The organism is Mycobacterium celatum (assembly GCF_002101595.1).
Lineage (GTDB): Bacteria > Actinomycetota > Actinomycetes > Mycobacteriales > Mycobacteriaceae > Mycobacterium > Mycobacterium celatum.
Genome location: NZ_LQOM01000040.1, coordinates 1 through 114,025, shown reverse-complemented (window position 1 = coordinate 114,025; position 114,025 = coordinate 1). Strand labels below are relative to the sequence as shown.

109 protein-coding genes, 1 tRNA gene and 3 pseudogenes (1 of these 113 cut by a window edge) are annotated in these 114,025 nt (G+C 67.1%); 55 read left to right on the top strand and 58 right to left on the bottom strand.

Annotated elements, in window-relative coordinates:
• Nucleotides 1-266, bottom strand: partial view of a DUF3054 domain-containing protein gene (locus AWB95_RS18375; RefSeq protein WP_062538823.1) — the 5' portion only. It extends 106 nt beyond the left edge of the window; only the first 266 of its 372 coding nucleotides appear in the window; its start codon is at nucleotides 264-266; the stop codon falls past the left edge of the window.
• A gap of 88 nt (nucleotides 267-354) precedes the next feature.
• On the opposite strand from AWB95_RS18375, the gene AWB95_RS18370 reads away from it, so the two are divergent.
• The 5 genes from AWB95_RS18370 to AWB95_RS18350 are packed head-to-tail and all read left to right on the top strand — an operon-like array spanning nucleotide 355 to nucleotide 4,705.
• A complete protein-coding gene (locus AWB95_RS18370) occupies nucleotides 355-1,074 on the top strand; it encodes an SDR family NAD(P)-dependent oxidoreductase (RefSeq protein ID WP_062538822.1) in 720 nt (239 codons plus the stop codon).
• Nucleotides 1,071-2,243 carry an acyl-CoA dehydrogenase gene (locus AWB95_RS18365; RefSeq protein WP_062538821.1) on the top strand — a complete coding sequence of 391 codons (1,173 nt, stop codon included), beginning with the start codon at nucleotides 1,071-1,073 and terminating at the stop codon, nucleotides 2,241-2,243. The genes AWB95_RS18370 and AWB95_RS18365 overlap by 4 nt, the downstream gene beginning before the upstream one ends.
• Complete coding sequence (locus AWB95_RS18360; RefSeq protein WP_062538820.1) at nucleotides 2,240-3,382, top strand: acyl-CoA dehydrogenase family protein; 1,143 nt, start codon at nucleotides 2,240-2,242, stop codon at nucleotides 3,380-3,382. The genes AWB95_RS18365 and AWB95_RS18360 overlap by 4 nt, the downstream gene beginning before the upstream one ends.
• A 1-nt stretch (nucleotide 3,383) precedes the next feature.
• Nucleotides 3,384-4,016 (top strand): TetR/AcrR family transcriptional regulator, encoded by a 633-nt coding sequence (locus AWB95_RS18355; protein ID WP_062538819.1) that lies wholly within the window; start codon nucleotides 3,384-3,386, stop codon nucleotides 4,014-4,016.
• Nucleotides 4,013-4,705 carry an SDR family oxidoreductase gene (locus AWB95_RS18350; protein ID WP_062538818.1) on the top strand — a complete coding sequence of 231 codons (693 nt, stop codon included), beginning with the start codon at nucleotides 4,013-4,015 and terminating at the stop codon, nucleotides 4,703-4,705. The genes AWB95_RS18355 and AWB95_RS18350 overlap by 4 nt, the downstream gene beginning before the upstream one ends.
• A 24-nt stretch (nucleotides 4,706-4,729) precedes the next feature.
• Here AWB95_RS18350 and AWB95_RS24180 read toward each other — a convergent pair whose 3' ends face one another.
• From AWB95_RS24180 to kasB, 3 genes are read right to left on the bottom strand one after another with little or no spacing between them, the layout of a single operon-like run.
• On the bottom strand, nucleotides 4,730-5,029 hold the full coding sequence (locus tag AWB95_RS24180) for a COG4705 family protein (RefSeq protein ID WP_232315525.1): 300 nt from the start codon (nucleotides 5,027-5,029) through the stop codon (nucleotides 4,730-4,732).
• The gene (locus AWB95_RS24175; protein ID WP_232315523.1) at nucleotides 5,005-5,466 is read right to left on the bottom strand and encodes a COG4705 family protein; all 462 of its coding nucleotides are present in this window, start codon (nucleotides 5,464-5,466) and stop codon (nucleotides 5,005-5,007) included. Before AWB95_RS24175 ends, AWB95_RS24180 begins: the two co-directional genes overlap by 25 nt.
• Nucleotides 5,467-5,501: 35 nt before the next feature.
• Nucleotides 5,502-6,770 (bottom strand): 3-oxoacyl-ACP synthase KasB, encoded by a 1,269-nt coding sequence (gene kasB, locus AWB95_RS18340; RefSeq protein WP_062538817.1) that lies wholly within the window; start codon nucleotides 6,768-6,770, stop codon nucleotides 5,502-5,504.
• Between the two features lie 178 nt (nucleotides 6,771-6,948).
• Between kasB and AWB95_RS18335 the strand changes: the two genes are divergently transcribed.
• From AWB95_RS18335 to AWB95_RS18285, 11 genes are all read left to right on the top strand, one after another.
• Nucleotides 6,949-8,439, top strand: coding sequence for a cytochrome P450 (locus AWB95_RS18335; protein ID WP_084706957.1), 1,491 nt, complete (start codon nucleotides 6,949-6,951; stop codon nucleotides 8,437-8,439).
• Nucleotides 8,440-8,468: 29 nt separating this feature from the next.
• Nucleotides 8,469-9,449 carry a YihY/virulence factor BrkB family protein gene (locus AWB95_RS18330; RefSeq protein WP_062538815.1) on the top strand — a complete coding sequence of 327 codons (981 nt, stop codon included), beginning with the start codon at nucleotides 8,469-8,471 and terminating at the stop codon, nucleotides 9,447-9,449.
• 64 nt (nucleotides 9,450-9,513) lie between these two features.
• Nucleotides 9,514-9,966: a helix-turn-helix domain-containing protein gene (locus AWB95_RS18325; protein WP_232315522.1), complete on the top strand. Its 453-nt coding sequence runs from the start codon at nucleotides 9,514-9,516 to the stop codon at nucleotides 9,964-9,966.
• A 29-nt stretch (nucleotides 9,967-9,995) separates the two neighbouring features.
• Complete coding sequence (locus tag AWB95_RS18320) at nucleotides 9,996-10,262, top strand: HepT-like ribonuclease domain-containing protein (protein ID WP_169714708.1); 267 nt, start codon at nucleotides 9,996-9,998, stop codon at nucleotides 10,260-10,262.
• Between the two features lie 556 nt (nucleotides 10,263-10,818).
• Nucleotides 10,819-11,505 (top strand): TetR/AcrR family transcriptional regulator, encoded by a 687-nt coding sequence (locus tag AWB95_RS18315; protein WP_062538812.1) that lies wholly within the window; start codon nucleotides 10,819-10,821, stop codon nucleotides 11,503-11,505.
• Nucleotides 11,506-11,510: 5 nt separating this feature from the next.
• Complete coding sequence (locus AWB95_RS18310; protein WP_084706956.1) at nucleotides 11,511-11,999, top strand: SRPBCC family protein; 489 nt, start codon at nucleotides 11,511-11,513, stop codon at nucleotides 11,997-11,999.
• A gap of 99 nt (nucleotides 12,000-12,098) precedes the next feature.
• Nucleotides 12,099-13,502, top strand: a complete 1,404-nt coding sequence (locus AWB95_RS18305) for a flavin monoamine oxidase family protein (protein WP_062538810.1) — start codon at nucleotides 12,099-12,101, stop codon at nucleotides 13,500-13,502.
• A gap of 84 nt (nucleotides 13,503-13,586) precedes the next feature.
• Complete coding sequence (locus AWB95_RS18300) at nucleotides 13,587-14,021, top strand: SRPBCC family protein (protein WP_062538809.1); 435 nt, start codon at nucleotides 13,587-13,589, stop codon at nucleotides 14,019-14,021.
• A gap of 65 nt (nucleotides 14,022-14,086) precedes the next feature.
• Nucleotides 14,087-14,944, top strand: a complete 858-nt coding sequence (locus tag AWB95_RS18295) for an SDR family oxidoreductase (protein WP_062538808.1) — start codon at nucleotides 14,087-14,089, stop codon at nucleotides 14,942-14,944.
• Nucleotides 14,945-15,020: 76 nt separating this feature from the next.
• The gene (locus tag AWB95_RS18290; RefSeq protein WP_062538807.1) at nucleotides 15,021-17,807 is read left to right on the top strand and encodes an aminotransferase class I/II-fold pyridoxal phosphate-dependent enzyme; all 2,787 of its coding nucleotides are present in this window, start codon (nucleotides 15,021-15,023) and stop codon (nucleotides 17,805-17,807) included.
• A 6-nt stretch (nucleotides 17,808-17,813) separates the two neighbouring features.
• A complete protein-coding gene (locus AWB95_RS18285; protein ID WP_062538806.1) occupies nucleotides 17,814-19,211 on the top strand; it encodes an NAD(P)/FAD-dependent oxidoreductase in 1,398 nt (465 codons plus the stop codon).
• Nucleotides 19,212-19,297: 86 nt separating this feature from the next.
• On the opposite strand, the gene AWB95_RS18280 is transcribed toward AWB95_RS18285, so the two are convergent.
• From AWB95_RS18280 to AWB95_RS18245, 8 genes are all read right to left on the bottom strand, one after another.
• On the bottom strand, nucleotides 19,298-20,422 hold the full coding sequence (locus AWB95_RS18280) for a glycoside hydrolase 5 family protein (protein WP_062538805.1): 1,125 nt from the start codon (nucleotides 20,420-20,422) through the stop codon (nucleotides 19,298-19,300).
• Nucleotides 20,423-20,542: 120 nt separating this feature from the next.
• Nucleotides 20,543-21,688 carry a glycoside hydrolase 5 family protein gene (locus tag AWB95_RS18275; protein WP_062538804.1) on the bottom strand — a complete coding sequence of 382 codons (1,146 nt, stop codon included), beginning with the start codon at nucleotides 21,686-21,688 and terminating at the stop codon, nucleotides 20,543-20,545.
• A 78-nt stretch (nucleotides 21,689-21,766) separates the two neighbouring features.
• Nucleotides 21,767-22,993 (bottom strand): O-succinylhomoserine sulfhydrylase, encoded by a 1,227-nt coding sequence (locus AWB95_RS18270; RefSeq protein ID WP_062538803.1) that lies wholly within the window; start codon nucleotides 22,991-22,993, stop codon nucleotides 21,767-21,769.
• Nucleotides 22,990-23,403 carry a rhodanese-like domain-containing protein gene (locus AWB95_RS18265; protein WP_062538802.1) on the bottom strand — a complete coding sequence of 138 codons (414 nt, stop codon included), beginning with the start codon at nucleotides 23,401-23,403 and terminating at the stop codon, nucleotides 22,990-22,992. The genes AWB95_RS18270 and AWB95_RS18265 overlap by 4 nt, the downstream gene beginning before the upstream one ends.
• A 14-nt stretch (nucleotides 23,404-23,417) precedes the next feature.
• Entirely contained in the window at nucleotides 23,418-24,698 is a 1,281-nt protein-coding gene (gene purT / locus AWB95_RS18260) for a formate-dependent phosphoribosylglycinamide formyltransferase (RefSeq protein WP_085168488.1), read from the bottom strand.
• Between the two features lie 43 nt (nucleotides 24,699-24,741).
• Entirely contained in the window at nucleotides 24,742-26,142 is a 1,401-nt protein-coding gene (locus tag AWB95_RS18255) for a WS/DGAT/MGAT family O-acyltransferase (protein ID WP_085168487.1), read from the bottom strand.
• Nucleotides 26,143-26,382: 240 nt separating this feature from the next.
• Nucleotides 26,383-27,021: a PaaI family thioesterase gene (locus tag AWB95_RS18250; RefSeq protein WP_084707448.1), complete on the bottom strand. Its 639-nt coding sequence runs from the start codon at nucleotides 27,019-27,021 to the stop codon at nucleotides 26,383-26,385.
• Nucleotides 27,022-27,107: 86 nt separating this feature from the next.
• Nucleotides 27,108-28,406: an adenylosuccinate synthase gene (locus AWB95_RS18245; protein ID WP_085168486.1), complete on the bottom strand. Its 1,299-nt coding sequence runs from the start codon at nucleotides 28,404-28,406 to the stop codon at nucleotides 27,108-27,110.
• 156 nt (nucleotides 28,407-28,562) lie between these two features.
• Between AWB95_RS18245 and AWB95_RS18240 the strand changes: the two genes are divergently transcribed.
• From AWB95_RS18240 to AWB95_RS18225, 4 genes are all read left to right on the top strand, one after another.
• Entirely contained in the window at nucleotides 28,563-29,132 is a 570-nt protein-coding gene (locus AWB95_RS18240; RefSeq protein WP_238600890.1) for a peptidase M50, read from the top strand.
• Between the two features lie 81 nt (nucleotides 29,133-29,213).
• Entirely contained in the window at nucleotides 29,214-29,489 is a 276-nt protein-coding gene (locus tag AWB95_RS18235; RefSeq protein ID WP_062539897.1) for a hypothetical protein, read from the top strand.
• A 37-nt stretch (nucleotides 29,490-29,526) separates the two neighbouring features.
• Nucleotides 29,527-30,306 (top strand): site-2 protease family protein, encoded by a 780-nt coding sequence (locus AWB95_RS18230; RefSeq protein ID WP_062539898.1) that lies wholly within the window; start codon nucleotides 29,527-29,529, stop codon nucleotides 30,304-30,306.
• Nucleotides 30,307-30,344: 38 nt separating this feature from the next.
• Nucleotides 30,345-31,223 (top strand): cation diffusion facilitator family transporter, encoded by an 879-nt coding sequence (locus tag AWB95_RS18225; RefSeq protein WP_062539899.1) that lies wholly within the window; start codon nucleotides 30,345-30,347, stop codon nucleotides 31,221-31,223.
• Here the strand turns inward: AWB95_RS18225 and AWB95_RS18220 are convergent.
• Complete coding sequence (locus tag AWB95_RS18220; protein ID WP_062539900.1) at nucleotides 31,220-31,636, bottom strand: DUF3151 domain-containing protein; 417 nt, start codon at nucleotides 31,634-31,636, stop codon at nucleotides 31,220-31,222. The genes AWB95_RS18225 and AWB95_RS18220 overlap by 4 nt on opposite strands.
• A gap of 216 nt (nucleotides 31,637-31,852) precedes the next feature.
• On the opposite strand from AWB95_RS18220, the gene AWB95_RS18215 reads away from it, so the two are divergent.
• A complete protein-coding gene (locus AWB95_RS18215; RefSeq protein WP_062539901.1) occupies nucleotides 31,853-32,704 on the top strand; it encodes an Rv0361 family membrane protein in 852 nt (283 codons plus the stop codon).
• Here AWB95_RS18215 and fbaA read toward each other — a convergent pair.
• Nucleotides 32,701-33,735, bottom strand: a complete 1,035-nt coding sequence (gene fbaA, locus AWB95_RS18210; RefSeq protein WP_062539902.1) for a class II fructose-bisphosphate aldolase — start codon at nucleotides 33,733-33,735, stop codon at nucleotides 32,701-32,703. The genes AWB95_RS18215 and fbaA overlap by 4 nt on opposite strands.
• Nucleotides 33,736-33,830: 95 nt before the next feature.
• On the opposite strand from fbaA, the gene AWB95_RS18205 reads away from it, so the two are divergent.
• Nucleotides 33,831-34,523, top strand: coding sequence for a VTT domain-containing protein (locus AWB95_RS18205; protein WP_062539903.1), 693 nt, complete (start codon nucleotides 33,831-33,833; stop codon nucleotides 34,521-34,523).
• Between the two features lie 133 nt (nucleotides 34,524-34,656).
• Here AWB95_RS18205 and AWB95_RS23980 read toward each other — a convergent pair whose 3' ends face one another.
• The 8 genes from AWB95_RS23980 to clpB all read right to left on the bottom strand — a co-directional run bounded on the left by AWB95_RS23980 (nucleotide 34,657) and on the right by clpB (nucleotide 43,622).
• Nucleotides 34,657-36,012, bottom strand: coding sequence for a 3-oxoacid CoA-transferase (locus tag AWB95_RS23980; protein ID WP_062539904.1), 1,356 nt, complete (start codon nucleotides 36,010-36,012; stop codon nucleotides 34,657-34,659).
• A complete protein-coding gene (locus AWB95_RS18195; RefSeq protein ID WP_062539905.1) occupies nucleotides 36,009-37,127 on the bottom strand; it encodes a glycoside hydrolase family 76 protein in 1,119 nt (372 codons plus the stop codon). The genes AWB95_RS23980 and AWB95_RS18195 overlap by 4 nt, the downstream gene beginning before the upstream one ends.
• A 114-nt stretch (nucleotides 37,128-37,241) precedes the next feature.
• The gene (locus AWB95_RS18190; RefSeq protein WP_062539906.1) at nucleotides 37,242-37,886 is read right to left on the bottom strand and encodes a TrmH family RNA methyltransferase; all 645 of its coding nucleotides are present in this window, start codon (nucleotides 37,884-37,886) and stop codon (nucleotides 37,242-37,244) included.
• Nucleotides 37,883-38,773 carry a putative periplasmic lipoprotein gene (locus tag AWB95_RS18185; RefSeq protein ID WP_062539907.1) on the bottom strand — a complete coding sequence of 297 codons (891 nt, stop codon included), beginning with the start codon at nucleotides 38,771-38,773 and terminating at the stop codon, nucleotides 37,883-37,885. Before AWB95_RS18185 ends, AWB95_RS18190 begins: the two co-directional genes overlap by 4 nt.
• Before the next feature lie 5 nt (nucleotides 38,774-38,778).
• The gene (pyrE, locus tag AWB95_RS18180) at nucleotides 38,779-39,321 is read right to left on the bottom strand and encodes an orotate phosphoribosyltransferase (protein WP_062539908.1); all 543 of its coding nucleotides are present in this window, start codon (nucleotides 39,319-39,321) and stop codon (nucleotides 38,779-38,781) included.
• Nucleotides 39,308-40,084, bottom strand: coding sequence for an SDR family NAD(P)-dependent oxidoreductase (locus AWB95_RS18175; RefSeq protein ID WP_085168484.1), 777 nt, complete (start codon nucleotides 40,082-40,084; stop codon nucleotides 39,308-39,310). Before AWB95_RS18175 ends, pyrE begins: the two co-directional genes overlap by 14 nt.
• A gap of 74 nt (nucleotides 40,085-40,158) precedes the next feature.
• Nucleotides 40,159-41,004, bottom strand: coding sequence for a trehalose monomycolate transport factor TtfA (gene ttfA / locus AWB95_RS18170; protein ID WP_085168483.1), 846 nt, complete (start codon nucleotides 41,002-41,004; stop codon nucleotides 40,159-40,161).
• A gap of 71 nt (nucleotides 41,005-41,075) precedes the next feature.
• A complete protein-coding gene (gene clpB, locus AWB95_RS18165; protein WP_062539869.1) occupies nucleotides 41,076-43,622 on the bottom strand; it encodes an ATP-dependent chaperone ClpB in 2,547 nt (848 codons plus the stop codon).
• 26 nt (nucleotides 43,623-43,648) lie between these two features.
• On the opposite strand from clpB, the gene AWB95_RS24220 reads away from it, so the two are divergent.
• Both AWB95_RS24220 and AWB95_RS18155 read left to right on the top strand, forming a co-directional pair.
• Nucleotides 43,649-44,404 carry an Rv0361 family membrane protein gene (locus AWB95_RS24220; protein WP_444542993.1) on the top strand — a complete coding sequence of 252 codons (756 nt, stop codon included), beginning with the start codon at nucleotides 43,649-43,651 and terminating at the stop codon, nucleotides 44,402-44,404.
• A gap of 22 nt (nucleotides 44,405-44,426) precedes the next feature.
• A complete protein-coding gene (locus AWB95_RS18155; RefSeq protein ID WP_062539872.1) occupies nucleotides 44,427-45,098 on the top strand; it encodes a GAP family protein in 672 nt (223 codons plus the stop codon).
• Here the strand turns inward: AWB95_RS18155 and aqpZ are convergent.
• Nucleotides 45,095-45,871: an aquaporin Z gene (aqpZ, locus tag AWB95_RS18150; protein ID WP_062539867.1), complete on the bottom strand. Its 777-nt coding sequence runs from the start codon at nucleotides 45,869-45,871 to the stop codon at nucleotides 45,095-45,097. The genes AWB95_RS18155 and aqpZ overlap by 4 nt on opposite strands.
• 196 nt (nucleotides 45,872-46,067) lie before the next feature.
• Here aqpZ and AWB95_RS18145 point away from each other — a divergent pair, with 196 nt between their 5' ends.
• Nucleotides 46,068-47,240 (top strand): FAD-binding oxidoreductase, encoded by a 1,173-nt coding sequence (locus AWB95_RS18145; protein WP_062539866.1) that lies wholly within the window; start codon nucleotides 46,068-46,070, stop codon nucleotides 47,238-47,240.
• Nucleotides 47,241-47,250: 10 nt separating this feature from the next.
• The gene (locus AWB95_RS18140) at nucleotides 47,251-48,135 is read left to right on the top strand and encodes an aldose 1-epimerase (RefSeq protein WP_062539865.1); all 885 of its coding nucleotides are present in this window, start codon (nucleotides 47,251-47,253) and stop codon (nucleotides 48,133-48,135) included.
• Between the two features lie 66 nt (nucleotides 48,136-48,201).
• On the opposite strand, the gene AWB95_RS18135 is transcribed toward AWB95_RS18140, so the two are convergent.
• The 5 genes from AWB95_RS18135 to AWB95_RS18115 all read right to left on the bottom strand — a co-directional run bounded on the left by AWB95_RS18135 (nucleotide 48,202) and on the right by AWB95_RS18115 (nucleotide 54,342).
• The gene (locus AWB95_RS18135; protein ID WP_085168482.1) at nucleotides 48,202-48,582 is read right to left on the bottom strand and encodes a heat shock protein transcriptional repressor HspR; all 381 of its coding nucleotides are present in this window, start codon (nucleotides 48,580-48,582) and stop codon (nucleotides 48,202-48,204) included.
• The gene (dnaJ, locus tag AWB95_RS18130; protein WP_062539864.1) at nucleotides 48,582-49,778 is read right to left on the bottom strand and encodes a molecular chaperone DnaJ; all 1,197 of its coding nucleotides are present in this window, start codon (nucleotides 49,776-49,778) and stop codon (nucleotides 48,582-48,584) included. The genes AWB95_RS18135 and dnaJ overlap by 1 nt, the downstream gene beginning before the upstream one ends.
• A 60-nt stretch (nucleotides 49,779-49,838) precedes the next feature.
• Nucleotides 49,839-50,501: a nucleotide exchange factor GrpE gene (gene grpE, locus AWB95_RS18125; RefSeq protein WP_062539863.1), complete on the bottom strand. Its 663-nt coding sequence runs from the start codon at nucleotides 50,499-50,501 to the stop codon at nucleotides 49,839-49,841.
• A complete protein-coding gene (gene dnaK, locus AWB95_RS18120; protein WP_062539862.1) occupies nucleotides 50,498-52,360 on the bottom strand; it encodes a molecular chaperone DnaK in 1,863 nt (620 codons plus the stop codon). The genes grpE and dnaK overlap by 4 nt, the downstream gene beginning before the upstream one ends.
• Nucleotides 52,361-52,608: 248 nt before the next feature.
• Nucleotides 52,609-54,342 (bottom strand): acyl-CoA dehydrogenase family protein, encoded by a 1,734-nt coding sequence (locus tag AWB95_RS18115; RefSeq protein WP_062539861.1) that lies wholly within the window; start codon nucleotides 54,340-54,342, stop codon nucleotides 52,609-52,611.
• A 143-nt stretch (nucleotides 54,343-54,485) separates the two neighbouring features.
• On the opposite strand from AWB95_RS18115, the pseudogene AWB95_RS23345 reads away from it, so the two are divergent.
• The 5 genes and pseudogenes from AWB95_RS23345 to AWB95_RS18095 all read left to right on the top strand — a co-directional run.
• Nucleotides 54,486-54,998, top strand: a pseudogene (locus AWB95_RS23345) (amino acid permease); the annotation flags it as partial.
• The gene (locus AWB95_RS18110; protein WP_269745731.1) at nucleotides 54,978-56,435 is read left to right on the top strand and encodes a xanthine dehydrogenase family protein molybdopterin-binding subunit; all 1,458 of its coding nucleotides are present in this window, start codon (nucleotides 54,978-54,980) and stop codon (nucleotides 56,433-56,435) included. The pseudogene AWB95_RS23345 and the gene AWB95_RS18110, both read left to right, overlap by 21 nt.
• Before the next feature lie 3 nt (nucleotides 56,436-56,438).
• Nucleotides 56,439-57,047 carry an SRPBCC family protein gene (locus AWB95_RS18105; protein ID WP_062539860.1) on the top strand — a complete coding sequence of 203 codons (609 nt, stop codon included), beginning with the start codon at nucleotides 56,439-56,441 and terminating at the stop codon, nucleotides 57,045-57,047.
• The gene (locus AWB95_RS18100) at nucleotides 57,044-57,919 is read left to right on the top strand and encodes an FAD binding domain-containing protein (protein WP_062539859.1); all 876 of its coding nucleotides are present in this window, start codon (nucleotides 57,044-57,046) and stop codon (nucleotides 57,917-57,919) included. The genes AWB95_RS18105 and AWB95_RS18100 overlap by 4 nt, the downstream gene beginning before the upstream one ends.
• Complete coding sequence (locus AWB95_RS18095; RefSeq protein WP_062539858.1) at nucleotides 57,912-58,418, top strand: (2Fe-2S)-binding protein; 507 nt, start codon at nucleotides 57,912-57,914, stop codon at nucleotides 58,416-58,418. Before AWB95_RS18100 ends, AWB95_RS18095 begins: the two co-directional genes overlap by 8 nt.
• Here AWB95_RS18095 and AWB95_RS18090 read toward each other — a convergent pair.
• Nucleotides 58,380-59,375: an LLM class flavin-dependent oxidoreductase gene (locus AWB95_RS18090; protein ID WP_062539857.1), complete on the bottom strand. Its 996-nt coding sequence runs from the start codon at nucleotides 59,373-59,375 to the stop codon at nucleotides 58,380-58,382. The genes AWB95_RS18095 and AWB95_RS18090 overlap by 39 nt on opposite strands.
• A 53-nt stretch (nucleotides 59,376-59,428) precedes the next feature.
• On the opposite strand from AWB95_RS18090, the gene AWB95_RS18085 reads away from it, so the two are divergent.
• The 6 genes from AWB95_RS18085 to AWB95_RS23335 are packed head-to-tail and all read left to right on the top strand — an operon-like array spanning nucleotide 59,429 to nucleotide 63,311.
• Nucleotides 59,429-60,142, top strand: coding sequence for an oxygen-binding di-iron domain-containing protein (locus AWB95_RS18085; protein WP_062539871.1), 714 nt, complete (start codon nucleotides 59,429-59,431; stop codon nucleotides 60,140-60,142).
• 60 nt (nucleotides 60,143-60,202) lie between these two features.
• Entirely contained in the window at nucleotides 60,203-60,751 is a 549-nt protein-coding gene (locus AWB95_RS18080) for a hypothetical protein (RefSeq protein ID WP_238600889.1), read from the top strand.
• 20 nt (nucleotides 60,752-60,771) lie between these two features.
• Entirely contained in the window at nucleotides 60,772-61,701 is a 930-nt protein-coding gene (locus AWB95_RS18075) for an LLM class F420-dependent oxidoreductase (protein WP_062541017.1), read from the top strand.
• A 13-nt stretch (nucleotides 61,702-61,714) separates the two neighbouring features.
• Nucleotides 61,715-62,206 (top strand): hypothetical protein, encoded by a 492-nt coding sequence (locus tag AWB95_RS18070; protein ID WP_062541018.1) that lies wholly within the window; start codon nucleotides 61,715-61,717, stop codon nucleotides 62,204-62,206.
• A gap of 59 nt (nucleotides 62,207-62,265) precedes the next feature.
• Nucleotides 62,266-62,892, top strand: a complete 627-nt coding sequence (locus AWB95_RS23340; protein ID WP_169714706.1) for an oligopeptide transporter substrate-binding protein — start codon at nucleotides 62,266-62,268, stop codon at nucleotides 62,890-62,892.
• Nucleotides 62,893-62,912: 20 nt separating this feature from the next.
• The gene (locus AWB95_RS23335; RefSeq protein ID WP_169714705.1) at nucleotides 62,913-63,311 is read left to right on the top strand and encodes a hypothetical protein; all 399 of its coding nucleotides are present in this window, start codon (nucleotides 62,913-62,915) and stop codon (nucleotides 63,309-63,311) included.
• Here the strand turns inward: AWB95_RS23335 and iniC are convergent.
• From iniC to AWB95_RS23975, 3 genes are read right to left on the bottom strand one after another with little or no spacing between them, the layout of a single operon-like run.
• Complete coding sequence (gene iniC / locus AWB95_RS18055) at nucleotides 63,301-64,794, bottom strand: isoniazid-induced dynamin-like GTPase IniC (protein WP_062541020.1); 1,494 nt, start codon at nucleotides 64,792-64,794, stop codon at nucleotides 63,301-63,303. The genes AWB95_RS23335 and iniC overlap by 11 nt on opposite strands.
• Nucleotides 64,791-66,620 carry a dynamin family protein gene (locus tag AWB95_RS18050; protein ID WP_062541021.1) on the bottom strand — a complete coding sequence of 610 codons (1,830 nt, stop codon included), beginning with the start codon at nucleotides 66,618-66,620 and terminating at the stop codon, nucleotides 64,791-64,793. Before AWB95_RS18050 ends, iniC begins: the two co-directional genes overlap by 4 nt.
• A gap of 26 nt (nucleotides 66,621-66,646) precedes the next feature.
• The gene (locus AWB95_RS23975) at nucleotides 66,647-68,137 is read right to left on the bottom strand and encodes an IniB N-terminal domain-containing protein (RefSeq protein ID WP_139818519.1); all 1,491 of its coding nucleotides are present in this window, start codon (nucleotides 68,135-68,137) and stop codon (nucleotides 66,647-66,649) included.
• Nucleotides 68,138-68,601: 464 nt separating this feature from the next.
• Between AWB95_RS23975 and AWB95_RS18035 the strand changes: the two genes are divergently transcribed.
• Together AWB95_RS18035 and AWB95_RS18030 are read left to right on the top strand one after the other, a co-directional pair.
• On the top strand, nucleotides 68,602-70,431 hold the full coding sequence (locus tag AWB95_RS18035; protein WP_062539211.1) for an Hsp70 family protein: 1,830 nt from the start codon (nucleotides 68,602-68,604) through the stop codon (nucleotides 70,429-70,431).
• Nucleotides 70,432-70,592: 161 nt separating this feature from the next.
• On the top strand, nucleotides 70,593-73,322 hold the full coding sequence (locus tag AWB95_RS18030; protein WP_062539210.1) for a (Fe-S)-binding protein: 2,730 nt from the start codon (nucleotides 70,593-70,595) through the stop codon (nucleotides 73,320-73,322).
• A 5-nt stretch (nucleotides 73,323-73,327) separates the two neighbouring features.
• Here AWB95_RS18030 and AWB95_RS18025 read toward each other — a convergent pair whose 3' ends face one another.
• Entirely contained in the window at nucleotides 73,328-74,389 is a 1,062-nt protein-coding gene (locus tag AWB95_RS18025) for a hypothetical protein (protein WP_142358459.1), read from the bottom strand.
• A gap of 446 nt (nucleotides 74,390-74,835) precedes the next feature.
• Between AWB95_RS18025 and AWB95_RS18020 the strand changes: the two genes are divergently transcribed.
• Nucleotides 74,836-76,128 carry a pyridoxal phosphate-dependent aminotransferase gene (locus AWB95_RS18020; RefSeq protein ID WP_062539208.1) on the top strand — a complete coding sequence of 431 codons (1,293 nt, stop codon included), beginning with the start codon at nucleotides 74,836-74,838 and terminating at the stop codon, nucleotides 76,126-76,128.
• 1 nt (nucleotide 76,129) lies between these two features.
• On the opposite strand, the gene AWB95_RS18015 is transcribed toward AWB95_RS18020, so the two are convergent.
• From AWB95_RS18015 to dcd, 8 genes are all read right to left on the bottom strand, one after another.
• Nucleotides 76,130-76,495, bottom strand: coding sequence for a DUF732 domain-containing protein (locus AWB95_RS18015; protein ID WP_062539207.1), 366 nt, complete (start codon nucleotides 76,493-76,495; stop codon nucleotides 76,130-76,132).
• A gap of 54 nt (nucleotides 76,496-76,549) precedes the next feature.
• Nucleotides 76,550-77,416, bottom strand: a complete 867-nt coding sequence (gene rfbA / locus AWB95_RS18010; protein ID WP_062539206.1) for a glucose-1-phosphate thymidylyltransferase RfbA — start codon at nucleotides 77,414-77,416, stop codon at nucleotides 76,550-76,552.
• A 10-nt stretch (nucleotides 77,417-77,426) separates the two neighbouring features.
• Nucleotides 77,427-77,780 carry a nuclear transport factor 2 family protein gene (locus AWB95_RS18005; protein WP_062539213.1) on the bottom strand — a complete coding sequence of 118 codons (354 nt, stop codon included), beginning with the start codon at nucleotides 77,778-77,780 and terminating at the stop codon, nucleotides 77,427-77,429.
• A gap of 22 nt (nucleotides 77,781-77,802) precedes the next feature.
• A complete protein-coding gene (locus AWB95_RS18000) occupies nucleotides 77,803-78,558 on the bottom strand; it encodes a maleylpyruvate isomerase family mycothiol-dependent enzyme (protein ID WP_062539205.1) in 756 nt (251 codons plus the stop codon).
• A gap of 4 nt (nucleotides 78,559-78,562) precedes the next feature.
• Complete coding sequence (locus tag AWB95_RS17995; RefSeq protein ID WP_062539204.1) at nucleotides 78,563-79,888, bottom strand: UDP-glucose dehydrogenase family protein; 1,326 nt, start codon at nucleotides 79,886-79,888, stop codon at nucleotides 78,563-78,565.
• Between the two features lie 164 nt (nucleotides 79,889-80,052).
• Entirely contained in the window at nucleotides 80,053-81,531 is a 1,479-nt protein-coding gene (locus tag AWB95_RS17990) for a DUF7159 family protein (RefSeq protein WP_169714707.1), read from the bottom strand.
• A gap of 65 nt (nucleotides 81,532-81,596) precedes the next feature.
• Nucleotides 81,597-83,099 carry a DUF7159 family protein gene (locus AWB95_RS17985; RefSeq protein WP_428838835.1) on the bottom strand — a complete coding sequence of 501 codons (1,503 nt, stop codon included), beginning with the start codon at nucleotides 83,097-83,099 and terminating at the stop codon, nucleotides 81,597-81,599.
• A 124-nt stretch (nucleotides 83,100-83,223) separates the two neighbouring features.
• Nucleotides 83,224-83,796 carry a dCTP deaminase gene (dcd, locus tag AWB95_RS17980; RefSeq protein ID WP_062539713.1) on the bottom strand — a complete coding sequence of 191 codons (573 nt, stop codon included), beginning with the start codon at nucleotides 83,794-83,796 and terminating at the stop codon, nucleotides 83,224-83,226.
• Between the two features lie 77 nt (nucleotides 83,797-83,873).
• Here dcd and AWB95_RS17975 point away from each other — a divergent pair.
• Nucleotides 83,874-83,947 (top strand) — tRNA-Gly (locus AWB95_RS17975).
• Nucleotides 83,948-84,153: 206 nt separating this feature from the next.
• Here AWB95_RS17975 and AWB95_RS17970 read toward each other — a convergent pair.
• Both AWB95_RS17970 and AWB95_RS23515 read right to left on the bottom strand, forming a co-directional pair.
• The gene (locus AWB95_RS17970) at nucleotides 84,154-84,855 is read right to left on the bottom strand and encodes a hypothetical protein (RefSeq protein WP_232315654.1); all 702 of its coding nucleotides are present in this window, start codon (nucleotides 84,853-84,855) and stop codon (nucleotides 84,154-84,156) included.
• A 16-nt stretch (nucleotides 84,856-84,871) separates the two neighbouring features.
• Nucleotides 84,872-85,069 carry a hypothetical protein gene (locus AWB95_RS23515; RefSeq protein ID WP_084707083.1) on the bottom strand — a complete coding sequence of 66 codons (198 nt, stop codon included), beginning with the start codon at nucleotides 85,067-85,069 and terminating at the stop codon, nucleotides 84,872-84,874.
• A 470-nt stretch (nucleotides 85,070-85,539) separates the two neighbouring features.
• Between AWB95_RS23515 and AWB95_RS17960 the strand changes: the two genes are divergently transcribed.
• Both AWB95_RS17960 and AWB95_RS17955 read left to right on the top strand, forming a co-directional pair.
• Nucleotides 85,540-86,397, top strand: a complete 858-nt coding sequence (locus tag AWB95_RS17960) for a L,D-transpeptidase (RefSeq protein WP_062539712.1) — start codon at nucleotides 85,540-85,542, stop codon at nucleotides 86,395-86,397.
• A gap of 70 nt (nucleotides 86,398-86,467) precedes the next feature.
• The gene (locus AWB95_RS17955; protein ID WP_062539711.1) at nucleotides 86,468-86,962 is read left to right on the top strand and encodes a pyridoxamine 5'-phosphate oxidase family protein; all 495 of its coding nucleotides are present in this window, start codon (nucleotides 86,468-86,470) and stop codon (nucleotides 86,960-86,962) included.
• Nucleotides 86,963-86,966: 4 nt separating this feature from the next.
• Here AWB95_RS17955 and AWB95_RS17950 read toward each other — a convergent pair whose 3' ends face one another.
• Nucleotides 86,967-87,521, bottom strand: coding sequence for a hypothetical protein (locus AWB95_RS17950; RefSeq protein WP_085168480.1), 555 nt, complete (start codon nucleotides 87,519-87,521; stop codon nucleotides 86,967-86,969).
• A gap of 192 nt (nucleotides 87,522-87,713) precedes the next feature.
• Entirely contained in the window at nucleotides 87,714-88,370 is a 657-nt protein-coding gene (locus AWB95_RS17945; RefSeq protein ID WP_062540760.1) for a VldE C-terminal domain-containing protein, read from the bottom strand.
• A 175-nt stretch (nucleotides 88,371-88,545) separates the two neighbouring features.
• Between AWB95_RS17945 and AWB95_RS17940 the strand changes: the two genes are divergently transcribed.
• Nucleotides 88,546-90,117, top strand: coding sequence for a long-chain-fatty-acid--CoA ligase (locus AWB95_RS17940; protein ID WP_062540759.1), 1,572 nt, complete (start codon nucleotides 88,546-88,548; stop codon nucleotides 90,115-90,117).
• Here AWB95_RS17940 and AWB95_RS17935 read toward each other — a convergent pair.
• The 5 genes from AWB95_RS17935 to AWB95_RS17915 form a co-directional block, all read right to left on the bottom strand.
• Nucleotides 90,114-90,983, bottom strand: coding sequence for a glycoside hydrolase family 16 protein (locus AWB95_RS17935; RefSeq protein WP_373280792.1), 870 nt, complete (start codon nucleotides 90,981-90,983; stop codon nucleotides 90,114-90,116). The genes AWB95_RS17940 and AWB95_RS17935 overlap by 4 nt on opposite strands.
• A 149-nt stretch (nucleotides 90,984-91,132) precedes the next feature.
• Nucleotides 91,133-91,516, bottom strand: coding sequence for a hypothetical protein (locus tag AWB95_RS17930; protein ID WP_062540757.1), 384 nt, complete (start codon nucleotides 91,514-91,516; stop codon nucleotides 91,133-91,135).
• Between the two features lie 11 nt (nucleotides 91,517-91,527).
• Complete coding sequence (locus AWB95_RS17925) at nucleotides 91,528-92,952, bottom strand: DUF7159 family protein (RefSeq protein WP_085168479.1); 1,425 nt, start codon at nucleotides 92,950-92,952, stop codon at nucleotides 91,528-91,530.
• Nucleotides 92,953-93,144: 192 nt separating this feature from the next.
• A complete protein-coding gene (locus tag AWB95_RS17920; protein WP_085168478.1) occupies nucleotides 93,145-95,028 on the bottom strand; it encodes an Hsp70 family protein in 1,884 nt (627 codons plus the stop codon).
• 199 nt (nucleotides 95,029-95,227) lie between these two features.
• Entirely contained in the window at nucleotides 95,228-96,448 is a 1,221-nt protein-coding gene (locus AWB95_RS17915) for a hypothetical protein (protein WP_062539629.1), read from the bottom strand.
• A gap of 39 nt (nucleotides 96,449-96,487) precedes the next feature.
• Here AWB95_RS17915 and AWB95_RS17910 point away from each other — a divergent pair, with 39 nt between their 5' ends.
• The gene (locus AWB95_RS17910; RefSeq protein WP_062539630.1) at nucleotides 96,488-97,102 is read left to right on the top strand and encodes a TetR/AcrR family transcriptional regulator; all 615 of its coding nucleotides are present in this window, start codon (nucleotides 96,488-96,490) and stop codon (nucleotides 97,100-97,102) included.
• Nucleotides 97,084-97,566, top strand: coding sequence for a nuclear transport factor 2 family protein (locus tag AWB95_RS17905; RefSeq protein ID WP_099539794.1), 483 nt, complete (start codon nucleotides 97,084-97,086; stop codon nucleotides 97,564-97,566). Before AWB95_RS17910 ends, AWB95_RS17905 begins: the two co-directional genes overlap by 19 nt.
• Here the strand turns inward: AWB95_RS17905 and AWB95_RS17900 are convergent.
• Nucleotides 97,558-98,222, bottom strand: a pseudogene (locus AWB95_RS17900) (L,D-transpeptidase family protein). The gene AWB95_RS17905 and the pseudogene AWB95_RS17900 overlap by 9 nt on opposite strands.
• Before the next feature lie 298 nt (nucleotides 98,223-98,520).
• On the opposite strand from AWB95_RS17900, the gene AWB95_RS17895 reads away from it, so the two are divergent.
• The 4 genes from AWB95_RS17895 to AWB95_RS17880 are packed head-to-tail and all read left to right on the top strand — an operon-like array spanning nucleotide 98,521 to nucleotide 102,895.
• Nucleotides 98,521-100,875: an ATP-binding cassette domain-containing protein gene (locus tag AWB95_RS17895; RefSeq protein WP_139818523.1), complete on the top strand. Its 2,355-nt coding sequence runs from the start codon at nucleotides 98,521-98,523 to the stop codon at nucleotides 100,873-100,875.
• 35 nt (nucleotides 100,876-100,910) lie between these two features.
• On the top strand, nucleotides 100,911-101,525 hold the full coding sequence (locus AWB95_RS17890) for a hypothetical protein (protein ID WP_062541894.1): 615 nt from the start codon (nucleotides 100,911-100,913) through the stop codon (nucleotides 101,523-101,525).
• Nucleotides 101,522-102,385 carry a hypothetical protein gene (locus AWB95_RS17885; RefSeq protein WP_238600956.1) on the top strand — a complete coding sequence of 288 codons (864 nt, stop codon included), beginning with the start codon at nucleotides 101,522-101,524 and terminating at the stop codon, nucleotides 102,383-102,385. Before AWB95_RS17890 ends, AWB95_RS17885 begins: the two co-directional genes overlap by 4 nt.
• Nucleotides 102,386-102,412: 27 nt before the next feature.
• Entirely contained in the window at nucleotides 102,413-102,895 is a 483-nt protein-coding gene (locus tag AWB95_RS17880; protein ID WP_062538222.1) for a mitochondrial porin family protein, read from the top strand.
• Here AWB95_RS17880 and AWB95_RS17875 read toward each other — a convergent pair.
• Nucleotides 102,883-103,197: a hypothetical protein gene (locus AWB95_RS17875; protein WP_062538225.1), complete on the bottom strand. Its 315-nt coding sequence runs from the start codon at nucleotides 103,195-103,197 to the stop codon at nucleotides 102,883-102,885. The two genes, AWB95_RS17880 and AWB95_RS17875, sit on opposite strands and share 13 nt — an antisense overlap.
• A gap of 100 nt (nucleotides 103,198-103,297) precedes the next feature.
• On the opposite strand from AWB95_RS17875, the gene bluB reads away from it, so the two are divergent.
• The 3 genes from bluB to stf0 are packed head-to-tail and all read left to right on the top strand — an operon-like array spanning nucleotide 103,298 to nucleotide 106,141.
• Complete coding sequence (gene bluB / locus AWB95_RS17870; protein ID WP_062538221.1) at nucleotides 103,298-103,972, top strand: 5,6-dimethylbenzimidazole synthase; 675 nt, start codon at nucleotides 103,298-103,300, stop codon at nucleotides 103,970-103,972.
• Nucleotides 103,959-105,338: a sulfatase family protein gene (locus tag AWB95_RS17865; protein WP_085168496.1), complete on the top strand. Its 1,380-nt coding sequence runs from the start codon at nucleotides 103,959-103,961 to the stop codon at nucleotides 105,336-105,338. Before bluB ends, AWB95_RS17865 begins: the two co-directional genes overlap by 14 nt.
• Entirely contained in the window at nucleotides 105,338-106,141 is an 804-nt protein-coding gene (gene stf0 / locus AWB95_RS17860) for a trehalose 2-sulfotransferase (RefSeq protein ID WP_062538220.1), read from the top strand. The genes AWB95_RS17865 and stf0 overlap by 1 nt, the downstream gene beginning before the upstream one ends.
• 107 nt (nucleotides 106,142-106,248) lie before the next feature.
• Here the strand turns inward: stf0 and AWB95_RS17855 are convergent, their stop codons facing one another.
• The gene (locus AWB95_RS17855; protein ID WP_062538219.1) at nucleotides 106,249-107,019 is read right to left on the bottom strand and encodes a trans-aconitate 2-methyltransferase; all 771 of its coding nucleotides are present in this window, start codon (nucleotides 107,017-107,019) and stop codon (nucleotides 106,249-106,251) included.
• Nucleotides 107,020-107,086: 67 nt separating this feature from the next.
• Between AWB95_RS17855 and AWB95_RS17850 the strand changes: the two genes are divergently transcribed.
• Nucleotides 107,087-107,992 carry an amidohydrolase family protein gene (locus tag AWB95_RS17850; protein WP_062538224.1) on the top strand — a complete coding sequence of 302 codons (906 nt, stop codon included), beginning with the start codon at nucleotides 107,087-107,089 and terminating at the stop codon, nucleotides 107,990-107,992.
• The gene (locus AWB95_RS17845) at nucleotides 107,989-109,176 is read left to right on the top strand and encodes an alpha/beta hydrolase family protein (protein WP_062538218.1); all 1,188 of its coding nucleotides are present in this window, start codon (nucleotides 107,989-107,991) and stop codon (nucleotides 109,174-109,176) included. The genes AWB95_RS17850 and AWB95_RS17845 overlap by 4 nt, the downstream gene beginning before the upstream one ends.
• Here the strand turns inward: AWB95_RS17845 and eccE are convergent.
• The 5 genes and pseudogenes from eccE to AWB95_RS17820 all read right to left on the bottom strand — a co-directional run.
• On the bottom strand, nucleotides 109,173-110,159 hold the full coding sequence (gene eccE / locus AWB95_RS17840) for a type VII secretion protein EccE (protein ID WP_249025638.1): 987 nt from the start codon (nucleotides 110,157-110,159) through the stop codon (nucleotides 109,173-109,175). The two genes, AWB95_RS17845 and eccE, sit on opposite strands and share 4 nt — an antisense overlap.
• Nucleotides 110,156-111,541, bottom strand: coding sequence for a type VII secretion-associated serine protease mycosin (gene mycP / locus AWB95_RS17835; RefSeq protein ID WP_085168477.1), 1,386 nt, complete (start codon nucleotides 111,539-111,541; stop codon nucleotides 110,156-110,158). Before mycP ends, eccE begins: the two co-directional genes overlap by 4 nt.
• On the bottom strand, nucleotides 111,538-112,968 hold the full coding sequence (gene eccD, locus AWB95_RS17830; RefSeq protein WP_099539798.1) for a type VII secretion integral membrane protein EccD: 1,431 nt from the start codon (nucleotides 112,966-112,968) through the stop codon (nucleotides 111,538-111,540). Before eccD ends, mycP begins: the two co-directional genes overlap by 4 nt.
• A gap of 50 nt (nucleotides 112,969-113,018) precedes the next feature.
• A complete protein-coding gene (locus AWB95_RS17825; protein WP_085168475.1) occupies nucleotides 113,019-113,879 on the bottom strand; it encodes an ESX secretion-associated protein EspG in 861 nt (286 codons plus the stop codon).
• A gap of 17 nt (nucleotides 113,880-113,896) precedes the next feature.
• Nucleotides 113,897-114,025: pseudogene (locus AWB95_RS17820) on the bottom strand (WXG100 family type VII secretion target); the annotation flags it as partial.

Sequence of the window (114,025 nt, the reverse complement as noted above, 5' to 3'; positions counted from 1 at the left end):
ACGAAACTCGCGGCGACGCCGGCCGACGTGGCCTTGCGCAGCAGCATTCCGACCACCACCGTGCTGATCCACACGACCACCCCAATCGGCGCGACAGCGGTCGGGCGCCGCCACGCCCGCGACAGCAGCCAGCCCAGAATCGTGCCGATCAAAAAGGGCCACGCCGTCGTCGCGACACCGGCGACGTTGAGCCCTTCGTCGTGACTGCGCCGCCCGAGCGCACAGAACACCAGCACACACGCGACGTCGACACCAAGCCACTTCATGCCGCGACAGTACCGAGCCTTGACTACGACCGACGATGAACATAGGTTCGGCCGGGATGAATGACGATTCATCCGACGGGGAGACCGCATGAAACTCGCACTGGTGACCGGCGCCGGATCCGGAATCGGGAAAGCGATCGCACTGGGTTTCGCCGCGCAGGGTGACCGGGTCATCGCCGCCGACCTCGATCTCGCCGCGGCCGAGGCCACCGCCGACGAATACCCCGACCTGATCACCGCGCTGCCGGTCGACGTCGCCGACCGCGCCCAGGTGGACGCGCTGCGCGATCGGGCACCCGGCGTGCCCAATGTCGTCGTCAACGCCGCCGGCTGGGACCGCACCGACCAATTCCTCAACGCCACACCTGAATTCGCGGAAAAAGTGGTGGCCATCAACTACCTCGGGCCGGTGCACGTCTGCAGCGCATTCCTGCCCGGCATGATCGAGGCCGGCGGCGGGGGACGCGTGATCAACCTGGCCAGCGACGCCGGACGGGTCGGCAGCGCGGGTGAAACCATCTACGCCGGCGCCAAGGGCGGCGTCATCGCGCTGACCAAGTCCCTGGCCCGGGAGATGGCCCGCTACCAGATCACCGTCAACTGCGTATGCCCGGGCCCGACCGACACGCCGCTGTTCGCGGCCCAGCCGGAAAAGTTGAGAGAGGCTCTGGTCAAAGCGATTCCGTTTCGCCGGCTGGCCCGGCCGGACGAAGTCGCCGCGCCGGTGCTGTTCTTCGCCTCCGATGCCGCGTCGTTCATCACCGGGCAGGTGATCAGCGTCAGCGGCGGCCTTACGATGGCCGGATGACAAGCTTCGACCCGCTCGACCCACTAGCGCTGGACACGTTGCTGTCCGACGACGAGATCGCGGTGCGCGACACGGTCCGGCAGTTCTGCGCCGAGCACGTCACCCCGTACGTCGCCGACTGGTTCGAGGCCGGCGACCTGCCGGTAGCCCGCGAGCTGGCCAAGCAGTTCGGCGAACTCGGCCTGCTGGGCATGCACCTCAAGGGCTACGGCTGCGGCGGCGCGTCGGCGGTGCACTACGGGCTGGCCTGCACCGAACTGGAAGCCGCCGACTCAGGCATCCGCTCGCTGGTGTCGGTGCAAGGGTCGCTGGCCATGTTCGCGATCGCGAACTTCGGCTCCGAGGAACAAAAGCAGCAGTGGCTGCCCGGCATGGCCGCCGGCGAGCTGCTGGGCTGCTTCGGGCTGACCGAACCCGACATCGGCTCCGACCCGGCGGCAATGAAAACCCGTGCGCGACGCGACGGTTCGGACTGGGTGCTGGGCGGCCGCAAGATGTGGATCACCAACGGCACCGTGGCCGACGTCGCGATCGTGTGGGCGGCCACCGACGACGGGATCCGCGGTTTCATCGTCCCCACCGACACACCCGGGTTCAGCGCGAACACCATTCACCACAAGCTGTCGCTGCGGGCCTCGATCACTTCCGAGTTGGTGCTCGACGACGTCCGGCTGCCGCACGACGCGATGCTGCCCGAGGCAAAAGGCCTCAGGGGACCGCTGGCGTGTTTGTCGGAGGCGCGCTACGGCATCATCTGGGGCTCGATGGGTGCCGCGCGCTCGGCCTGGCGGGCCGCACTCGACTACGCCACGCAGCGCACCCAATTCGGGCGTCCCATCGCGGGTTTCCAGTTGACTCAGGCCAAACTTGTCGACATGGCCGTCGAACTGCACAAGGGCCAGCTGCTCTCGCTGCACCTGGGCCGGCTCAAGGACAGCGTCGGGCTGCGCCCCGAGCAGGTCAGCTTCGGCAAGCTCAACAACACCCGCGAGGCGCTCGGGATCTGCCGCACCGCTCGAACCATCCTGGGCGGCAACGGGATATCGCTGGAATACCCGGTCATCCGGCACATGGTCAACCTGGAATCGGTGCTGACCTACGAGGGCACCCCGGAGATGCATCAGCTGATCCTCGGCCAGGCCATCACCGGCATGGACGCCTTCCGATGACCCTGACCTACACGTCCGAGCATCACCAGTTCCGGGAGCTGGTACGCGATTTCGTTCAGCAGACCGTCGTACCGGCGCACGAGGCCTGGGAGAAGGCCGGCTGCGTGGACCGCTCCCTGTTCACCGGGGCCGGCAAGCTTGGACTGCTCGGGTTTTCGGTGCCCGAGGAGTTCGGCGGGCCCGGTGTCGACGACTTTCGCTACAACGCAATCCTGGTCGACGAGCTGCAGCGTGCCGGGGCGGCCGCTGAGGCCGTCGGCTTGTCCCTGCAAAACGACATCGTGCTGCCCTATCTCACCGACCTGACCAGCGCCGAGCAGAAAAAGCGCTGGCTGCCCGGTGTGGTGACCGGCGAGACGATCATCGGGATCGCGATGACCGAGCCGGGCGCAGGCAGTGACTTGGCGGGGATCCGCACCACCGCCGTGCGCGACGGCGACCAGTACATCGTGAACGGCGCAAAGACCTTCATCTCCAACGGGCAGATCGGCGACTTGTTCGTCATCGCCGTACGCACCGGCCCCGATCGGCACAAGGGCCTGTCGCTGCTGGTCGTCGATCCGAACACGCCGGGTTTCTCCCGCGGCCGCAACCTGGAGAAGATCGGGCTGCACGCCCAGGACACCAGCGAGTTGAGCTTCACCGACATGCGGGTCCCGGTCGAGAACCTGCTGGGTGAAGAGGGCCGCGGCTTTTACCAGCTGATGAACAACCTTCCCCAGGAACGGCTTTCGCTGGCGGTGGGCGCAGTCGGCGCGGCCGAAGGGGTGCTGGCCGAGACGCTGGAGTATGTGCAGGGGCGGCAGGCGTTCGGTTCACCGATCGCCGGCTTGCAGAACACCCAATTCGTGCTCGCCGAGCTGGCCACCGAAATCGACGTCGCCCGAACCTATCTCGACGACTGCATCGCCCAACATCTGAACGGCGGGCTCACCGCCGCACGGGCCGCCCGGCTGAAATGGTGGACCACCGAACTGCAGGTGCGCGTCGCCGACCGCTGCCTGCAGTTGCACGGCGGATACGGCTACATGCGCGAATACCCGGTGTCGCGGGCATTCGTCGACGCTCGCATCCAGACCATCTACGGCGGGACCACCGAGATCATGAAGACGATCATCGCCAAGGACCTGGGCCTCTAAGATGGCCACCGACTTCGCGGATCTGCCGGTCGAGGAGGCCGTGCGCGCCGCCCGGACCAGCTCGCGGCGGCGCCAACTGCTCGACGCCGCGGTCAAAGTCATGGGACAGAAGGGCTTTCACCAGATGTCCATGCAGGATCTGGCCGCCGAGGCCAACGTCAGCGTCGGGCTGATCTACAAGTACTTCGGCGGCAAAGAGGATCTACTGCTGGCCACCATCGTGCGCATCCAGGACGCCTTCCGCGACCAGCTCGCACCGGTCATGGCGGCCGCCGGCGACGACGCCGTCGCCCAGTTGACCGCCGGGATCCGGCGCTACATCGAGATCGTCGACGAAAACCTGGACGCGGTGGTGTTGACCTACCGGGAGAGCCGCACCCTGGACGCGGCGGGCCGCGCGCAGATCAAGGAACTCGAGATCGCCACCGCCGCGCCGCTCCGCGCGGCGATCGAAAAAGGCGTTGCCGACGGCAGCTTCGTCGACGTCAACGTCGACCTGGTGGTGTTCGACATCATGCTGCTGGCGCACGGATGGGCGTTGAAGCACTGGCATTTCGGGCCGAACTACAGCCTTGACGACTACATCCGGCTGCAGACCCGCCACGTGCTCGGCTCGCTGAAAGGAGATCCATGAAGATCGTCGTGATTGGTGGCACAGGGGTTCTCGGGTCGAAAGTGATTGACAAACTGCGGGACCACGGCGTTAAGGCGGTGGCAGCGTCGCCCCGAACCGGCGTCAACACGCTTACCGGTTACGGCCTCTCCGAGGCCCTAACCGATGCCGACGTGGTTGTCGATGTGGCCAACTCCCCGTCATTTGACGACGATCCGGTGATGGAGTTCTTCACCAAATCCACCACTAACTTGTTGACGGCAGCCAAAGCCACCGGCGTTAAGCATTACGTCGTGGTGTCGATCGTTGGTTGCGACCAGTTGCCCGACAGCGGATACCTGAGGGCGAAGGTCGCCCAGGAGAAGCTCGTCGAAGAATCGGGACTGCCCTACTCGATCGTGCGCGCCACCCAGTTCGCGGAGTTCACCGACACGATCACCGAGTCGATGACGGTCGGCGACGAAGTGCGTGTGCCGGACGCGCTGATCCAGCCCATCGCCGCTGAGGACCTCGCCGCCGAGGTCGCGCGGGTGGCAACCGGCGAACCCCTGAGGGGCATCGCGAACATCGGAGGGCCGCAGAAGATCTCATTCGAGGAGATGGCACGTGCCGTCTTGGCCCGCCGGGGACAATCCAAGACCGTCGTCGTCGATCCACAGGCTGGTTACTTCGGCACACCGCTTTCCCGGAACAGCCTCGTTACCGCGTAGCTCGGATTCGTCGAGAGGCTGGGCTTATCTGCTACTGGCTTCCGCTGCCTCTACGCCCGGATGCCGCCCGGCCCGCTGCGGCAGCAAAACAACGAGCGCGACCATCAGAACCGCGATTACCGCGGACGCCAGCGGGCGGCTCAGGCTCAGGCCGCCTTGGCTCACAGGCTTATCGAGGAAGTCGCCAACAGTCGCGCCGAGAGGCCGGGTCAAGATGAAGGCCACCCAGAACAGCGTGACGCGCGAGATGCTTGTCCAGTAATAGAGCACCGCGGTCACGGCGAGACCTGCCGCGAAAATCAGCGCGCCGCGTTCGTAGCCAATGTCGCCCGTGTCGGCGAGCCAATCGCCAAGAGCTGTGCCAGCGTCTGCGACAGCGTGATTGTCGCCCAGTAGAAGGCCTCTGTCTTGGGAGCCGAAACGGTGTTCACCGACACGGTTCCTTGCGACCAATACCAGAGTCCAAGGGCCGCACCCAGACTCAGCAAGAGCAGACTCGAACCACCGGCATAGCCGATTCCGAGCGAGCGGTCGGCGAAGTCGGCCATCGCCGTGCCGAATGTCGTCGAGGCAACGATCGTCGCCCAGTACAGGAACGCATGGAAGCGCTTGGCCGAAATCTGCGCGACGACGAACACCACGAGCGCGACACCGAACAGCACGGCGCCGGCGAGATAACCCCAATTCAGCGTCATCGTCACCGTGTCGCCACCGGTCTCGCCGAGCGTCGTCGCCAGCACCTTGATGATCCAGAAGCCCAACGTGACTTCCGGTACCTTGCTCAACGTGGTGCGGTTCAGTATTTTCCGAAGACCAGCGCGACGTTGTGGCCGCCGAAACTGAACGAATCGTTGATCGCGTAGCGGTAGCTGCCCGGTCGGGGCTCCCCCGCCACGACGTCCAGATCAATCTCCGGATCGAGGTTGTGCAGGTTCAGCGTCGGCGGGATGACGCCGTCGCGCAGCGCCAGTATCGTCAGGATCGACTCCACCGCGCCGACCGCGCCGATCGAATGGCCCAGCGCGGCCTTCGGCGCATACACCGCCGGACGATGGGCACCGAACGCGTTGTTGATCGCCTTGCCTTCGGCCAGGTCCCCGACGACGGTGCCGGTGGCGTGTGCGTTGACGTGGTCAATGTCGGTCGGGCTCAGCCCGGCGAGCTGGACCGCCCGCGTGATCGCCTGCCCGGCGCGCAGACCGTTGGGATCGGGCGCCACGACGTGGTAGCCGTCCGAGGTGATGGCCCCGCCCATCAGCCGGGCCAGGATCGTCGCGCCGCGGGCTTTCGCGTGGTCCTCCCGCTCGACGACCAGCAGCGCTCCGGCTTCGCCGAACACGAAGCCGTCGCGGTCCTTGCCGAACGGCCGACAGGCACCGGCCGGGTCGTCGTTGTTCGTCGACAGGATGCCCATCTGCGCGAACGCCGCGATCGGCACCGCCTCGATCCGGGTCTCGACGCCACCGCAGATCGCGATGTCGGCCTCGCCGAGCACGATCTGCTGCCAGGCCCGGGCGATGGCCTCCGCCCCGGAGGCGCAGGCCGACACCGGCGTGATGATCCCGGCCCTGGCCTTGCGTTCCAGCCCGACCCAGGCGCTGCCGGAGTTGGGCATCATCATCAGCACGCCCACCGGGTTGACGGCCTTCAGGCCACGCGCGCGGATGTCGTCGTAGCCGAAGACCATTTCTTCGGTCGAGCCCATCGCGGTGCCGATAGACACCATCAGCCGGTTGGGATCGACTTCGGGTGAGCCGGCGTTGGTCCATACCCGCCGGCCGAGCACAACGGAGATCTTCTGCAGAAACAACATTCGGCGAAGCTCCACCCGGTTCAGCTCGGCGTCGAAATCCTCGAGCAGATGCCCGCCGATGCGCACCGGCGCGTCGAACTGCTCGACGAACGGGTCGTCGAGCTTGCGGATGCCGCTTTGGCCGTCCAGCAGCTTTTTCCAGGTGCCGTCGACATCGGTCGCCAGGGCGGTCGTCATGGCGACGCCGGTGACGACGACATCGGGAAAGCCATTGCCCGTCGAGAATCCGGCCACCGCGTTGCTTGGTTCCATTCCAGGCCTTCCTTGGACGTTCCGCCCCATCCGATTACCCAAGGTCTAATACCCACGACCGTAGCCCTGCTCGACGATTTGACCACCGAACCTGGGCCCGGCGTGGGCGGGCGCACCCGTAGACACGCTGCGGAACCGGCGGTACCGTATACCGGAGGTACCGGGAAGCGAGTGGCCTATGCACGCTGAACGCCCACAACTCCATCCGCCGCGCTGGGCGCCGACCTTCGTCCGCTGGCAGCACACGAAGATCGGCTGGATCAAGTCCTGGCGACTGGCGCTGGCCGGAATCTGGGCGGGCTACCGGCACACCATCTTCGACTACGCCGCCCGCCTGCCCGGCCAGGACGACATCATCGTGGCCCGCGCTCCGCTGGCCAAGTTCGTCGTCGTGCGCAACCCCGACATCGCCCGCCACGTCCTGGTGTCCAACCAGGACAACTACGCCAAGAGCGCCGAATACGACCTGCTGGCCGTGGCGTTCGGGCGCGGCCTGGTCACCGACCTCAACGACGACCTCTGGCAGCGCAACCGCCGGCTGGTGCAGCCGATCTTCGCCAAGCGCAACGTCGACGCGCTCGCCCCGCAGATGACCGCGGCCGCGCTCGCCGCCACCGAACGCTGGGAGCAACGTGCCGGTCAGCCGTTCGATATCGCGGCCGAGATGAACTACATCACGATGGACGTCATCGCGCGCACCATGTTCGGCATCGACCTGACCGGCGAGCTCGCCGAGCAGATGCGCGTCGACTTCGCCCGGCTGCTCACCATTTTCGGCTACGGATTCATCGGTGGAGGATCACGGCCGCTGCGCTGGGTTGCCGACCGGCTGCGCTCTCCCCGGCTGGCCATCAACGCATTGCGCTGGGAGGCAGCGCTATTCGCGCCTCGCACGGTGTTGGGGCTGCGGCGCATCGAGCGTTTCCTCGATCGCCTGATCGCCGACTACCGCAGCGGCAAGCTGGCGGGGACCGACAACCTGCTGGCCCTGCTGATGGCCGCCGAGGACCCGGAAACCGGCTACCGCTACAGCGACTTGGAGATCCGCGACGAGCTGATGACCTTCCTCGGCGCCGGCTTCGAAACCACCGCGGCCGCTTTGGCGTGGACGTGGTATCTGCTCAGCGAAAACCCGGACGCCAGAAGCGAACTCGGGCGCGAACTCGACGAGGTGCTGGGCGGCCGCGAACCCACGGCGGACGACGTCGACAACCTGCCGTGGACGCAGGCTGTGGTCGCCGAGGCGATGCGCCGCTACCCGCCGATCATGGGGCTGGCCCGGGTGGCGAAGGGCGACGACGTCCTGGGCGACTATCCGATCAAGGCCGGCACCACCGTCGCCGTCCTCATCCACGGCGTCCACCACAACGAACGTTTCTGGACCGATCCGTACACCTTCGACCCGGCACGGTTCTTGAAGGAGAACTTCGAGCCCCGCCAGCGCCGCGCCCACATCCCGTTCGGCGCGGGCAAACGGATGTGTGTCGCGTCCGGGTTCGCCACCCTGGAAGCCACGCTGATCGTCGCCACGCTGGCCCAGGGCTTCGAGCTCGACCTGGTTCCTGGGCAACGGTTACGCCGGGAACTGACGTTCACCGGCGGTCCCGACGGCGCACTGCTGATGACGCCGAAAACGCGCCGCTACGAACGCGCCTCGAAACGCGCCTAACCACGACGCTTTGTGGGTATGCCCTCCGGGTGAACCCGATTGAACGCGCCGCCCGCGGCTTCGACCGGTGGCAGCAACGGCACCCGGTGGTCGGGTTCCCGATCGCGGTGGTGAAGAAGTTCAGCGACGACCAGGCCGGCTATCACGTGTCGCTGCTGGCGTACTACAGCTTTGTCGCAGCGTTCCCACTGCTGCTGGCACTGACCGCGATTGCCGGCGTGGTGCTGCGGTCGCACCCGAAACTCCAAGAGCACCTGGTGAATTCGGCGTTCGCGGAGTTCCCCATCGTCGGCGGGCAGATCCACCAACAGCTCGGGGTGGCCAACTTCGGCAACTCCTTGTCATTGACCATCGGCATCCTGGGCTCGCTGTACGGTGCCCGCGGCTTCGCGTACTCCCTGCAGAACACGCTCAACACACTGTGGGCGGTTCCGAAGGTCGACTGGCCCGGGTTCCCGAACAGGTATGTGCGCACCGTCGGGACGCTGTTGTTGATGGGGCTGATCGTCGTTGTCACCGGCGCATCGAGCGCCGCGGCGGTAAAAGCAGCATCGTGGGGCTTCGACGGCCTGGCCGCGCGAACGGTCAGTTTCGTCGTCGGCACCGCGCTGGGCACCGCGTTTTTTCTGGCGCTGTTCCGCGTCGCGGCGTGCGGCGAGGTGCCCACCCGTGCGATGCTGCCCGGCGCCGCGATCAGCGCCGCGGCGTGGCAGCTGCTGCTGACGGTCGCCGGTGTGGTCGTCGCGCATCAGCTGCGGCACGCCCAGGCGGTGGCCGGGTTCTTCGGCGTGGTGCTGGGGCTGCTGGCGTGGCTGGCGCTGCAGGCGACGGTCATCGTCTACGCGATCGAGATCGACGTGGTCCGGGTCAACCGGCTGTGGCCGCGCAGCATCGTGCAGCCGCCGCTGATCGCGGCGGACAAGGCTTACTACAGCAAGGCACTGCGCACAGAGACGCGCCGCCCCGAACAGCGGCTCGACATCGCCTACGAATCGGACGAAGAGGGCTGAAGCCCAGTCGAGCCCGCGAAGGCCATCGCTACGGCGACATACCATAGATGGTATATTCAATTGCGTGAGCGCCGACCGCATTCGGGCCCTTCGTGAACGGGCAGGAATGACGCAGGCGCAGCTCGCCGACGTCACCGGCATCGCGCAACCGCACCTGTCCGCCTACGAAAGCGGAGCACGGACGGTGACCCCGCGAGTCTTGGACATGATCGAGGATGCGACGCGGGTGCGCCCATCGGAACTGGTGCGTCGATACCGCGACGAGATCCGGGCTCTTGCCTGCAAGTACGGTGCAGACAGCCCGAGGGTGTTCGGCTCGGTCGCGCGTGGAACGGACACCCCCGATAGTGATATCGACTTGGTGGTGAGGTTTCGACCGGATGCATCGCTGGGTGATGTTGCCCTCCTGCAGCGTGACTTGCGCGAACTGCTCGGCGTGCCGGTCGAAGTCGTCAGCGAGGGCGCCCTGCGGGGGCGGTTCGGTCACCGAGTCGCCGCAGACGCGGTGCCCGTCTGATGCCGCATTGCACCCGCCGCGGTTACCTTGTGGACAAATATGGTGATCGCCTCGTTGACCGACTCGATGATCTATGCGAATTCTGCGGGGAGGCAGCTGAATTGGTGGCCGACGGTCGAGAGCGCTTGTTGACGCAGTGGCGCCAGCAACGGGCGGCAGAGGCCGTTCTCGGCCGCATCGGCGAGACCGCTTCCCAACTACCGTCCGAATTTCGCGAAGAGTATCCCGTTCAGCCGTGGGAACAAATCATCGGCGTAAGGATCATCACCGATCACAAGTACAGGGCCCTCGACTAGCGCCAGGTCTGGATATCTCTCACCCAGGCTGCGGAGTTAAAGCGTTATGTCGAGGAGATACTCGGCTACCCTTGATAAGGAATTGTCAAAACCTGTGGGCTGGTGAGCTTTTAGTTTTCGGCGATCTGTGATCCGGCGGTTTCGTAGTCGGTCGTTCCCCCGGGTCGGGTGTGATGGAGATCCTCACCTACATTGCGCTAGCCGCGCCGTTCACAGCCTGTCAAAGAGTTGCAGCGGCTATGTTCTGTGGTGGTGTCCCAGAAGCGGTGTAATTGCGTCTTGACGTCGGTTCCGCTCACTTGCGCGTGAGTTTACGCGATGTGAAAGTCCCATCTGGCTGACGTCGTCGTCGCGCTGCTGTAACAGACCTCGACCATGTCGTAGGCAATCACTCGAAAGCTTGGTGCCAGCGTCGTCTTGCAGCTTTTCGGGGCTCTGACCGGCGCGGCAAATGCTTGCGCCTCCATTTTCGTGCGGATGCGGTTTTGCTTTGGGCGGGTGATCACCGCGAGGGCTGTCCTTGACCATGATTGCCTAACACAGTTAAGATCACCTTATGCCATTAGGCGATCCGAGTCAGGATCGGAGGGCGGCCCGGCATCAGGCCACCAAGCTGGAGATCATCGACGCTGCCTGGGAGGTGGCCAGGGAAAGGGGTTTGGCAGGGCTGACGCTGGGTGATGTGGCGGCCCGTGTCGGGATGCGGGTGCCGTCTTTGTACACCTACTTTGCCTCGAAGAACGCGATCTACGATGCGATGTTCGCTCAAGGCAACGAGGAGTTCCTTGAGTTCATTAAACTGCGAACCGCCGAACTGCCGCACGGGGCCCGGGATCGGTTGCGGGCCGGCTTTCGCATTTTCTTTGACTTCTGCACCTCGGACCCGGTCCGCTACCTGCTGCTGTTTCAACGCACCATCCCCGGATTCGAGCCGTCAGAAGCCTCGTATGCCAAGGCGATCGAGGTGCTCGAAATCTTTGGCACGAACCTGGCTTCCGCGGGTCTTGCACTGGATCAGGCCGACGAGGACCTGTTGACCGCGGTCAGCTCTGGGCTGGTCGACCAGCAGATCGCCAACGACCCCGGCGGGGATCGCTGGGGCCGGCTCGTCGAGGAGGTCGCCGACATGGCCTACGACCACTTGATGCGCAAGAAGAGGAAAAGCGCTCGTCGTGATGGCCATCGGTCGGTTTCCGATCGGCTGAGGGGCCACAACGAAAGTCGGAGATCACGACGGAGGTGAGGGCAATGAGCAGTGCCCGTAGCGGCGAAGTGAAACTGCGTATGAACGCGCCGCCGCAAAAAGTCTGGCAGGTCTTATCCGATTTGGAGCGCATGGGGGAATGGAGCCCAGAGTGTTACCGGGTGCGCTGGCTTGACGGCGCCAGCTCGCCGGCCAAAGAAGGAGCCCGGTTCAAGGGCTATAACCGGTGGCGGCGGTGGCTGCGCTGGACGATGACCTGTCAGGTGATGACCGTAGACCCCGGGCGGGAGCTGTCTTGGTCGACGGTACGGGGCGGCAAAGAGATCGTGCGCTGGAGCTACCGGCTGGTGCCGACCAACGGTGGCACAGAGGTCACCGAGTCGTTCGACGCCAAGAGTTGGCCACCCGATGTGCGCCTGTTTGAGGACTATGTGATGCGGAATCGTAATGAGGGGCGCGAGCGGGCAATGCGCACCACCCTGGAGCGGATCAAGGCCGCGGTGGAAGCCGAGCCGCAGACTCAACGCCGGTAGATGAGGCGTGGTCGCAATCCCGTTGGTCAAAAACCCGAAGTCGCCGAGGAATGCGACGACTTCGCTTCGGTTCGGGCCCAACAGCTTCGTGAAAAGGCTATGACACAGCCTGATTTCGATGTGGCGGTGGTGGGCGCTGGAGTCGCGGGCCTGGTCGCGGCCCGCGATCTGGTGCGCGGCGGTTACCGAGTCGCGGTGCTGGAAGCCCGCGACCGGGTGGGTGGTCGGCTGCTCAACGCGGCGCTGCCCGATGGTGCGCCCATCGAGGCCGGTGGGCAGTGGGTCGGCCCCGGCCACACCCGGATCTTGAATCTGATCGCCGAGCTTGGGCTTTCACTGTTTCCCACCTTCACCGATGGTTGGCACGTGCTCGAGCTAAATGGTCGGAGGGTGACCTACAGCGGGCGCATCCCGCGCCTGAATCCGGTGGTGCTCGCCGATATCGGTTACGGTTCATGGCGGCTACAACGCCTCGGGCGCAGGCTGTCGGCGCCCGGCGATGCCGTCGGTGACCGAGCGGCCGCCTTGGATGGTCAGACGTTTGCCACCTGGATCGGTGGGCACGCCCACACCAGAGGTGGGCGCGAGTTCCTGCGGCTTGTCACTCGCGCCATTTTTGCGGCCGAACCCGAAGACCTCTCGGCGCTGTGGGCCTGCTCCTACCTCGCCGCCAACGGCGGACTGGAGGCGATGATCAGCACTCGGGGCGGGGCGCTGCAGGACCGCATCGTCGGCGGGTCGCAGCGGATCGCTCTGAGCCTGGCGGCCGAATTGGGCGACACGATCCATCTGAACTGTCCTGCGACCGACGTGGATTGGGATGACGACAGCGTCCGAATTCGGTGTGCCAATTCGACCACTCTGTCGGCGCGACAAGCCATCTTCGCAATCCCGCCGGTGCTCAGTGGGCGCATCCGCTACAACCCCGCGTTGCCCGCAGATCGTGACCAACTGACCCAGCGGATGCCGATGGGCCGGGTGATCAAGACCAACGTCGTTTACGACGAGCCGTTCTGGCGCGGCGATGGCTTTAGCGGCCAAGCCAGCTCCAACCGCCGAGCGGCTGGGACCGTCTTGGACAACACCCCCGCCAGTGGATGCCCCGGGGTGCTGGTGGTCTTCGTGGCGGCACGCTACGCTGATGCGGCGGCCCGGCTCTCACATCACGATCGCCGAGCCCGAGTGCTGAGCGATTTGGCCGCGTACTTCGGGCCCACGGCCACAAAACCCATCGGCTACATCGAACACGACTGGGCGGCCGAACAATACACTCGCGGGTGCTACGCCGCGTTTACTGCGCCCTCGACGCTGAGCCGGTACGCGGCGGCGCTGCGCGCACCGGTGGGACCGCTGCATTGGGCCGGCAGTGAAACAGCTCGATGCGCAACCGGCTCCATCGACGGCGCGGTTGAATCTGGACAGCGCTCCGCCGGTGAGGTCATCAAGGTTCTCCAGCGCTGCCGCGAGCGCACCGGCGCGCAGAACTCGACCGGTCGAACGTAAGGTCGGCGCGCGCTCATCGAAGGGACGGATCATGACGGCGGACAACCGGATACCGGCAGCGCGTATCGGCAGCATGGACTGCGGATGATTGAGTTCACCCTGACCCGGACCTCCACGGCGCCGATCGAGACCGTGTTCGACGCCATGACCGACCACCGCGGGATCGCCGACTACATGTGGGCATGCCGGCGCAGCACGCTCGATCGTGAGGGAACCCCCGCACCAAACGGTGTCGGCGCGATCAGACGTCTGGTGGTGATCGGACCCCCATTCGTCGAGGAGATCATCGAGTATGAGCGACCCACCCGCTACGCGTACAGGATGCTCTCAGGCGCACCGACACGGAATCACATCGGCACGATCCAGCTGCGTGAAGCAGACAGAGGGACCGAGGTCAGCTGGCATTTACGGTCAACGATGAAGATCCCCGGTGTTGACCGGCTGATGCTGCCCCTGTTCAGGAAGGTCATCGACGAACTCCTCAAGGGCGGCATCACCGCCGCCGAACGCCGCGCCTGAACACGCTCGCGCCGCAATCGGCAGGCTCTTCCGCACAGAACTTGACACCTGTAAAGTCCGTCGCCATGGACAACATCAGGGGTAAGACCGTCGTCATCACCGGTGCTGCCCGCGGGATCGGGTACGCGACGGCCAAGGCGCTGCTGGCGCGCGGCGCGCGGGTGGTCATCGGCGACCGCGACGTCGACGTCCTCGAGCAGGCCGTCAAGGACATCAGCGGCCTGGGCTCGGTGTCGGGTCATCCGCTCGACGTCACCGACCGCGAATCGTTTGCCGCGTTCCTCGACAAGGCCCGCGCCGACGGCGGCGGACACATCGACGTGCTGATCAACAACGCCGGCGTGATGCCGGTCGGGCCGTTCCTGGAGCTCTCGCAGGATGCCATCCGCTCGTCGATCGAGGTGAACTTCTACGGCGTGCTCACCGGTTGTCAGCTGGTGCTGCCCGAGATGGTGAAGCGCCGCAGCGGGCACATCGTCAACATCGCCTCGATGGCCGGAATCGTGGCGGTGCCGGGCCAGGTGGTCTACGCCGGCACCAAGTTCGCGGTCGTCGGGCTCACCTCCGCGATGGCCGACGAATTCGCCTCACAGGGCGTCGACGTCACCGCTGTGCTGCCGACATTCACCAACACCGAGCTGATTTCGGGCACCCACACCACGGCCGCGACCAAGCCGGTGCAGCCCGAGGATGTCGCCGCGGCGATCGTCAAAGTCCTCGACAAACCGAAAGCCCAAGTGTCCGTTCCGGGTTCGTCACGGGTCATCGGCATGCTGACGCTGCTGTTGCCGGCGCGGAGCCGTCGCTGGCTGGGCAAGAAGGCGGGCACCGACACGGTTTTCCTCAACGTCGACACCACCGCGCGGGCGGCTTATGAGAACCGTGCCCAACACGCGACCGGCGTCGTCGAGCACAAGGACTGAGTCCCGCAAAACCCAACCTGAACTGCGGCATCGGCCTAGCCTGGTGGCATAGCGACCATCGGGGTGGAGGCTTGAGATGGCTGACGTAATTCCGCATGCCTACAACACCGCGTGGCAGTTCCGCGCCGATGCCTGGTGCCGGCTCGAAGAGGCGAGCAGGCGGCTCGCGATCACCGCGGCGCGCGGCAACGATCTCACCGAGTTGACCGGTCTGGTCGAGGGGCTGCTGGCGCAATTGCGGCCGTTCGAACGGTACTGGGCCTTCCCCGGCATCCACGTTTTCGGGCAGACGCTGCGACTCTTCACCACCGGTGCCTACGAGGCGTTCGGCAGGGCGGTCTCGAAGATCAACCGGGCGCTGGTCACCGAGTCGTACCGCAGCGGCCTGCTGACATCGCCGCTCGAGAGCGAGACCGACGCACTCGGCCCCGACGAGGGCGCCCTCGAGGTGCTCGGCTTGCACCGGTCCGCCCGCCCGTACTTCGAGTTGCTGATCGTGGCGACGATGACCGAGGCGCAGGAACGCGCGCTGCGCAACGAGATTCACGCCCGTCGTCGGCCGGACGACGCGTTCGTCTACGAAATCGTGGTGGTCGGCAGCGGCGACGAGGCGGTGATCGCCGCGCGGCTCAACGCGAGCGTGCAGGCATGCGCGATCACCCGGCGGTTCGCTCATCGCTCACGCCGCGACCTGTCGTCGCTGTCGCACTTCGTGGACGCACACATCGCCGAGGATCTGGCCGAGCATTCGCCCGAGGAGCGGGCCGCGATCCTGGCCCAGGCCATCAAGGACAGCCGGCCCGAGATCGACCTGTACCTGATCACCGAGCTCGAGGTGGAGGACGTCGCCGCCCGGCTCGGCCACCACTTCCGGCGGGTCTTCCACGGCGGCGAGGCCGGGCTCGACCAGCACCTGTCCCTGTTGGAGGGGATCGCCGCGCGCTATCGCACGCCGTTCTTCTCGGCGCTGCGCGAATACAGCCACCGCCCGACCGGGGTGTTCCACGCGCTGCCGATCTCGCAGGGCAAGTCGATCGTCGGCTCGCACTGGATCACCGACATGATCGACTTCTACGGGCTGGAAGTGTTCCTGGCCGAAACCTCAGCCACGTGCGGCGGGCTCGACTCGCTGCTGGAGCCCACCGGGCCACTGCGGGAGGCACAGGCGCAGGCCGCCCGCACCTTCGGGTCCAAGCACACCTACTTCGTCACCAACGGCACCTCGACCGCCAACAAGATCGTCGAACAGGCGCTGGTGGCTCCCGGTGACATCGTGCTGGTGGACCGCAACTGCCACCAGTCGCACCACTACGGGCTGATGATGGCCGGCGCCCAGGTCACCTATTTGGACGCGTATCCGCTCAACCAGTATTCGATGTACGGCGCGGTTCCGTTGCGCGAGATCAAATCCCGGCTGCTGGCGCTGCGCGCCGCCGGAAAGCTGGACCGCGTCAAGGTGTTGACGCTGACCAACTGCACGTTCGACGGCATCGTCTACGACGTCGAGCGGGTGATGGAGGAATGCCTGGCGATCAAGCCGGACCTCGTATTCCTTTGGGACGAAGCATGGTTCGCGTTCGCCCGGTTCCATCACGTGTACCGCAGACGCACCGCCATGCACGCGGCGCGGATGATCCGTGAGCGGCTGCGCTCACCGGAGCATCGTAAGGCCTACCTGGATTACGCCGAGAAGATGGCCGGCGCCGACGACGAGACGCTGCTGAACACCCGCCTGCTGCCCGACCCGGCCAGCGCGCGGGTACGGGTGTACGCGACGCAGTCCACGCACAAGACGCTGACTTCGCTGCGGCAGGGGTCGATGATCCATGTCTACGACCAGGATTTCGACCAGAAGGTCGAAGAGCCCTTCCACGAGGCCTACATGGCGCACACGTCGACCTCGCCGAACTACCAGGTGCTCGCCTCCCTGGATATCGGGCGACGCCAGGCGGACCTGGAAGGCGTGGAGCTGGTGCAAAAGCAGGTGGAGAACGCCATGCAGCTGCGCGACGCGATCGACAAGCACCCGCTGCTGAGTAAGTACATGCATTGCCTGTCGACGGGCGAAATGATCCCGGCGGAGTTCCGGCCATCCGGTCTGGACCAGCCGCTGCGCACCGGTCTGCGCAACATGGCCACCGCGTGGGAGCAGGACGAGTTCGTGCTCGACCCAAGCCGCATCACGCTCTACATCGCCGGCACCGGAATCGACGGCGACACCTTCAAACGCACCGAGCTGATGGACCGTTACGGCGTGCAGATCAACAAGACGTCGCGCAACACCGTGCTGTTCATGACCAACATCGGAACCACCCGCAGCTCGGTGGCCTACCTGGTGGAGGTTCTGGTCAAGCTGGCCCAGGAGCTCGACGACCGGATCGCCGACATGAGTTTGACCGACCGCGCTCATCACGAGCGGGCAGTGCTGCGGCTGACCAGTCCGTCGGCGCCCTTGCCGGACTTCAGCGGATTCCATTCGTGTTTCACCGAACACTACGACGGCAACGAATCCACTCCCGACGGCGATGTCCGGCGGGCGTTCTACCTCGGCTACGACGACACGTTCTGCGAGTATCTTTCCGGCGACGAGGTCGAGGAGCGGATGGAGTCCGGGCAACAGGTGGTCTCGGCCACGTTCGTCACCCCGTATCCGCCGGGATTCCCGATTCTGGTGCCCGGACAAGTCTTCAGCCGGCAGATCCTGGCGTTCATTCGCGCGCTGGACACCCGCGAAATACATGGATACAAGCCGCATCTGGGCTTCCGGGTGTTCACGGCCAAGGCGATGGAGATGGCCGAGGCCAATGTGCGCCCGTGGAGCCGCCTGGGCAAGGCCAGCGCTGCAGCCGCCGAAATCGCCTGAGAGAGGATGAATATGCCGACTGCCGACCAGCCTTATCGCGTCGTCATCATCGGGTCGGGGTTCGGTGGCCTGGCCGCGGCCAAGGCGCTCAAGCGGGCCGACGTCGACGTCACGCTGATCTCGAAAACGACCAGCCACCTGTTCCAGCCGCTGCTGTATCAGGTGGCCACCGGCATCTTGTCCGAAGGAGAGATCGCTCCGACCACCCGACTGGTCTTACGGAAGCAGAAGAACGTCCGGGTGATACTGGGCGACGTCGAGGCGATCGACCTGCAGGCAAACACCGTCACGTCGCGTCTGATGACCGCTCACACGGTGACCCCCTTCGACAGCCTCATCGTGGCCGCCGGTGCTCAGCAGTCTTATTTCGGCAACGATCATTTCGCCACCTACGCGCCCGGCATGAAAACCATCGACGATGCCCTTGAGTTGCGCGGCCGTATCCTCGGCGCGTTCGAGGCGGCGGAGGTCGCGACGGATCACGCCGAGCGCGAACGCCGCCTGACCTTCGTCGTCATCGGCGCCGGGCCCACCGGCGTCGAATTGGCCGGCCAGATCGCCGAACTCGCCGAGCGCACCCTGGCCGGGGCATTCCGCACCATCGACCCGAGCGAGTGCCTGGTGATCCTGCTCGACGCGGCGCCGGCCGTGCTGCCGCCGATGGGCGAGAAGCTGGGCGCCAAAGCACAACGGCGGCTTGAAAAGATGGGCGTCGAGATCCAGCTCAACGCAATGGTGACGAACGTCGACTACCGCGGCATCACGGTCAAGGACAAGGACGGCGGCGAGCGCCGTATCGACTGCGCCTGCAAGGTGTGGTCGGCCGGCGTGCAGGCCAGCCCGCTCGGCATGATGATTGCCGAGCAGTCCGACGGCACCAAAGTCGACCGCGCGGGAAGGGTTGTGGTGGAGCCCGACCTGACGGTCAAGGGTCACCCGTACGTCTTCGTCGTCGGCGATCTGATGGCCGTGCCCGGTGTCCCCGGGATGGCGCAAGGCGCGATCCAGGGCGCGCACTACGCGACAAAATGCATCAAACGCGCGCTCAAGGGTCACGACGATCCGGCGACACGCAAGCCGTTCGAGTACTTCGACAAAGGCAGCATGGCCACGGTATCGCGATTCAGCGCCGTCGCGCAGGTCGGCAAGATCGAATTCGGTGGCTTCATTGCCTGGCTCGCCTGGCTGGTGCTGCACCTCTACTACCTGGTCGGCCACAAGAACCGTTTCACCACCGTCATTGCCTGGTTCATCACATTCCTCGGGCACAGTCGCGGCCAGATGGCCATCACAAGCCAGATGATCTACGCCAGGCAGGCAATGCAACAGCTGCAGGCAGGACAGCAGGGAGCTCTGGCGGCCGCCGAAGAAGCCGAGGAAGCCGAGCAGGAGGCGGCCGGCTAGCTCCCACTTCCTCGAGTGGGAAGTTAGCGCACGCTAATCGCGAAAAAGCGTGCGATAACTGGCCATTCGACGCCAGTGCCGACCGGCTACATGGCAACCAGTCGTTGAATCGTTTGCATCTCGCCGTCGGCAAAAGGTCGTCCGTCCGGACGCAGCAGGTCATGAAACCACACCTTCGGTACTGCTGCGTATGGGTGATCCCATGAGTCCCAAGGCAAATACGTCTGCGTCTTGCCGGCGACAAACCCCCAATTGATCGCACCAACGTTGCGCCGCTTGGCGACTGGCAGGACGCCGTCGACGGTGCTGCCCCGGGAGCGGGCCATGTATTCGGTGCACAGCATCGGCCGCCCCTGCGGGGCAAGCTCGTCGATCCTGGACTCGAATGCCGCGGGTTGGTCATAGCAGTGGAACGTGATCACGTCGGAGTTGTCCAGCTGAATGCTACTGATTGCGCTGCGGCTTGCCGGATCTCCCCACTCGCCGTTCCACACGCCACTGGTCAACGGCTGAGCGGGATTGACCGAACGAGCCCAGCCGAACACCTGCGGAAGCAGATTGGCGACAAGTTCGATCTTGTCGCTCCGTTCCACCGAGCGGTACTCCCGTGCCGGATTGTCGGGTTCATTCCAGAGATCCCAACCCAAAATTCGGTCGTCGTTGCGGAATTGGCTCAGCACCCCCGTGACGTAGTCCTGCATCACCGGGATGTAGCGCCGGTCGCCGAGTCGTTCCGCGCCGGGGCTTTGCACCCACCCCGAGTTGTGCACGCCGGGCTTCGGTGCGCGCTGCGGGCCGGATCTGGGGTGCGGATCCCAGCAGGAGTCGAACAAGACGAAAAGCGGTTTGATCCGGTGGCGCGCCGCGATCCCGACAAACTGCGCGAGACGCGTTTGGAAGCCCCGGCGGTCCTGTGCCCAGAGTTGATCGTGCAGGAACACGCGCATCGTATTGAGGCCATGTTGCCGGGCCACAGCGAGTTCGGCAGCGATGCGACGGGGATCGAAGGTGCCGGCCTGAAACATCTCCAACTGATTGATCGCGGTGGAGGGCACGTAGTTTGCGCCGACGAGCCAACCCTGCGCTTGATACCAGCGATTGGCACGGTCCACGGACCACCGGCTTGGCTCCGCGGCGATACGCGGCGTTGGTGTCAATGCTGTTCCTGCTGCGATGAGTAGCGGTAGCTTCAGGACCGTTCGACGGTACACGAAGTGACCATAAGTTGCCCCAGGCAACGGACCCGGTATTTGCTGTGCGCGTCGCGCTTAATTGTTACGCGGCGACCCGTTGCGCCCGGCTCCGCCGCGCTTGCGATCGTCGACGAATTGTTATCTCGGCGTCATCGGCGTGCGCGATGACGCGACGAGGCCACGGATCGTTTGTATCTCGCTGTTCTGGTAGGGCCGCCCATCGGGCAGTAGCAGGTCGTGGAACCATACCTTCGGCATCGCGCTGTAGGGATGATCCCAGGAATCCCATGGGAAGTAGGTCTGGGTCTTGCCTGTGACCAGGCCCCAGTTGAGCGCGGCGACATTGCGCCGCTTGGCAATCGGCAAGATTCCGTCAATCGTGCTGCCGCGAGTGCGAGCCATGTACTCGGTGCACAGGATCGGCCGGCCCAGCGGGGAAAGCTCGGCAATCCGGCTTTCGAAGAGCACCGGTTCGTCATAGCAATGGAAACTGACCACGTCAGAGTGCTCCAGTTGTATGGCACTGATTGCGCTGCGACGCATCGGGTCTGCCCAGTTGCCGTCCCACACGGCACTCGTCAATGGTTGACGCGGATCGACCTCGCGGGCCCACCGGAACACCCGGGGAAGCAGATCTGCGACAAGCTCCTGCTTGTTTGTCAGCTCGACATCGCGATACACGAGCGCGGGATTGTCGGGTTCATTCCACAGATCCCAACCCAAAACGCGGTCGTCGTCGCGGAATTGGGCCAACACGCCCGTGACGTAGTCGTGCAGCCCGCGGGTGCGCCCGTCGTTGAGGCGCTCGGCGCCCGGGCTTTGCACCCACCCCGAGTTGTGCACGCCCGGCCTCGGCGCGCGCTGCCGACCGGCTTTGGGCAGCGGATCCCAACAGGAGTCGAACAAGACGAAGAGCGGTTTGATACGGTGGCGCGCCGCGATTCCCACAAACTGGGACAGACGTCGTTGAAAGCCACGACGATCCTGTGCAAAGAGCTGGTCGTGCAGAAACACCCGCACCGTGTTCAACCCGCACCGCCGAGCCCAGCCCAACTCGGTGTCGATGCGGCGCGGATCGAAGCTGTCGGGCGCAAACATCTCGAGCTGATTGATGGCGTTCGAGGTGATGTAGTTGGCGCCGACAAGCCAACCCTGAGCTTGATACCAGCTATTGGCACGGTCCACCGACCACCGGCCTGCCTCCGCGGCGGCGCGGGGTGCGCGGGCCAGCGCAGTACCTGCGGCCATCAGCAACGGCAGCTTCAGGATGCTGCGACGATCCACAGACCAGCCCCCTTTCCGGGTGCTGACTTGATTATTCACCGATTGGCGACCGTCCGCTGGCGAAAATCGTTACGGGACTTAGCTCAATGCCCGATCGAGGTCGGCGATCAGGTCTTCGGTATCCTCCAGCCCGACGGAGATCCGGACCACGCCGTCGCCCAGGCCGATCGCCGCTCGTCCTTCCGGACCCATCGCCCGGTGTGTGGTGGTCGCCGGGTGGGTGACAAGCGATTTCGCGTCGCCGAGGTTGTTCGAGATGTCGATCAGCTGCAGCTTGTCCAGCACGTCGAACGCCCGCTGCTTGGCCGCACTTTCCGGGGCGTCGAGTTCGAAGGTCACCACGGTGCCCCCACCGGACATCTGCCGCTTGGCCAGATCGTGCTGCGGGTGCGACGGCAAGAACGGGTAGCGCACCCAACGCACCGCAGGATGCCCCTCCAGGAACTCGGCGACACGCTGTGCCGAGGAATTGGCGTGCTCGACCCGAACAGCCAGCGTCTCAAGGCCTTTCAACAAGATCCAGGCGTTGAAGGCACTGATCGCGGGGCCGGTGTGACGCATCAGTTTCTGCACCGGACCGTCGATGTATTCCTTGTCGCCGAGGATCGCCCCGCCCAACACCCGGCCCTGCCCGTCGAGGTGCTTGGTTCCCGAGTACACCACCACGTCGACGCCGAGCGGGAAGCCCTGCTGCAGCAGTGGTGTGGCGAACACGTTGTCCAGCACCACTTTTGCCCCGGCAGCATGCGACATCTCGACCACGGCGGCGATGTCGACCAGCGACTGCATCGGGTTCGACGGCGTCTCGAAGAAGACCGCCGCAGTGGGCACCGACAGCGCCTGCTCCCACTGCGACAGGTCATCGCCGTCGACGAAAACCGTCTCGATTCCCCAGCGCGGCAGGATCTCGTTGCACACCACGAAGCACGAGCCGAACAGGCTGCGCGCGGCGACCAACCGGTCGCCCGCACCCAACAATGCGCCCAGCGAAGTGAACACCGCCGCCATGCCGCTGGCGGTGGCGAACGCCGCCGGCGCCCCCTCGATCAGCCGCAGCCGTTCCTCGAACATCGTGATGGTCGGATTGCCGTAGCGGGAGTAGACGTAGCGGTCCACCTCGCCGGTGAACGCTTTCTCGGCGGCCGCCGCTGACTCGTAGACGTATCCGGACGCCAAATACATTGCCTCGGCGGTCTCTTCGAACTGCGACCGCAAGATTCCACCACGCACACCGATGGTGGCCGGGCCGACGCCGTCAGGCAGCGGAGGGGGAACCCGGATCGAACGCTCGTCGTCGGCGCTCATGACTGTCTCCAGGGCAAACCGATTGCCCGCCAACCGGTCGCGCCGCGATGACCCGCCTCATCGAGGTGTCCTTCGAAGCCGTCCAGCACGTTGTAGGACGGGGTGATGCCCGCCTCGGTGGCAGCCTCGGCGGCACCGATCGAGCGGTTGCCCGAGCGGCACAGGAACACCACCGGCCGGTCGTCGCGCGGCGGGACCCGTTCCAGCAGTTCGTCGACGAAGTTCTCGTTGCGGGTGCCGTCGGCGCGGTTCCACTCGATGTACACCACGTCACGACCAAGGCCGGACAGGTCGGGCACGCCGACGAAACGCCACTCGGCGTCGGTGCGAACGTCGACCAGCACCGCGTCGCGGTTCTCGCTGAGCAGCTCCCATGCCTGCTGCGGCGTGATATCTCCTGCGTACGTCATTTCGCGTGAGTCTCTCACGACTGCCACACCTTCCGCAGAGCGGTCGCCACCTGCTTGGCCCGCTCACGCGCCGTCGGCACGTCCACAGCGGTGACGACGGCCGCCCCCAGCCGGCGCCGCTCGTCGGACTGGTGACGCCCGAAAATCCGTACGTCGCTTTCCGGCACGGCCAGCGCCTCACTTAGCGCGCCGCCGATCGGGCCGGTGTTGTCGGCGCCGGTGTCGATGGCCTCGTGGCTGGAGTAGAGCACCTGGGCGGCGGCCGGCGAGATCATGATGGTGTCGGTGGGCAGGCCCAGGATCGAGCGGGCCTGCAGCTCGAACTCCGAAAGCCGCTGGCTGCGCAGCGTTACCACGCCGTTCTCGTACGGCCGCGTGCTGACATCGCAGAAGTAGACCTCGTCGCCGCGGATCATCAGCTCGACCCCGAACACGCCCCGGCCGCCGAGCGCTTTGACGATGCGCGCGGCGATCGACTTGGCAATGTCCAGTGCGGCGCGGCTCATCGGTTGCGGCTGCCAGGATTCCAATGCCCCGCCGGTGACTTGGCCGTGTCCGATCGGCGAACAGAATTCCACCACCGGGCCTTTCGGTCCGTCACTGCGCACCGTGAGCAGAGTCACATGAAAATCCACCTCGACGACGGACTCGGCCATCACCCGCTTGGGGGCCAGCGGGCCGCCGGCCGACACCGCGGTCCGCCATGCCGACTCCAGATCGAACGGCCCGTAGATCACCGACTCGCCGTCGCCGGCCGGCACCACCGGCTGGATCCGCAGCGGGTGACCGGCGTGCTCGGCCACCGCGCGGAGTTCCTCGACCGAACCGGCGAACCAGAACGGCGCGGTGGGCAGCCCGAGCTCGTCGGCGGCCAACCGGCGCAGGCCCTCCCGGTCGGCGGTGAGCCGGGCGGCGCGGGCCGTCGGAAACACCTGCGCGAACCCGGTTTCTGCAGCGGCCGTCAACGCATCGGCGGCCACCACGTCGGTCACCGTCACCACATAGTTGGGCTGCAACCGGCCGATGACCGATGCCAACTCGTCGGTGTCGGTCAACCGGACCACCACCGACTGGTCGGCAACCCGGTGCGCGGGAGCGTCGGCGTACCGCTCGGCCGCGATCACCTCGGCGCCGAGTCGCTGAAAGGCGATCGCCAGTTCCCGGCTGAACTCCCCCGCCCCCAGCAGCATCACCGTGGTGCGCTGAGTGTCGTCGTCGGAAGACTGTTCGTGCTTTCCGTGGGCCGGCTCGTCGGTGATGCCCTCGGGCGCGTGTCCGCCATCTTCCTCAGTCATTGGCCCAAGGATAGGCGCCGAAAGCAGCTCGACGACGGCGTCGTCAGAGCCCGGCGGAACGCTCCAAGAGGCGGAGTTCGTCGTCGAGGTGTCCGGTCATCGCCCCCAACCCGGGGACGGCGTGGCGGCAGCCGGTCAGTCCGAACGCGATCGTGTCGTCGGTGCTCGTGCAGGTGATGTTCAGCGCTTGCCCGTCGACCGGTATCGACAGCGGGTAGAGGGCGTCGAGGCGGGCACCCTCCCAGAACAGCGGCGCCCGGGAGCCCGACACGTTGGAGATCATCACGTTCGGCGGGCGCAACAGTCCGTGATGACCGACCAACATGCCCAGGGCCAGCGGCGCAGCCCCCAGCGCACTCATCGCGAGGACCTGGAGTCGACTGCGCGAGGCCAGCGTCGCCTTGCCCTCGCACATGCCGACCCGGACAGCCGCGAGCCGCTCGCCGGCGTCGGTGAGGTTGGTGGCCAGGCCGCACATCAACGACCCGATCTGGTTGCCCGCATCCGCGGTGTCGTCTGGACCGTGGCCGCGCAGCGAGACTGGAACCATCGCCACCAGCGGCGCCAACGGCAGTGCGCCCCGACTGATCAGATATCTGCGCAGCGCCCCGGCACACATGGCCAACACCACGTCGTTGACGGTGGCGTCGCTGTGCTTGGCGACCAGTCGCAGCCGCTCCAATGGCCAGGAGCGCCCAGTGAACGACCGCGCCCCGTCGATCGGCACATTGAACATCGTGCGGGGCGCGGCCAGCGACAGCGTCCCGCCCCGGTGGCGCAGCGCCTGCAGGAGCGTTCCGGCGAGCGCGGGCACCAGCCCGGCCGCTTCCCGGGCCACGCCCCAGGCGGTCGACGCCGCCCAGCGCGGCAACCCGAACAGGTCCAGGGCGCCGCCCGGCGAGGGGGCCGTGGGCTCCGCCGCGGGCTCCACGGGCTCCCACAGGGCGGGCCCTCCGCGCCGGCGCGGGTCCCCGCTCAACGCCGCGCGCAGCATCTCCATCGCGCACACCCCGTCGGCGAGAGCGTGGTGGAGCTTGATGTACACCGCGTACCGGCCGTCTGCGAGCCCCTCGATCAGGTGCATCTCCCACAACGGCCGGTCCCGGTTCAACGGCGCCGCATGCAGCCAGGACACCAGCGCCCACAGCTCCGCCAGCCCGGCGGGCCGCGGCAGCGCCGAATACTGCACGTGGTAGTCGAGGTCGACCTCCGCGCCGGAGTCCCAGCCCCACTGTCCCAGCGACGTCACCGAGCGGCGGGCCCGCTTGCGCCACACGCCGGCCACGTCGTGGCGGGCGACGGCCGCGGCGAACATCTCGCGCACATCCGAGGCGCGGGCGCCGTCGGGCGGAGTGAACAACGCCAGCCCGCCCACTTGCATCTGGCAATTCTCGGATTCGGCGAGCAGAAACATCGAGTCGGTCGGGGACATCGGAAAAAGCATCAGGTCACAACTCCAAACACAGCAGGGCACGGCACAAGAACGGGTTGTGCGAAATCGCCTGTCCGGCTGGGCGAATCGTGTCGATCCGGTGCCCAGATACCGCCGAGGGTGCCTTCGCCTCGCATCTCCAGGTTGGCGACGGTCTCGCTGGTCGCGGTCCCGCAGCAGCGTGCGGCTATTCGGGAAGGGGCGCGGCACCGCTGTGGTCGACGCTACTCCACGCGGTCAGTGTTGTCGCGGTCACGGCTGGCCGGGAAGCAGCCGCACCATCAGCGCGTTCGTTTCGGCCAGCAGCGCTTCGTCGGGGTCGCGCAGTTCGCCCGTGACGTATGCCTTGCGGCCCTCGGTGGAGGCGATCCGCCCCCGCACTACCAGTGGGGTGTCGATCGGGGTGATCTTGCGGTAGTCGACGTGCAGGAAGGCGGTCCGGCTGACCGGCCGGCCTGCGGCGACCACCACCATTCCGCACATCCAGTCGAACACCAACGGCAGCACACCGCCGTGCACCGCCATGTTGCCGCCCACGTAGTAGCGGCTGAACTCGCCGCGCATCTCCACGCCGTCGCGGCCGAACTTCGTCATCGTCCACGGCGGCATCAGCAGGCTGCCCAGACCGGGCATGGACGGGACGCGTCCGGCGGGCGCGACGCCCTCCGGCGCCTGGAACGGGTCGAGCAGCTTGACCAGCTCCTCGGCGCGCTCGGCGGCGCTGTCCCAGGTGCCCTCGTCCGGGTCGGTGGACACCGCGAGGTCCTGCAGACGCCGCATCGCGGCGACGAACCGGCCGAAGCCCGGACCCGGCTCGGCGGGCTCGTAGCGCGGGAAACCGCCGTGCTTGGGGTAGTCGGGGTCGAGTTCTTCCGGAATCTCCTCGCTCAGAGGCTGGTCGGTTCGCGACCCGTCCCCCTCGCCGCTCCGCGGCTGGGGGTGCCCCCAGCGCCCGGCTTCGCCGCGCTTGCGATCGCTCACGGGCGAGCCGCCAGCACGTCGCGGCGCACGATGGTCTGGTCCCGGCCCGGGCCGACTCCGATACACGAAATGTGTGCTCCGGCAAGCTCTTCCAACCGCAACACGTAGTCACGCGCCTTGGCGGGCAGATCGTCGAACTGCCGGGCGTCCGAGATGTCCTCCCACCAGCCGGGCAGCTCCTCGCAGACCGGCTGGGCGCGGGCCAGCTCGCTTTGGGTCATCGGCATGTCGCGGAGGTGTTTGCCGTCGATGGTGTAGCCGACGCACACCGGAACGGTTTCCAGGCTGGACAACACGTCGAGCTTGGTCAAAAAGAAGTCGGTGATGCCGTTGACCCGGGTGGCGTAGCGGGCGATCACGGCGTCGAACCAGCCGCAGCGCCGACGCCGGCCTGTCGTCACGCCGAACTCACCGCCGGTCTTCGACAGGTATTCGCCGTTCTCGTCGAACAATTCGGTGGGGAACGGGCCCGAGCCCACCCGGGTGGTGTAGGCCTTGAGGATCCCCAGCACGGTAGTGATCCGGGTCGGGCCGATGCCGGAGCCGACGGCAGCGCCGCCCGCGGTCGGGTTCGACGACGTCACGTACGGGTAGGTGCCGTGGTCGACGTCGAGCAGGGTGCCCTGCGAGCCTTCCAGCAACACCGTCTCGCCGCGCTCCAGGGCGGCGTTGAGCAGCAGCCGGGTGTCGGCGATGCGGTGCTTGAAACTCTCGGCCTGTTCCAGCAGCGTTTCGACCACGTGCTCCGGCTCGAGCGCCTTGCGGTTGTAGATCTTCACCAGCACCTGGTTCTTGAACTCCAGCGCCGCCTCGATCTTGTGGGCCAACTGGCCGTGGTCGAGCACGTCGGCCACCCGGATGCCGATGCGGGCGATCTTGTCCTGGTAGCACGGGCCGATGCCGCGGCCGGTGGTGCCGATCTTCTTGCTGCCCATGTAGCGCTCGGTCACCTTGTCGATGGCCACGTGGTAGGGCATCAGCAAATGCGCGTCGGCGGAAATCAGCAACCGGGAGGTGTCCACACCGCGGTCCTCGAGGCCCTTGAGCTCGTCGAGCAGCACACCGGGGTCCACCACCACGCCGTTACCGATGACGTTGGTGACGCCCGGCGTCAGCACCCCGGACGGGATCAGGTGCAGCGCGAAGTTCTCGCCGGTGGGGAGGACGACGGTGTGGCCGGCGTTGTTGCCACCCTGGTAACGCACCACCCATTGCACGCGGCCGCCGAGTAGATCGGTGGCCTTGCCTTTGCCCTCGTCGCCCCACTGGGCGCCGATCAGGACGATTGCCGGCATGGTTCTCCTGATTATTGTGGTCCAGCCGGTAGCCCACACTAGCCCAGTAGTCGCGGAGGACGGTCTTGAACCGCGCGGCGACGATGCGCGCCGGCACAGCGTGAGGAGGAGGCGGGCAGATTGGACATGGCCGTCCTGCTGTGCGGGGAGTCTCGCATGCCTCGTTCGCTGAGGGCGTTGCCAGTTGTCGACGACGTCGATGCGGCCGAGCCTCGGCGGCTGGTCGTGGTCGGCTCGGATGCGGACCTGGCCGCGGTGCTGACCCGGTTGCTGCGGGCCGACCGGCTCGATGTCGAGGTGGCCTTTGTGCCGCCGCGGCGCAGCGCGGCAACCCGGGCCTACCGGCTGCCGGCCGGGTGGCGGGCGGCCCGCCGGGCGCGCCGCGGCGTCGCTCGGCGGGTGCCGCTGATCCGCGACGAGACCGGCTCGGTGATCGTCGGATCAGCCGAATGGCGGCCCGCCGGCGACGCGCCGCAGCTGCACGGCGAGGCGGTGGTCGACGACACCGTGCTCTTCGACGGCGACGTCGCCGCGGTACGCCTCGAGCCGACGGCGGCGGCGCCCGGGTTGCGCGCCAGGGTGGCCGGCCGCCCCTGGGTGACGGGACGCGCCGCCCAATTGGGCACCACCGGCGCGGCCGTGATCCGCGACGGCGTCGCGGCCGCCAGGCCGGTGCGGCGTTCCACGTTCTACCGGCACATCAAGGGCTGGCTGTTGGTCCGCTAAAACCGCGGCATCGTCAGCGTGCCGGGGCCTTCGCTGTTACAGTCCGACCACTGACTTCCGCGCGCAGGAAAGGCGTTCACGATGCAGGTTTCCAAGTTTCGGCTGATGGTTGCCGGAGTCGTCACGGCGACAAGTTTCGGCGTCCTGGGCGCCGGCACCGCCTACGCCGTTCAGGTTCACATGGTCAATGCCAGGGACCATCTGCAGCAGGCGGTCGACGAACTGCAACAAGCGGAGCCCGACAAGGGCGGCCACCGGGAGCAGGCAATCGACCTCGTCCACCAGGCTATCGATCAAGTCAATCAAGGCATCCAATACGCCGACGCGAATCCGCAGCCGGGCGGCCCCGGCTTCTGACCAGCCCGAGCATCGTCGGAGCCGGTAGCGTCGTGGCGTGAGCATCCGCGGCGTGCATCAATCGGTGCGACCCAGCCCGATCTTCCTGGCAATCGTCGGCTTGACCGTGTTGGGCGGCGTCCTGGCCTGGCTGGCCGGAGCGGAAATCAACCTTTCCGCCCGTGTCGGGGTCTTCATCCTGGTGATCGCCGGCTGGCTGGTGTCGCTGTGTTTGCACGAGTTCGGCCACGCCGTCACCGCCTGGCGGTTCGGCGATCACGACGTCGCCGTCCGCGGCTATCTGACCCTGGATCCACGCCGATACAGCAACCCGGGCCTGTCGCTGGGCCTGCCGATGCTGTTCATCGCGCTGGGCGGCATCGGGCTGCCCGGCGCCGCGGTATACGTGCGGACTTCCTTCATGACGGCCGCCCAGCGCACCCTGGTCAGCCTGGCCGGGCCAGCGGCCAACCTGGTGCTGGCGGTGCTGCTGCTGGCGTCGACCCGGCTGTTGTACGACCCCGCGCACCCGGTGTTGTGGGCCGGGGTTGCGTTCTTGGGCTTCCTGCAGGTCACCGCGGTATTGCTGAACCTGCTGCCGATCCCGGGCCTCGACGGCTACGGCGCGCTGGAACCGCACCTGAGCCCGGAAACACAGCGCGCGCTCGAGCCGTTCAAGCCGTGGGGCTTCCTGATCCTGCTGGTGCTGCTGATCGCGCCGCTGCTCAACCAATGGTTTTTCGGGATCGTCTACTCGTTCTTCGAGCTGTCCGGTGTGCCCACCCTGCTGGCACAGCTCGGCGGCCAGTTGACCCGCTTCTGGAGCGCCTGGACGTAGGCTTGCAATATATGCGTAAATACGCATATATTGGCCTGATGGGCGCCGGTCATCAACACACCGAGACCGACGCCCGGATATCCCGGATGCTGGTCGCGACGGCCCTGCTGAGCGGGTTCTTCGCCGTCGAACTGATTACCGCGCTGGCGATCGGCTCGATGGCGCTGCTGGCCGATGCCGGCCACATCCTGACCGACGTGGTCGCCGCATTCATGGGGCTGACGGCGGTGACGCTGGCCCGTCGCGGCAGCTCATCACCACGGCGCACCTACGGCTGGCACCGCGCCGAGGTGTTCACCGCCGTCGCGAATGCGGCGCTGCTGATCGGGGTGGCCGCGTTCATCGCCTACGAAGCGGTTCGACGGCTCGGCGACGCGCCGACCGTCCCCGGGGTGCCCATGGTCGCGGTGGCGCTCGCGGGCCTGGCCACCAATGCCGCAGTGGCCTGGCTGCTGCGCTCGCATGCGGCGCAGAGCCTGGCCGTGAAGGGCGCCTACCTGGAGGTCGTCGCCGACATGGTCGGCAGCATCGGCGTGCTGATCGCCGGCGTCATCACGCTGACGACGCGCTGGCCGTACGCGGATGTCGTCGTCGCCGTCGTCGTCGCAGTCTGGGTGGTGCCGCGGGCGATCGCGCTGGCCGGCAGCGGGTTACGGATTCTGTCCGAAACCTCGCCGCGCCACGTCGACGTCGAGGAGCTGCGGTCAGCGCTGGCCGCCGTCGACGGCGTGACTGGCGTCCACGACCTGCACGTGTGGACGCTGGTGCCGGGCAAGGACATGGCGACCGCGCACTTGACCAGCCGCGGCGACTCGGCTCGGGTGCTCGACGACGCCCGCGCGGTGTTGGCAGCACGCGGGTTGGCACACGCCACCGTCCAGATCGAACAAGCCGGCGCCTGCTCGGCAGGCTGTTAGCTCAACCCGAGTTCGGCGCGGGCGGCCGGGTCGCAGTCGTCGAGCAAATCCAGGCAGCGCTGATACTCCTCGGTCTCCCCGATCGCGTCTGCGGCGCGGGCCAGCGCGGCCACACACCGCAGGAATCCCCGGTTGGGTTCATGCGAATACGGCACCGGGCCGAAGCCCTTCCACCCGTTGCGCCGCAATTGGTCCAGCCCGCGGTGATAGCCGGTACGGGCGTAGGCATAGGCGGTGATGGCCTTGTCGTCGGCCAGTGCCTCTTCGGCCAGTACGGCCCAGGCAACCGACGCCGAGGGGTGCGCGGCGGCGACAATAGCCGGTTTCTCGTCGGCCTGCAGCTCGGCCTCGGCTTCGGGATCGCCGGGCAGCAAGATCGGATCCGGTCCCAGGAGATCACCCATCGGTGTCATAAGCGCCGCTCCTCTCCCCCGCAAGCGGGTGGACCCACACCGCAGGTAGGGGAGTGCCCCCACATCGCTCTTTTTGCTCTGCATCGTCGCCGGCGGGTCATGGCGTTCATTGTGCCGTGCGCGTCACAACCCGACCGCCCCGGCGTCGCCACATAACTCCGAACCGGTCGCTAAGCTCCAACTACCGATCTCGACAGCTGGAGGACAGCAGCGCTCATGCCCAATCCATCGGGGCCCGACCGCGACGACAAGCCCAACGCGGCCGGATTCGATCCAGACGCCGAGGCCGCCGACCCCGCCGCCGGGCAGGCTGGTCCCGACGACGAGGTGACCGAGGCGTACCGCACGGCGCCCTCGGACGCCGAGCCCGCCACCGAGGTGATCGCCAAGCGCGAAGGCGAGCGCGACCCTGCCAAACCGCAGTTCCAGCGCGGCGAACGCCGCTTCACCGCACCGGGTTTCGACGCCAAGGAGACCGCGGTGATCGCCACCTCCCCGGAACCGGCCACCGAAGTGTTCCAGACGGGCGAACCAGCAACGGGACCGGGCCGGCCTACGCCGAGAACCGCGATGCCGCAATTGATTCCGCCCAGGCTGGGCGCAAAGCTGCGGCCGTCCAGTCAGCGCAGCTGGGGGTGGGTGCTGGCGCTGATCCTGATCATCCTGGCGTTGGCCGCGGTCGCGGTGCTGGGCACCGTGGTGCTGACGCACGGCAACAAAAAGAAGCATGCCTCGCAGGAGGACCAGGTTCGCAGCACCATCCAAAGTTTTGACGCCGCAATGCAAAAGGGCGACCTGGCCACGTTGCGCAGCATCACTTGCGGCAACATCCGCGACGGGTACGTGAACTACGACGAGCAGGCCTGGCAGGACACCTACCAGCGGGTCGCCGCGGCCAAGCAGTATCCGGTGGTCGCCAGCATCGACCAGGTGGTCGTCGACGATGGGCACGCCGAGGCCAACGTCACCGCATTCATGGCCTATGCGCCGCAGACCCGCTCGATTCGCAGCTTCGATCTGCAATTCCGCGACGACCAGTGGAAGATCTGCCAGTCCACCACCGGTTAGGCCGTTAGCGACTTTCCGGCGCAGTGCAGGTCGTTGCAGGCCTCGATGACCCGCTCGGTCATCGCCGCCTCGGCCTTCTTCAGGTAGCTGCGCGGGTCGTAGTCCTTCTTGCGGCCCACCTCGCCGTCGATCTTGAGCACGCCGTCGTAGTTGGTGAACATGTGCGCGGCGACCGGGCGGGTGAACGCGTACTGCGTGTCGGTGTCGACGTTCATCTTCACGACGCCGTAGCGCAACGCCTCCTCGATCTCCGACTTCTCCGAACCCGAGCCGCCGTGGAACACGAAGTCGAACGGCTTTGCGCCGTCGGACAATCCGAGCTTGGCCGCAGCCACCTTCTGGCCCTGGGCCAGGATGTCGGGGCGCAACTTGACGTTGCCGGGCTTGTAGACGCCGTGCACGTTGCCGAACGTCGCCGCCAGCAGATACTTGCCGTGCTCGCCGTGGCCCAGCGCATCGATGGTTTTCTCGAAGTCCTCCGGCGTGGTGTAGAGCTTCTCGTTGATCTCGTTGGCCACGCCGTCCTCTTCACCGCCGACCACGCCGATCTCGATCTCCAGAATGATCTTGGCGGCCGCCGCCTCCTTGAGCAGTTGACGGGCGATGTCGAGGTTCTCGTCGATCGGCACCGCCGAGCCGTCCCACATGTGCGACTGAAACAGCGGATTCTTGCCCGCCGAGACCCGCTCCGACGAGATCGCCAGCAGCGGCCGGACGTAGCCGTCCAGCTTGTCCTTCGGACAGTGGTCGGTGTGCAGCGCGACGTTGACCGGGTACTTGTCGGCGATGACGTGGGTGAACTCGGCCAGCGCCACCGCGCCGGTCACCATGTTCTTCACTCCCAGGCCGGAAGCGAACTCGGCGCCACCGGTGGAGAACTGGATGATGCCATCGCTGCCGGCGTCGGCAAACCCTTTGATCGCGGCGTTGACCGTCTCCGAGGACGTGCAGTTGATGGCCGGGAAGGCGTATGAATTCTCCTTGGCACGTCGCAGCATCTCGGCGTACACCTCGGGCGTTGCGATGGGCATGAATCTTCCTTCCTGGGCGATCGTGGGCCTCCAGTATCGCAACAGCGGCCCGGCGTCGACAGACCGCCCGGGACCCGCCGGTATCTTGGTGGGCAATGACTACCACCTTGGTCGCCTTGCCCGACCTGCTCGATCCGATGTACTGGTTGGGCGCCAACGGCGTCTTCGGCCACGCGGTGCTGCCCGGGATCCTGCTGATCGTCTTCATCGAGACCGGGCTGCTGTTCCCGTTGCTGCCCGGCGAGTCGCTGTTGTTCACCGGCGGGCTGCTGGCGGCCAGCGCCAACCCTCCGGTCAGCATCGAGGTGCTCGCCGTATGCGTCGCGGTGGTCGCGGTGCTCGGCGACCAGACCGGGTACTTCATCGGGCGGCGAATCGGCCCGGCGCTGTTCAAGAAGGAAGACTCCCGCTTCTTCAAGAAGCATTACGTGACCGAATCGCACGCGTTCTTCGAGAAGTACGGGCCGATGGCGATCATCCTGGCCCGATTCATGCCGTTCGTGCGGACGTTCACCCCGGTGGTCGCCGGGGTGTCCTACATGCGCTATCCGCTGTTCCTCGGGTTCGACATCGTCGGCGGTATCGCCTGGGGGGCGGGTGCGACGTTGGCCGGCTACTTCTTGGGCAACGTCGGCTTCGTGCACCAGAACCTGGAAAAGATCATCCTGGGGATCTTGTTCGTGTCGATGTTGCCTGCCTTTATCTCGGCGGGGCGGGTCTGGCTCAACCGGCGCCGCGGAGCGGCCGCTGCGGCCGAGCCCGACGAGCGGCTACCGGTGGCGGAGTAGCGTTGAGATCGCGTCCCGCTCAGACCGAGTGTGCACTGAGGGTTTCCAGTGTGAATACAGGGCGCGAAAATCGCGAAAATGCAGCCCTACGTTCACATTCGACGCCGAGGATTCACACTCGACGCGGGGCAAGCTAACCAGACAGCGCGACGCGAAAATCGCAGCCGGTCTTGGCGCGCACTTCCTCGACAGTCACGCCGGGATGCAATTCCTTGAGCAGCAATCCCTGTCCGGGCTCTACGTCGAACACGCACAGGTCCGTGATGATCATGTCGACGACTCCCTTGCCGGTCAGCGGCAGCGTGCACTGCTGGAGGATCTTGGGGCTGCCGTCTTTGGCCGCGTGATCCATGACGACGATCACCCGCTTGACCCCCGACACCAAATCCATTGCGCCGCCGGGCCCCTTGACCATTTTGCCGGGCACCATCCAGTTGGCCAGGTCGCCGTTTTCGGCCACCTGCAGGCCGCCCAGGATGGACAGGTCGATGTGGCCGCCGCGGATCATCGCGAACGAGTCGGCGCTGCTGAAAAAGCTTGAGCCCGGCAAACTTGTGATGGTCTGCTTGCCGGCGTTGATCAGATCGGGGTCGACGGCGTCTTCGGTCGGATAGGAGCCGATGCCGAGCAGACCGTTTTCCGACTGCAGCGTGACGTTGATGTCGTCGGGAATGAAGTTGGCGACCAGCGTCGGGATGCCGATGCCCAGGTTCACGTAATAGCCGTCGCGCAATTCCTGAGCGGCGCGCCGGGCCATCCGCTCGCGAATGGGGCTGTCGTGCTTGAGCGTGGAACCGTTGCTGACCGTGCGGAATTCGATGCGCTTCTCGTAGTTGCGGCCTTCGATGATGCGGTCCACGTATATGCCGGGCGTATGGACCAGATCGGGATCCAGATCTCCGACGTCGACGAGTTCCTCCACCTCGGCGATGGTCACGGCACCGCAGGTGGCGATCATCGGGTTGAAGTTACGCGCCGTCTTGCGGTACACGAGGTTGCCCGCCGCATCGCCCTTCCACGCCTTGACCAGCGCCACATCCGCCCGAATACCTTCTTCCAGAACGTATTCCGTGCCGTCGAAAACGCGGGTGTCTTTGCCCTCGGCGAGGAGGGTCCCGTACGCCGTGCGGGTGTAGAAGCCGGGAATGCCCGCGCCGCCGGCGCGTAGCTTCTCCGCCAGCGTGCCCTGCGGCGTGAGCGTGAGATCCAGCTCGCCGGAAAGCACCTGACGCTCGAACTCCTTGTTCTCGCCGACGTAGGAGGCGATCACCTTCTTGACCTGCCGCGCCTTGAGTAGGAGGCCCATGCCGAAATCGTCGACCCCGGCGTTGTTTCCGACGATGGTGAGATCCTTGACCCCGCTGTCCACCAGAGCCTGGATCAAGTTCTCCGGAATGCCGCACAGGCCGAAACCGCCTGAGGCTATGGTGATTCCGTCCTTCAGCAAACCCTGCAGGGCCGACTCGGCGTCCCGGTGGACCTTTGTCATTCAATGCTCCTCTCCTCGGCGCCCACGGCATGCGCGGCCTCCATCAGCATCCAACCGGACAGCTGCACCGACAGGTCGCGCTCGGCGATCTCCGAGCCGGTGACCGCGCCCTCGACGAACTCCGCCGTCTTGCCGGCCGTCGTCGGCAGTTCCGCGGTGCGGTCCCAGAACGGCCCGAACAGCGGCAGGCCGTCGACCGTCTGCCGGTAGTTCCACGCCGACTGCGCCGACGACAGCACCAGCTTGCGGGCCGTGTCGCGTGCGGCGACGTCATCGGCCGACTCACCCGGCAACGTTGTCGCCACCAGCGCGAGATAACGAGCGGTGATCCCGGCGAACAGGCCGCCGTCACCACCGCCGGCGCCCTTGATCACGCCGCCCGGCGCCATGTGCTCACTGACGGCGGCGACCAGCCGGTGCACCCGCGGCGCGTGCCAGTCGTCGTCGGTGCGCACGGCAAGCTCGGTTTCCAACCCGAGCACCACGCCCTGACAGTAGGTGTACTGCGCGCGGACCAGCGACCCGGCCTTGATGCCGTCGAACACCAGGTGGGTCTCCGGGTCGATCAGCGTCGCGTCGATCCAGTCCGCCATCTGCTGGGCACGCTTGAGCCGGTCGCCGTAGCGGGCCAAAAAGATTCCGGCCGGACCGTTGGCGGGAGCATTGAAGAACTGGTCCTGCTTGCGCCACGGAATGCCGCCGCCGTCCTCGGGCACCCACGCCTTGACGAACTGGTCGGTCAGTTTGTCCAGCGCGCGATGCCGGTCGATGCCGGCTATCCGCGAGGCCCGCTCGAGGGCCAGGGCCAGCCAGGCCATGTCGTCGTAGTAGTCGTTGATCCACCGGCCGACGTTACGCAACCGGTGCGATCGGATCTGACGCCGAATCCTGTTGAGCCGCTCCGGCTTTGGGTCGCGCTGCTGCGCGTCGACCAGACAGTCCAGCAGGTGCGCCTGCCACCAGTAGTGCCAGCTGCCGAACAACCGGTCGCGCCGCACCGGCGGCCATGCCACCACGCCCAGCTGGGTCCCCGGCAGCGCCCACAGTCGTTTGAGATGCCGGGTGGTGACCGCGGTTTCCGCGCTGCCCGCCCGGTTGGCCCATACCTGCTCCATGTCAAGTGATCCTAGGTTGATCGCCCGGCTCTCCCCCGCAAGCGGGTGGGCCCACACCGCAGGTAGGGGAGTACCCCACCTCATCGCGCGCACTCTGCATCGTCGCCGGGCGCCTTACCAGGCGTTCGCGATGTTTGCGTGTCGGGTGATCCAGGCGTGCATGGCGATCCCGGCGGCAACGGCGACGTTGATGCTGCGTGTCGAACCGAACTGCGCGATCGACACGGTCAGCGCCGCACCCGCCCGGGCGGCGTCGCTGATGCCCGGCCCTTCCTGGCCGAACACCAACAGACACTCCCGCGGCAGCGGTGTCTGCTCCAGCCGGGCGGCGCCGGGAACATTGTCGACCGCGACCACCGTCAGCCCGTTGTGCGACGCGAAGCCGAGCAGCTCGGCGATGGTGTCGTGATGACGCAGCCGCTGGTAGCGGTCGGTGACCATGGCGCCGCGGCGATTCCAGCGCCGCCGGCCGACGATGTGCACGGTGTCGACGGCGAACGCGTTGGCGGTGCGCACCACCGAACCAATGTTGGCGTCGTGTCCGAAGTTCTCGATCGCGATATGGAGCGGGTGCCTTCGCTTGTCGATGTCGGCGATGATCGCCTCGCGGCGCCAGTACCGGTAGGCGTCGACGACGTTGCGGGTGTCGCCGTCGCGCAGCAGCGCCGGGTCGTAGCGCGGATCGTCGGGTAGCGGGCCTTTCCAGGGGCCGACTCCGCTTGCGGGTACGCCCCATTCGGTGGGCCCGGGTTCGCTCATCGGCTGGTCCAGACCGCGGCGTGGGTGCCCACGACCGAGATGGTTGCGTACAGCAGCGCCTGGTTGATCTCGCCCTGGGTGCACAGCGACGCGTCGACGTGCATGGCGTCCAACGACGCCTCCGGCAGCAGCAGCGCCGACGAACCGTACGCCGAGCAGGCGGGCGAAAGCCCCGGCGGGGGCAGGGTCGGGGCGGCCAGCAGCATCATCGGCCCGCCGCGGGCCGCGGAGTCGTCGCGGTATTTCGCCGCGATCGCGTCGGCAACCAGGCCCAGCAGCATGTAGCCGCTGCCGGTGAACGCGGCGGGGTCGCCCAGCGACTGCTGGCTCAGCTGCGTGCCGTCGGCGCGCCAGGCGGACACGCTGGCGGTCTTGACCACCATGCCGATGTCGTTTTCCTTGGTCGGCAGCATTCCCACCGGGAAGGTCGCCGGATACGCGGCGGCGCTGCCCGCGATCCGGTCCCGCGGCGAGTACACGTACACCCCGCGCACAGCGCTGCGGTCTTTCAGCGGACCCAAACACACGCTGCCGCTGAGCCGGTCGGGTACTGGCGACGAGAGCGCCTGCACCACAACGTTTTTCGCGGTGTCACAACTGCCGATGCCGGTGGCTTCCGTCGGGTGGGCCAGCGCGCCGTAGAGCCCGAATCGGATGTCTTCGGGTTTGGCGTGCGGCGCGGCGGGGTCGACGGCAGACGCGTCGACGTCGACCAGCACGTAGTCGGCGTTCCAGCGCAGGTTGGACACCGCGACGTTCCAGCCCAGCACCGCAACCGATTCGCCCATCCGGGCGGACTGCGCGCCGTAGATGCGCCCGGGGGGACCAGAGGCCCCGCAGCCGGACACCAGGACCAGCGTCGCCAACATCGCAATGAGAGCCCGCACGGTTTCTAACGCAGCCCCAGATCCGCCAGGCCGAGCACGCTGCGGTATGCCAGCCCCTCGGCTTGGATGGCTTCGGCCGCACCGGTGGCGCGATCGACCACCGTCGCCACACCGACCACCTCGGCGCCGGCGTCGCGCACTGCGCGCACAGCGGTCAACGCCGACGCGCCGGTGGTGCTGGTGTCCTCGACCACCAGTACCCGCTGCCCGGTGATGTCGGGGCCCTCGATAAGTCGTTGCATGCCATGGGTTTTCACCGACTTGCGGACCACGAACGCGTCGATCGGGCGGCCCGGGGCGTGCATGACGGCTGTCGCGACCGGGTCCGCACCCAGGGTCAGGCCACCGACCGACGCGTAGTCCCAGTCGTCGGTGAGGTCGCGAATCAGCCGGCCGATCAGCGGCGCGGCCCGATGGTGCAGGGTGGCGCGGCGCAGGTCGACGTAGTAGTCGGCTTCCTTGCCCGACGACAGCGTGACCCGCCCGTGCACCACCGACAATCGGCGCACCAGGTCGGCCAGCTCGTCGCGCGGCTCAAGTTCTGCCACGGCCCCGGCCGAATCTGTTTGTGGTGGCGCGCGCCAGGTTTCGCGGCAGCATCCGCGCGCCGCCCGTGAGCAGCTTGTACTGCAGCCCGGGAACGCTGATCACCTTGCCGCGAGCGATGTCCGCGAGGCTTTCGGAGACCACGTCGTCGACCTCGAGCCACAGAAACGACGGCAGCTTGGCCATGTCGATGCCGGCCCGGCGATGAAATTCGGTGTGCACGTAGCCCGGACACACCGCGTGCACGCTCACGCCGGTGCCCTTCAGGCCGCCGGACAGGCCTTCGGTGAACGACACCACCCATGCCTTGGACGCCGAGTACGTCGAGCCGCGACCCGACAACAGCCCCGCGACGCTGGCCACGTTGATCACGGTGCCGGATCCGGCGTCGAGCATGGCCGGCAGCGCGGCCCGGGTCAGCTGCATCACTGCGGTCACGTTGACGTCGAGTTGGGCCTGCAGCAGCGCCGGGTCGGCCGTCCAGAATTCACCGGAGGTGCCGAAGCCGGCGTTGTTGACCAGCACGTCGACCCCGCTGGCCAGCCGCTCGGCGACCTTGCCGCGGTCGTTGGCATCGGCCAGGTCGGCCGGTAACACCTCGACGTCACGGCCGGCCTCGTCGCGCAGTCGGGACGCCAGTTTGTGGAGTCGGTCGGCGTCGCGGGACACCAGCACCAGATCGTGCCCGTCGGCCGCGTAGCGGCGGGCGTAGCCCTCGCCGATCCCGGAAGTGGGCCCGGTGATCAGGGCGACGGGACGCGGCACGGCGCCAGTGTAGTCAGCCTGGCGGCGATGCAGTGGGCCGCAGCCGCGATGAGGGAGAAGCCGGCCGATCGGGCTCAGCGCTGGTAGTGCGTGGCCTGGTAGCCGTTCCGGCCGGCCGGCGGCGGGCGGCGGACCGCTCCCCCACGGGTGCCTTCCCGGCGCGCCGGCTCGGCCGACGCGCGACGAGTCGGTTCCGGGCGCGGCGGCGCCTCGGCGGAACGCCGCTGCGGCTCCGCCCGCCCGGCCGGGGCCAGCGGTCGGCTGGGCGCGGCGTTGCGGCGCGCGGCCGGCGCCGGAGCCGCGGCCTGCTGCGGCACGGGGGGAAGAACCCGCAGCAGGTCGTTGAATTGGCGCACGGTGCGCAAGCCCTCGTCCCACTGGGCGCGGGTGCTGGTGATGGGCATGCTGACCAGCGTCCAGTTCTCTTCGTTCCACATGATCTCGGCGCAGTCCGGCGCGGTGTGCGCGAAGGTGACCATCCGCCGGTCGCAGGCCCGCCGGGCCGCGTCGAGGTTGGTCGAGTACACCATCCGCGGCCCGATCGCCCCAAGCAGCCAAATGTCGTTCTCCCGAGGCTCTTTCAGGCCCTTGAGACGCACGTCGACCACGACGTTGGTGCCCACCTTGCGGTGCAGCGCGATCACCGTGGCGACTTCTTCGAGGTCGAAGATGAAGACCGCCTCGCCGCGGATCTGGCCCAGCACCACGTTGCGGGCCGGGATGTCACCGACCGTCGACATGATGCCGCGCTTCCAGCGCTGGACGATCTCGGTGTTCTCCGGTTCGTAGTCGAAACCGTGTGAGCGCGCCCACGACTTGCGGCGACGGCCCCGCCCTCGGCGCCGATCGATGTCGACGTACAGCAGCACCACCGCGCCGACAAAACACAGCGCGGACAGCGTGAACCAAAGCGGGACCATCGCACGTAGCCTACTTGCTATCGCCCGAGAATCGCGAATGCTTGCAGGTCACAACCCTGTCACGCCGAACGTCAGCCCAGGATCAGCGACTCGCCGTCGGGGCTGACGTTGACCGGCACGGTGTCGCCGTCGTGGACATCGCCGGCCAGCAGCATTTTCGCCAACTGATCGCCGATGGCCTGCTGCACCAGCCGCCGCAGGGGACGCGCCCCGTACACCGGGTCGAACCCGCGCTGCGCCAGCCAGCGCTTGGCGGCCAGCGACACCTCGAGGGTCAGCCGCCGCTGTGCCAGCCGCTTGCCCAGCTGAGCCAGCTGGATGTCGACGATCTGCACGAGCTCCTCGGGGTTGAGGCCCTCGAAGATCAGCACGTCGTCGAGCCGGTTGATGAACTCCGGCTTGAATGTCGCCCGCACCGCGGCCATCACCATGTCCTCGTCGCCCCCCGACCCCAGGTTGGACGTCAGGATCAGGATCGTGTTGCGGAAGTCGACCGTGCGCCCCTGCCCGTCGGTGAGCCGGCCCTCGTCGAGAACCTGCAGCAGCACGTCGAACACGTCCTGGTGGGCCTTTTCGATCTCGTCGAACAGCACGACGGTGTAGGGCCGCCGGCGCACCGCCTCGGTCAGCTGGCCGCCGGACTCGTAGCCGACGTAACCGGGCGGGGCCCCGATCAGGCGGGCGACCGAATGCCGCTCGCCGTACTCGCTCATGTCGATGCGCACCATCGCGCGCTCGTCGTCGAACAGGAACTCGGCCAGCGCCTTGGCCAGCTCGGTCTTACCGACACCGGTGGGGCCGAGGAACATGAACGCCCCGGTCGGCCGGTTGGGGTCGGAGACACCGGCCCGGCTGCGGCGTACCGCGTCCGACACCGCCTGCACGGCCTTGCGCTGCCCGACGACCCGCTTGCCCAGCTCGTCTTCCATCCGCAGCAGCTTGGCGGTCTCGCCTTCCAGCAGCCGCCCGGCCGGGATGCCCGTCCACGCCGACACCACCTCGGCGATGTCGTCAGGGCCGACCTCTTCCTTGAGCATCATGGCCTCGCGGGCCTGCGCCTGCGGCAGCGCGGCCTCGAGCTTCTTCTCCACCTCGGGGATCCGCCCGTAGCGCAGCTCGGCGGCCTTGGCCAGGTCGCCGTCGCGCTCGGCGCGCTCGGACTCGCCGCGCAACGTCTCCAGCTGTTCCTTGAGCTCGCGGACGGCGTCGATGGCGTGCTTCTCGTTCTGCCACCTGGTAGTAAGTTCCGCGAGCTCTTCCTTCTTATCGGCCAGCTCGGAGCGCAGCTTCTCCAGCCGCTCCTTGGACGCCTCGTCCTCCTCCTTGGCCAGCGCCATCTCCTCGATCTCCAGCCGGCGGACCAGCCGCTCGACCTCGTCGATCTCGACGGGCCGGGAGTCGATCTCCATGCGTAAGCGCGAAGCGGCCTCGTCGACGAGGTCGATGGCCTTGTCCGGCAGGAACCGGGCGGTGATGTACCGGTCGGACAGCGTAGCCGCCGCGACCAGCGCCGAGTCGGTGATCCGCACACCGTGGTGCACCTCGTAGCGGTCCTTCAGGCCGCGCAGGATGCCGACGGTGTCCTCCACCGACGGCTCGCCGACGTAGACCTGCTGGAAGCGCCGCTCCAGCGCGGCGTCCTTCTCGATGTGCTTGCGGTACTCGTCGAGCGTGGTGGCGCCCACCAGCCGCAGCTCGCCGCGCGCCAGCATCGGCTTGATCATGTTGCCGGCGTCCATCGAGCCCTCGCCGGTTGCGCCGGCGCCGACGATGGTGTGCAGCTCGTCGATGAACGTGATGATCTGCCCGGCCGAGTTCTTGATGTCGTCGAGCACCGCCTTGAGGCGCTCCTCGAACTCGCCGCGGTACTTCGAACCGGCCACCATCGAGCCGAGGTCCAACGCGATGATCGTCTTGTCGCGCAGGCTTTCCGGCACGTCACCGGCGACGATGCGCTGGGCCAGGCCCTCGACGATCGCCGTCTTACCGACACCGGGCTCACCGATCAGCACCGGGTTGTTCTTGGTGCGCCGCGAGAGCACCTGCACGACGCGACGGATCTCGGTGTCGCGCCCGATGACCGGGTCGAGTTTGCCCTCGCGGGCAGCGGCGGTCAGGTCGGTGGAGTACTTCTCCAGCGCCTGGTAGGTGGCCTCAGGGTCAGGGCTGGTGACCCGCGCGCTGCCGCGGACCTTGACGAACGCCTCCCGCAGGGCCTGCGGGGACGCGCCGTGGCCGGTCAGCAGTTTGGCGACGTCGGAGTCGCCCGTCGCGAGGCCGACCATCAGATGTTCGGTGGAGACATATTCGTCGTCCATCTCGGTGGCCAGCTGCTGGGCGGTGGTGATCGCCGCCAGCGACTCGCGGGACAGCTGCGGTTGCGTGGTCGCCCCGCTGGTCTGCGGCAGCCGGTCGAGCAGGCGCTGCGCCTCGGCGCGGATGGTGGCGGGCTCGACGCCGACAGCCTCCAGCAGCGGCGCGGCGATCCCGTCGTTCTGCGTCAGCAATGCCATCAGCAGATGAGCGGGCCGGATCTCGGGGTTGCCGGCGGCCGATGCCGCCTGTAGCGCCGAGGTCAGCGCCGCCTGAGTCTTGGTTGTCGGGTTAAAAGAGTCCACGACACCTCCATTCGGTACGAGTAAAAATGCTTGTCGCGATGTTCAACGCCGTCAAGGTTGAGTCTGTTCCGCTCAAGTCTAGCGACTTCGGCGCGTCGACGGTATGGGCCTTCGCGGCGGAACGCGGGCAATGCCGCAAAATGATCGCTATGTCGAGCTACCCGCCGCCGATGCCACCGCAAGGACCACCGCCGCAGGGGCCGCCGCCAATGCCGCAGGCTCCCTACCCACCGCAGGGGCCCTACCCGCCGCAAGGCGCGTACCCGCCCCAGCCGGATTGGCAACAGCCCTCTGCATGGCCTCCGGCGCCCTCGGCCGCGCCGGACTGGATTCCCAGCCCGGCCGGATGGCGGGCCCCACCACCCGGTGTGCGCCGGCGAAACCGGATGGTGTGGATCGTGAGCGGCATCATCGCCGTCCTCGCGGCGGTGGCCGTCGCCGTCGCACTGATTGCGACGGTCGGCTCTTCCAAACCCAAGTCTGACGATGAGCAGATCCGGGCGTTGATCAGCAAGGCGGCAGCCACCACCAGCTCCGACGTGACGGCGTTTCGCGGGCTGTGGTGCACCAAGATGCAGCAGATAATCGACCAGGTGAGCCAGGCGCATCCGGACTTGAAGCCGCCCGGCGCAGGCAAGGCGCACGGACCGATCACCGTCAAATCCATTCAGGTCAACGGTGATAAGGCCACCGCCACGATCACCGGCACAGTGGATGGCAGAACCCGGGACACCCAGATGAGCTTCGCCAAAGAGAACGGCGAATGGAAGCTTTGCCTCTAGCCGCCGGGTTACGGTGCTGTCAGTGTCAGGCAGCTGGACGTCCGAGCTGACCGGCCTTTTTTCGCTGGCCCTGGTGATCGCCTTCTCGCCGCTGTCGATCATCCCCGCCGTACTGGTCTTGCATACGCCGCGACCGCGGCCGAGCGGCCTGGCGTTCCTCGGCGGTTGGCTGGTAGCCCTTGCGGCGCTGACGGCGCTGTTCGTCTCGGTACCCGGCCTGCTCGGCGGCCTGCATAAATCACCGCCGGCGTGGGCGTCGTGGCTGCGGATTGCGGTGAGCTCGGCGCTCATCGCGTTCGGCGTCGTCCGGTGGCTCACCCGTCATCGCCACACGGATACGCCTGGCTGGATGCGATCCCTCACCAACCTCACTCCCGCGCGGGCGGGAATCACCGGGGCACTGCTGGCCGTCGTGCGGCTCGAGGTGCTGTTGATTTGCGCCGCAGCCGGTTTGGCGATCGGCAGCGCCGGCCTAGGTCTCACCCGCGCCTGGATATCGGCCGCGTTCTTCGTCGCGGTCGCCGCGTCGACGGTCGCGATCCCGGTGCTGGCCTACGCCGGTGCCGGTGAACGCCTCGACGATCCGCTGGCCCGGCTCAAGGACTGGATGGAGCGGCACCATGCGGCGATGCTCGCCGTCATCCTGACTGTGGTCGGATTGTTGTTGCTGTACAAGGGAATTCACGCGCTTTAGCCGGCGGGTGCCGGTTGGTCCGGCGCAGCCTCGTGGCGGGCCGGTCTGGCGGGCTCGTGGCGTGCACCGAACAGATACGGATACGCGATGCCGACGATCGCCCCACCGGCCAGCGGCGCCAGCCAAAACACCCAAAGCTGTGCGGGCGCCCCGTCGCCGTTGAAGAAAGCGACACCGGTGGAGCGGGCCGGATTGATCGACGCGTTGGAGATCGGGATCGCCACGATGTTGGCCAGCGCCAAGGTGAACCCGATGGCCAAGCCCGCGAAGCCATTTGGCGCCCGGTCGTCGGTTGAGCCGAGGATCACGAACAGGAACACTGCCGTCAGGACGATCTCGGCAAGTATCACGGCACCAAGCGAGTAACCGCCGGGCGAGTGTTGACCGTAGCCATTCGCGGCCATGTTTCCGGTCGCGGTGAAGCCGGACGTGCCATTGGCGATGATGTAGATCACCAGACCGGCGAGCAGGCCGCCGATCACCTGAACGGCCCAATACGGCAGCAGCGCTTTCCATTCCGTCCGTCGCGCCAACACCGCTCCCAGCGTGACAGCCGGGTTGAAGTGTCCGCCGGAGATGTAGCCGAACGCGTACACCCCGGTCAACACCGTCAAACCGAACGCGAGTGCCACACCGAGATAGCCGATCCCGACCGAGATGCCGTTATCGAGAACTTCGGCGGCGAAAACCGCGCTGCCGCACCCCCCCAGGACCAGCCAGAACGTGCCGAGCAGTTCCGCCGCTAGTCGCTGGACCATGGTTGAACCAGACATGTCATACCACCTTCGCCGTTGAATTGGGTACGCCTGACAGGAGGATCACATACTTCGCCGAAGACGCGATCGACCGTGGCCGAATCGTTCTGCAATAGATGCGAACGACGTTCACGCCCGGGTGACCGCCCGGCGGATCAGCCTCGTCGGTGCAGGGGGCCGCCGAGGAGCACAAACGCGCATAAAATCGGCGCCCGTGGGCCTAGAAGACCGGGATGCGCTGCGGGTATTGCATGCCGTCTTCAACGAGGAGGCCGCACGCGACGCCAGTAGCCTGATCGGGCGGTTCTACACCCGCTGGTTTTCCCTCGACGTCGCACTGCGTGACATGTTTCCACCGGACATGGCGGGCCAGCGGGCAGCCTTCGCGCACGCGATGAACTGGGTGTACGGCGAACTCGTCGCGCAGCGCGCCCAGTCGCCGGTGGCGTTTTTGGCTCAGCTCGGCCGCGACCACCGCAAATACGGGGTGGCGCCCGAGCATTACGAGACGCTGCGCCAAGCGCTGTATGCCACGCTGCGCGACGAGCTGGCCGACGCGTGGACCGACACGGTCGACGAGGCGGCACGGCAGTCGCTGAACCTGATCACCGGGGTGATGAGCGGCGCCGCCGACGCCGAGCACGGGCCGGCGTGGTGGGACGGCACCGTGATCGAACACCTGCGGGTGTCGCGCGACCTTGCGGTGGTGCGGCTTCAGCTGGACCGCCCGCTGCACTACCACCCGGGCCAGTACGTCAACGTCGCGGTGCCGCAATGCCCGCGGCGGTGGCGCTACCTGACACCCGCCATCCCGCCCGACGAGAGCGGCGCCATCGAATTCCACGTGCGAGCCGTGCCGGGTGGCCTGGTCAGTACCGCCATCGTCGGCGAAACGCAGCCCGGTGACCGGTGGCGGCTGTCCAGTCCGCACGGCGCGCTGCAGGTCGACCGCGACGGCGGCGACGTGTTGATGGTGGCGGGCAGCACGGGCCTGGCGCCGCTGCGCTCGATCGTGATGGACCTCGCCCGCTGGGGTGAGAACCCGCGGGTGCACATGTTCTTCGGCGGTCGCTATCCGTGCGAGCTCTACGATCTGCCCACGCTGTGGCAGATTGCGGCGCACAACCCGTGGCTGTCGGTGTCGCCCGTCTCGGAGTACACCGCCGACCCGGAGTGGGCCCGCGACTACCCGGACGTGACGCCGCCGCGGGGGCTGCACGTCCGCCAGACCGGCCGGCTGCCCGAGGTGGTCACCCGATACGGCGGTTGGAGCGACCGGCAGATCCTGATCTGCGGCGGGCCGGCGATGGTGCGCGCCACCAAGGCGGCGCTGATCGCCAAAGGGGCGCCGCCCGAGCGCATTCAGCACGACCCGTTGTCCAGCTAGATTCGTCATCATGGAGATCCTCACGCTGCGCGACCCGTCATCGCCCGTCGAGGCACAGTTCGTGCCGGACGCCGGGATGATCGGCGTCTCGCTGACCGACTCCGGTGTGCAGCTCCTCGGCCAGCGCCGCGGCCTGGACGCCTACGTCGCCGACGGCAAGACGATGGGTATCCCGCTGTTGTATCCGTGGGCGAATCGGTTGAGCGACAGCACTTATGCAGTCGACGGCGAAAATGTGACTTTGGCGCCCAACACATTTCGTACCGACCCGAACGGTTTGCCGATCCACGGCTTGCTGGCCGCCTATCCACGCTGGCGCGTGGTGGCACGGTCGGACAACGAGCTGAGCGCCGAACTGGACTTCGGCAACGACCCAGACCTGTTGGCCAGCTTCCCGTTTCCGCACCTGCTGGCGATGACCGTCCGGCTATCCGAACGTACGCTGACCCTCCGCACGTCGGTGACCCCGACCGCGGGCAAGGCCGTTCCGCTATGCTACGGCTTCCATCCGTACCTGCAACTTCCCGACGTGCCGCGCAGCGAGTGGGTCATCGAGACTCCGCCGCTGCGTCACCTGGAACTCGACGGGCAAGGGCTGCCCACCGGCGAGTCGACCAGGCAGCAAGCGACCACGGAAGCATTGGGCGACAGGGCTTTTGACGACGGCTACGACCAGGTGCCCGACGGCGCGGTGTTCGCGGTGTCCGGCGGCGACCGACGCGTCGAAGTTCGCTTCGACCAGGGGTATCCGGCCGCGCAGGTCTTCGCTCCCCCGGCCGAGGAGGTGGTGTGCTTCGAGCCGATGGCCGCGCCCACCGATGCGCTCCGTCGCGGCGGTTACCGGGTGGCGCAGCCGGGCGACTCGGCCGTCGCGCAGTTCTCGATCCGGGTGTGACCCGCGAGCAGACGCAAAGTCGCATTGGCGCGGTCGATTTCGTGCGATTCTGCGTCTGCTCGCGCTTTAACGCCGGGGCCGCCAGACCACGACCGCGGTGCTCTTGGGCATCACGGCGAGGTCGCGCCGTTGGTTGGCGCGCAGCGTTTCGATCTCCGCGGCCATCTCCTTGAGCCGGGCCTGCAGCGCCTCGACCTGATTGGTCAGCTCGATGATGCGCTTGATGCCGGCCAAATTGACGCCCTCGTCCTGGGAAAGCCGCTGCACCTCGCGGAGCAATTCGACGTCGCGCTGCGAATACCGCCGTCCGCCACCGGAACTGCGCTGCGGGCTGACCAGGCCGAGCCGGTCGTAGGTGCGCAGCGTCTGCGCATGCATGCCGGCCAGCTCGGCGGCCACCGAGATCAGGAACGTTCGCGAGTCCTTTTCCTTGGAGTTCTTGGCCATCAGCGATTACCTGCCCATCCGGCCCGCGGGTCGAAGCCGCTGGCCCGCTCGGCGGCGGCATAGGCCTCCAGCGCTTCCTTCGCGGCGCCGTCCAGATTCGGTGGCACCGCGACCTTCACGGTGACCAGCAGATCGCCGTTGCCGCCGCTGCGCTTGGGCACACCGCGGCCACGCACCCGCAGGGTGCGGCCGTCGGCGGTGCCCTTGGGCACCTTGACTCCCACCCTGCCGTCCAGCGTCGGCACCGAAAGCGTTGTGCCCAAAGCCAATTCACTGAAAGTAACCGGAATGGTCACGGTCAGGTCGTCGCCGTCGCGTCCGAACACCGGGTCCGGTCGCACGTGTACGGTGACGTACAGGTCACCCGACGGGGCGCCGCGCAGCCCGGCCTCACCCTGCCCGGCCAGCCGAATCCGTTGCCCGTCCTCGACACCCGGAGGAATCCGCACGTTAATGGTGCGGGTCCGGGTGGTGACGCCCGTGCCCTTACATTCCGCGCACGGGTGCTCGATGATCGACCCGCTGCCGCGGCAGTCGGTGCACGGTTCGGAAAAGCCGAAAGCGCCCTGGTTGCGGCTGATTACACCCGAGCCGTTACAGGTGGGGCACACCTTCGGGCTGGTGCCCGGCCGCGCCCCGCTGCCATGGCAGTTGGTACACGGCGCCGGGCTGGTCAACCGCAGCGGCATTGCCACACCCTTGGTGGCCTCAACGAAGCTCAGCTCGGCTTCGGTCTCCAGGTCGTTGCCGCGCCGTGGCCGGCTGGGCCGGGGCGTCGACGCCCCGCGTCCGAACAGGCCGCCGAACAGGTCGCCGATATTGCTTCCACCGGTGCGGCCCGCGGCGTCGAACAAGTCGTTGAGGTTGAACTCGACGCCGTCGGAGCCGTAGCCGCCCATGCCGAAGCCGCCGAATCCACCGCCACCGCCGCCGTTGAATCGGCGGCCAAATCCGCCGCCCGCGAACAGCCGTCGGGTTTCGTCGTACTCCTTGCGCTTGGCCGGATCCGACAGCACGCTGTTGGCCTCGGAGACGGCCTTGAACCGGTCCGCGGCGCGCGGGTTGTTGGGGTTTCGGTCGGGATGCAGCTCGGAGGCCAGCTTGCGGTAGGCGCGCTTGATCTCGTCCTGGCTGGCGTCAGGGGAGACGCCCAGCTCCTTGTAGAAGTCTTTTTCGACCCACTCGCGTTGGGCCATTCCGCGTCACCCCCTCTCACCTTCGGAGTAGTTGTGTATGTGTGTTTATTAAACCGTCCGTCAATTCTCCGACGGTTCTGATTCTGCGTTCTGCTCACCGTTGTCGGCGTCGACGGGTGACTCGGCGTCGGCAACGCCGTCGCCGGCCTCTTCTGGAACGGTGTCGACCACGCCGACCAGCGCGTGCCGCAGGATTTGGTCGCCGAGTTTGTAGCCGTGCCGCATCACGTGCCCGATCACCGGCTTGGAGCCCTCGGCGCCGTCACCCTCGTGCTGGACGGCCTCGTGCAGCGCCGGGTCGAAGTCGTCGCCCTCGGCGCCGAACGCCGTCAACCCCAATCCGTTCAGCGCACTGGTCAGCTTGTCGGCGACCGACTTCAGCGGACCCGACTCCAAGTCACCGTGACTGCGCGCCCGGTCGAGATCGTCGAGCACGCCCAGCAATTGGCTGACCACGGTGGCCTTGGCCCGATCGGCCGCCGCCTGCTGGTCGCGCAGCGCACGCTTGCGGTAGTTGGCGAAGTCAGCGTGCACGCGCTGCAGGTCGGCAGTCAGCTCGGCGACCTTGTCGGCGGTGTCGGGAGCCGCCGAGGCCGTCGCAGCCTCCGGAGCCGGCCCGCTGGGGGCCGGCTCGGAAGCTGCGTGACGCACCTCGCCGGTTTCCGGATCAATCCGCCGCTTGTCGGTGACCGTTACCTGTTCGCGTGGATTGCCTTCCGTCACTTGGCCTCCCGGTCATCGTCGACCACCTCCGCGTCAACCACGTCGTCGGCACCGCCGCTGGACCCGTCACCGCCACTGGGGCCGCCGGCGGCCTGCGCGGCCTGGGTGGCCTCGTAGATGGCCTGACCCAACGCCTGCGACTCCTGGCCCAGCTTCTCCATGGCCGACTTGATGGCACCAATGTCGGTGCCCTCCAACGCCTTCTTGGCGTCGGCGACCGCGGCGTCAACCTTGTTCAGGGTGTCCTCGGGCACCTTCGAGCCGCCCTCGGCCTCACGCTGCTCCTTGACGAACTTCTCCGTCTGGTAGACCAGCGTCTCGGCTTGGTTGCGGACGTCGGCCTCCTCGCGACGCTTGCGGTCCTCCTCGGCGTGCGCCTCGGCGTCCTTGATCATGCGGTCGATCTCTTCCTTGGACAGGCCGGAGCCCTCCTGGATCTTGATCGTGTTCTCCTTACCGGTGCCCTTGTCCTTGGCGGTGACGTGCACGATGCCGTTGGCGTCGATGTCGAAGGTGACCTCGATCTGCGGCACGCCACGCGGCGCCGGGGGAATACCGGTCAGCTCGAAAGAACCGAGCAGCTTGTTGTGCGCGGCGATCTCGCGCTCACCCTGATAGACCTGGATCTGCACCGACGGCTGGTTGTCGTCGGCCGTGGTGAACGTCTCGCTGCGCTTGGTCGGGATCGTGGTGTTGCGCTCGATCAGCTTGGTCATCACGCCACCCTTGGTCTCGATACCCAAGCTCAGCGGCGTAACGTCAAGCAGCAGAACATCTTTCACCTCGCCCTTCAGCACACCGGCCTGCAGCGCGGCACCCACCGCGACAACCTCGTCTGGGTTGACGCCCTTGTTGGGCTCCTTGCCGCCGGTGAGCTCCTTGACCAGGTCGGTCACCGCGGGCATCCGGGTCGAGCCACCCACCAGCACGACGTGGTCGATCTGCGACACCGAGATACCGGCGTCCTTGATCACCTGCTGGAACGGGTTGCGGGTGCGGTCCAGCAGATCCTGGGTGATCTTCTGGAACTCCGCCCGCGTCAGCTGCTCATCGAGGAACAGCGGGTTCTTGTCCGCGTCGACGGTGATGTAGGGCAGGTTGATCGACGTGCTGCCCGAGCTGGACAGCTCGATCTTGGCCTTCTCGGCCGCTTCCCGCAGCCGCTGCATCGCCATCTTGTCCTTGGTGAGGTCGATGCCACTGCTGGCCTTGAACTTGTCGACCAGCCAGTTGACGATCCGGTCGTCCCAGTCGTCACCGCCGAGGTGGTTGTCACCCGAGGTGGCGCGGACTTCCACGACACCGTCGCCGATCTCCAGCAGCGACACGTCGAAGGTGCCGCCGCCGAGGTCGAACACCAGGATCCGCTGCTCCTTCTCGCCCTTGTCCAGGCCGTAGGCCAGCGCGGCCGCGGTCGGCTCGTTGACGATCCGCAGCACGTTGAGGCCCGCGATCTGGCCGGCCTCCTTGGTGGCCTGCCGCTGGGCGTCGTTGAAGTAGGCGGGGGTGGTGATCACCGCGTCGGTGATGTCCTCACCGAGGTAGGCCTCGGCGTCACGCTTCAGCTTCATCAGAATCCGCGCGCTGATCTCCTGCGCGGTGTACTTCTTGCCGTCGATTTCGATCTTCCAGTCGGTGCCCATGTGCCGCTTGACCGACCGCACGGTGCGGTCGACGTTGGTCACCGCCTGGTTCTTGGCGGGCTGACCGACCAGCACCTCACCGTTGCGCGCGAACGCGACGATCGACGGAGTGGTCCGGGAGCCCTCGGAGTTGGCGACGACGACGGGATCGCCACCCTCCAGAACTGAGACGACGGAGTTGGTGGTCCCGAGGTCGATGCCGACCGCACGAGCCATGGTGAATCCTCCCTGATAGTCGAGCTTCGTATTGCACTACGCTGAGTGAACCCCGCTCAAGCCTGCCTCCGGCGCTGCGGTGCTGTCAAGCCGTTAGTTGAGCCAGGTACACTCAAGTTGTCGAAGTGGTCAACGACGCTGCTTGCGGGTTTGTTCCCGCGCCCGGCGGCTTCAGCGTCGAGCGTGCATTCAGGGCGGGAAAATCGCCAGATCCCCGCCCTCAGCGCACGCTGGGCGGCGCCCAGATCCTATGGGCGCATCGCGTAGGCGCCGTCGTAGGCCCTCACCTGCGCCCACACCCGGTCGAAGCGGTCTGCGTCGACGACCGGTTTGCGCACCGCCGATAGCGCCCACTCCTGTTGTGCGGCCGTGGAACTCGGCTTGCCGTGCAAAGCGACGGCATGTGCGGAAAAGTCGCGGATCTGGAAGTCGAAGATCTGGTCCACCAGCTCACGGTCGAGGCCGAGCAGGTTGGCCTGCTCGAGAATCAGCTGGCCGTAGACGACGAGCGTGAACAAGTGCCCGACGACGAGAATGAAGTCGAGGTCGCGCTGCTGGTCGGCGTCCGGCGCGGCAGTGGCCAGCAGTTCCTTCAGCGCCCCGGCCTGCTCGTAGAAGCGGGCGACGTTGGGTATATCCAGCGATTTTTCGTAGACGGGCGCCCAATCCGCGAACTGCACCTTGGCTGCGCCCCGTGCCGGCCCCTGCGCCCAGAAGAAAACGTCGTCGGCCGGGTCGTTGCGAGTGCTGATCTCGGGATACGGGGCTGGGTTGAACATGTAGTTGGACATGAACTTCAGGATCTGCGCGACGTTGACGTGCACCGTCCCCTCGAGCCGCGGCAGGCAACCGATCAACCGCGCGACCTCGGCGAAGTAGGTGTTCTTCTCAAAGCTTTTGGCGGCGATGACGTCTTGCAGCAGGGTGACCACAATTTCGCCCTCGGAGGTGACTTTTGACTTGGTCACCGGGTTGAACAGCAGGTAGCGGCGGTCGTCTCGGCTGGCGCTGCGGAAGTAGTCGATCGCGCGGTCACTGAAGAGCTTCATCGCGATCAGCCGGGCGTAGGCGTCGACAAAGCTCGCCCGCACGTGCGGGAAGTCCGTGACCGGGTTGCCGTACAGAATGCGATTGTTCGCGTGCGTGATCGCCTCGTAGAACGCGTGCTCGCACATCCCGATCGAGGCGGTGCACAGGTTGAATTTCCCGACGTTGACGGTGTTGAGGGCGGCCGAGAAAGCCTCGGGTCCTGCACACAGGATGTCCTCTTCGCGGACCGGGTAGTCGTTGAGCCGGAAGTTGCTGACATACATCTGGCCGTGCACGACGTTGCCGATCAGCTCGTAATTCTCGTGACCGCTGTCGGCGACGAACCACACATAACCGTCGGCGCCCTCGACGTCGCTGCGCCGCCCGAACACCGACACCATGCCGGCCACATTGCCGTTGCCGATGTAGTACTTCTCGCCCGACGCGCGGAAAACGACGCCGTCGTCGGTTGCCGGCGTCAGGACCATATCGGTGTGGTAGATGTCCGCGCCGTGCTCGCGCTCTGAGAGCCCGAATGCCATCACGCCGCCTGCTTCCAGTTGTGCTGCCGCGCGCGCCTTGGCCTGGCTGTTGTCGCTTTGCCAGATCGGCCCGAGGCCGAGGATCGTGACCTGCTCGGCGTACCAGTAGGCCAGCCCGTAAAACCCCAGGATCTCGCTGAGCGCGGCGTTGCGCGAGGTGTCCCAGCGCTTGTTTGGGTCCCCGGCGCCGTACTCCGACGGCGTGAGGAAGGTGGCGAAGATTCGCTCTCGCTTGATGAAATCCAGGAAGTCCGACACCCACACCGCGTCGAGATCGTCGGCCAGCAGCTTCGTCTTGCCGCGTCCCTCGAACCAGTCGATCAGGGCACGCAGAAGGCGGCGCGTCTCGGGATCGAACTGCCGCGGGTCGTACGTGTTCGGATTGAACAACAGGCGGCCGGGGTTCGCCATGGCCGTTGAACTTATCAGCGAGCCGCGCCGGGCGCGGTGGAAAACTACAGCTCGGCTGGTTCCACACCGGCCGGGCGAGTCTGTCGGATACCCTTGTTTGCCCGCGTCGCAGCGATGCGTCCAGTCACGACGATAGGAACCCGATGCCACCGCTGCCCGACACACCCGCTCCGGCGGTACCCGAGCAAGTCCCCACCGACCTGCTCACCCGCGAGGACGCCGGTTACCACCACGATCTGCGGCCGCGCCAACTGCAGATGATCGCGATCGGCGGCGCCATCGGTACGGGGCTCTTCCTGGGTGCCGGTGGGCGACTCGAGTCAGCTGGCCCGGGCTTGTTCCTGGCCTACGGGATCTGCGGCGGTTTCGTGTTCCTGATCCTGCGCGCGCTCGGTGAATTGGTGCTGCACCGACCGTCGTCGGGCTCGTTCGTCTCCTACGCCCGCGAGTTCTTCGGCGAGAAAGCGGCATTCGTCGCCGGCTGGATGTACTTCCTGAACTGGTCGATGACGGGGATCGTCGACTCGACCGCGATTGCGAAGTACTTTCACTATTGGTCCGCGTTCCACGTGATCCCGCAGTGGACGCTCGCGCTGATCGCGCTGGTCGCGGTGGTCTCGGTGAACATGATCTCGGTGCGGCTCTTCGGCGAGCTAACCGGCTCGGCCCGAATGGCTTTCGACGACGACGGCGCCATCCTGGCGGCCGACATCGACTTCGTGCAGGACGTCGGCGCCTATCCCACGCCGTACCCGGTGCTGACCACCGCCGCTATCGGCATGTTCTTCCCCGGCCCGTATCGGGTGCCCAAGGCCAGCTTCAACTACAAGACGGTGTTCTCCAACACCGCCGGCCTGGCGGCCTACCGCGGGCCGTGGCAGTACGAAACGCTGACCCGCGAAATCCTGCTCGACATCGCCGCCCGCAAGATGGGCATGGATCCGGTGGAGCTGCGGCGGCGAAACCTGTTGCGCCGCGACGAGATGCCGTACTTCAACCCCAACGGCATGCCGTACGACCACGTCGCGCCGGCCGAGACGTTCGAACAGGCGGTGAAGATCCTCGACCACGAGGGCTTCCGCAAGGAGCAGCGCGACGCGTTGGCGCAGGGACGGTATCTGGGGCTTGGGTTTTCGGCGTACATCGAACCGACCGGCGCGGCCACCGGGCATCTGGCCACCGAGGGCGCGACGATCCGCATCGAGCCGACCGGCAAGGTCAACGTCTACGTCAACGGCGGCTCGACCGGCAACAGCATTGAGACCACCGTCGTGCAGTTGACAGCCGACGCACTGGGCGCCGACATCGACGACGTGGCCTGCATCCAGGGCGACACGGCGGTGACGCCGTACGGGGCGGGCACCCAGGGCAGCCGCAGCGGGCCGATGACCGCGGGGGCAGTCAACGAGGCGGGAACCTTGCTGCGCAACCAGCTGGTGGCGATTGCCGCGCACTACCTCGGCGTGTCGGAAACCGATGTAGTACTGGCCAATTCGCAGGCCAGCGCCGCCGAGAAAAGCGTCAGCCTCGCAGACCTGGCGTACCGGGCCTACTACGAGCCGCAACAACTGCCGCCGGGCACGTCGGCGTCCCTGGAGGCGAGCGCCCGCTTCACCTCGCAGGCGCCGATCCACTGGGCCAACGCCACCCACACCTGCACCTGCGAGGTCGACATCGAGACCGGCCACGTCACGCTGCTGCGCTACATCGTCAGCGAGGACGTCGGCCCGATGATCAATCCCAATGTGGTGGAGGGCCAGATCGCCGGCGGCACCGTGCAAGGCATCGGCGGTGCGCTGCTGGAAAATCTGGTCTACGACGACGAGGGCAACCCGCTGTCGTCGACCTTTGTCGACTACTTGCTGCCGACGGCCACCGAAGTTCCGCCAATCGAGTTCGGTCACGTCGAAATCCCCGGCCCCGGTGTCGGCGGCTACAAGGGCGTCGGCGAGGGCGGGGCCATCGGGTCGACGCCGGCGGTGATCAACGCGATCAACGACGCGCTTGCGCCGCTGGGTGTCACGCTCACCCGCCTGCCGGCCAGCCCCGCGTCGATCGTGTCGCTGATCGAGCAAGCCAGGAAAGGATCCTGAAACGTGGAGCTCAACAACGAATTTCGGGTCCCGGTGCCCGCGGCCAAGGCCTGGGAGGTGCTCACCGACGTCGAGCGGGTAGCGCCTTGCCTGCCCGGCGCCACCCTGCTGAGCGTCGACGGCGACGAGTTCACCGGCGCCGTCAAAGTCAAGGTGGGACCGATTACCGTGTCCTACAAGGGGAAAGCCACCTTCCTGGAAAAGGATGCGGCCGCGCAGCGGGTGGTGCTCAAGGCCGACGGCAAGGAGACGCGCGGTAGCGGCAACGCCGCCGCGGTGGTGACCGCTGCGCTCAAAGACCTCGGCAATGCCACCGACGTGGTGATCACCACCGACCTCACTATCTCGGGCAAAGCCGCACAGTTCGGCCGCGGTGTGCTGGCCGACGTGGCCACCAACCTGATCGCCAAATTCGCCAAGCGCCTTGAGGCCGATGTGTTGGGCTCTGCTGAAACCCAGCCCGCCGCAGGCGATTTGGCTCAGCCAGCGGACAGCGACTCCGTCGACCTGCTCAAAGTGGTGGCGCTGCCGCTGGCCAAGCGGGCCGCGCCGGTGCTGATCGGGTTGGCGCTGGGCTGCGCGATCGGATTCGTGCTGGGCCGCCGCAGATGAAAGCCGCCTCGTTCGCCTACCACCGCCCCGACACCGTCGACGAGGCGGTGCAGCTGCTCGGCGAATACGGCGACGACGCCAAGATCCTCGCCGGTGGGCAAAGCCTGGTCCCGATGCTGGCCATGCGACTCACCTACTTCGAGAACCTGATCGACATCTCCCGGCTCGAGGAGTTGCGCAACATCGACCTGATCGACGGCGAGGTGGAGATCGGTGCGACGACCCCGCACTCATTCGTCGGCATGGACGACGAAGTGGCCGACTCGGTTCCGCTGTTGACGCTCGCCACCCCCTACATCGGGCACTTCCAGATCCGCACCCGAGGTACGCTCGGCGGCTCGATCGCCCACGCCGATCCCGCGGCCGAGTACGCCGCGGTCGCGCTGGCACTTGACGCGCAGATGGAGGCGGTCTCGTCGCGCGGCCACCGTCGGATTCCGGCCGCGGAATTCTTTACCGGGCTGTGGGAGACGTCGCTGGCGTCCGACGAAATCTTGACGACGGTGCGGTTCCCGGTCTGGACCGGCCGCTGTGGCTACGCGGTCCACGAATTCGCGCGCCGGCACGGTGATTTCGCGATCGCGGGTGCGGTGGCGGCAGTCCAAGTCGACGACGACGACCGGGTGTCGCGCTGCGCGATCGGGCTGTTGGGCCTGGGCTCCACCCCTCGCCGCGCATCGACGGCCGAGCAGGCCGTCGTGGGCAACTCGGTGGGCGAGCTGACAGCCGAGGAGATCGGCGGGCTCGCGGTGGACGGGCTCGACGACATTCCCGCCGACCTGCAGGGGTCGGCCGAATACCGCCGCAAGGTCGGCGCCACGATGGTGGCGCGGGCGTGGACGCAGGCCAGCACGGAGGCGCTCGATGCATGAACAGTCGGTCCGGCTGTCCGTCAACGGCTACGACGTCGCGGCCCACGTCGAACCACGCATGACGCTGGCAGACTTCCTTCGCGAAAAGTGCGGTCTCACCGGCACACATCTGGGCTGCGAACACGGCGCCTGCGGTGCGTGCACCGTGTTGCTCGACGGCTACGCGGTGCGGTCCTGCCTGATCTTCGCCGTCCAGGTGGATGGCACGGAGGTGACGACGGTCGAGGGAGTGGCCTCCCCCGACGGCGAGCTGTCGCCGGTGCAGAAGGCCATGCGCGAATGCCACGGTCTGCAATGTGGTTTCTGCACACCGGGTTTCGTCATGTCAATCACTGCGCTGCTGCGCGACAACCCCCATCCCACCGACGCCGAGATCCGCGAGGGCCTGTCCGGCAACTTCTGCCGCTGCACCGGGTATCAGGGCATCGTCCACGCCGTGCATCGTGCGGCCGAGGCGGGATTAGCTCGCCAGACCGACGGCGGACGCGAAAGCCCTTAGCTCGCGTGGGATGTCGGATCCGGCCGGCTGGTAGGCAATCTCGGTGACGCCGAGTGACGCGAGGTGATCGATCTTCTGCGCGATCTGCGCGGCAGTGCCGGTCAACGCCGTCGAGCTGGCGAACGGGATCAGGTCGGCGACGTGCGGCTCGTCGCGCGGGTTCGCCTTCATCAGATGTCCCTCGTGGATCGCGAGATGCCGCTCGTTCTCGGGGTAGGCTTCGATCGCTTCACGCCACGCACGCCCACCGGGTAGTGCGTCGACGGCGTCGGCGCCGCCGCGTTCGTACATGGCGTGGTACATCACCACCGCCCCGGGCCCCGCGGCGTCGGCGACCCGCGCAGAAGTCAGCTCCTCGCCGTCGTCGAGCACAGTGCCGAACGCCAGCAGCGCCCGCCACGGCGAGACCTTGGCCGCGTCGGGTTGGGGCAGCGCGGCGGAGAACACGCCGTCGCCGAGTTCGGCCGCCACGGCCAAACCCTTGGGGCCGTCGGCGCCGATCAGGATCGGCACGTCGATCGGCCGCTCGGCGCCGAAGCCGGGCAGCTGCAGCATGCGTATCGTCGCCCCGTCCCATTCGGTGGTTTGGCCCGCGAGAAGCGCCCGCAGGCAACGGACGTACTCGGCAACCTGCCGCCACGGCATCGGCTTCTTGCCGAGCGCGAAGCGACCGGTAAAGCCGGAGCCGATCGCCACGGTCACCCGCTCGGGCGCTTGCGCGACCAGCTCGGCGATGGCGGCGGCATTCACCATCGGATGGCGCAGGCTGGGCACCAGCACTCCCGGCCCAAGGCCGATGCGCGACGTGCGCTCCGCGCACCGGCTGAGCACCATCCACACATCCGGGAGGATGGCCGGCGAGTCGTAGAGCCACGCACGCTGGTAGCCAAGAGTTTCGGCCAACTCCACATGCGCAGGAGTCTCGGACGATGTTGCGAACGCGCATGAAATGTCCATTGTTTTGGACACTACTGCACGACGGCGCGCACGATGAACGCATGAATACTGGGCTGCACACCGACGTCGACGAAATCGCCGACGGCATCTTCCGGCTTTCCACGTGGGTACCGGGTATCACCGAACACGGCTTTACGTTCAACCAGTTCCTGCTGACCGGCGAGCAGCCGTTCCTGTTCCACTGCGGCATGCGCCAGCTCTTCTCGCTGGTGTCGGAGGCGATTGCGAAGGTGATCCCATTGGAGCGGCTGCGGTGGATCTCGTTCGCCCACCTCGAGGCCGACGAATGCGGGGCGATGAACATGCTGCTGGCCGCCGCCCCACACGCCGAAGTCATCCACGGTCCGCTGGCGATCATGTTGTCGCTGACCGACATGTGCGACCGGCCTCCGGTGGTGGCCCCGGACAGCGACGCGCACGATATCGGCGGGCACCGGCTGCGGTTCATCGCGACGCCGCACGTTCCGCACAACTGGGAAAGCGGGCTGTGGTTCGACGAGACGACGTCGACGCTGCTGGCCGGTGATCTGCTCACCCACACCGGCAAGACCACGGCTTTGACCGAATCCGATTGCGTCGCACCGGCTTTAGAGGCCGAGGCGTTGTTCCATGCCACCGGCCTGACCACGAACCTGGCGCCCACGCTGGAGCAGTTGGCTCGATTGCAGCCGACCACGCTCGCACTGATGCACGGCGCGTCGTTCACCGGCGACGGTGCGGGACAGCTGCGCGGCCTGTCCGAGGGCTACGCCGCAATGGCTCGCTAACCGCGCGCCCGGGCGCGTCACTACAGTCACATGCGTCACTTCGTCAGTAGGCTGGCGCACGTGCGGCTATCGCAGATGGCACTGACAGGTCTACTGGCGGGCGCGACGCTGGTGGCCGGGTGCGGTTCCACCGTCGACGGCACGCCGGCGGCCGCGCCGGGCGCCGGCGCAACCGAACCCTCCTACCCCAAGGCTCGACCGCCGCTGCCGGCGCCGACGGCAAAGCCGTCCCAGCCGGCGTCGCCGAGCCCGACGGCACCGGCCGGCGCCATTCCGCTGCCACCCGACCCGGACGGATACGTCTTCATCGAGACGAAGTCGGGGCAGACGCGCTGCCAGATCGCCAAAGACAACGTGGGCTGCGAAGCGCCGTTCACCAACTCGCCGATGCAGGATGGCGAGCACGCCAATGGCGTCAGCATTACCGCCAGCGGGGACGTGCATTGGGTGCTGGGCAATCTCGGTGACATCCCCGCGGTCACGATCGACTACCGCACCTACGACGCGCAGGGCTGGACGATCGCGGCCAGCCAGAGCGGCACCCGCTTCACGAATGACCACACGGGCCACGGCATGTTCGTGAGCATCGAGAAAGTCGACACGTTCTAAAGCCGCATAGTCTGTCGGTCGTGGACTTTCGCGTATTTGTCGAACCCCAGCAAGGTGCAAGCTACGAGACCCAGCTCGCTGTCGCGCAGGCCGCCGAATCACTGGGCTACTCCGCGTTTTTCCGGTCCGACCATTACGTGGCGATGAGCGGCGACGGGCTGCCCGGCCCGACAGATTCGTGGGTGACGCTCGGCGGGATCGCCCGGGAGACGTCGGCGATCCGGCTCGGAACGCTGGTCACGTCGGCGACCTTTCGTCACCCCGGGCCGCTGGCGATCTCGGTCGCCCAAGTCGACGACATGAGCGGCGGACGAGTCGAACTGGGACTCGGCACCGGCTGGTTCGAGCGGGAGCACCAGGCCTACGGGATCCCGTTTCCGCCGCCACGCGAGCGATTCGCCCGGCTGACCGAACAACTCGAACTCATCACCGGCCTGTGGACGGCGCCAAGCGGGGAGACATTCGACTACGCGGGCACCCACTACGCGCTCAACGACTCGCCGGCTTTGCCGAAACCGGTGCAGCAGCCTCATCCGCCGATCATCATCGGCGGTCTGGGGGCCAAGCGGACACCGCTTCTGGCCGCGACCTTCGCCGACGAATTCAACGTTCCGTTCGCGTCGCTGGACACCGTTCAAAGCCAGTTCGGACGAGTCGCCGACGCGGTCGACGCCAACGGCCGGTCGGCGGATTCGATGACCTACTCGGCGGCGTTCGTGCTGTGCGCCGGCCGCGACGACGCCGAACTCACCCGGCGGGCAGCCGCGATCGGCCGGGAGCTCGACGAGATGCGGACCAACTCGCCGCTGGTGGGCACACCCGGCGAGATCGTCGACCGCCTCGGTCCATTCGCCGAGATCGGCGTTCAGCGGGTGTACATGCAACTGCTCGACATGTCGGATCTGCTGCACCTGCAGCTGTTCGCCGACGAGGTCATGCGCCAGCTCTGAGTAGGATCGACCCGTGGCCCGCTACGGTCCCCAGGACGATCCGAGCAAACAGCCGACGCAAATGGCCGAGGTGCAACAACCAACCGGCCCTATCGAACCCGGCGACGCGTCCGAACCGGAACCGCCGCCGCCGTGGTACCGCAAGCGTTCGCTGCTGGCCGCGTGGGCCACGCTGGTCGCGATCCTGATCGTGCTGATCATCTACGGCCTGATCCAGCTGTCCACCGGCGGCGGGGGCGGTCCCGCCACCACCACCTCGACGACTCCGTCCTCGACGACCACCACGACGTCGACAACCTCCAGCACGACCACGACGACGCCGTCGCCGAGCAGCACCGAGGAGGCACCGCCACCGGCGACCAACGCTCCCGTCGCGCCGCAGCCCGGCCGGCCGCCACCGGCGCACCACGAGCCACCTCACATACCCAAGCTGCCGCCGTTGCCGCCGCTGCCGTCGACGATCACGCTGCCGCACACGGTGATCACGCTGCCGCCGCACATCTGACACGCGCCGCCCGCGTGGCACCAGCGTTTTTGCGGTCCCGATGGCTACTATCGGCGACCGTGGCAGGCTACGAACCTCCAGGCAACGGCGGCGACGAGCCGACCCAATACGGCCCCAGCTACGGCCAGGGCGGCTACGAACAGGGTGGCGAGCCGACCCAATACGCGCCGAACTACCGCGAGAGCGGCGAGCCGACCCAGTACGCGCCCGAGTACGGCGGATACGAGCCAGCACCGGCATACGACGAGGGCGAAACGGAACCGCCGGCCAAAGCCACGCCGTGGCATCGCAAGCCTGCGGCGCTGATCGCCTGGGGTGTCGCGGTCGCGATCCTGATCGCCCTGATCGTTTGGGGCATCCTCCAGCTGACGAGCGGACACGGCAAGACCCCGGCCACCACGACGTCGTCGACGACCACGACGACCATCACGCCGGCCCCCACAACGACGTCCGCCGCGCCGGTCGTTCCGCCCGCCACCACCGCGCCCACCACCACGGTGCCGACGACGACGACCACCACCACCACGACTACAACGACAACGACCACCACGACAACGACAACAACCGACACCACGACCACCACCGCGCCAACGACGACGGCCACCACCACCTCGGCGCCACCGGGAGCTTTCACCCCGCCGTCGGTGATCACGCTGCCGCCGATCACGCTGCCGCCGGGGCTGTAGAACCGATACGATCGCTTGCCGTGAGGGGGAGCGAACCACCTGACAACGGCGGCCGGGGCGACCCGTTCATGCGGGCCGACGATCCGTCACCGTGGTACCTCAAGCCGTGGGCGCTGGCGGGATGGGGTCTGCTGGTCGTCTTCTTGATCGCGGTAATCATCTGGGGACTCGTCGTGCTTGCGACTGGCGGCGGAGGCGAAGCACCCTCCCCCACCACGACGACGACCACAACGACAACAACCACGACGACGACGACAACCACCACCACCACCACCACGACCACCACGACCGCCGAACCGACAACCACAGCCCCGCAATGGACCACGCAGGCGCCGGCGCCGCCGCCTGTGACCAGCTCGCCGAAGCATCATTGGCGGGACCAACTGCCCAACATCCACGTCCCGGGTATCAACCCCTAAGAGTCTGTGCGCCTTGATATTCGGCGACGACCGCCTCGGCGCTGCGCACCGCCGCGCGACACGCCCTGGTGGTGAACGGGTCGTTGAGCGGGTGGTCGGCGCGACGGCGCCAGCGTTGGGCAGCGGCGAACGCTGCGCGCGGAGCGTCGTAGCTTGCCTCGGCGGACAGGCCGAGCCGGCTGGCGGTGTCGGTGCCCGACCCGCCGATGATGCGACGCAGCGAGGCCATCTCGTCGTCGTTCAAAGTTGTTTGCCGCGAAGACAATTGACTTAGCAGTCGAAGCTCCTCGAACGCGTGGGTGTCGGCCAGCAGTGGGTCGATGTCGGCGATGACGTAGGGCGTGGCTGCAATCGGGTGGGCCTCGACGAATCGTCGCAACGAGACCAACGCGGTGTGCGCCTTGAGCATGTCGGCTCGCTGCGCGAATTGCTGGTCGATCACTTCACGCAGGGCCACCAGCCCACTGCGCTTCAGCAGCTCGTCGGCCAGACCGGCCGCATCGCCGACACCGGCCCGCAACACGGCGAGCGAGATCCGGATCCCGAACATGCCGAACCGCTCCAACAGTTGCCTGCGGGTACCGGCATCCACCGGCAACGCGCTGTCGGGGCGGGCGAAGCGGTCCACGCTCAGCATGGCTTTGTTGAGCTCGGTGGCATCGACTGCGGCAAGCTTTTGCAGCGCGACGAATTCCGACTGTCGCAGGGTGCGCGCGGTCAGTGCTAACAGCCCCGACACCGGCACCACCGCCTGACAAATCCCGGTCTGATTCATCTCGGCGGTGAACCGGGTGGCGACGTCCTTGGCCGACAGCATCGCGTCGATCCGCCCGGCGCCGATCTCGTCGGCGCGCGACGCCACCCCGATGATGCCCAGCGCTCCCGCCGAGGTGCCGACCAGATCGCCGATCTGCTTGAGCAACCCGATGTCGGCGGCGTTGAGAGTGCGCAACAGGAACACCACCGCGTCGACCCGCGGTACTCCGTCTTCGGGTACCAGCAGCCGCAGGGTGCGCTCGGAGACGTCGCGGGCCAACGACGACGTGCCCGGCGTGTCGATGATCGTAACGTCGATCAGCTCCTGGGCGGGCCACTGCACATCCAGGTCGACCACATCTGCAGGGGCTACGCGGTTCAGGTCGAAGGTGAGCCCCCCGTCGTGGGTGATCGGCACGTTGCAGCGGCGCCCGCCGCGGTGGTTGGCGGTGACTTTCGGGGTGGGGCCGTGCCGAAACCACGTCACGATCCGGGTGGCCTCGGTGGCGTCGGTGGGGGCAACGTCTTGTCCGACAAGCGCATTGACGAGTGTGGACTTGCCCGCTTTGAGCGTGCCGGCCAGCGCGATGCGTATCGGTTCACCCAGCCGCGCGCCGATGCATTCGAGCGCGTAGAACACGTCGGGACGCTCACGGTAGGCCGGGTCGCCCTGGTAGGCGCGGATGGTGCCGCCCAGGATTGCGCGGACCTGCTCGCTGGTACTCACACCGCGGCCGTCGGGGTGGTGAGCTTGTCCAGGTTGACGGCGACCTGGTTGAGGATGTCGAGTTGGCGCTCCAGTTCGCGAATCCGGTTGTAGCGCTCGGCTTCCTGCATTCTCGCTGCGGCAATGCTGGCTTGCAGCGACTCGTTCAGCGATCGGGTGGCCTGATTGGCGATGCCGCGGTAGTGGTCGCGCACCTGACGCTGGATCACCTTGAGCCGGTCGCGGGACTCCTTGCCCACCACAAACGACACGTCGTCGACAAAGCGGCGCACGTTCGTCTTGGCTTCGTTGCGGGCGCGCAGCAGCCGGTTTTCTTTGTCCTCCTTGTAGGCGTGCCGGCCCAGAAGCAGACCGGCGCCCACCGACAACGGGTTGAACATGCCCAGCCCGGCCACCGCCGAGGACAGCATGCCGAACATCACCATGCCACCGTACGAGCCGCGCATGCCGGTAATCACCTTGTGGCCCTTGCCAGCCGGCTTGGTCTCGAGGCGGGCCAGCGATTTGAGCTGCCCGAAATCCGCACGTATCGCTCGGGCGCTGAGCTCCGGCAGGGCGACCGCGCCCAGCCCCGCCTCCATGAAGCTGCGGGCCACATCGTCGGCAAGTGCCCGGGCACGTTGATAGGCCCACACGAAGTTGTCCCCGACGGCGGTGGCGATCGCGTTCTCCACCTCGGCGCCGATTTCGGCCCAATGTCGGGTCGGATCGCAGGAGTCGATCGTGCGCTCGGTGCGTTCGGTGATCGCGCGGAACCGCGCCCGCAGGTCGTGGTCGACGTCGGCGGTGAGGTCGGTGGTGCCGTCGTTGAGCACCTGTTGCCAGAGCGCGCTTTGCTGCAAGGCGTCCTCGGCCTCGCGCTTGCGTTGCTCGAGGTCCTCGGTGAGCCGTCGCTGCGGGTCGTCGAACGCCGCCAATTCCGTGGTCACCGCCAGGGTCAAATGCTCTGCGGCCGCACGGATCTCGTTCAATACGTCGTCGCGCACCCGGTCGTTCTCCCGGGACAGCACCGTGTCGCTGAGGAATTGCACGATTGCGGGGAAGTTGGACTCGTCGTTGAGTTCCTTGTCGTTGAGTTGGATGGCGTGGCTGCGCAGCAGGGACGAGACCGGGACGACGGGCATCGGCACCCGGGCGCGTTGCAGGTGGCCCATGTTGGTGTTGACGATCTCGCGCCAGTGCGGATACAGGTCGATCTTGGTGGCGAGAACCAACCCCACCGGGCAGATCTGGTGGGCCTGCTGCACGAACCGCATTTCCGGCTCGGTCAGCTCCTGGCTGGTGTCGCTGACCATCAGCATCGCATCCGCCGCGGGTAACAGCCCCAGCGTCGCCGACAGGTGCGGCTGGCCGTGTCCGCCCACGCCCGGGGTGTCGATGAACGTCAGGCCGCCCTGCAGCATCGGGCTGGGCGCGCTGACCTCGACCCGTAGGACTTCCCGGCCGGCGGCCTGGGGCGCCCGTCGCAAATCGGTCTGGATGTCGGCGACGGGGATGCTGACGGATTCCTCTTCTCCGTTGGGTTTTCGCACTACGATCCGCGCCGACGGCTGCGCGCCATAGCCGACGACGGTTGTCAGCACCGTCGCCTCGTCGTCACCCACCCGGGCGACCGGCATGTTCAACAGCGAGTTGAGCAGCTGGCTCTTGCCCTGCTTGAGCTGCCCGGCGATCACCACCCGGATCTGCGGATCGGTGATGCGCTCGCGTGCCTGCGCCAACCGCTGCACCAGGTCTTCGCGCTGGTTGAGGCCGGCGATTTTGCTGGTGTGATCGATCAGTTCGACGATCACCGTCACCCGACGCGGGTCAGCAGGCTGGGTCACCGGGTTGCCCTACCTCTTGCTCGCGATCAGAAGCCGGTGTGCGGGTCGACGGGGTGGTGCACCGACGCGTCGGTGTCCACCGCAGTGCTGTGCGACAGCGACGCGTCGTGGCTGGCGTCGAACACCGAATGGCTTGATGCGTCGACGCCCGACTGACCGGATGCGTCGAACACCGAGTGATCCGCAGCGCCGACGGTGGAGTGTGTTTCGACCGTCGACCCCTGGCTGCCGCTGATTGAGCTCGAAACCCCTTGGTGTGCAGTGCTTTCCGAATTCTGGATGACCGAGCCGCTCGAGGCGGATGCGGCGTGACCGGCTATGACCGAGCCGCTGTCGTGGATGACGCTGCCCTGACTCGTGACATTGGTTGCGCCGGTCAGCGAGCTGCTTTCGTGGCTAAGGATGTCGCCATGGTCGCCGGCGCTGGTCTGGCCACTGGCGCCGGCCTGGCCGCCGAAGCCACCGGCAGCGTCGCCGCTGGCCTGGCCGTGCACACCTGCTCCGCCCCCAGCGCTGGCGCCGAAGCCGCCCGTCGTGCCGGCCTGCCCGGTCGCGGCTAGCCCGCCGGCGACATGAGCTCCCCCGCCGAGGGCGGCGCTTTCGTCGGCGAGGAAGCCACCCCCGCCGCCGACACCGGCGGCGAGCGCCGCGCTGCCAGTCGCACTGGCTTGGGCGCTCAGCGCGCCAACACCACCTAACGCGCCACCGGCACCCAGACCGGCGCCGCCGACGCCAAAGGATCCGCCTCCTAGGGCGCCGGCCTGACCGCCCGCACCGACGCCACCAATCGACCCACCTGATTGCAGACCGCCGCTGCTAGTGAAACCGGCACCGCCACCGACACCTGCACCGGAGCTGCCAGCGAATTGGCCCCCGGCGCCGGCTTGACCCCCAACTCCGGTTTGGCCACCGGCACCTGCTTGGCCCGCGACACGCCCACTGCCGTCGGCGTTGCCACCGAGCTGTGTGCCACCGCCGGCCTGACCGCCAGCGCCGCCCTGCCAACCCAGACCACCACCAGCCTCGCCGCCAGCGCCAACGCTTACCCCGCCGAAACCGCCGCCGGCCTCACCCCCAAAGCCGCCGCCCACTTGACCACCAAAACCACCGCCAGCCTCGCCGCCGAAGCCACCACCGACACCGAAACCGGCCTCAACGCCGAACCCGATGGATTCGCTCAGCCCGGCACCGCCGCCCATCCAGGCGCCGGCCTCCCCGCCGCCACCGATCCCGACGCTGCTGCCGCCGTCAACGAAACCGCCGTCGTTGGCCGAGAACGAAGCAGCCGGCGACGCAAACCCAAACTGGTTGGACACCGCCTGCTGCAGACCCGCCATCGGATCGCCACTGTCGATCGTCAGGCCGGGCATTGCCGTGGCCGCCACCGACGACACCTGTTCGGCAGACACCCCTGCCAATCCCGCGTCACTCATCGCCTGCTCGGGGGAGGCAACAAATGCCCGGGCCGCATCCTCGTTCCGGAAGAGATCGAGGATGTAGTCGATCAAAGAGGTCATCTTGAAGCGCCTTTCGATGGGTCTCGGTGAAGTCCTCGGCGATCTTAGAGCCCCGATATGCGCGCTCCGGCAGCTCGCGTCGACCCGGCGAGTCGACCGACACCACTTCTTTTGGACCGACCAATGCGCTGCATTAGCAGAAGCTAGGTACCGATGCTCCACCGACAACGCCGCGCCCAACCCGCTGCGAACCGTCGCCACAGGTTGCCGGCCTGTCGACCACCCCTAACGGCAACGCCGACGTCGTCAACCGCGGCCCGGACCGCGGCCCCCAGACCCACAGGAAACGCGAAGCGAACTCCCATGACGGGCGGCCAACTGACGCGGCCGCAGGATTAGGGAACGCCTCATCTGGGGAAACGGTTACGGGGAATCGTCGATGAGGCCCGGCCCCGTCCGTCCTTACCTTGGGGTACCGGCGCCGACGATCGCCACACAACCGACTACGCAGGGGTTTGCAAGATATGACCGACGCGCTCGGGTTGTCCGTCGGGGTCGCCAACCTGGTCGCGGCACGAGTGGGCAGCGCGCCGGTGACGCGCCGTTCCGTGCTCACCTTGTTCGGCCACCGGCCACACGAAGTAGGGACGCCGGAGGACAACCCGAACCTCACCGAACCCGGCTTGGTGCTGCGCGGGTTCGTCGAGCAGGTCGGCACGCCCACTCCGCTGATCGCGCCCGACGGATCCACCCACAGCGGTGATGCGCTGGCGGTCGAGGCGCTCGACGCGATGGCGCGCGCCGTCGGCTACGGGGCACCGGTGGCGATCGCCGTCCCAGCGCACTGGAATCCCACCGTCGTCGCTGCGCTGCGAGAAGCGGTGGGCACCAAGCAATCTCTTACTCCCGGCGGTATACCACCGACTCTGATCTCCGACGCCACGGCGGCGCTTGCCGCGCTGTACGCCAAACCCGGTTTCCCTACCGATGGGATCGTGGCGCTTTGTGACTTCGGCGCCAGCGGCACCAGCGTCACACTCACCGACGCGGCGGCCGATTTTCAGCACATCGGCCAAACGCTGCGCTACCCCGACTTTTCCGGCGACCAGATCGACCAGGCCATCCTCGGCCACATCCAGGCCAGCCTCGCCGCTCAGGCCGACGCGGCCGGGACTGCGCCGGTGAGCGCGGTGTCTCGGCGGATCGACGAATGCCGGCGCGCCAAGGAGCAACTATCTGCCGCTACGGTCGCGGTCATCCCGGCCGAGATGCCTGGCGCCGACGACATCCGCTTCTTCCGGACGGAATTGGAACGCCTTATCGCCGAACCCCTGAGTCGCGTAGTCAGCAATGTCGAAGACGTCTTGCGGCGCAATCGAATTCCGCCGGCAAGGCTGGCCGCGATCGCCACGGTCGGCGGGGGTGCGTGCATCCCTTTGGTTACCCGACAACTCGAGCAGCGCTTGCAGGCACCGGTGGTCACCACGCCGCATCCGGCGCTGAGCGCCGCCTTCGGCGCGGCGGTGCTTGCGGAGCAGAAATCGTCTACCGGCGCGCAGGCTACCGCGCTTGCCCCGGGCGCTGCCGCCGCGGCCCCGACCCAATTCGACTCTCCTGTTCCGACCGATGTAGCGCCCGCGGCGTGGGCAGCCGGGGCGGCCGCTGCGGCTGCGGGCGAATCAGTGGATGACGGCGCCCCGTCGGCGACCTACCGCGCGCTGGCCTGGTCGCAGGAGGCGTCCAGCGGCGACGAGCCATTGCCCTACACCGGCGAGGAGGACAGCGGCGAATACGGCCGCGGCATGACGGCCGCGCCCCCGTCGGTGGCAGCCGAACCTGCCTCTGCGAGCTATGCCACGACGCCCAAACGGTCGCGGTGGTACAAGCGCGTGGGGGTGTTGTACAGCGTGGGCGCAACGGCGGCCCTGGTCGCCCTGCTCGCGGCAGGCCTGGTGGTGTTCAAGTTGAGCTCCACCAGCCACGGTCCCACCCAACGCCCCAGCACCGTACCCACGCTGAGCAAGCTGCCCAGCGTTGGATCGCTGCCTCCCGCGCCGCCACCGACGACCGACACGGAAATCCCGTCGAACCCCGGCCCCGCCGAGTCCGCGATTCCGCCGTCACCGCCGACGACTACCGAACCACCGACAACCACCAGGACCACGGTGCCCACCACCACAACCACGGTGCCCACCACGACGACCACAGTGCCGACCACCACGACCACCAGCAGGCCCACGACTACCACCCAGCCGACAACCACCTTCAGCTATCCGCCGCTGACGCCGTACCCGCCGACCACCACAGCCCAGGTACCGCCGTTGATACCGGTCAGGCCGACGTACGGTCGATAACCTCCGATTCGCAAGTTAGGGGAGCCTTCGTCGCGGTTAATACCACGAAGATGTCACTATGAGCAGGCCAAGCAGGCCTGAGCAGGCACGGCCGGATGGTTACCAGCCAGTAACATCGAATAAGTTACCGCTCAGTAACGCCAGAATTGGAGAGACGCTCCGTGGAGACGCAGACGCTGATCAGACTGGTAGTCGGCCTCGGCATGACGGCGATAGTGCTGCTGTTTGCCGCCAGACGGGTTGGCTGGCTGGCCAAACTCATCATGTCGGGCCAACCGGCCAGCGGGCGCACCGACGAGGTCGGCGCCCGCATCGAGGTCGAGGTGGCCGAGGTGCCCGGCCAGCGCCGCCTATTGAAGTGGACCATTCCCGGCCTGGCGCACTTCTTCACCATGTGGGCGTTCTTCGTGCTGCTCACCGTCTACATCGAGGCCTACGGCCTGCTGTTCAGCCCCCATTTCCACATCCCGTTGATCGGTACCTGGGACGCGCTGGGCTTCTTGCAGGACTTCTTCGTCGTCGCGGTGACGCTCGGTATCGCCACGTTCGCGATCATCCGCATCAAGCGCAATCCCAAGGAGCTCGGCCGCACGTCGCGTTTCTACGGCTCGCACACCGGCGGTGCGTGGCTGATTCTGTTCATGATCTTCAACGTCGTGTGGACCTACTGCTTGTTGCGTGGTGCGGCGTCGTATCTGGGCAACCTTCCCTACGGCAATGGGGCCTTCCTGTCCCACCTGTTCGGCAAGATTTTGAGCCCGCTCGGCCACACCGGCAACGAGATCCTGGAGACAGTGGCGCTGCTGCTGCACATCGGGGTCATGCTGGCGTTCCTGATCATCGTGCTGCATTCCAAGCACCTGCACATCTTTGTGGCGCCCATCAACGTCGCCTTCAAGCGACTGCCCGACGGGCTGGGCCCGCTGCTGCCAATCGAGGCGGACGGCAAGCCGATCGACTTCGAAAACCCGCCTGACGACGCCGAATTCGGGCGGGGCAAGATCGAGGACTTTTCCTGGAAGGCGATGCTCGACTTCGCCACCTGCACGGAGTGTGGGCGCTGCCAGTCGCAGTGCCCGGCGTGGAACACCGGAAAACCGTTGTCGCCCAAGCTCGTCATCATGGATCTGCGCGACCACTGGATGGCCAAGGCGCCCTACATCCTTGGTGAAAAGGAAGCCGGCGCGGAGGGCGGCTACATCGAATCCGGTCGCGGTGAGGGCCACCACGTTCCGGAATCCGGATTCGGCCGCGTGCCGGGCTCGGGTCCCGAGCAGGCCAGTCGTCCGCTGGTGGGCACCGCCGAGCAAGGCGGGGTGATCGACCCGGACGTGCTGTGGTCCTGCGTGACGTGCGGTGCCTGCGTCGAGCAGTGCCCGGTCGACATCGAGCACGTCGACCACATCGTGGACATGCGCCGCTACCAGGTGATGATGGAGTCGGAGTTCCCCTCCGAGCTGTCGGTGCTGTTCAAAAACCTTGAGACCAAGGGCAATCCGTGGGGCCAGAACGCCGGTGACCGCACCAACTGGATCAGCGAAGTCGACTTCGACGTCCCGGTCTACGGCGCGGACGTCGAGAGCTTCGACGGTTACGAGTACCTGTTCTGGGTGGGTTGTGCCGGCGCCTACGACGACAAGGCGAAGCGCACCACCAAGGCCGTCGCCGAACTGCTGGCCATCGCCGGAGTGAAGTACCTGGTGCTGGGAACCGGCGAAACCTGCAACGGTGACTCCGCGCGCCGCTCCGGTAACGAGTTCCTGTTCCAGCAGCTGGCCCAGCAGGCCGTCGAGACCCTGGACGGGGTCTTCGAAGGCGTGGAGACCGTCGACCGCAAGATCGTGGTCACCTGCCCGCACTGCTTCAATACCCTTGGCCGCGAATACAAGCAGCTCGGCGCCAACTACACCGTGCTGCACCACACTCAGCTGCTCAACCGGCTGGTGCGGGACAAGAAGCTGGTGCCGGTCAAGCCGGTCGACGGCAACGGCAGCGGTCCTTCGATCACCTACCACGACCCGTGTTATCTGGGCCGGCACAACAAGGTCTACGAGGCGCCGCGCGAGCTGATCGGGGCGTCGGGTGCGACGCTGACCGAGATGCCGCGGCACGCCGATCGCAGTTTTTGCTGCGGCGCCGGCGGTGCCCGCATGTGGATGGAAGAGCACATCGGCAAGCGGATCAACCACGAGCGGGTCGACGAGGCGCTGGCGACCGGCGCCACCACGGTCGCCACCGCGTGCCCGTTCTGCCGGGTGATGGTCAGCGACGGTGTCAACGACCGCGCCGAAGCCGCCGGGCGAGAAGACGTCGACGTGCGCGACGTGGCCAACCTGCTGCTGGAGTCCATCGACCGCAGCAACATCACGCTGCCGGCCAAGGGAACCGCCGCCGAAGAGGCCGCCAAGGTCGCACCCAAACCCGCTCCGAAGGCCGAAGCGGCGACCGCGGCGACGGCGGCACCGGCCGAAAAGCCAGCTGAGGCTGCCGAACCCACGCCGGAAAAAGCCACCAAGGCCGGCCCGCTCCCTGCTAAAGGCCTGGGCATCGCCGGCGCCGCCAAGCGACCCGGCGCCAAGAAGGCCGCTGCCCCAGCACAACCGGAGGCCGCGAAGGAGCCGGCCGCCGAAGAAGCGAAAGCGACAGAGGCCACAGCGCCTGCCGCACCAGTCAAGGGGCTGGGCATCGCCGCGGGCGCCAAACGGCCCGGTGCCAAGAAGGCCGCCGCCCCCACTCAACCGGCTGCCGAGCCGAAGAAGGAGCCGGAAGCCAAGCCGGAACCGGAACCCCAGACCGCCCCCGCGGCCAAGGAAGGTGACGGCGAAGCCACTACGCCGCCAGTCAAAGGGCTGGGCATCGCACGCGGCGCCCGTCCGCCGGGCAAGCGGTAGCGTCGCTATCCGGCGCCACCGCGAAGGTCGGCGTCCGACGGCGCATACTCCGCCCAATCCCGGAAAAGGGTTGCCGGAGTGGCGTTTCCAACCTGGGTCAGCGTGGCGATGTGCGTGAACGGATCATCGACGGCTTCGCGGGTTCCAAAGAACGGCAGGAACGTCGGCACTTCTACGACGCGGCTCGGGTTGTCGACTACGGTGAGAATCCTCATCACCGGATGATCCGAAACCAGGTCCTGGACGGCTCCTGTCGAGGCGAACTGACTCTCCGTGCACAAGACGCGCGCTCCGGCGTTCCCCCACTCATGAAGCTTTCCCGCCTCAGACAAGAACGTCCCTGGATCCTGCGAGAAGGACACTTGAGGCGGGTAGCACGAGCGGGTTTCCTGCATCATTCGATGAGTCACGAGTGTCGCTTCCACCGACAGCCGTACCAGCCGAACGGTTCGGGAGTCGACGTCGATCACTCGTTTGTATTCGCCGGTTTCGCCTGGATTGAGAAAACTGTCCTCGTACGAAGCGGCGATGATTGTGGCGTACAGCAGCGTCGAATCGGCTGGCAGAGTCGCCTTTTCGCGGTAGTCATCTCTCATTGAGCTTCCACTCGGATCCAGGGCAGCATGCAGTGCCTCGGTAGTGGCCGGCTCTGTCGGCGTCCCAACGGGGTAGGACGTGACCCGCATCAGCCCCGCAGGCATGTCGACCTGGACAGAACCGCGGTTGTGCAGCGTCACTTTCGCCAACAGGTGGATGATCGGACCCGTCGAGCCCATCGGCGACAATTCGGTACTGACATCGACGAGCGGGCTCGAGGCCTCAGGCAGGTACTGGGTCTGCATCCAGAACTGCACCAGACCGATCAACGGGAACAGCGCGACAACGACGGCAGCACCCTTGGTAACGGCGGTGCGCGCATAGCGGCCGAGGTAGAGCACCCAAATCAGCGCTATGCAGCCTAGCGTCAACGCAACGCCAGTTATCCCGAGCAGTTGACTGACGGGACTGCGTTGGTCGACCAGCCACACGTAGGCCGCCAGACCCGCGATGAAGATCTGGCTGACCATCGCGGTCACCAGTGCATTGGGTGAGCCCCTGACGATCTGACCGAACGCCAGCGCGCAGGTAACACCGATACCCAACAGCAGGGCTGAGCCGATTAAATCCCACGCCGTAGTGGTCAGCGTCGCATTCCAGACCGCCAGTGCCAGAACGATCGCGGCGTCGACGCCGATCCAGCAGACGAGCAGAATCCCGAGCGGTCTGCGCAAGCTGCGAACAGTGACCGCGGGTTCCGATGCTTGTCCTTCGACAGCCTCGTGGTCATCTGTCGCGCGGTGGCCATCTCCACTGAGGTGCGTCTCGAGTTTGAGCTTCATCGCTGTGCCTCACTTGTTGGGTGATGGCGGCACTCTACGGCAGCGCAGCAACCCACCGCGTGAGTAATCGGCTACCTGTTTTCCTGGCCTTATCCAGCCAATTTCCCGCAGTCGTAGACTTCAGCAAATTTCCATTGGACGGCCATGGCACCATGGTGGACGTGACTACGCATCAGTTGCCCTGGCACGCCACCGGGCACCAGCCGCGCCAGCGCACGTTTGCGCAGTCGTCGAAGCTGCAAGACGTCCTCTACGAGATCCGCGGCCCTGTGCACGATCACGCTGCGCGGTTGGAGGCCGAGGGGCATCGCATCCTCAAGCTCAACATCGGCAACCCGGCGCCGTTCGGATTCGAGGCACCGGACGTGATCATGCGCGACATGATCCAGGCGTTGCCATACGCGCAGGGCTATTCGGACTCCAAGGGCATCCTGCCGGCGCGGCGCGCGGTGGTCACCCGCTACGAGCTCGTCGACGGCTTCCCGCGATTCGACGTCGACGACGTCTATTTGGGTAACGGCGTCTCGGAGCTGATCACACTGACCCTGCAGGCACTGCTGGACAACGGCGACCAGGTATTGATCCCGGCGCCCGATTATCCGCTGTGGACGGCGTCAACCTCGCTGGCGGGCGGCACTCCGGTGCATTACCTGTGCGACGAGACGCAGGACTGGCAACCTGATATCGCCGACCTGGAATCCAAGATCACCGAACGCACCAAAGCGCTGGTGGTGATCAACCCGAACAATCCGACCGGGGCCGTCTACAGCCGCGAAGTCCTCACGCAAATGGCCGATTTGGCGCGCAAGCATCAGCTGCTGCTGCTGGCCGACGAGATCTACGACAAAATCCTCTACGACGACGCCAAGCACATCAGCATGGCCTCGGTGGCGCCAGACGTGTTGTGCCTGACGTTCAACGGATTGTCGAAGGCCTATCGGGTGGCCGGCTACCGGGCCGGCTGGTTGGCGATCACGGGTCCCAAAGACCATGCCAGCAGCTTCATCGAAGGCATCCACTTGCTGGCGAATATGCGCCTGTGCCCGAATGTTCCGGCGCAGCACGCAATCCAGGTGGCGCTGGGCGGCTATCAGAGCATCGAGGATTTGGTGTTGCCGGGCGGTCGGCTGCGCGAACAGCGGGATGTCGCCTGGTCCAAACTCAACGAGATCCCCGGGGTGTCGTGCGTCAAGCCGGCGGGGGCGCTCTACGCCTTCCCGCGACTGGATCCCGAGGTGTACGACATCGAGGACGACGAGCAACTTGTGCTGGATCTGCTCCTGCAGGAGAAGATCTTGGTCACCCAGGGCACCGGATTCAATTGGCCTGCACCGGATCACCTGCGGATCGTGACGCTGCCGTGGGCGCGTGACCTATCGCGTGCGATCGAGCGGCTGGGAAATTTCCTGGTCAGCTACCGGCAGTAACTCAGATTTCGGGGCAGAACACTTCCCTGGCGATGTCCGCGAAATCGGCTGCAGTATCAGGTGTCAAGTCCGGCGATCCTTCGACGATGTCCGCAACCACCTGCTCTTCACTTTCGCCGCGCTCCAGGCGGGAGCAAACGCGGTGCGCATCATTGACCGCAACATCGGTCGATCGGGACAGCTCAATGCCTTCGCTGGACAGCAGCCACAGGAAGCGGCCGTCCTTGTCCATCGTCCCGGGCGAAGTAGCAGCCGGCGCGTCCTGCGATGACGACGTCGATCCTTTCGGCGCGGGATGGTCACGCTTCCAGTAGGAAACCGACACTGCGGCAACGATAATGAGACCAATCACCAACGCGACGAGCACAGCTCCGCCGCGGACAGGCTGCGGGTCAGGCGTTGTTGTCATCGTGTACGCGCGTCAGCGCTGTTCGAGCAGCTGCAGCAGATAGTCGCCGTAGCCGGATTTGACCAGGCTCTCCGCGCGGCGCACCAGCTGCTCGTCGTCGATGAAGCCCATCCGCCACGCCACTTCTTCCGGGACGCCAATCTTCAAGCCCTGCCGGCGTTCCAGGGTGCGGACGTAGTCACTGGCATCCAGCAGGGAATCGAAGGTCCCGGTGTCCAGCCAGGCCGTGCCGCGCGCGAGCACCTCGACCGTGAGCCGGCCCTGATTGAGGTAGGTCTGGTTGACCTCGGTGATCTCATATTCGCCGCGCGCCGACGGCTTTAAGCCCCGCGCGATCTCGATCACGTCGTTGTCGTAGAAATACAGCCCCGGCACCGCGTAGTGCGACTTGGGTGTCGCCGGCTTTTCCTCGAGCGAGAGCGCAATGCCGTCGTCGCCGAATTCGACCACTCCGTAAGCCGATGGATTTGCCACCCAGTAGGCGAAAACCGCGCCGCCGCTGACGGTTTGGAAGCGCCCCAGATTGGTGCCCAGTCCTGGGCCGTAAAAGATGTTGTCTCCCAAGGCCAATGCCACCGAGTCGGTGCCGATGTGGTCGGCGCCGATGACGAATGCCTGGGCCAGGCCGTCGGGCCGGTCCTGCACCGCGTAGCTGATGTTGATACCGAATGCGGCGCCGTCGTCGAGCAGCCGGTGGAAGCCGGGCGCATCGTGAGCGGTGGTAATCACCTGGATGTCGCGGATACCAGCGGTCATCAGCGTCGACAGCGGGTAATAGATCATCGGTTTGTCGTAAACCGGCAACAGCTGCTTGCTGACGCCCATGGTGATCGGATATAGCCGTGTGCCCGAGCCGCCGGCAAGGATGATTCCGCGCATCAGCTACTCCTCAGTCGACCAGGTCGGCCTCGGTGAGCTCGGTTGCCGCCAGCGCCGACTCCAGGTCTTCATGCCGGAACACCGAGGTGACGTGATCGTGGACGACCCGAAACGCTGCCGCCCCAGTGCCATTGGCGCCCTTCAGTTCGACGACGACCACACCATCGTGAACGTACATCCTGCCGACCTCCGCGGTCTGCGGGCGCGCGGCTGCCCACTCACGCAGCGCCTGATGGCCCTGCCCGGCGCCATGTTTGTCGCCGACTTCGATGTCCTCGCTGGACAGCGCGACCAAGGTGTCCAGGTCGGACGCGTTGAGGGCGTCGTGCCATGCCAGTACGGTGGCCATCTCCGATGTCGTCATGATCAGCAAGGTACCGCGCCGCTCAGAACGGCGTGTGGTCGAGCCACTTCTGCCACACCGCGGCATCGCCGAACACCGCGATATCGGTGTCGGCGACCGCAACTCGACGAGTGACGGCCAACAGCAGGTCGGTGGCGGGCCCGCGCAGCGCTACCGTGCCCTTGCCGTGGTCGTGTGACCAGCTGATCGCGCCGGCGTCGACGCGGACGGTCCACTCGCCGGCCTCGCCGAGCCCGTCGTCGGTGGCGTGCAGATGCATGCTCTGACCGTCTTCGATCGGCAACGACGCGCCGTCACTGCCGGCTTGGAGCGTCGCCCGCTCCAGCCATTCGGTGATGGCGTCGGCGGCCAGCTCAGGCTGGAGAGCGTAGTCGAGGCCGAGCGCCAGTGCGGCGTCGGCCCGGTGGACGGCGACCTCGTGCACCCGGCGGCGAATCCACCACTTCGCCGGGCGCGGCCCCAGGAAGGTCCACACCGGGGTTTCCGCACCGGCTTGCTCGACGGCATCGATGAGCAGCTGCGCGCCGCCGTGCAGCCAGGAGATGGCGTCGTCGGGATCCGGCGGCGGCTTACCACCCTCGACACTGCGCGGGTCGAGATAGTGGTCGGCCCGGTCGCGGACGATCTGCGCCGCCCAGCGGTCCCCGCGGCCGACGTGGCGGAACAACTGCTGGAGGGTCCAGTCCGGGCAGGTCGGCACCGGTGTTGACGGGTCGGCGTTGCGGATCACGTCACCGAAGGCCTGATTTTGCTCGAGCAATGCTGCCGCGTACTCCACGCGGTCAGGCTACGCGCCGCCCCAGGCAATACACCCGCCAACCCGCTTGCTGCCAGCGGGCGACGTCCAGACAGTTGCGACCGTCGACAATCACCTTGGCGCGCACCTGATCAGCAAGCTCGTCGGGGTCGAGGTCGACGAATTCGCGCCATTCGGTGAGTACCAGCACGGCGTCGGCGCGCTCGCACGCCTCGGCCACCGACACCGCGTAGTTGAGGGTGGGAAACACGCGGTGCGCGTTGTCCAGGGCCTTGGGGTCGTAGACGTTGACCGCGGCGCCGTTGAGCTGTAGCTGCCCGGCGACGTTGAGCGCAGGCGAGTCACGCACGTCGTCGGACTCGGGTTTGAACGCGGCGCCGAGCACCGCGATGTTGGCGCCCAGCAGCGAGCCGCCGCACGCGGTGGTGGCCAACTCGACCATCCGAGTGCGTCGGCGCATGTTGATGTTGTCGACCTCGCGTAAGAACGTCAGCGCCTGGTTGGCGCCCAGCTCGCCGGCGCGCGCCATGAAAGCCCGAATGTCCTTGGGCAGGCAGCCGCCACCGAAACCCAAGCCGGCGTTGAGGCATCGACGCCCGATACGCGGGTCGTGCCCGAGCGCGTCGGCCAGCATCGTCACGTCTGCGCCAGCGGCCTCGCACACCTCGGCGACCGCGTTGATGAACGAGATCTTGGTCGCCAGAAAAGCGTTGGCGGACACCTTGACCAATTCGGCGGTTTGCAGGTCGGTCACCAGGAACGGCACGCCGGCCTCCAGTAGCGGCGCGTACAGTTCGCGCACCGCGGCTTCGGCACGCATCGAATCTTCTTGCACGCCAAGGACAATGCGATCAGGTCGCAAAGCGTCGTGCACTGCGAACCCCTCACGCAGGAACTCGGGGTTCCACGCCACTTCGACGTCGACGCCGGCCGGGGCGATGGCGCGGGCACGCCGGGCCAGTTCGGCCGCGGTCCCCACCGGCACAGTAGATTTGCCGACGATGACCGCTGCCCGGGTCAGTCGTGGCACCAACTCGTCGATGACGGCGTGGACATGACGCAGGTCGGCGCCGTATTCGCCCTTCTTTTGCGGGGTTCCGACGCCGAGGAAGTGCACGTCGGCAAATTCGGCGGCCATCTCGTAGTCGGTGGTGAACCGCAGCCGGCCCGCGGCGATGTTGTCGCTCAACATCTTTCGCAGTCCGGGTTCGTAAAACGGGATGTCACCGCCGGCCAGCTTGGCGATTTTGCCGGGATCGATGTCGACGCCGACGACGTCGTGCCCTAATTCGGCCATCCCGGCGGCGTGGGTAGCACCCAGATAGCCCGTGCCGAAGACGGTGCATCGCATAACACCGTGTGTAGGCGGCCGCGACGAGCTAACCGTGTCTGGTTACCAAGCGAGAGGCGAACGCCAGATGACAGTTTGCTGCGTTCGGCCTTCGCCGCGTCGATTGTGCGGTTTCATACGCCCGCGTCGGCGTGTCGTGTATGAAACCGCACAACCGCCCGGAGCTACAGGCCCGGGATGCCGGGGATTCCCGGAACCCCTGGGATGCCGCCGCCACCGCCGTGACCGCCACCGCCGTGACCGCCACCGCCGTGACCGCCACCGCCGCCGTGGCCTCCGCCACCGCCAGGGATGCCCGGAATGCCACCGCCGCCGGGGATACCGGGAATCCCGCCGCCGCCGACGCCTGGCCCAACGGGGACTGGAACTGGGACGGGGACGGGCGCAGCCGGAGCGGGCGCAGGCGGTGCCGGAGCCGCGGGCGCCGGAGCGGCGGGAGCAGGAGCCGGGGCTGCGGGAGCGGGCGCTGCCGGTGCCGGCGCTGCAGGGGCTGGTGCGGGAGCGGCTGGCGCCGGGGATGGCGCCGCGGGGGCCGGTGGCGCCGCAGACGGCGGAGGAGGCGCGGCCGGCTGCGATTGCTGCGGCGGCGCCTGATTGCTCGGAACCACCATCGGGTGCCCGGGATTCGGCCGCTCACCGACCGACGGACGCATCGTCATCAGCAGCGCGACGGCCAGCGCCACGACCCCGACCACGAAGATCGCCGCCACCGCAGTTGCCACCAGCGCCGCGGGCCGGCGTCCCCGCTTACGCTCGCCGGAGTCGGGAAATGCGCCGGTTTGCAGATCCTGCCGGAAAGCGGTGGGCGCGTTGGCTTCGTCGTCCGCGACAGCGCTGTAAGCCAACGCTTCACCGCCGTCGGGCCTGCCGACGCCGTCGAGTTCGGGGCGGTATCCCGGGGTCACCGCATAGGGGTCGATCGCGCCTGTGCCGGGGTCTTGCGCGTAGGCCAGCGCCGCGGTCGACGACGAGAACAACGGCGCGTGCGCCGACGCCAGCGCCGCGCCGCGGGCCAGCGCCGTCTCGGGCTCTTCGGGCGCATTGACCGGCAGCGACGTCGTCGCCTCCAGCTGAGGTTTGAGCGGCGCGATGTCGACTCCGGAGCCGACCATGAACAGCCCGTCCGGCCGCAAGGCCAGTGTCTGCATATCGGCGACCAGAGCTGCCAATTCGCCGGCGGTATCGCCGCTTTTCAGCGGCTCGCGGCGCACCTCGGTGATCGAGCCGTCGGCGGAATCGACGATGGCCATCGTCGCGGTGTCCGGTTCGACGAACAACAGTCCGGTCCGGGCGTAGCCAACCGAACTCCCGACCGACTGCGCCAGCGCCGCCGCAGCCAAGAACGCCGAGACGAGCATGACGTTTTCCACCTTGTGGGCGGCCAACGCGTCCCGCAGGGCGGTGGCCTCCGCCTGGTCAGTCCAGGTCACCCCGGTCGACAGCAGCTCATAGCCGCCCTCGGCGGCGCCTTCGCGGGTTCCCAGGATCGCCGAAACCACCTGTTCCGGTGCGCTCTGCGGCGCCGAGGTGCCGTCGACGTCGAAGTCGTCCTGCTCGACGGTGACGCCGTCGCCGTTTTCACCTTCGACCAGCACCATGCGAACCGTCGAGGGCGCCATCGACACACCAAGCACGGTCTCCATTGCCCCTCCAAATCCTTGCCGCGAAGCGTTGGTCACAGGAGTACCCGTTTTCGGCGGCCCGGCGTTTAGAACCCGATGCCCAGGTTGAGACCGGGAGCCAGCGGAACCTTGATGCCCGGGGGGCCTCCGCCGTGGCCACGGCCACCACCGCGACCATGCCCCCAGCCGCCACCGCCGTGATCACCGCCCCACGGTTCGACCGGCGGCCCGGGTGGCGGCGGGGCCAGAATTTGCCCCAGCTGCGGCAAAACCGGCGGAGGCGGTGGAGGCAGCGCGGGCGGGGGCGCCGGTGCGGGAGCGGGAGCGGGAGCCGCCACCGGTGCTGGCGCAGGTGCAGGAGCCGGGGCCGCAGCGGGCGGGGGCGCCGGTGCCGGTGCCGCAGCGGGCGGGGGCGCCGGTGCCGGTGCCGGCGCGGCCGTCTTGGGCGGGGCGGGCGCCGCAGCAGGCGGTGGCGGCGCCTTCGGCGGCGCGGGTGCCTGCTTGGTCGGGGCGACGGCGTTCTGGCTGAGGCTGGGCCGCTGGTTGACCGACGGCCGGATGCTGAACGCCAACGAAATCACAAGCGCGACAACGCCGACGACGAAGATCGTCAGCACGCTCATCGCGGTCAGAAATGGCTTACGGCTGGACTGCTCGGCCGCTGCGACCCGAAAGTCGAGCATGCCGGAGTCCAGAATCTCCTCCTCGCCGGTGAGGTCGACGTAGGCGTCCGGACCTTCGGCGGTGTAGGCCTCGGCTTCCTCGTCGGGAACGGCGCTGTAGGCAAGGGCCCCCTCGCCCGAGTCGACGTCAGCCGCCGCGAGGTAGCCGGGAGAGACGGCGTACGGGTCCACCGCGCCGGTGCCGGGATCCTGCGCGTAAGCCAGCGCTGCCGTCGACGACGAGAACAACGGCGCGTGGGCCGACGCCAGCGCAGCGCCCCGGGCCAGCGCCATGTCCGGCTCCTCGGGAGCGCTGAGCGGAAGTGTCGTCGCCTCCTCCAACGCCGGCTTGATCAACGGGATGTCCACGCCGGAGCCCACGACGAACAGGCCCTCGGGTCGCGACTCCAAGCGGTCTGCACTCGCGGCCAGCTTCGTGATCGCGGCGACCGCCTCGTCGTCGTCCTCGGGGAGGGGCTGGCGATGCACCTCGGAGACGGACCCGTCGGCGGAGTCGACCACGGCCAGGGTGGCAGTATCCGGCTCGATGAACAGCAGCGCGGTGTGGGAGTAGTTGGTGGCGGTGCCGACGGCCTGGGCCAGCGCCGCCGCAGCCAAAAACGCCGACACCAGCATGACGTTTTCCATCTTGCGGGCGGCCAGCGCGTCGCGCAGTGCGGCGGCCTCGAACTGGTCACTCCAGGTCACGCCGACCGAGGCCAGGTGATAGCCACCTTCGGTGGCGCCTTCGCGGGTTCCCAGGATCGCCGAAATCACCTGCTCGGCAGCGGCGGAGTTTGCCGGCCTGCCGTTGGGGCTGATCTCGAAGTTGTCCTGGTCGATCGTGACACCGTCGGCGTTCTCGCCCTCCACCAGCACCATGCGGACCGTCGACGGTGCCATCGACACACCGAGTACGGTGTCCACTACTTCCTCCTAAGTAGTTTGCTACCCGCTCGTGGTCCGGGCAGCGCAGTACACGCGCCTATTGACCCTGATGATTCGACCCTACCTGTCAACGCTTGGAGCAACCTGGCAGCGGCGGCCGTCACTAGCTGGATTTGACGAAGTTCTGGTACGAGCGGGACGGCGTTGGCCCCCGCTGACCCTGGTATTTCGACCCGGCCCGGGCGCTGCCGTAGGGGTGCTCGGCGGGGCTGGTCAGCCGCAGGATGCACAGCTGGCCGATCTTCATGCCCGGCCACAGCGTGATGGGAAGGTTGGCGACGTTGGAGAGCTCCAGCGTGATGTGGCCGCTGAAACCCGGATCGATGAAACCCGCGGTCGAGTGGGTCAGCAGGCCCAGCCGGCCCAGCGACGACTTGCCCTCCAGCCTGCCGGCCAGGTCGTCGGGCAACGTGCACAGCTCCAGCGTCGACCCCAGCACAAACTCGCCGGGGTGCAGCACGAACGGTTCGCCGTCGACCGGCTGCACCAGGCTGGTCAGCTCGTCCTGCTGCTGGGAAGGGTCGATGTGGGTGTAGCGGGTGTTGTTGAACACCCGGAACAAGCTGTCCAGGCGGACGTCCACGCTGGACGGCTGGACCAGCGCGTCGTCGAACGGGTCGATGCCCAGCCGGCCGGCGGCGATCTCGGCCCTGAGGTCACGATCGGAGAGCAGCACGCGACGAGCGTATCCCCGGCTATCCCTGGTGTAGATGAGCGACGCCGCGCTGGATGCTAGCCTTTCCGATCAATCGCGCCGATGTAGTTCAATGGCAGAACATCAGCTTCCCAAGCTGAGAACGCGGGTTCGATTCCCGTCATCGGCTCCATGTTGAGCAGGGCGATGCTGTTCGATCCGTCCGATTCCACGCCTCAGTCGTCACAACCCGGTTGAAAGTGTCCCGGCCGCCGTCAAAGTGCCGTCCCGACAGTGCGCATACCGGCGCATCGTCAGCGACGCATCTTTGTACCCGATCCATGCCGCAGTCACCGCTGCAGGCACGTCGGCCAGGAACATGGCTGTCGCCGCAGGAACTCACCAACCCGTCAGCTTCTCGGTGCGCTCGGGCGGCTCGCCCTCGGCGGGTAGTGTCACTACATAGCCCATTGCTTCGAGCGCCGCCGCTGCGGTGGCCGGTGCGTCACGTACGGCGACCCTGGTCTGTATGCGACGCCAATTTGCGCGGCCGTTGCGTACTGTCGGTCGCCAGTTTGGGCCACCGGTGAATCCACAGTCGGTGATCAAGAACTCGATAATGTCTTCGAGGCACGGGCAAAACCGGTCGCCACCCATCGGGCGGTGCAACGACTCCATGCTGTGTGGCGTGTCGTGATCGAGCTTGGACAAGATGTGCGACAGCGCGCCTCGGTGCGCGGTGATTTGGACGTGCGAGTTTGGCCGGTTGCTCGACCTTCGGCCGTAATCCCACCGGATGATGGGCGTGCGGTCCACCTTGGCCTTGAGCTCGAATGATGAGTGCTCGACGGCCAGCCAGCGACTAAACGAGTCGACGCACAGCTTGTAGTCGACGCGAAGCTCGGCGAGAAATTCTCCTGGTTCACTGCGCGAGCAGAGGTCGACCTTGGCGTTGACGACGGCGCGAAGTCGGATGTCTGCCGACGCGAGTTCGGCTTCGACTTGCACGGCGTCGCCATTCTTCAGTGCCGAGATGGCGTTTGAGACGTCGCTGGCGAAGCTGGTGACCTGTTCGTTGAATTCGATATGGGACAGCGGCATTGGCGCGTGAGTGTGTCTACGCGCTTGTTTCTCCCGGAAGGAACGCAATCGATGAAAGCTGTTCCCACAGTTCATGCTCGTCGCCTATAAGCGAGTAGTGAATCGCGCGATTGCGGAGGTCATCCAGCGATATGCCACGCGCATGAAGGAGTTCTAAAAGCTGGTCACGGCGCGCGCGGAGTTCGTCGTCGCTTAGGGTCGCGATCCTGGTCATCGCCTCCTCCAATCTGTGCGTCGCCGCACCGATACCGCCACTGTCGCATCCGACGTGTCGCCTAAGTCGTACATTTTCCTGCTCGTCATACACCAACATTCTCCGACCAGCACCGACAAGCGCGTCCGGTTGTAGTCAAAGGGTGGCGTGAGCAGCGCATTCGCGCCATGCCGGCGCTTCGAAATCACGGCCCCGGCGGGAGTGCGTACACAAACGCAGGTCCACCAGTAGGTAGGCCATCGCTATCACGTCGTTGTCACAACTCGCAGCAAACGCCTGGCATCAGCGCGCTGTGCTCCTGTACTTGCGCCCATCCACTCGCCCCGACATGCAAATTGCCCGCCGGATTCGCTCGCCGTAGCCGAAACGTGACGAAGCCTTGACCGAATTGCTAACGCGCCCTTGTGCTTCCGTCCATCATGCCAGCCCTACCATCTATTACAACTTTGTCAATTAAAAGGAATGGGGCCATGCGGGCGGCTGTCCGATGCGTTCTTGCGCTGATCGGGACCGCTGCGACGGTGGTTGCCGGGCCGGCCGACGTAAGCCTGGCGGCGACAAGCCAGTCGTATCGGTTCGCGGTCGCATCCGTTCTACCGACGCGCGGCGCAATTGTGGGCGTCGCGCACCCAATAGTGGTGACGTTCACCGCGCCCGTTGCCGATCGGCCCGCTGCCGAGCGTGCTAATGCGGTCAAATCGGCGCCGGCGATGACCGGCCATTTCGAATGGCTCGACAACAACGTGGTGCAGTGGGTTCCCGACCGATACTGGCCGGCGCACAGAACCGTCGCACTCTCGGTCGGCCGCCTGGCCACGGAATTCAAGACGGGCCCTACCGTCGTCGGCGTTGCCGACATCGCAGAACACACCTTCACCGTCACCATCGACGGAGTGGGGGCCGGACCGCCGCCACCACGACCGGCGCCGCACCACCGGCCTCACTGGGGAGAAGAGGGGGTACTGCTGGCCTCGATGGGTAGGCCGGAGTACTCGACGCCTGTGGGCACGTACACCGTCTTGTCCAAAGAACGCTCGGTGATTATGGATTCGAGCAGTGTCGGCATCCCTGTTACCAATCCCGACGGTTATCGGATACCGGTGGATTATGCGGTACGTATCACCAGGCGCGGCCTATTCGTGCATTCAGCTCCGTGGGCTGTCCAATCATTGGGCTTGGAGAATGTCAGCCACGGGTGCATCAGCCTGAGTCCCGCGGACGCAGAGTGGTACTTCAACACCGTCAACATCGGCGACCCGGTGATTGTGCAGGAATCAGGCATAGAGCGACCACAGCGGCTGGCCCCACCAAGCTCTGCACCGAGATAGCCTGCACTGCAGGTGTTTTACTCTCGTCAAGATCGGAGCAAGCCGGTCAGATAACGGCCAGGAGATCACGATGGACCGGCAGCAGATCGATGACGAACTGTCCACGCCCGGCGCGCAGGAATTGCTCGCGTCCACCTCGGCCGCCCACCTCGCCTACATCGGGAAGGACGAGACACCGCGGGTAGTTCCGGTCGGATTCTTTTGGACTGGCACGCAATTCGTTATCGCCACAGCGTCAACCGCACCGAAGGTCGCGGCGCTGTCAGTTCGCCCGGCCGTTGCGCTGGCCATCGACACCGGCGACACTCCCGACCAGGCGCGAGCGCTTTCGGTACGCGGGCAGGCGAGCATCGAGATCGTCGACGGCCCGGTCGAGGAGTACCTCGCCGCGGCCAGGAAATCCATGGATACCGAGGCAGTGGCCGAGTTCGAGCAGAACGTCCGCGAAATGTACGACAAGATGGCGCGAATTGCGATCACGCCGCACTGGGTCCGCTACTACGACTTCGGCGCCGGCCGAATGCCGCATTTTCTGCAGGAACTGGCCGAGCCGAACCAATCCTGAGGGTCTAGCTGGCGGCGTCCGAAGGACCGGGCGCAACGGGCTGGCCGGGCACCGGCCCGCCGGCCGGCGCCGGACCCGCCGGGTCACCCTTGCCCGCATAGGTCCCGGACATGTCGACAAGCGGAGCACCCGCCGGCGCACCCCCGAGCGCAATCAGCGGAGCACCAGCCGGAACCACCGGAGCCACCGGTACAGGAGCACCAGCCGGAACCGGCGCACCGGCAGGCACCGGCGCACCCACTGGAACGGGAGCACCCACCGGAACAGGCGCGCCCGCAGGCACCGGCGCGCCCACGGGAGCACCGACCGGCCCGGGCAGGGCCAGCGGAACCCCGGACATGTCAGTGAGCGGAGCAGTGGCGGGACTGCACGAAGCCCCGGCTCCGGCGGCCGCCGCCGGGCCGCTGGCCGCGACATCGCCCGCCGTCCCCTGCATGCACGCGTAGCCGCCGCCCGTTAGCAGCGGCACGGCTGCCGCACCCGGACTCAACGCTATAGCGGCCCCCCACAACCCAGCGCTGGCAATGACTTTGATGCTGAATCGATCAAAGCTCATCATCACCGACTCCTTATATTCGCGCTCTGAGAGTTCCGCAGCCGAGTGGTGCAGCAGAACTGCATAGCTATACCGATGTCGCGGTTAGACGACCGTCCAATTGTGAGGATCGGGTGCGGCGCACGAAACGCGGCGCACCGCGCCGTTTCCAAACGGTGACCTTCGGTCGGCGTCGCGGAGCCGACTGACGCGCACTCAGCGGATGTAAACCTCGTTGCCGGTGGGGTATCCGCCACCGGTGGTGGTGATGTGGACGTGGTCGTAGTGGCCGTACCCCGACCCCTGCGGGCCGTTCGGTGTGTAGTAGGTGCCGCGCCAGATCGCATCTTGTATCCCGAAGCGCTCGGCGTTTTGGAGCACGAACGCGACGATCTGGTTCCCCAGCGCGATGCCCTCGTCGCTGCCGGGGTTGGGAATCATCACGTCGAGCGCCAATCCGTTGGGATGCCATCGCAGCGCATCCGGTCGGACGCCGCCGATGGTTTGAATCTCGGGGAATATCACGCTGATGGTGCGCTCCACCAAGATCGTCTTGACCTGCAGTCCGCGCTCAGGAGCCTTTCCAGGTGGCAGTGCCTGCGGCGCGTGCTCGTGAACCACCCGCAATCGCGACGCCGGCATTGACTCGGCGGGAACAGCTTGTCCACCGGCCCCCGCCGACGGCAATCCGTTAGGCGCTGCTGCCACGATCTGCAGGCAATACGGCGCGTTGGCAACTGGCGCGGCCTCGCCGCCGGCGCCCAGTGGGCGGGCGCTGCCCGCAACGGCAAAGAAGACCGCGGCCGGGCCGATGGCTGCAGCCATGACTGCCGACGACTTTCGTCGCTTCTTGGCTAATCGGTGCCTCCCCATGGTCGAACAGGATACGAGCAAATGGAGGATTAGTCACCGTTGGGTAACGGTCGCCGCACGACGACGTCTTTGGTCCGCGCCCGGACCGGCCCAGCTACCGGCCATCGGCGCAGGTCAGGCCGATATTTGGCAGGACGGGTTTATCGGCCGCAGCGCAGGTGGCACGCTCAGGGGCATGACCGAGCAGCCGCCGCAGCCCCGCTTCCTCGACGATCGGTTGACGCACTGGGCCGCCACCAAGCCCGACGCGGAGGCCTTCACCTACCTCGACCGGACCTGGACCTGGCGGCAGTGGAACGACCGAGTCAGGCGGCTCGCCGGTGCGTTGACCGACATGGGCATCAAGCGCGGCGACGTGGTGGCGTTCCTCGACAAGAACCACCCCGCCTGCGTCGAGCTGACGATGGCCGCGGCATCGATCGGCGCCGCGAACGCGATCATCAACTTCCGGCTCGCCGGCGACGAGCTCGACTACGTCATCAACGACTGCGGCGCCAAGGCGCTGATCGTCGGAACAGAGCTGAAACCGACGGTCGACAAGATCCGCGACAAGCTCACCCAAGTCGAACACATCATCGCGGTCACGCCCCACGGCGGCGACGGCGACGAATACGAGGCGCTGCTGGCCGCTGCGTCACCCGTCCAGCGGGGCGCCGACGTCGAGCCCGACGACGTGTGCATGGTGATGTATTCGTCCGGAACCACCGGCCGCCCAAAGGGAGTCGCGCTCACCCAGGCAAACGTCTTGGCGCACACCATCAATGCGCATGACGGGTGGGACTTCGACGAGGGTGACAAGAACATGGTGTCGATGCCGCTGTTCCACGTCGGCGGCTCGTCTTACGTGCAGTTCGGCATCTACGACGGCGTCCCCAGCGTGATGACCCGTGACGTCGACGGCGCGTCGCTCGCCGGCGCAATCCTGCAGGGCGCCAACCGAACTTTCCTGGTTCCTGCGGTGCTGGCCAAGGTTCTGGAATCCGGCGAGGATGCAATCAAGCTGTTCGGCCAACTCAAGACGTACTGCTACGGCGCCTCGCCGATGCCGCTGCCCCTGCTGCGCGCGGCGCTCAAGGCATGGCCGAACACCGACTTCATCCAGGTCTACGGACTGACCGAGGTCTGCGGTGTGATCAGCCATCTCATGCCCGACGCGCACCGCGACGAAAGCCATCCCGAGCGGCTGGTCAGCGCCGGCACCCTGATCCCGAATGCCGAGGTGCGAGTCGTCAACCCGGACACGCTGGCCGACGTGCCCACCGGCCAGCCCGGCGAATTATGGTTCCGCACACCGCAATTGATGAAGGGCTACCTGAACAGGCCTGACGCCACGGCCGAAGCGGTCACCGAAGACGGCTGGTTCCGCACCGGCGACATCGGCCGGGTCGACGACGACGGCTACATCTACGTCGAAGACCGGCTCAAGGACATGATCATCTCCGGCGGCGAGAACATCTACTCGATCGAGGTCGAGCGAGTGCTCGCCGAACATCCCGCGGTGATGGAGGTCGCGGTGTTCGGGATACCCGACGAACGTTGGGGCGAGTCCGTGAAAGCCGTGGTCACGCTGGAAGGCGAGGCAACCGAAGCCGAGCTGATCGAATGGGCCCGCGAACGGCTTGCACACTACAAGTGCCCCAAGAGCATCGACATCAAAGACGAGTTACCCCGCAACCCCACCGGCAAGATCCTGAAAAAGGATCTGCGCCAGCAATATTGGCAGGGCCGCGAGCGGACAACCGTTTAGAAGACGCGCACCCAGTCGATGAGCATGTCGGCCGGGTAGCTACCCGTCGCGGGATCGCCGCCGCCGGAGCCACCGACCGCAAGGTTCAACACCGGAAACATGTTGTAGTCGGGGTCGTTGAACGGCCACTTGCGAATTGGATCGTTCAGGTCCTCGATGCCGGTTGCCGGAACGCTGAAGTACGGTTCCGCGCCGTCGACATAGTCTTCCCAGAAGTAGAAACCCGTCTGATTCCAGGTGACTCGCCAGGTATGCCAGCCGCCGTCCACGCCGATCGGGTGGGTTTCGAACGCCGTGCCGAAAGGATCCGCGTGAACGGTGGTTCCGGCCGGCCACTCGTGGTTGCCGTACCACTCGAGTACGTCGACTTCGCCCTCACGTTCGGGGAAGTCGTTGGACAGCCACCAGGCCGGCCAGCACCCGCCGGTGAGGCAGTTGAGTTTGATCCGCGCTTCCCAGGTGGTCCCGATGGTTCCCCGCCAGTTGCCGCTGACCAGGCCGCCGTAGTACGCGTTGCCGTCGTGTGTGGCGCGCAGGACGAGATTGGAATTGCCGTCCAGAAAGACGTTTTCACGACTGTCGCGGTATTGGCCCCAGAACTCGGGCCGGTCGAAGCCGACCGGGTTTTTGACCGGGGTGCGGTGGTTGGACACCGTCCATTTCGAGGGATCGGGGGCCGACCCGGCCGGCCCGTCGAACTCGTCGTGGAAAAGAAAACCCCCGGTTGTGGCCCCGGGTGCGGGCGCGGCGGGAGCTGGAGGTACCGGTGCAGTTGGTCGCGACGGATGAGCCCGGGCTTTGGGGAGAGGCGTTGCCGCTGCCACGGCACCGATCCCGAACATCAACATCACGCTGCGACGATTCATCCCTTGCACCACCAATCGATCAAAGCCAAAACGCCGGACGAGTACATACCCGCGCGGGCAACTCTCAAACGGTGCTATGAAATCACGCCGCGGCGGGCCCGCGCATCCGAATCCGGCCGCGCGCCGCGGCTCATGTCGTCGACGTGCGGTTACGACGTCTGGTCGGAATCGTCCAAGACGCTGACGGCGATGCCGTACGGCAGGAACCGAACCCGGCGCGCCGGGTCGGTGTTGTTCTTGTTCGCGCGCAAAGCATCCAACTCGGTCGCGTAGACCTCTTCGACGCGCGCGCCGCCATTGGCGTCGACGGTGTAGATCGCCCACACGCCGTCGCCCGCCTCGCCGGCGGTTTCCGGCTCGGTGCGCGAACGCCGCGCGAGGTCCTCGAACAGCGCAGACCATCCCGCCCGATCACCGGGGACGGTGAGGAACCGGCTGAACCGCTCGAAGGCGTCCCGCAGGCCCTCCCCCGCTTCCCGGATCACTCGATCGAAGTCTTCGGGGTCGAATCCGAACGGACCGTTCTCGCTCATGGCAGTCGCTCCTACGGTCCCGGCGGTGGCGCCGGTGGCGGTGGTGGGTTGATCGGGATCGGCACCGTGACGAACGGCAGGTGCAGGTACATCGTCATCGGCGGCATCTGCGGCGCGGGCGGAGCCGGCGGCGGCGCAGGGGCAGCCGGGGGTGGCGGCGGCGGCGCGGCCGGCGGCGGCGCGGCCGGCGGCGGCGCTTCTTGCTGTGCGGGCGGCGGCACGTAGGCCGGTGCCTGCCGTGGCGGCGACTGGCGAACCGGCGCCGGGTTCACCACCCGCTGCGGCGCCTGACGCACCACGGGTGCCGGCGCGGTGATGGTTTCGGGGGCCTGCGACGGCGCCGGCGGAGGTGGCGCGGCCGACGGCGGCGGTGCCGGTGGTGGCGGGGCGGCCGGCGGGGATGGCGCGGCCGCGGCAGGCGGCGGCTTGGGCGGCGCTTGCTTGGTGGGCACGGCGGCGTTTCCGTTTGCGCTGGGCGGCTGCCCAACCGTTGGGCGGACATCGGCGGCCAGCGAAACCACCAGCGCCACAACGCCGATAACCAGGAGTGCGGCCACTCCGCTACCGATCACCACCAGCGGCCGATGCGGCCGGCTTTGGACGTCGTCGTCGTCCGGGACAGCGCTGTAGGCAAGGGCACCGGTGCCGACGACGGCGTCGGCGCACACGTCGAGGTAGGCGGGCGCCAGCGCGTCCCGATTCACCTCGCCGGTCCCCGGATCCAACGCGTAGGCCAGCGCGGCCGTCGACGATGCGAACAACGGCGCGTTCGCCGACGCCAACGCCGCGCCGCGGGCCAGCGCCATATCCGGTTCCTCGGCAACGCTGACCGGGATCGGGGCAGCCGCTTCCAAGTGCTGCTTGATGGGGAAGATGTCAACGCCGCAGCCGACGATGAACAGGCCGTCCGGGCGTGTTCCGAGCCCGTCCAGGCGCTCGACCATCGTGGCCAGATCGGCGGCCGCCTGCCCGGTATACGGCGCGCACGTCACCTGCTGGCGGTGCAGGTTGACGATCGAACCGTCGGAGGTGTCCACCACGGCCAGGGTGACGCTTTCCGCCTCGACGAACAGCAACGCGGTGTACTCGTAACCCAGCGCGTGCCCGACGGTCTGGGCCAGCGCCGCCGCGGCGAGCAGCGGGGACACCAGCATGACGTTTCGCAGGTCGCGGGTGGACAGTGCGTCGCGCAACGCGCCGACTTCCCTGGGGTCGGTCCAGGTCACCCCGGTCGACATCAACCGGTAACCGCCTTCGGCGGCGCCTTCCCGAGTGCCGAGGATCGCGGCGATCACCTGGTCAGGCGCACTCGACGGCCCTGAGCCGCCGACCTCAACGCAGTCTTGCTCGACCACGACGCCGTCGGCGTCTTCGCCTTCGACGAGCACCATGCGGACCGCCATTGGTGCCATCGACACACCAAGAACGATGTCCACTACTCCTCCAGAGTCCTTTGCTGGCCACGGTGTGGGCGGAGGAGTGCACCGCGCGGGCCGCCTACCTACTTCGTCGCCGCTGCTCTGTGCGGCGTTACTTCAAGGGCTAGCTGGACGGCGTCAGCCCCGCCGAACCGGGCAATTCCACCCTACTCGGCAACTACCGAAAAGAAACCGGGACGGAACCCGCGGTTAACCGCCGGGGTTTAGGAACGGGTTCTGCGGCGCCGGGGCCTGGTTCTGCGGGACCTGTACCGGTATCGGCACCGGGACCAACGGGATGGTCAGGTATTCGGTGGTCATCGGCACCGTGGTCGTGGTGGTGGTCGTGGTCGACGACGGCGGCGGTGTAGTGGTCGTGGTGGTCGTCGTCGTGGTCGTGGTGGTCGTCGTGGGTTGCGGTGTGGTGGTACTCGGCGGCGGACGGTACGTCGTGGTCACCGGCGGCGGAGGCGGCGGAGGTGCCTCGGTGGTAGGTGGTGGCGGTGCGGCGCTCGGCGTCGGCGCGGCGCTGGGCGGCGGGGGCGGCGCCGGACTCGGCGACGGCGGCTGAGAGCTCGGCGGCGGAGGAGGCACCGCCGTGCGGCTGGTCGGCGCGGGCGGAGCCTGGTGGCCGGTGGTGCTGGTCAAGGAATACGCCACGCCGCCGATCGCGAACATCGCGACCAGTGCGCTCAGGCCGAACAGCAACTGCGGCAAGCGGTGTCGACGCCGTGACCGCTCTTCGTCGGGCTGGAATGCCGGCAGGTACTGCGACGGTGGGGCGCTCCCGCCGTCGTCGTACGGGTCGCCGGTGTAAAACAGCGGCTCGTCTCCGGAGTCGTCGGCCTCCGACCAGGCCAGTTCCGCCTTCGGAAGTGTCGACGACGGCTCCTCGTCGAAAAACGCGCCGTCGGTGGGGATTCCGAAGGAGCCGGTGCCGAAGCCGCCGGTCGGCGCGTCGAACGTGCCGGTGTTCGCGGCGAAGCTGCCGGTGGCCGCGCTCGCCATTGCGGCCATCGCGGTCGCCGGCTGGACCTCGTCCGCTTGTTCCTCGGCCGGCTCGCGTGAAGCAAGCATCACCGCACCGACCGCCATGGCCAGCGCAGGCTGCACAGCAGTCACCACCGACAATTTGGCGTGAGACGAAAGCCGTTGGGCCACAAGTGGAATACTGGCTCCACCGCCAGCCATCGCCACCGCCGCGAGATCCGCCCGGTCAATCTTGTTCCGGGACAACGCCTCGTCGAATGCGGAGAACACACCGCTGAGCCGATCTTCGATCAGCGTCTCCAACTGGGCCCTGCTCACTTGGACGGTGGCGCGACGTCCGGGGACTTCGGCGTCCACCGCGGTCACCGTTTCGGTGGACAACCGCTCCTTGGCTTTGCGGCATGCCTCTCGCAGCTGATCGAGCTGGCTCACCGCCGCGGTGCTCTCGGGATCGGCCTGATCGGTGTGGCCGACCGCATCCAGGACATGAACCAGCAGTGCATCGTCGATGTGCGTGCCGGAAAACTCTGAGTAGCGAAGTGTTTCGCCGATGGGCGCAAAGCCGGAGCCGGCGTCGGCCAAGGTGATGTTGGTGCCGGCTCCGCCGAAATCAAGCAGGCCGACCACACCGCGGGCGGGCAGGCGCGCACCGGAATTCAACGCGATCAATGCGGTGACGGCATCGGACACCAGCCGTGGAGCGATGCCGCTTCGGACAAAACCAGGGTGGGTGCGCAGCGCGTCACGCAACGCCTGCACGGCTTGAGGTTCCCAGTGTGCGGGAACCGCGATCGTGATCTCCGATGTCGAGGCGTCGGCCCCAGCCGCCGAGATCATTGCGTCGAGAGCCTCCACCAGCAACAGCGCCGGGTCATGGGTCGACCCACCAACGGATACAACGGCTTCCGAGTGACCGACCCGCTCGACGAAGCCGCTGATCAGTGTGCCGATGCCGGCCGGGTCCGCGTTCTCGGTGGGCACGCCGAGTTGTGGTGCGCGATCAGGAAATACGGTCAACATCGAGCGGCGCGTCACGGGTGGACTCCCGTTACGCACCGCAACTAGGTTTGTGGTCCCGATCGATAACCCCAACGGGTCGTACATAAAGCGAATACCTTGCGTCGTCAGCGGTCGGCGGCCAGCGTTCACCATATCCGTGGTCGGGGCCGATCAAGGTCAGACACATCGTGGTTGGAATCCGGTCGATGCGGTTGTGTCACCTAAGCGAGACAGTGGCCGAGCGTTGACTCTGCGGTCACCACGCAAAAGTTCGAGTAGCCACCATGGTGGACGCAGAATGAACTCAGACCACGGTGAGCGGTAGCGATCGCCTCGGCTGGAATTGGAACGTCGAACCGCCGCTGACCTTGGCTATCGCGACCTCGGGCAGTTCGCTTGCTGCGGTGTCGGTTTGGGTGAACTCGGCGGTCCAGTCGGTGCTCGTCCCGCCGACCTGCACCTCGACGTGCGGATCCACCGCGGTGGCGATGGCCTGCAGCGGCTGCACCGACCCTGGTGAACACAACGAGATCCAGGCACCGTCGTCGTGCGCCGGTGACCGCCGCACGACCAACCGATCCGTCACCTCGGCGTCGACGTAGTCGACCGGATTCAGCAGCGGGTGCAGCTCGAGCACCCGCAATACGCCCTCGACACCGTCTGGCATCGACAGCGCCCGGTGAATGCGCTCCGCACCGAGCCCCGCCACGCCGATCAGCTGACGGGTGCCCACGGAGGTGGCCACGTCGGAACTGACCCTCGCCCGCACCGCGATCGCGAACGACAGATACAGCAGGTGCATCTGCAGGCACACTTCGTCGGCCATGCGCACCAGCGCCGAATGGGAGAAGGCGCCGAAGTCCAGGTCGGAGACTAGCGGGCCCGAGTAGTCGGCTAGCCCCTCATCGGATCGGTCGATCGCGTCGAGTTCCCATGTGGCAGCACGGGTTTGACGAACAACATCTAGTGCCGGGATGCCCTCCGCGGGCGGATGCGACTCGTCGATGATCACCGTCCACGCGCAATGCGGATGCCGGTCCGACGGCACCCGCGGCGGCCGGTGGAGAGGGCGCATCTGCGCGTGCGGATTGGTGGCCACGGCGGTGGCGTCGAACGTCGGGTCCTCGATGGTGTGGCACATGCCGAAGACGTATTCGTCGCCCATCGGCTCGACGTCGAGCAGCGCGCCGCAGTGGTCGAGGTGGAACTCGCCGTGACAGCGGTCCTGGACCGTGTAGCGGAAATCCATGAACTGCGGCGGCGCACCGATGTCTAGCTGCAGGCCTTTGAAAATGGTGGGCACGTCGTCACCCTCGTAGTTCAGCGCCCGCTGCATGCGCTTCGTATACACGGGGCTGGCGCCGGCCCACTCCTCGATCGCGATCTGCAGCATCTCCTCGCGGCCGAATTCCTGGATGCACCAGGCCATCCCCGAGCGGTCGATCATGTGCCCGATCAGCAGCAGCTCGGGGACCAGAACGGCGAGCTGCTCACGGGACAGCCGCGCATAGCGGGATCGGCTCACCAGCCCAAAAATAGTCAGTACTATGTTATAAAGTCAACAATGTCCATATACGCAGGTGCCGCGCCCACACGGCAGACCAGCGCGCCCCGCAAACGCGGCGACGACACCCGCGCGAAGATCATCAACGAAACCGTCCGCTGCATCGCCGAGGAGGGCTTCGGGGCCGCGACCGCCAAACATGTCGCCGAACGCGCCGGCGTGACGTGGGGCGTCATCCAGTACCACTTCGGCGACCGCAACGGTCTTCTGATGGCCGTCGTCGACGACGGCGTGGCCAAGCTGCTGGACTCGCTGTCGGCGGCCGATGTCGGCGAACTGCCGCTGCGAGAACGCATCGAGGTCGTCGTCGACACCGCCTGGAGCTGTTATTCCAGCCCCGCTTCGCTGGCCGCGTTCGAGATTCTGCGGGCCACCCGCTGGGGCGAGAGTTCGCGCCGACACCTGGTCGAGATGAACGCGGCGATCAATCAACTTGGTCGGCTGATTACCGACGATCCTGCCAATGACGGTGTGGCCGAGGTGATTTGGGCCGCGCTGCGCGGCGTGGTGCTGGCCCAGATGATCATGGGCGTGCCCGTCGACTGGCAGCGGGAACGTCGCGCGCTGATCGACATGGTGACGCACTACCTGCAGCGCTGTGCTCAAATGTCGTGATGAGCCCGCACGACGACATCGCAGCCATCGAACAGGTCAAGTACCGCTACTTGCGGGCGCTGGACACCAAGCACTGGGACGACTTCGCGGACACCCTCACCGACGACGTAAAGGGCGACTACGGATCGTCAGTCGGCGAGGAGCACCACTTCACCAACCGCGACGATCTGGTCGCCTACATGCGCTCGGCACTGGGACCGGGCATCATCACCGAACACCGGGTCACCCATCCCGAGATCACGGTGAGCGGCGACGAGGCGTCGGGCACCTGGTATCTGCAGGACCGCGTCATCGTCGCCGAGTTCGACTTCATGCTGATCGGCGCGGCGTTCTACCGCGACCGCTACCGGCGCACCGCCGACGGCTGGAAGATCAGCGCGACGGGCTATGACCGCACCTACGAGGCGACAATGTCGTTGGCGGGCCTCGACTTCAAGGTGAAGCCCGGTCGCGCCCTAGCCTGATTGCTTCGCGATCGCGATCAGCGCACCGGGCCGCAGCCACCGGATGATCTGCACCAGCGTGTCGTCGTCGATCGCCACGCATCCCGCCGTCGGCCCGCCGTCGGTGGTGTGGAAGAAAAACGCGGCGCCGTCGCCGGGCCGGCGGGCCTTGTTGACGCCCATCACCACCGCGTGCTTGTACTGCGGGATTTCGAGATTCTCGCTCGCGTCCGTGTCGAACGGGCACTGCGCTTTCTGGCAGACCTGCATGGTATTGAAGGTCGGGCTGTGATCGTCGCCGTTCCACCAGTGGTTGGGCCCGACCTGCGTGTACGGCAGTCCGCCGCCAGGATTGGGCGCGGTGCCGAATGCGGAGTCCAGCGAATAGACGCCCATCGGTGTGGCCGGGTAGCCGCTTTTGGCCTTCGGCGCCAACCCCGCCGACCCGATATGGGTCGGGATCCCCGCGCCGATCGGCTGCCAGCCGGTGGCGGTGCGCTGATAGACGTCCATCTTGGCGTTCGAACCGCCCACTCCACAACCGAAACCACTTGGGTGGCGTTGCCGACGGACGGCGCGAACCACGGCGCGCCGACCGCAGCGCCCGGCGGTGCGCCGGCCAGCGTCACGGCGGTCGCGCACAGCGCAGCGCAAAGCGAACCCAGCAGTCGGCGCACCGTTTCATCGTCGACGCCGAACAATCTCAGCGTCAAGTAAAAGTTGAGCTTCGATCCGGTCACTGCGCGGCCGCGACACAGCCGTCGCGTCCCGCCGATCGCAGGTTCGGTCTATATGATCGGCAACCGATGTCCTTGTCCAGCAATGACAAACGCTGACGGCGTCGTCTTCACAGCAAATTGATCGCGAGGTTTATGAGAGCACGAGATGACGCAGTCTGACGAAGGCAACACGACCCGGCTCGCCCTGGTGAACGGGCCGAGCGAGCTGCCGTTGACCGTCTGGCTGGGTTCGGCGATGTACACCTTTCCCGCCGAACGCGACGTCGTCGTCGGCCGCGATCGTGACTGCGACATCTGTCTGCACGACGGCGACCCCGCCGACCTGGCGCTGATTTCGCGCGTTCACGCGATTCTGCGGTTCGACAGCGGACGGTGGGTTGTCGTCGACAAGAGCCAGAACGGGGTTTACGCCGACGGCGTACGCGTGCCGCTGGTCAGCGTCCGCGACGGTCAGCGCATCACGCTCGGCAGCCCGCACGGGCCGCAGCTGACATTCCGCGTCGCCACGTCCAGCGCAGCGCCCGAACCCCGCAACCCGCGCACGCTACGTAGCCTGCCCACCCCGACACGGCCTCCGCAGCGACGCACAGGACCCCAAACACGGCCCACCGAAACGGCTTTCCGGGAACGCACCATGCGGCTGCGGCGACCGCCGCGGCCGGGATCTGCGCCGGCCGGTTCGGCGACCATCGGCCGCGCCAAGACCAACAACATCGTCGTCAACGACGCGCTGGCATCCCGGGTGCACGCGGTGCTGGTGTCCACCCCGGGCGGTCTCGAGATCCGCGACAACCACAGCAGCAACGGCACATTCGTCAACGGCACCCCGATCACCTGCACCCTGCTGCGCGACGGCGACGTCGTCACCGTCGGCAACACCGACCTGGTGGCGTCGGGCCACACCCTGGTCCCACGGGTTGCACAGGCGCGCAGCAGCGGACTGACCGCACAGGGGCTGGCGCTGACCATCGACGGTCATCCGCTGTTGACCGACGTGTCGTTCACCGCCCGGCCGGGCACCCTGACCGCGGTGATCGGGCCGTCGGGCGCGGGGAAATCCACGCTGGTCAAACTGGTCGGCGGCACAACGCAACCCACCGCCGGCGTGGTCACGTTCGACGGACACGACGTGCACGCCGAATACGCGTCGATGCGCTCCCGGATCGGGATGGTCCCCCAAGACGACGTGGTGCACCGCCAACTCACCGTCGAACAGGCGCTGGGCTACGCCGCCGAACTGCGGCTTCCGCCGGACACCTCGGCCGACGACCGTCGCCGAGTGGTCAAGCGGGTCCTCGACGAGCTGGACCTGACCCCGCACCGAAAGACGCGGGTGGACAAGCTCTCTGGCGGGCAGCGCAAGCGCGCATCGGTGGCGATGGAACTGCTGACCGGCCCGTCGCTGCTCATCCTCGATGAACCGACGTCCGGGCTGGACCCGGCGCTGGACCGGCAGGTGATGACGATGCTGCGCCGGCTGGCCGACGCCGGCCGGGTGGTCATCGTCGTCACCCACTCGCTGACCTACGTCAACATGTGCGACCAGATACTGCTGCTGGCCCCCGGCGGCAAGACCGCGTTCGCCGACCCGCCCGCCGAGATCGGGCCGGCGATGGGCAGCACCGACTGGGCCGACATCTTCGCCCGGGTCAGCACCGACCCCGACGGGGTGCACCAGGCCTTCCTGGCACGGCATCCCCCCGCCCCCCGACGCCCCCCGACGGCCGCCGCAGCGCCGCTGGGCAGCCCGCCGCGCACCGGCCGGCGACGGCAGGTTTTCACGCTGGCCCGCCGCCAGACCCGGCTCATCGCCGCCGACCGCGGATACTTCGCGTTCCTGGCGCTGCTGCCTTTCGTGCTGGGCACGCTGTCGCTGGCGGTACCCGGCAAGACCGGCTTCGGTCATGCCCCGCCGGACACGGATGAACCCAACTCGATCCTGATCCTGCTGAATATCGCCGCGGTGTTCATGGGGACCGCGCTCACGATTCGCGACCTGGTCGGGGAACGGCTGATCTTCCAGCGCGAACGGGCGGTAGGGCTGTCGGCGACGGCGTATCTGGGGGCCAAGGTCGTCGTGTTCAGCGCCGCAGCGGTGGTGCAGACCGCGATCCTCACGGCGATCATGGCTGTCGGCAAAGGCATGCCGACCCGCGGCGCGGTGTTGTTGGGCAACGGGCCGGTGCACGCGGTCACCGAGCTGTACGTGACGCTGGCGTTGATGGCGATCGTCTCGGCGATGGTGGGCCTGGCGTTGTCGTCCCTGGCCCGGTCCACCGAGCAGGTGCTGCCGATGCTGGTGGTGGCGATCATGGTGTCGATGGTGATGGCCGGCGGGCTGATTCCGGTGACCGGCCGAACGGGTCTGGACCAGGTCTCGTGGCTGCTGCCGGCGCGATGGGGCTTCGCGGCCTCGGCGTCGACGGTCGATCTGCGCACGATCGAGCCGCTGGTGCCCACCGACCGGCTGTGGACGCATTCGCTGCACTACTGGGTGCTCGACGTCGGCATGCTGGTGCTGCTGGGAATGGTGGCCACCCTGTTCGTGCGGTTCCGGTTGCGGCTGCGTGTGCACAGCGCCAAAAGCTGAATAGCGCTTTCCGGCGGCGGCGATAGCATCGGCGAATGTCGGACTTCCCGCCCGGCCGTTATTCGCAGATCCTGGTCGGTCATGTGTGGCCGTCGGGTTCGAACGTGGCGATCGTCGCGAATGCTTCGGCCGAATGCGGCAATGTCGCTGCCGCCTACCAGGATCTGCGAGACCGGCTGTGCCAGGCCCGCTTTGGGCCACTAGCCGACCAGGCCGGCGTGACCGCCGACGACGTGCACGATGCGTTCCGGCGCGGCGAGGACCATGCCCACAGCATCGCGGAGAAGAACGAGATCAAAAGGGCGGCTTTCGAATCCGCACACGACGCGGTGCGTGAACTGCGCGCGGAGCTCACCAGTATCGCCGAAGACGGAGAGAGCCGAATCCGGCGGATCGAGGGCAGTAAAGATTCCCCGGCGGCCAAACTCGACGGGCTTGTCGGCGTGTTGGCGGACTGCCAGAGCCGGGCCAGCGCCAAGGCCGCAATGTACGGCCAGGACATCCTCGACGCGGTCCAAAAGGTGCTCGACGCCGAGGGCCTCGACCGATCCGCCCGCCAGTTCGCTGCGGAGCACGGCATCGACGCGGTATTCACGCGGCCCACCGTGCGCCGTGATCAGGTTGTCGCACTGTTACGCGAGCCGACATGAGCCCCGACTTGCGCGCCTCACCAGCGGATTACGCCGCCGCTGCCGCGGCCAATACGCCGCCGCCACCGATCCCGCCCACTGCCGTTCCCGGGCCCGGTTCGATCGTCGACAACCTGCTGGCAACGTTGGGTGCGGCGGCCAACATCGGCGTCCCGTCCGATTTCGCCGACGCGCTGGCCGGCCAGGCCGAGCGCGGCCTCAAAGCTGCCGACGCGGAAGCCAAATTCCCCGGCAACGAAGAAGACTCGGCCGCGCGGCTGAACGGGCTTTCGGATCCGAACCAGATGTCCCAGCAGATTCCGCAGCTGGCGTCCGGCATCGCCGGCGCAATCGCCGGGGCGCTCGGCGGCGCCCTGCAACCGCTGGCCCAAGCCCCGCAACAGGCCGCCCAAGCCGGCCAGCAGGCCATGCAGATGGGCATGAGCGGTCTGCAGGGAAACGCGGCCGACACCGAGCCCATGCCCGAGGAAGTGTTCGACGACCTGGACGAATTACCCAGCGGCGGTGGCAGTTTGGGCAGTGGCGGATTCGACGCCACCGTGCCGACGGCGGTGCTCGGGCCGCCGCCGACCCCGTCTACCGGTACCGTCCCGGCGTCGTCGCCGACCGCGCCCGCGGCGCCGGGACCGCCGGAGCCCCTGGCCTCGCCGAGGGGCGGGGTGGGCGCGGTGCCGATGATGCCCCCGACCGCCATGCCCGGTGCACGCGGTGCGCCCGGCGACCTCAAGCCCGACACCAAACGGGTCGTCGTTCCCGCTGTGCGCAACGGTGCTCCCGTGCAAGGACGCATCGCCGCACCGCTGCCCGAGGTGACAAAGCGAGTGGCGGGCCAGCCGGCTACCAGCAGCCGCGAGCACTAGCACCGGCACCGTGGTCATACTGGGCGCATGGCAGTCATCGTCCGAAGGCTGTTCGGTATCGGCAAGCTGCCAGCCGACGTCCGCGCGGAGGTCGAAGCCGAAGGAGTCGTCTACCTCGCCGACTATGTCGCGATCACCCGGCGATTCAGCGGCGCCATCCCGGGCCTGCGGTCGTCGCACAGCGTCGCCAGCTACGTCGGCTCCCTGGTGTTGACCTCCCAGCGGGTGCTGGCCACCCTGTCGTCGCTCCCGAAGCTGGCCGGTCCCACCGTCGACGTCCGCTGGGACGCGCCGCAGACCGGCCCGGCGACTGCGCAACTCGCGCCGACGGGTCTGCAGGTCGAGCTGGACGTCGGGCGGGTGGATCCGGCGTTCAACGGGCAGCTGTCGCTGCACTACAAAACCGCCATCCCCGGCGACGTGCTCACCGGACTGCCCCGCCGGTCGCTGGCTTTCGACATGCCGCCGGAATACGTGTTCCGCGCGGTCGGCGTCACCTACCGGCCGTAGCGGTGGTGAGGCACAGACAGGTCCGGCCAGGGTGGACGGCGCAGCACCGCGAGGCTGGCGATTACGGCCGACAGCAGACCGGTGAGCACGCCGATCAGCGCGATGCGATTGGCGTCGACGGCCGCGACCCAGGAAGCCCTGTCCCCGGCCACGACAAACACGCCGAGCGGTGTGGCGGTGGAACCCCGGATCTTGGCGACCGGGATGACGGTGGCGCCATCGGCGGTACGGTACGGCTCGCCGTAGACCCGCCCGGCGGCACCATTGGTCGGCAATTGGTCGAGCGATTCAGGAAACTTCATCATGGGACTCCTCTCCCGACGCCCAGCAGACACAGAATCGCACTGTTCGGGCGGCAATCGTGCGAGTCTGCGTCTTCTCGAGCAGGGATGGGTTTCTACGATGGCCCCTGTGAATGATCACGCGTTCAGCCCGCTCGAGCGGCAAACCGTCTACCGCGTGATCTGCGAGCGCCGCGACATGCGCCGGTTCGTGCCGGGCAGCACCGTTGCAGACGACGTGCTGGCGCGCCTGCTGCAGGCCGCGCATGCCGCGCCCAGCGTCGGGCTGATGCAGCCGTGGCGGTTCATCCGGATCACCGACGGCTCGCTGCGACGACGCATCCACGCCTTGGTCGACGAGGAGCGGCTGCTCACCGCGCACGCGCTGGGCCGGCGCGCCCAGGAATTTCTGGCGCTGAAGGTCGAGGGCATTCTGGACTGCGCCGAGCTGCTGGTGGTGGCTCTGCGCGACGGCCGGGAAGCCCACGTCTTCGGGCGGCGCACCCTGCCGCAGATGGATCTGGCGTCGGTGTCGTGTGCAATCCAAAACCTTTGGCTGGCAGCGCGATCCGAAGGTCTCGGGATGGGCTGGGTGTCGCTGTTCGATCCGCAGCGGCTGGCGGCTCTGCTGTCCATGCCGGCCGACGCCGAACCGGTGGCCATACTGTGCTTGGGGCCGGTACCCGATTTTCCCGACCGGCCGGCGCTGGAATTGGACGGCTGGGCGTTTGCCCGGCCGCTGGCCGAGTTCGTGTCCGAGAACAGCTGGGGAGGTGGCGGCGATCAGCGACAGTGACGAAACGCCCGACAACGTATTGGTCGTGCATTGGCACGACCTTGGTCGTTATCTGGGCGTCTACGGCCACACCGATGTCTCGAGTCCCCGGCTGGACCGGCTGGCCGACGAGGGCATCCTGTTCACCCGGGCACATGCCACCGCGCCGCTGTGTTCGCCGTCGCGCGGATCGCTGTTCACCGGCCGCTACCCGCAGAGCAACGGGCTGGTCGGCCTGGCCCACCACGGCTGGGAGTACCGCTCCGGCGTGCGCACCCTGCCGGACATTCTCTCCGAATCCGGTTGGTACTCGGTGCTTTTCGGCATGCAGCACGAGACGTCGTTTCCGTCTCGGCTGGGTTTCGACGAATTCGACGTGTCGAACTCCTACTGCGAGTACGTGGTGGAGCGGACCGAGCAATGGCTGCGTGAGCGTGCCGGGCGCCGACCGTTTTTCCTGACGGCCGGGTTCTTCGAAACTCACCGGCCCTATCCGCGGGACCGCTACGAACCGGCCGACGCCGCCACCGTCGCCCTGCCCGACTATCTACCCGACACCGGCGAAGTCCGCCAGGACATGGCCGACTTCTACGGGTCGATCAAAACCGCCGACGCCGCGGTCGGTCGGATCCTGGACACGTTGGCTGCCACCGGCCTCGACGCGACGACCTGGGTGGTGTTCTTCACCGACCACGGCCCGGCGTTCCCCCGCGCGAAGTCCACGCTGTACGACGCCGGCACCGGCATCGCGATGATCATCCGTCCGCCCACCCGAATACGGCTCGCGCCAAGGGTTTACGACGAGATGTTTTCCGGCGTGGACCTGGTGCCCACGCTGCTGGGTCTGCTCGGCGTCGACGAGCCCGACGACATCGAAGGCATCTCCCATGCCCGGGCGCTGCTGACGCCCGACGACACCACCCCGGTCCGCGAACACGTCTACACCGCCAAGACCTATCACGACTCCTTCGATCCGATACGGGCAATTCGCACAAAGGAATACAGCTACATCGAGAACTACGGACATCGCCCGCTGCTGGATCTGCCGTGGGACATCGAGGAGAGCCCGTCCGGACACGCGGTGGCGCCGTTGGTCACCGCACCGCGGCCGGGACGCGAACTCTACGACCTGCGTAGGGATCCCACAGAGACCAACAATCTGCTGGGCAGCGACGACACCGGCCATGCCGATGCGATTGCCGCCGATCTGGCTGTGCTGCTGCATGAGTGGCGTCAGCAGACCGGCGACGTCATCCCGTCGGACTTCGCCGGCACCCGGATAGCGGCGCGCTACACCGAAACCTACCTTCGGATCCACGCCAAAGTGCCGACCAGCCGGTCGGCGATCGCCGCCGAGCGCGGCATCGAAGACGAGGTCAAGAAGTAATGTCCTCGGTCCCGACGTCGTACCTGGTGCTCGCCTCGCAACGCAGCGGGAGCACGCTGCTGGTGGAGTCGCTCCGCGCGACCGGATGTGCCGGCGAGCCGCAGGAGTTCTTCCAGTACCTGCCCAGCACCGGCATGGCCCCGCAGCCGCGGGAATGGTTCGCCGGGGTCGAGGACCCCACGATTCTGCGGCTGCTCGATCCGCTGGAGCCGGGCACGCCGGATACCGCGTCCGCGGTGGCCTGGCGTGAGCACATCCGCAGCTCGGGCCGCACACCCAACGGTGTCTGGGGCGGCAAGCTGATGTGGAACCAGACGTCGCTGCTGCAGGAGCGGGCGGCGGGGCTGCCCGACCGCACCGGTGAGGGCCTGCGCGCGGCGATCCGCGACGTCATCGGCACCGAGCCGGTTTTCGTGCACGTGTATCGGCCGGACGTGGTCTCGCAGGCGGTGTCGTTCTGGCGGGCGGTACAGACCCGGGTGTGGCGGGGCCGCCCCGACCCGGAACGGGATTCGCGGGCCGTCTACCACGCCGGCGCGATCGCCCACATCGTCACGATCCTGCGGGAGCAGGAGACCGGCTGGCGCAACTGGTTCGCCGAGGAGCAGATCGACCCGATCGACGTCGCCTACCCGGTGCTGTGGCGCAACCTGACCTCGATCGTGGCCGCGGTGCTCGAAGCGCTCCGGCTCGATCCGCGCCTGGCGCCCGCGCCGGTGCTGGAGCGCCAGGCCGACCAGCGCTCTGACGAGTGGGTGGACCGCTACCGCGCCGAGGCCGAGGAACTGGGCCTGCCGCAATAGACGTTGTCGTCGATCGACTGTGCATTGACGGCGTCGAGGGTGCGACCAGGGCGGGCCCGGATCGTTTTTCCCGCCCAGAGTTCACGCTCGACGCCCTGGATGCACACTCAACGGGCGCCGACCTGGGCGACGACGAACACCCGCCGGAACGGGAAGAACGTGATCCCGTCGGGCCGGGTCGGATAAGCGTCGGCGAGCAGCGGGATCAGGTCGGCGCGAAACCGCTCCCACTCGGCGTCGCTGAGCCGCTCACGCACCGGCAGCAGCGCGGTGCCGCTGATCCAGTCCAGCACCGGATGCTCGCCGCGCAGCTGATGCAAATACGTCGTTTCCCAGGCGTCGACGCTGCACCCGGCGTCCATCAGCAGCTCGGCGTAATAGGCCGGCGGGTGAACCACCGCGCCCACCCGAAACGGCACGTCCCGCAACGCCTTTGCGTACGGCTCGCGGCGCGCCAACGCACGCACCGCAGCGTGCGACGGGGTCTCGAAGTTGCCGGGCATCTGGGCGGCGATCCACGAGCCGGCCGCCAGCTGCCCCGCCCAGCGGACCATCAGCTCCGGATGCTCGGGCACCCACTGCAGGACGGCGTTGCTGAGCACCACGTCGGTGTCGCGCCGCGGCGTCCAGCTGCGCAGATCGGTGACGGAGGCGTCGACACCCCGCTCCCGGGCCGCGGCGACCATCTCCGGCGAGTTGTCCAGCGCCTCGATCACCGCGTCCGGCCAGCGCCGGGCCAGCTGCAGCGTCAGGTTGCCCGGCCCGCAGCCCAGGTCGACGACACGGCGCGGACGCTCGGCGCCCACCCATGACAGCAGGTCGTAGAAGGGGCGGGCGCGCTGATCCGCAAAGGCCAGATAGACGTCCGGATCCCACATGTCTGTCCTCCCGATCAACGGCCCGTGTGCCGACTGGTATAGACAACGTAGACGAGTCGAGGTGGAGATGACTGACGAAGACGACGCCGCCGGTGTCCGACGGATCTGGTCCGCCTTGGGCTTGCCCGGGATTGTCGACGTACACACCCATTTCATGCCGAAATCGGTGATGGACAAGGTGTGGAACTACTTCGACTCCGCGGGTCCGCTGGTCGGCCGGCACTGGCCCATCACCTACCGGGCCGACGAATCCCGGCGGGTCGAGATGCTGCGGCGATTCGGGGTCCGCGGCTTCACCGCGCTGGTCTACCCCCACAAGCCGCAGATGGCCGCCTGGCTGAACCAGTGGGCCGTCCAGTTCGCCCGGTCCACACCGGATTGCCTTGCCACCGCGACGTTTTACCCCGAGCCAGACGCCGCCGACTACGTCGAGGCCGCGATCCGCGACGGCGCCCGGGTCTTCAAGGCACACATCCAAGTCGGTCGTTACCAGCCGAACGACCCACTGCTCGACCGAGTCTGGGGTCTCATCGAGGACGCCCGCGTTCCGGTCGTCATTCACTGCGGGTCCGGTCCGGTGCCGGGCGAATACACCGGGCCCGAACCGATCCGCCGACTGCTGCGCCGCTACCCGCGGCTGCGGTTGATCGTCGCGCACATGGGAATGCCGGAATACGCAGAGTTTCTCGACGTCTGCGAGCGCGCGGCCGACGTGCGACTGGACACCACGATGGCCTTCACCCCGTTCGTCGAGGAACAAATGCCGTTCCCGACCGCTCAGCTGCCCCGGCTGCGACACTTTGGGGACCGCATCCTGTTCGGCAGCGACTATCCCAACATTCCCTACCGCTACTCCGATGCGATGCGTTGGCTCACCGAATTGCCCGGAATCGACGACGACTGGTTGCGCGCCGTGTTCTATGAGAATGCGGCTACGCTTTTCTTCCCCAGCAAAGAGGGCACTCGACGATGACGTCCGATGCCGGCCCGCCCATCCCGCTGCCCGAGGTGCCGGGCGCCGACGCGGGCGCCGAGGGACTGCCGGAGCTGTCGGCGCTGCCGTGGCGGCAACGCGCGATCGTCGAGGGGTCCGCGGTCAGCGACCTCGGGATGCGTACCGCCGTCGCCACCATGCTCGCTGTGGCGATGACGCCGCCGGTTCTGGCTACTACCTTACGGCGCAGCGAAATCCGCCGCGAGCGGGACAACCTGCGCTTCTACGCCGAGCTGGCCGCCGATCGCGATCCGGCCAAGTCCTTTCCGGCCCCGACGACGCCGCCGCGGGTGTCGTCGCAGCCGGCCAACCCAGTTGCACAGCGGATCGCGCACGGCACCGTCGAGAACATCGCCTTCGCCAGCGGCTTCGAGGCGGTCAACCCGGGGCTGCGTCAGCCGTGGCGGACATTGCGCCGCAACAACGTCGTGCGGGCACAGCATTGGCGCCACGACGACGGGCCGCGCCCGACGCTCTGCGTCATCCACGGCTTCCTGGGGTCGTCCTACCTGCTCAATGGGCTGTTCTTCTCCTTGCCGTGGTATTTCGAATCGGGCTACGACGTTCTGCTCTACACCTTGCCGTTTCACGGGCGCAGGGCCGAAAAGTATTCACCGTTCAGCGGCTACGGCTATTTTTCCCGCGGCCTGACCGGATTCGCCGAGGCAAGCGCGCAAGCTGTGTATGACTTTCGCTCGGTGCTGGACTATTTGCGTCACACCGGCGTCGAGCGCATCGCGCTCACGGGGATTTCGCTCGGCGGCTACACGTCGGCGTTGATCGCCTCGGTCGACGACAGGCTCGAGGCCGTCGTCCCCAATTGCCCTGTAGTCACTCCGATTACGATGTTCGACGACTGGTTCCCGGCCAACAAGCTCGTTGAGCTGGGGCTGCGGAGCAGCGAGATTCACCGCGACGAGTTGGCCGCTGCGCTGTCCTACCACTGCCCGCTGAACTACCGGCCGCTGGTGCCGATGGACCGCAGGTTGATCATCACCGGCCTGGGTGATCGGTTCGCACCGCCACAGCAAGCTGAAATGCTATGGGAGCATTGGAATCGCTGTGCGCTGCACTGGTTCCCGGGCAGTCACCTCATGCACATCAGCCAGCTGGAGTACCTGCGCCGGATGACCGGGTTCCTGCACGGGTTCATGTTCGGCTAGACGGCCGCATGCCGCGGCCGTGACTGCCGTGCCGCGGTGCTGGGCCAGCGCAGCTGTCCGAGTAGACCGTCGGGCAAGGCGGCGTGACCGTCGAGCCTTTCGGTCGACGTCGGATCCAATGCCACCAGCGCGGGACGGTGATTACCGGATTGCGGAGTCAGCCCGGATATCGGTGCGCCGCCGGCGGGATGGGCATTGGTGCGGAACGCGCACGCGACCGCCAGCGTCTGGTCGCCCGCCGCGCCGGCGATTTCCAGCGCGGTCCATGTTTCGCGAGCCGGATACGACCTGATCACCGCGAGGGTGTCCAGGAGCGTCTCGTCGGCGTTGACCCGGTATGCCGCAACGTAATCGCCGCTTGCTTCCTTGACGCCGCGCCAGGTTTCGCGGGCGGGCCGCGCGAACAACGTCGGGACGTCGTCGGGTTCCACCGGGCCGGCCCCCCAGCCGATCTCGCGGAGGTGGTCGGCGAGCCGGCGCACCGCGACCGCCGCGGTCTTGTGCAACGGAATGCTCGACGAGCGGGCCTGCAGCGCCACAAGGTTGTCGGCGGCCGACAGGGTCAGCCCAATCCAGGTGTCCCGCTGCGGCATACCGTTGTCGTCCTCTGTTTCCCGGCTGGTGACGCGGACCGCGTCGGCGCGGATTCCGTAGCGGTCCAGGTATCGCGCGATCAGCGGCAGCGGCAGCAGGTCCGGTTCACCCTCTGGCGGGTTGGTGATCCGCAGCAACGCGGTCGTGCGCACGTCGATGCCCGGGCGGGCCGCCGGGGCGCGCATGTGATTGCGGCGCAGCATCGCCAGCCGGTGGCGCAGCATCGTGGTGAAAAACATTCCGCGCCACCAGGCCAGCAGTAGCAGCACCGCGGCAATCGCGATGCCCAGTGCCCAGCGCTCACGCGGGGTATGCCACGGATAGGCCATGGCTGCGGCCACGACCGCCAGCAGCACCAGGCTGATCCGCCCGGTCAGTGACTGCCTCACGAGGTGAGCTCCTTTCGACGGCGCGCCGCGATCGCGGCAGCGCCCACGACGGCCAGTGCGAACGCCGCGGTTCCGATTCCCGAGACGATCAGCGGGGTGTGATTCTTTGGCGCCGGCTCCGGCGGTGCGGCGATCGGCTTCGCCGGCGCCGCATCGGATTTGGTGGCCGGAGGCAGCTCCCAGGTCAGGGCCGCGACCGCGTCCACACTGCCGGCACCCACCACATTGGACGGCGCCCGGGACCCGTTGTGCGCGGTTGCGGTCAGGCGGCGCACCACCTGCTCGGCCGTCAACTCGGGATACTTGCTGCGCACCAGCGCTGCCACACCGGACACATACCCGGCCGCATAACTGGTGCCGCTCAACGGAATCAATTGCTGGCGCTGATTGGGCAAGCCGTTCGCCAGCCCGCCGTCGTCGCGGTTGCTCACCGACACGATGTTCTGGCCCGGCGCCGCGATGCCGACCCACGGGCCGGCCATGGTGAATTTGGACGGCTGACCGTCCGGCGTCAGCGAAGCCACCGAGAGCACATAGGGCTGCCACCACGACGGGATCGACACCGACGTGACGCCCGCCCAGTTGCGCGGATCGTCCGGCCGGCTCAAATCGGTCAGGGGGTTGGACTCACACGCGGTGCCGCCGGCCATCGAGCCGGTCGGCCCGCTGTTGCCGGCGGCCGCCACGATCACCGCGTCCTTGTCGACGGCCGCGTACCGGATCGCCGCACCGAGCGCCGCCTGGTCGACGCTGCGGTCCGCGGGCAGACAGCTGACCGCCGAGATGTTGATCACCCGCGCGCCGAGGTCGGCGGCGTGCACGATGGCCCGGCCCAGCGCCGTGACGTCGAAGGTCACCTGCGCCAACGTCGGATCGCCGCCCGGCATGCGGGGCGAAAACTTCGCCGACGCGGTGCGCAACGACAGCAGCCGCGCTCCGGGCGCGACCCCGGCGAAGCCGTCATCGCTGGGCTGGCCGGCGATGATCCCGGCAACCAGGGTGCCGTGCCCGTCGCAGTCGGTGAGGCCGTCGCTGGATTCCAGGTAGTCGCCGCCGGGTTCGACGGTGGGCAACCGTGGCCCCGGCCGGACCCCGGTGTCGAGAACGGCCACCAACTGGCCGTCGCCGCGCGAAATCCGCCACGCCGCAGGCAGATCCATCATCGTTTGGTTGGGCGTGGCGGCGCCGGGATCGGTGCCGGGGATGACGCCGGCGGTGCTGCATTCGCCGCGCTGCTCCATCGGCTGCACGGGCCCGGGCGCGCCGTTGGGCGGCTGGGCGCCGGGATCGACCACCGGCGGGCTGATCGCCGCGGCTGGTGGACAGCACCACACCGCCGCTACCAGAACCGCGGCGACACAAGCGAATCCGGCACGAATCATCGATTGAGTACCCAGCTGAAGATCCCGACCAGGTAGGCCATGACGGGGATAAGCGACGCGTCGATGCCCGACGCGACGAAGCCGACCACCCGGCGCAGCGGCAGCGAATAGCTTTCCGGTTCGGCGATCGGCGGGTTCAGCGCGACCACCACCCAGGCCAGCACCAGCGCGGCCAGCACCAGCACCGCGCACAGTGCGGCGACGTAACGCGCAGTCGCCGCGTAGAGCACCAGCAGCACCACCGTCAGCAGGTACGGCTGCGCAAGCAGCCATGCCTTGCAAGCCGCCGAATCCCAGACCCGGGCCCGCAGCGTGGCCGCAGCCGCGGTGGCCGCGACGACGTACCAGCCCCACACGGCCAGTGTCTCCGGCCGCAGCGCGATGGCCACCGAGCCCAGCACGCTGAGCAACACCGCGCCGGCGATGAAGCCGGTCTGGTGCGCGTCGCTGATCCGAACCCTGCGCGGCAGATCCTCCAGCACCCGCATCGACGGCGCCGACGGGGTGGGGTCGCCGGGCGCCGGGATGACGGGCAGCGGGAACCGCGCCCATAGCGCGGACAGTTGGGCGGCCTCGACGGTGACGAACAGTGCCACCACGATCAGCAAGCAGCCCAGAGTGAGCATCGGCAGCTGCCACAGTGACGCAGCGCCGGCCACCAGTAATACGCCGACCCCGAGAACTGTTGTGGCGGTGAAGAATTCGATGGCGTGTTCGCGTTCCCGACGCGGAAGGATGATGCTGATCAGCGACCATGCCGCAACACCCGCTGCGGCCAGCATCACGTGCGCCGGCCCGAAACCGCCCGGTACCGCCAAGGTCAACGCGGCAGCGATCGGCACCAACGCCGCCGCGGACAAGACCGTACCGGCCCGCGGTGAGCGCGCCAGCAAGCCGGCCAGAGCGGTGAGGACCGCGATCGCGCCGACCGCGATCAGCCCGGCCGGCGCGCCGCTGACCGCACGGTGGGCGGCCGCCAAACCGGTTGCGGCGAGCACCAACCCGATGACCGCAGCCAGCGCCCCGCGCTGAACGTGCGCGATGCCCCATGGCTTCAGCCGCGAGGCGGAGAAGATCACCGCAGCGTCGGCGATGTCCTCGACGATGCCCGGCGCGGCCGGGCCGGGCGGCACCGGCTGCAACGCGAGCAGGTCGCCGTCGACGACACCGACCGTGTCCAGGCTGGCATCCAGGCTGAACGGCGCGCCGCCGATCGGGGCAAGGCTGAGCCGCGCGGGTGTCGCCGTGTCCGCGGCCGGCTCTCCGTCGACAGCGTCGACCTCACCGTCCAGACCGGTGGGAACCACCAAACGTTGGACCGCGGGCAGGATTTCGCGCAGCGGAAGCTCGGCGGGCAGGGCCATCTCGGTCAGCCGGCTGTCGGCGAGAATGGCGACCCGGACGATCGGCATCACGGCGCTGGACATCAGCGGGTCCTCGGGATTTGGTGGGACATGGATTCTCTTTCTCTCTTGTGTTAAGTCGATTGGACGCTGAAGTCTCTGGACAACCGCTTACCCGGGAACCATTGACCGTCGGGCAGGGTTGCGGTCAGGTGTTCGACCGCCATGGCGATCGCGAACGGTGTGCCGGGGCGAAACGTCGAGATCCATTCACCGTCGAAGGCGCGCGACGGGCTGACCAGCACCCGGCCCGCCGTGGTGTCGACAATGCTCATCCCGACTTCGGTGGTGGCGTGCCGGCCGTCGTGGCGGCAACCGGCGACGATCTCGACGTAGCTGCGCGGGCCCGTGAACACCGACTCCACCATGGGCCGCGCGGACTCCGGAATGCCCAGGTATTCAAGGACTTCGGCCAGCGGCGTGCCGTTACGCAACCGCTCGTCGGCCCTCGCGCCCACCCGGGCGGGCATGCTGAACTCGTCGAACCGCGCCGGCGGTCGGTGCGCCAGCCCGACTCCGAGCACGGGCACCAGCGCCCGTGCGTCGTCGATTTCCATCGACGTAAACGTCACCAGCTGCGCATTGCGCAGCGCGACAACGGTTTTGTCGCCGCGCCGCGCGATGATGCCGCGCAGCATCTCCCCGGGCCCGGAGTCGTTGGCGGGTCCCACGTAACGCAGGTCCAACCACCGCTCCGGGAAACACACCACCCGGATCCAGTCGGCCACCGCGGAGTTGACCGCGCCGTCGGCGGACAGCAGACCCATCCGGGCCAGTTCGCTCGCCTGCCGCTCGACGAATGCGCCCCGTTCGCCGGCGTCGGTGTAGGGCGTGGTGATCGCCAAAACCCACGGGAATGTGCCCGCGCCAACGGTTTCGGCGATGAACCACGCCTGCTCGACGGTCAGCTCGACGGCGTTAGGCTGGTTGCCCATCTAACCTTCGACTCCGGTCAGCCGCCCCATTTGGCGGCTTCGGCTTGGTCGCGGGCCAGCATCGACACCGTGTTGGTCTCATGGGTTCCGGCCATCGCGTGATAGGCGCGCACCAGATCGGCCATCGCCTGATTCCACTGCGCCTG

Coding starts and splice junctions, on each gene's coding strand:
- AWB95_RS18370 (WP_062538822.1), top strand. CDS start 355: ATGAAACTCGCACTGGTGACCGGCGCCGGATCCGGAATCGGGAAAGCG.
- AWB95_RS18365 (WP_062538821.1), top strand. CDS start 1,071: ATGACAAGCTTCGACCCGCTCGACCCACTAGCGCTGGACACGTTGCTG.
- AWB95_RS18360 (WP_062538820.1), top strand. CDS start 2,240: ATGACCCTGACCTACACGTCCGAGCATCACCAGTTCCGGGAGCTGGTA.
- AWB95_RS18355 (WP_062538819.1), top strand. CDS start 3,384: ATGGCCACCGACTTCGCGGATCTGCCGGTCGAGGAGGCCGTGCGCGCC.
- AWB95_RS18350 (WP_062538818.1), top strand. CDS start 4,013: ATGAAGATCGTCGTGATTGGTGGCACAGGGGTTCTCGGGTCGAAAGTG.
- kasB (WP_062538817.1), bottom strand. CDS start 6,770: ATGGAACCAAGCAACGCGGTGGCCGGATTCTCGACGGGCAATGGCTTT.
- AWB95_RS18335 (WP_084706957.1), top strand. CDS start 6,949: ATGCACGCTGAACGCCCACAACTCCATCCGCCGCGCTGGGCGCCGACC.
- AWB95_RS18315 (WP_062538812.1), top strand. CDS start 10,819: ATGCCATTAGGCGATCCGAGTCAGGATCGGAGGGCGGCCCGGCATCAG.
- AWB95_RS18310 (WP_084706956.1), top strand. CDS start 11,511: ATGAGCAGTGCCCGTAGCGGCGAAGTGAAACTGCGTATGAACGCGCCG.
- AWB95_RS18305 (WP_062538810.1), top strand. CDS start 12,099: ATGACACAGCCTGATTTCGATGTGGCGGTGGTGGGCGCTGGAGTCGCG.
- AWB95_RS18300 (WP_062538809.1), top strand. CDS start 13,587: ATGATTGAGTTCACCCTGACCCGGACCTCCACGGCGCCGATCGAGACC.
- AWB95_RS18295 (WP_062538808.1), top strand. CDS start 14,087: ATGGACAACATCAGGGGTAAGACCGTCGTCATCACCGGTGCTGCCCGC.
- AWB95_RS18290 (WP_062538807.1), top strand. CDS start 15,021: ATGGCTGACGTAATTCCGCATGCCTACAACACCGCGTGGCAGTTCCGC.
- AWB95_RS18285 (WP_062538806.1), top strand. CDS start 17,814: ATGAATATGCCGACTGCCGACCAGCCTTATCGCGTCGTCATCATCGGG.
- AWB95_RS18270 (WP_062538803.1), bottom strand. CDS start 22,993: ATGAGCGCCGACGACGAGCGTTCGATCCGGGTTCCCCCTCCGCTGCCT.
- AWB95_RS18265 (WP_062538802.1), bottom strand. CDS start 23,403: ATGACGTACGCAGGAGATATCACGCCGCAGCAGGCATGGGAGCTGCTC.
- purT (WP_085168488.1), bottom strand. CDS start 24,698: ATGACTGAGGAAGATGGCGGACACGCGCCCGAGGGCATCACCGACGAG.
- AWB95_RS18255 (WP_085168487.1), bottom strand. CDS start 26,142: ATGCTTTTTCCGATGTCCCCGACCGACTCGATGTTTCTGCTCGCCGAA.
- AWB95_RS18245 (WP_085168486.1), bottom strand. CDS start 28,406: ATGCCGGCAATCGTCCTGATCGGCGCCCAGTGGGGCGACGAGGGCAAA.
- AWB95_RS18240 (WP_238600890.1), top strand. CDS start 28,563: ATGCCTCGTTCGCTGAGGGCGTTGCCAGTTGTCGACGACGTCGATGCG.
- AWB95_RS18235 (WP_062539897.1), top strand. CDS start 29,214: ATGCAGGTTTCCAAGTTTCGGCTGATGGTTGCCGGAGTCGTCACGGCG.
- AWB95_RS18225 (WP_062539899.1), top strand. CDS start 30,345: ATGGGCGCCGGTCATCAACACACCGAGACCGACGCCCGGATATCCCGG.
- AWB95_RS18220 (WP_062539900.1), bottom strand. CDS start 31,636: ATGACACCGATGGGTGATCTCCTGGGACCGGATCCGATCTTGCTGCCC.
- AWB95_RS18215 (WP_062539901.1), top strand. CDS start 31,853: ATGCCCAATCCATCGGGGCCCGACCGCGACGACAAGCCCAACGCGGCC.
- fbaA (WP_062539902.1), bottom strand. CDS start 33,735: ATGCCCATCGCAACGCCCGAGGTGTACGCCGAGATGCTGCGACGTGCC.
- AWB95_RS18205 (WP_062539903.1), top strand. CDS start 33,831: ATGACTACCACCTTGGTCGCCTTGCCCGACCTGCTCGATCCGATGTAC.
- AWB95_RS23980 (WP_062539904.1), bottom strand. CDS start 36,012: ATGACAAAGGTCCACCGGGACGCCGAGTCGGCCCTGCAGGGTTTGCTG.
- AWB95_RS18195 (WP_062539905.1), bottom strand. CDS start 37,127: ATGGAGCAGGTATGGGCCAACCGGGCGGGCAGCGCGGAAACCGCGGTC.
- AWB95_RS18190 (WP_062539906.1), bottom strand. CDS start 37,886: ATGAGCGAACCCGGGCCCACCGAATGGGGCGTACCCGCAAGCGGAGTC.
- ttfA (WP_085168483.1), bottom strand. CDS start 41,004: ATGGTCCCGCTTTGGTTCACGCTGTCCGCGCTGTGTTTTGTCGGCGCG.
- AWB95_RS24220 (WP_444542993.1), top strand. CDS start 43,649: ATGCTTGTCGCGATGTTCAACGCCGTCAAGGTTGAGTCTGTTCCGCTC.
- aqpZ (WP_062539867.1), bottom strand. CDS start 45,871: ATGTCTGGTTCAACCATGGTCCAGCGACTAGCGGCGGAACTGCTCGGC.
- AWB95_RS18140 (WP_062539865.1), top strand. CDS start 47,251: ATGGAGATCCTCACGCTGCGCGACCCGTCATCGCCCGTCGAGGCACAG.
- AWB95_RS18135 (WP_085168482.1), bottom strand. CDS start 48,582: ATGGCCAAGAACTCCAAGGAAAAGGACTCGCGAACGTTCCTGATCTCG.
- dnaJ (WP_062539864.1), bottom strand. CDS start 49,778: ATGGCCCAACGCGAGTGGGTCGAAAAAGACTTCTACAAGGAGCTGGGC.
- dnaK (WP_062539862.1), bottom strand. CDS start 52,360: ATGGCTCGTGCGGTCGGCATCGACCTCGGGACCACCAACTCCGTCGTC.
- AWB95_RS18115 (WP_062539861.1), bottom strand. CDS start 54,342: ATGGCGAACCCCGGCCGCCTGTTGTTCAATCCGAACACGTACGACCCG.
- AWB95_RS18100 (WP_062539859.1), top strand. CDS start 57,044: ATGAAAGCCGCCTCGTTCGCCTACCACCGCCCCGACACCGTCGACGAG.
- AWB95_RS18095 (WP_062539858.1), top strand. CDS start 57,912: ATGCATGAACAGTCGGTCCGGCTGTCCGTCAACGGCTACGACGTCGCG.
- AWB95_RS18090 (WP_062539857.1), bottom strand. CDS start 59,375: ATGGACATTTCATGCGCGTTCGCAACATCGTCCGAGACTCCTGCGCAT.
- AWB95_RS23975 (WP_139818519.1), bottom strand. CDS start 68,137: ATGACCTCTTTGATCGACTACATCCTCGATCTCTTCCGGAACGAGGAT.
- AWB95_RS18035 (WP_062539211.1), top strand. CDS start 68,602: ATGACCGACGCGCTCGGGTTGTCCGTCGGGGTCGCCAACCTGGTCGCG.
- AWB95_RS18025 (WP_142358459.1), bottom strand. CDS start 74,389: ATGGTCAGCCAGATCTTCATCGCGGGTCTGGCGGCCTACGTGTGGCTG.
- rfbA (WP_062539206.1), bottom strand. CDS start 77,416: ATGCGCGGAATCATCCTTGCCGGCGGCTCGGGCACACGGCTATATCCG.
- AWB95_RS18005 (WP_062539213.1), bottom strand. CDS start 77,780: ATGACGACATCGGAGATGGCCACCGTACTGGCATGGCACGACGCCCTC.
- AWB95_RS17995 (WP_062539204.1), bottom strand. CDS start 79,888: ATGCGATGCACCGTCTTCGGCACGGGCTATCTGGGTGCTACCCACGCC.
- AWB95_RS17990 (WP_169714707.1), bottom strand. CDS start 81,531: ATGGAGACCGTGCTTGGTGTGTCGATGGCGCCCTCGACGGTTCGCATG.
- AWB95_RS17970 (WP_232315654.1), bottom strand. CDS start 84,855: ATGCCGCTGTCCCATATCGAATTCAACGAACAGGTCACCAGCTTCGCC.
- AWB95_RS23515 (WP_084707083.1), bottom strand. CDS start 85,069: ATGACCAGGATCGCGACCCTAAGCGACGACGAACTCCGCGCGCGCCGT.
- AWB95_RS17960 (WP_062539712.1), top strand. CDS start 85,540: ATGCGGGCGGCTGTCCGATGCGTTCTTGCGCTGATCGGGACCGCTGCG.
- AWB95_RS17955 (WP_062539711.1), top strand. CDS start 86,468: ATGGACCGGCAGCAGATCGATGACGAACTGTCCACGCCCGGCGCGCAG.
- AWB95_RS17950 (WP_085168480.1), bottom strand. CDS start 87,521: ATGATGAGCTTTGATCGATTCAGCATCAAAGTCATTGCCAGCGCTGGG.
- AWB95_RS17945 (WP_062540760.1), bottom strand. CDS start 88,370: ATGGGGAGGCACCGATTAGCCAAGAAGCGACGAAAGTCGTCGGCAGTC.
- AWB95_RS17940 (WP_062540759.1), top strand. CDS start 88,546: ATGACCGAGCAGCCGCCGCAGCCCCGCTTCCTCGACGATCGGTTGACG.
- AWB95_RS17935 (WP_373280792.1), bottom strand. CDS start 90,983: ATGAATCGTCGCAGCGTGATGTTGATGTTCGGGATCGGTGCCGTGGCA.
- AWB95_RS17930 (WP_062540757.1), bottom strand. CDS start 91,516: ATGAGCGAGAACGGTCCGTTCGGATTCGACCCCGAAGACTTCGATCGA.
- AWB95_RS17920 (WP_085168478.1), bottom strand. CDS start 95,028: ATGTACGACCCGTTGGGGTTATCGATCGGGACCACAAACCTAGTTGCG.
- AWB95_RS17910 (WP_062539630.1), top strand. CDS start 96,488: ATGTCCATATACGCAGGTGCCGCGCCCACACGGCAGACCAGCGCGCCC.
- AWB95_RS17895 (WP_139818523.1), top strand. CDS start 98,521: ATGTACACCTTTCCCGCCGAACGCGACGTCGTCGTCGGCCGCGATCGT.
- AWB95_RS17890 (WP_062541894.1), top strand. CDS start 100,911: ATGTCGGACTTCCCGCCCGGCCGTTATTCGCAGATCCTGGTCGGTCAT.
- AWB95_RS17885 (WP_238600956.1), top strand. CDS start 101,522: ATGAGCCCCGACTTGCGCGCCTCACCAGCGGATTACGCCGCCGCTGCC.
- AWB95_RS17880 (WP_062538222.1), top strand. CDS start 102,413: ATGGCAGTCATCGTCCGAAGGCTGTTCGGTATCGGCAAGCTGCCAGCC.
- AWB95_RS17875 (WP_062538225.1), bottom strand. CDS start 103,197: ATGAAGTTTCCTGAATCGCTCGACCAATTGCCGACCAATGGTGCCGCC.
- bluB (WP_062538221.1), top strand. CDS start 103,298: ATGGCCCCTGTGAATGATCACGCGTTCAGCCCGCTCGAGCGGCAAACC.
- stf0 (WP_062538220.1), top strand. CDS start 105,338: ATGTCCTCGGTCCCGACGTCGTACCTGGTGCTCGCCTCGCAACGCAGC.
- AWB95_RS17855 (WP_062538219.1), bottom strand. CDS start 107,019: ATGTGGGATCCGGACGTCTATCTGGCCTTTGCGGATCAGCGCGCCCGC.
- AWB95_RS17850 (WP_062538224.1), top strand. CDS start 107,087: ATGACTGACGAAGACGACGCCGCCGGTGTCCGACGGATCTGGTCCGCC.
- AWB95_RS17845 (WP_062538218.1), top strand. CDS start 107,989: ATGACGTCCGATGCCGGCCCGCCCATCCCGCTGCCCGAGGTGCCGGGC.
- mycP (WP_085168477.1), bottom strand. CDS start 111,541: ATGATTCGTGCCGGATTCGCTTGTGTCGCCGCGGTTCTGGTAGCGGCG.
- eccD (WP_099539798.1), bottom strand. CDS start 112,968: ATGTCCAGCGCCGTGATGCCGATCGTCCGGGTCGCCATTCTCGCCGAC.
- AWB95_RS17825 (WP_085168475.1), bottom strand. CDS start 113,879: ATGGGCAACCAGCCTAACGCCGTCGAGCTGACCGTCGAGCAGGCGTGG.